The following is a 115343-nucleotide window of genomic DNA, read 5'->3' on the forward strand; positions in this document are numbered from 1 at the left end:
AGTCATCGTACAGCTTATTGACAAGATTGTACAAGAAGGAAACACGGTGGAAGAAGCTTTCCGTCAAACGTTAATGCTTCTTAAAGGCTCTTATGCCATTGCCCTTTTAGACAGTGAAAACGATGAAACCATCTATGTTGCGAAGAACAAAAGCCCGCTTCTAGTCGGTCTTGGAGAAGACTTCAACGTTGTAGCAAGTGATGCAATGGCGATGATCCAGGTAACGGACCAGTATGTTGAGCTGATGGATAAAGAAATGGTCATCGTAAAGAAAGATAAAGTTGAGATCCAAAATCTGATCGGTGAAGTGATGGAACGTGCTCCTTACACGGCTGAGATCGATGCCAGTGATATCGAAAAAGGAACATACCCTCACTATATGCTGAAAGAAATCGACGAGCAGCCATTAGTGATGCGTAAAATCATCCAGGCTTACCAAAACGAGAACAACGAGCTTCACATCGATGAGCCGATCGTCGGCGCGATGAAAGAAGCGGACCGTGTCTACATCATTGCATGTGGAACGAGCTACCACGCTGGTCTTGTCGGAAAGCAATTCATCGAGAAGAGTGCAGGGATCCCTGTTGAGGTCCATGTAGCAAGTGAATTCAGCTATAACATGCCTTTACTTTCTAAAAAGCCATTGTTCATCTTCATCTCACAAAGTGGTGAAACGGCTGATAGCCGTGCCGTACTTGTTCAAGTGAAAGAGCTTGGCCATAAGTCATTAACAATCACAAACGTTGCTGGATCTACTCTTTCACGTGAAGCGGATTACACATTGCTTCTTCATGCAGGTCCTGAAATCGCTGTTGCTTCAACGAAAGCATACACGGCTCAGCTTGCGGTTCTTGCCATCCTTGCCCATGTTTCAGGTCAAGCATGCGGAACGAACCAAAGCTTCGACCTTGTACAGGAACTTGGTATCGTTGCGACTGCGATGGAAGCACTGTGCGACACGAAAGAAGAGTTTGAAGATATCGCCCGCGAATATCTGTCTACAACGCGCAACTGCTTCTTCATCGGCCGCTCACTTGACTTCTATGTTGGTCTTGAAGGTGCACTGAAGCTGAAAGAAATCTCTTACATCCAGGCAGAAGGATTTGCCGGTGGAGAGCTTAAACACGGTACGATCGCCCTTATCGAAGAAGGTACACCGATCGTTGCCCTTGCAACACAAGAAGAAGTAAACCTGGGCATCAGAGGAAACGTGAAAGAGGTAGTCGCCCGTGGCGCCAACCCTTGCATCATTTCCATGAAAGGCCTAGAAGACGAAGAAGATCGCTTCGTCATCCCAGAGGTTAACCCATTGTTATCACCTCTTATCTCTGTCATCCCATTACAATTAATTTCTTACTACGCTGCCCTGCACCGCGATTGCGATGTAGATAAGCCACGTAACCTGGCTAAGTCGGTTACGGTTGAGTAAGGATTGAATAGATGGAAAACGAGACATATCCCTGAAAAAGGGATATGTCTTTTTATGTGTTAAATAATACTTTTATCATTCTACCCTTACTATATAGAATGAATCGTACAGGATTAATCCTCCCCCTACTTACCGACCGGAAAAGTGTTTGCACCCCTTCTCAACTCCTAAAAAACCAACCAGTTCACTATTAACCTGGTTGGCCAAACAATTTAACTCTCTCTTATTCCAGTTATTTCAACCGCATGCATGTATTCAATCACGAAGCGCTTCATCTAAAGTATCAACGTTCTTTTCCATCAATGAAAGATAGTCTTCTTTATTTTCAATGTCTGATTCTGTTAATACAGATAGGTTATGAATTTTCAAAGGCTTGGCATTGATTTCTTTTTGGATGATTTCAGCAATTCGTGTCGTGACGTTCTGTTCGAAAATGACATAATGAATGGAATGGGCTTTGGCGGTTTCGATGATGTCCTTCAGTTCTTTTTGGGAAGGCTCATCGGTAGGTGAGAGTCCGGCAACCGCTAATTGTTCGATCCCATAGGCGTCTTCCCAATATCCGTATGCAGCATGGGAAACAAGAATTTCCGGGTGGTCATTTCTTTGAACCAATGATGTAAACTCAGCATCAATACGCTCTAAATCTTTCTTTAATTCATCGAAATTTTCATTGAATGCCTCTTTATGCTCGGGATGAAGATCGATGAGTGCTTCTTGGATATTCTCTGCTAATCCAATGGCTCGGTTAGGGTCTAACCAAACGTGTGGATCATAATCTCCATGGAGGTGCTCCTCTTCATCGTGCGCTTCTTCATGATGAGCATCACCATCTTCGTGATGTTCTTCTTCAGACGGGTCATGAGAGCTTTGAATGACATCGACGCCCTTTGTCGCCTCTACCATGATCGTATCCTCGTTTTCTAAGGCTTCAGTGATTTTTTCAGTATACGATTCCATCCCAAGACCGTTATAAATAAACAGATCGGATTCAGCAATGCTGATCAAATCTTTAGAAGTGGGCTCAAAGGTATGAGCGTCAGATCCAGGGGGAAGCAGGGCATCTACCTTCACCAGATCGCCTCCAATACGTTCGGCAAAATATTGAAGTGGGTAAAGGGAAGTCATGATATTTATCGACTCTTCTTCATCAGGTTGGCTGCCGCTATTTGCAGACTGATTACAGGCAGAAAGAAACATAGATAAAATGAATGCGAGTGTAAAAAATAGGTATTTGTTCATGGGTAATCTCCTTTGTGAGTATTTCATATGTCATCTTATCCTAATCATTTTGATTTGTAAATCGTAATTATTACGTTTTATATAAAAATTTATTTTCCCTGGTTTTCAAATATGCATAATTTGCCGTCCGGTTTACTCATGAAAAATTTATATTTGCAAATTATCCAAGCGTGTGTTTAAATATCTTTTAGAAAGATTTAAACCGTAACGATTACGATTTAATTAAATGAATGGAGGAATTCCTTTGGCTAAAAAATCCAAGGTAGTAAAAGAAATTCAGCGTCAAGAGATGGTGTTAAAGTATGCTGCATTAAGAAGAGAGCTTAAAGAAAAAGGGGATTATGAAGGGCTTCGAAAGCTGCCGCGGGATTCTTCACCGACTCGATTGAAAAATCGTTGTGAAGTGACAGGACGACCGAGAGGATATCTAAGAAAGTTTAAGATGTCACGCATAGCATTCCGTGAGCTGGCCCATAAAGGACAAATTCCCGGGGTGAAAAAATCAAGCTGGTAATATGCGTCGCTGGCTCGACATCAAGGACAGGTGATATAAATGAACGGACATCTGATGGAAATCTTGACGAGAGAGATCGTCAATTCACTCCCAGAAGGTAAGAGAGAGATGTATCAGTATGTGATTCGAATCGAAGATGAACTGGCGCAACAGGCTGGTACGTCAGAAGAATTCATGGGTCTGCTTGTGAAGCATGCCCCGCATCAACAAGCGGCTGAGCATTTTCATTTATCGTTTGGTCAATTTATGGTCAGCATGAGGGAAATTGAAGAGGAAATTCAACAACGACTTGATACGCAGATTGATCGCATCAAATGGTTGGATTGTACCCCTTTGATGCGTCAAAAAAGGTCGGCAGCTGATCATATGAAATACTTTTATTTTAATATCGGCTGAGCAAGTACAGAGGAAGAAGAAAGTACGCTCATTAAATCGTAATAATTTTGATTTGAAGACTGGGACAGGTGGTGATCGTTTGTTTGAATGGATCATAATAGGCGGGGGAATTCATGGGTGTACGGTTGCTACATATCTGGTGAAAAAGAGAAAGGTTTCGATTGAAAAGATATGTGTCATCGATCCTTACCCGGAGCCATTGTATAAATGGAAAAAGTTAACCGGATTGATAGACATGCCATTTCTGCGTTCCCCTTTTGTCCATCATATAGACATTCATCCCTTTAGCCTCCAGTCCTTTAAGAAGGACGGCGGGGAACTTTTCTTTGGACCGTACAAGAGGCCGGCCCTTTCTCTGTTTAATCAGCATAGTCATGCTGTTTTAGAAGAAATTGATCTGTACAAAGCATGGCATCAGGGATTGGTGGAGCATGTCGAAAAAGAGGTAGACGGATGGGTAGTGAAGACAAGCAATTCGGAATGCTTCAACGGGAAAAATCTGGTGATTGCAACAGGAATGAATAATCGATTAGCCTATCCATCATGGGCAAGTGAGCTTATCTCAGCCCGTCCAAATCAAGTTGGGCATGTATTTGCCGAATCCCTTCCGCAAATGAAGCCGCCTTTTGTTGTGATAGGCGGTGGAATATCTGCAGCCCATCTGGTGATCAAGCTAAGTAAGGAATTCCCGGGTCAGGTCTATCAAGTCGCAAGACATCCTTATAGAGTGAATGATTTTGACAGTGATCCCGGCTGGCTTGGTCCAAAAAACATGAGCGGTTTTGAAAAACTTTCCCGTCATGATGAAAGAAGAGACGTCATCAACCAAGCCCGTCATAAAGGCTCCATGCCAAGAGAATTAGCGAATAAACTTCGGAATTTGGACCGTCACCATGCATGTACCTTTATACAGGATGAGATTCAGTCGTGGGAATTGATAGAAGATGAAATCAACCTGCGTCTCATGAAAGGAAATGCGGATATAAAGGCGGGAACCATTTTATTTGCCACCGGTTTTTCAAAAGATGTCATGAAGGTGGACTGGCTGCAGAATCTTATTTTAAAAGAAAAGTTATCGTGTGCGAAATGCGGATTCCCGGTAGTAAATGAAGATTTGTCTTGGTGCAATCATTTGTTTGTGACAGGACCGCTGGCAGAGTTGGAAATCGGGCCGGTGTCCCGAAATATTTCAGGGGCAAGAAAAGCAGCTGAAAGAATCGTGAACCACGCAATATAAATCGTAATCATTTCGAATAACAAGAGAGGGTTGTTTCATTGTGAAAGTGCCAGTTACAGTATTAAGCGGTTATTTAGGATCAGGAAAGACAACGTTGTTAAATCATATTTTACACAATCGGGAGAATAGAAGAATTGCGGTGATTGTGAATGATATGAGTGAGGTGAATATTGATGCAGCCCTTGTAAAGAGCGGGGGTTTTGCCCGGACCGAGGAAAAATTGGTGGAGCTTCAGAACGGTTGCATCTGCTGCACCCTCAGGGAAGACCTCATGATCGAAGTCCAGCGGCTGGTCGATCAGGGGGATATCGATTATATCGTCATTGAGTCCACGGGAATTTCTGAACCAATCCCTGTTGCCCAAACCTTCACCTATCTGGATGAAGAAATGGACATCGACCTTACAGATAAAACAAGGCTGGATACAATGGTCACGGTTGTAGATGCCAATCGTTTCTGGCACGACTTCGCCAGTGGAGAAACATTGCTTGACCGGAAGCAGGCAACGGATGATGGAGATACAAGGGAAGTAGTGGATTTACTTATAGATCAAATCGAGTTCGCCAATGTGATTGTTCTCAATAAGATCGATTTAGTGGAAGAGGAAGACGTTGTCGAGTTAACAGCCATGCTTCAAAAGTTGAATTCAGAAGCAAGGATCATCCAGGCTTTCCACTCCAACATCCCATTATCTGAAGTATTGGATACCAAACTGTTTGATTTTGAGAAAGCAAGCGGAGCGGCCGGCTGGATAAAAGAATTACAGGAAGAGCACACACCTGAAACGGAGGAGTATGGTATTTCATCCTTTGTATATCGCCGGAAGAGACCCTTTCACCCGGAGAGATTCATGAAATGGATGGAGGAGTGGCCGGTTGATATCGTGAGGGCCAAAGGCTTCTTTTGGCTGCCAACCCGTAACGATATGACAGGATTGATATCTCAGGCAGGTCCCTCAATCATCATTCAAGGTGCAGGGGAATGGGTGGCCTCTTATCCTGAGAATGAGAGACTTGAGATTTTGGCAGAAGAAGTGGAACTCGCAGAGAACTGGGATCCGGTTTATGGAGATCGAATGAACGAGATCGTTTTTATCGGTATGGACATGAGCAGGGAAGAAATAGAGAATTCATTAGACAGTTGTTTGTTAACGGATAGGGAAATGGAAGAGGATTGGGATGCATTTAAGGATCCAATACCTGCTTTTACAGTAGAGGGATAATGCATTTATCAACTAGACGGGTCCTCAATTGAAAGTCCGAATGATCATTCGAAATCGATAGAAAACGGATGATCATTCGGATTATTTTTCGTCGTTCCATTAATTAATGGGATATCAAACAGGAGGACTTCATGCCCATTCATTAACTTTTCATCATAAAGTATATCAAAAAAGAATAGAAGTAATGTATAATATAAAACGTAATTATTACGTTTTGAGAAGGAAGGAGGTTTATGATCGTTGTTTGAAATAAAAAAAGCAGGACAGGACCTGACAGGTCTTTTTCTTTTTGGGTTGATCATCGGATTGTTTTTAGCCGGTGAGTTCGTGAAGGGGTGGATACCTGATGACTTGTTCAACAGCTCCCTGGTCAATGTTATCACGATCTTTTTGAGTATTTTATTAGAAGCCATCCCATTCATTTTGATTGGGGTATTTGCCTCTGCCCTCATTCAAGTATTTGTTTCGGAGAGTTTATTGCAGAGGCTGGTACCGAAGAGGTTTCCTTACATGGCTATTTTACCTGCCATCTTTGTGGGTGCCCTGCTTCCGGTTTGTGAGTGTGCAATCGTCCCGGTTGCAAGAAGATTAATGAAGAAAGGGATGCCGACACATCTCGCAATTGTCATTATGGTGACCGCTCCGATCTTGAACCCGATTGTCCTTTTATCAACCTATTATGCGTTTCAAAACAATCTGTCGGTGGTCATGGGGAGAATGGGGATTGCATTCATCGCTGCCCTGATGATCGGGGTATTGTTGTACAAGTTGTTTGGCAACCGGAATCCTCTTAAGGAGAAAAGTCATAGTCATGGCCATCATCACGATCATGACCATTCGGCCAATAAATTGATGCAGACGCTGGTTCATGCCAGCGATGAGTTTTTTGATATGGGGAAATTCTTAATCATCGGTGCACTGTTAGCGGCTGTATTCCAGACCTATCTTGATCGTGAAACCATTGTGTCACTAGGTTCGAGCGAATGGGCCGGCCCTGGGATCATGATGGGGTTTGCCTATGTCATGTCATTGTGCTCTGAAGCCGACGCATTTGTTGCATCATCATTTGGCAACATGTTTTCATCTGCTTCTTTGCTTGCGTTTCTCGTCTATGGTCCGATGATCGATTTCAAAAATACATTATTGATGCTCGCATATTTTAAAAAGAGATTTGTCATTTTATTTATAGGAATCGTCACTGTAACCGTCTATCTCTCTGTCATGCTGACTCAATTTCTGTTGTAAGGAGGCGTATTGATTGAATTCATCTGTAAGATTTCATACTTATATCCGGGGAATCATTTTACTTGGTTATGCTTTACTGCTGCTGAAGTTATTTTTAACGTTTAAACTCCAGTATTTCATAGCACCGAAAATGAATGGCTATTTGTATTTTGCTTTAGGGGTGTTTCTATTACTAGGGGCGATTCAAGTGATTCGAGGAACGTCCTCGAACATTAAGAGTCATTCCTGTGATTGTGAAGGCCATGAACTGCCGAGAGGGGCGGTGAAATCAGTGGCGGTTTATACCCTTTTCGTGATCCCGATCGTTCTGGGATTCTTACTACCCGATAATGCGCTGGACAGTGCTGTCGCTGCGAATAGAGGGGTGAAGATCGGGAACACGATGTTTTCCACGCCCCCTTCCATTGAAGATCCAGCAGGAAAAAGTGAAGAAGCGAAGGAGGATACCAAGCCTGCCTCACTTCCAACGCTGGATCCATACGAAGACTTTCCTGTTGAAAAGGACTTCGAAAAGCTGAAGAAGATTGTGATGAACAAGGAGAAAATCATCGTCCGTGATGAACAATATATTCAGACGCTCAGTATAGTGGACGAACAATTGGCTCAATTTTCCGGGAAAGAAGTTCAGCTGACAGGATTTATTTATAAGGATGAAAGTTTTGCAGCAGATCAGGCAGTCATTTCAAGATATGTTGTATCATGCTGTGTGGCAGATGCATCCGTTTACGGTTTTTTGGTACAAGATATGGAGATAGCGAAGCTAGAACCTGACACATGGGTGAATGTGAGCGGCATCATTGATTCTGTTGATTTTAATGGAAGAAAAATGCCTGTTGTGACGAATCCTGTATTTGAACAGGTTGAGCAACCAGCGAATCCTTATGTGGAAGAATTTTATATCAAGATTGAGTAAACCGGGAATGGGACCGGTATGCCTAATCATAATGAACAAACTTGAAAGAAATCATGCAACAGGCTGTTATATCATGATCCGGGGATCTGGCTGAAGAAACGAGTGTGCAAGCAATTTCCTTTACCCCTACCCACAAAACCCGTATAATCATACAAATAGATTCCGTACCTACACAGCACACCAGCGACTGAGAGTAACCTGCTGCCCCGGCAGTCAAGGTTACTTTTTTAATGGAAAGGGTACGATAGTATTGAATGACATTCGGTATAAAGATAAGGGTATGATGAGTGATGAAACATTTACATAGACAGTATATTTGGCTCGGAAGGTTCCTTGCGTCGGATCCGGGCAGGAAAAGATTTCAGCAGGCCGGAAAGACAACGATCAGCTTGGTTTCGGCCGTGTTTACGATGGTTTTCCTATTAAACAGCGTTGACCATCCGTCGATCACGCCTGCGATTGTGTCCGGGATGGTGGGGATGCTTGGGATCTTCGTGGTCATGGATGATACGACGTTCAAAAAGAAGGTGACGACCCCGCTTGTCGGTCTGGCGGCAGCAGCCGGGATTACGTTGGGATCGGCGTTGGCACAGTACAGCCTTCTTGTGAACGTGTTGATGGTGGCGGCGATTTTCAGTGCGTTTTATTTCTCACGTTATGCGATACGTTACTTTTCCATGGGCATGACGGGTTTTCTCTCCATTTATATTTCTTCCATCCTTCAGCTTGATGCAGCCCATCTGGAATGGTTCTATCTTGGAATCGCGATTGGCGCAGCTTATGCTTACCTCTACAATTTCATCTTGTTCAAAGGGTCGGTCCATATGTTAAGAAGGGGCATGAGATCCTTTCATATCCAATCCAATCTGACGTTTACGATCTTGATGAAGATGATTGAGGATCCGGACACGAGCGGGAAGCGGAGGAAGGTGCTGGACCGGAACGTGAGAAGGCTCAATGAATATGCCAGGATCGTTGCCGGAGATATCAACGAACATGATGTGAAGAAGCGGTGGCCGGGAATTGAAGCGTCACAGCTCCGCCTTTATGTGTTTGACACTGAAATGCTGATCCAGACTTTGACCGACTCGTTGAAGCGGCTCAAGGATCTCGATGCATTGGAAGTGATGGAGCTGAGGAGGTTATTGGTGTGGGTCATCCGTTCCCTCCGCGATGCCGAAGTACTTGCCCAGGATTATGATCCCCGTTCCCTCGAGGATGCGGAAAAGGCGATCCAGGCCCTCCGTCTCCTCCTGTCAGAAGTGCTCAATCAGGAAGGAAAACCGGAAGGCTGGGTGTATCTCCTGAGACGGATCGAATCGATCGCCAATCATGTCCTGGAAGCAGCGATCACGATTCAGGATTCCTTGAAAGTGACATCTTATAAGGAACCGCTCAAAGTGGAAGACGGTGAGCCGGCAGCCGAGGAAGCAGCAGATGCCCCGGAGGAATCAAAGAGCTTGAGGCCGTCAACCCGGAAAGCGATCCAGGCATTCGTCGCAGGGACGCTCGCGATCATCGTCGGTGAGCTGATTGCCCCTGCACAGCCATACTGGGTACTCCTGACGACCTTCATCATCCAGATCGGGACCGAGACCGTGGGACGGACGTATATTAAAGCCATCCAGCGGTCGATCGGAACGGTGGTCGGGGCGATCCTTGGATTTGGGGTTGCGAATCTCGTCTCGGGTAATGGGCAGCTGGAAGTGGCGCTTCTCTTTGTCGTATTATTCATGGCATTTTACTTCTTTACAGTGTCCTATACGCTGATGAGTCTATTCATCACGATGCTCATTGCGTTCATGTATGATCTGCTGCTCGGGGGGATCAGCGTCCAGTTGATGAGTGCCCGTGTCGTGGATACGATCGCCGGAGCGGTGATCGCCCTGACCGTGTCGGCATTTGTATTCCCGAAGAAAACGAAGGACAAGGTGGCTGACAGCTTTGATGACTTCCTCACAGAGCTGAAATCTTACGTGTCTGCTTATATAGAAACCTTCACGTTGCGGGAGCAGAAATCGTTGACCGACCAGGCTTTCGATCTTGACCAGAAGCTCCAGATCATTAGGGATGAGGCCCAGTCCATCCTGCAGCGTCCCGGTTCGTTGACAAGACCGGGGATCGGTCGCTGGATCACGGTCGTGACCGCGATTAATTATTATGCGAAGCATCTGCTCGCTTCCTCTCACCGGAAGGTACCGGCGAAGGTGTCGGAGGAGCTTCGTCTTACGTTTAGTGAAACGGATGATAAGATTGATCATAACATCGAAACCCTTCGGCAGCTGTTGAAAGGGAATGAAGGGAAACAGGTGATGTGGAGCCTGAGCGGGGAGCGGGAAACAATCGAAACGCTCGCACCGAGCTGGCGTAAATCACAGGTGGATCTCATCCATCACTTTTACTACGTGTGGAAAATCAATCAATCGATCGTGGCGCTTGGTGAAGAATTGGGTGCCGAGGTGAAAAAGGGGTAAAGCGGATGACGCTTTATCCTTTTTTTTATTTCTAAAAAATGGTTTTAACCCGATTCACTTAGGGAAGAACATACCATCTACATATACGTGAGGTGGAAAAGTTGACAAAGGTGGCAACAGAAAGCTTATTACTGACAAAAGAAGACATGACAGATCCTGAGATTGTCCCACAATGGGTGATCGAGGAGTATGAGAATTTCCATAAGGTTGTGACAGACCGGACGTTTCCATGTTACTTCGGGATGACCGGCGAGAAGAAGGGTGAACTCAGATATTCCTATATCAGCCATGATCATTGGGAGCACCTCCCGAAAACGATCCAGGCATTCATCGATCTGTTTGATGTACCGGAAGGAGAACGACTCATCCGTCACGGATTTTTCCTATTTGTCGAACCGGAGGACGGGGAGAAGTCGATTCCCCATTACAGGGAGTATTTCTGGAAGATCCTTCAGTACCTTCACCAGGAAGATGATATGGCCTGGCCTGAAGACTACCCGCAAGACCCGGATCATCACTTGTGGGCGTTTTCCTTTGCCGGGGAGCCGTTTTTTGTATTCGGGAATGCACCTGCCTATAAACAGCGGAAGACGAGGGACCTTGGCAACAGCCTTGTCCTTGGATTCCAGCCCCGCCGGATTTTTGAAGGGCTTGAGGGTACTTCAAAGGGAGGCATCATGTCTCGTGAAAAAGTACGGGAGCGGGTGGAGAAATGGGACGGCCTGCCGAAGCATCCGAACATCAGCCACTACGGAGATCCTGAGCACAGGGAATGGAAGCAGTACTTCATCGGCGATGATATCTTGCCGATGGAGGGGAAATGTCCGTTTCATCATAAATGAGAACGAGTCAGGCGCTGCCTGACTCGTTTACTTTTTAATAAATATCTACATTTCCACTAGAAACCGATACGTTAATCCTATACTTGCCCGACCCTGACACACCGGAAATATCACCATTGTCGACTTTCTGATCTTCCAGTGGGAGGCTGCATGAAATATCTCCGCTGCTTGCTTTCCCTTTCAGCTTAAAGCTCGCTTCGTCCGGCAAATCAAGCTTCACGCCACCGGAGCTGATATCAAAGTTCAGGTCACCCTTTAAGGCTGGCATGGAGACGGTCAATTCTCCTGAAGACAATTCTCCATTCAAAGGGCCTTCATAATTCTTCAATTCTACATTACCGGAGCTGATTTCCACACTTCCTTTTTGGGTTGAGAGTGTGTTCACCACCATGTCGCCGGATGATCCCTCATGCTCGAACACATTCGTATCCAGATTTCTAAGCTCCAGAGATCCTGAGCCCATCTCAACCGCCAATTCATCCAGCTTCAATCGTTTTGCTTCTGATTCACCCTTCATCACCAGGCTGCCGGATCCCATGTCAATCTCCATACTGTGTGCATATGCCCTTGGGATATAGACCGTTACGTCTGATTTACGATGGAATCCGAACCACTCATACCATTTATGTCTGACCGAGATGTCGATCGTATCCCCTTGTTCCTTCAGTGTGAGTCTGCCTTTACCATCAATGTCCACTTTCACTTCATCGCGATCAGTGGGAATGACCTCCGTGTCGCTGCTATCCAGGCTGAGGTCGATGTGATGGATATTGTCTGACAGATGAACCCTGTCTCCTGATTGACTTTCTTTTGTGAATAAAGATGTGTTGTCTTTCAAAATAAAGAAGAGTGTTGCTAACGCCATGACAGCAACCAGCACCGAAAAAGTATTCTTCATTGTCATCCTCCTGCCTTATCCATGTGATAAGTAAAGTGTAAGCGAGGAGAGGGATTACCACAATGTGCCGGAGGATTATTTTTATATCAGACCAGAGATGTATCAGCAGACAATAGAAAAAGGACCGTCCCCATTTAGGGAGGGTCCAAATTCCTTTACTTGCCGATGAACATCTGTGTCCAATAAATTCCCTGGCTCGTATCCTTTGCGGTTCCGACCCCGATATGCGTCACTGATTTATTTAGGATGTTCTTACGGTGTCCGGGACTGTTCATCCACGCATTGACGACAGATTCGGGGGTCTTTTGCCCGACCGCGATGTTCTCTGCAGCAGAAGAATAGTCGATCCCGAAGTTCTGCATCATCTCGAACGGTGATCCGTATGTTGGAGACGTATGGGAGAAGTAATCCTTGTCTTTCATATCCTCAGACTTCATTTCAGCTACATTTGATAATTCTCCGTCATACTTTAAAGCGCTGAGTCCATTCTTTTTCCGTTCCTGATTCGTCAGGTCAATCACCTGTTTTGCAAGGCTGTTTGCTTCAGAAGATTGCGACTCCTGTTGCTTGGACTGTTTGTCCGATGGTTCAGGTTGTGCCGTATCGGGCTGATTCGGCTGACGTGCTTCTTCATTGCCGGGAGTGAATTCCTCACCGGGATCCAGATGCGTGAATTCCCGCAGGGTCCCGTTCGGATCGATCGGAGCGATGAATCGGTGAAGGGCGATACGCTGTCTTTCATTGATATCCAACGCGTCCCTGTCATTGTTTCCATATGATACCGGGTCGTACGTGACGTTCTGGGTATCTGTCAGGGCGTCGTTTGAATCGTTATTGTTACAGCCAGTCATCATCATGAAAGGGATGACGGCACAAATGCTCAAGGTAAATAATCGTTTGTTCATGTGAGTTCCTCCAATAGTGTTGATTGCCTCATAAAAAGGCTTTTAACAGTCTTTAATATGTGCGTTGGCCACGTCTGTTATCCTGTTAAAAATAGGGTTTGGACCGGTTGAATTCAAGTCGGAAAGGGTATAAACGTACTTGTAAGGCAGAAAATAATGACCAACCCATGAAAGGAAGTGAACATCCATGGAATATACACCGATGCCCCCATCTTTTTACGAACAGCCGACATTGGATCTTGCGAAGGCACTGCTCGGATGCGTGTTGGTGAAAGAGACAGAGGAGGGTGTTGCCTCCGGTTATATCGTGGAAACGGAAGCGTATCTTGGGCCAGAGGACAGAGCGGCCCACAGCTATGGGAATCGACGGACGAAGCGGACTGAAATGATGTTTCATGAAGCCGGACGGATTTATACATATGTCATGCATACCCACTGTTTGGTGAACGTGGTGAGCGGAGAGAAGGAGAAGCCGGAAGCGGTGCTGATCAGGGCGGTCGAGCCCCTTGATGGACTGGAGCTTATGGCTTTGAGAAGGCCGGGACATGCCATGAAGAACTGGACAAGCGGACCCGGGAAGCTGACGAAAGCGTTGGGCATTACCATGAACGATTACGGGGGAAGCTTCCTCGAACCGCCCCTGATGATCATTGAGGGCGATCAGCCTGTGGAAGTGATGGAAGGAAAACGGATTGGTATCGATAATTCGGGGGAAGCAAGAGATTATCCATGGCGATTTTGGATAAAAGACAACCCCTATGTTTCTAAATAAGGTGTTTATTTAAGAATTTTCTAACAAATAGGATAAAATACACCCCATAAGTACTAGTTATGTGGTATATTTTTCTTATAACAAACTTCAGAAAATGACAATTCGAATGGGGGCTTTGAACCTAAATGACAGATGGGCGCTTACATTTAGGGGAGCTAGTAGCGCAACCGACCACATACGAACGCAGGATCATTGCGTTTTTGTGTGGTTTTTTTCATGAGAAGAGTCAAAAAAAGGCTGTTTTCGCATAGATTGTTGCTATTATTAGACGTTCATGTGAGCATCTTCGTTAATTTGAGACTGTGGAATGAAAAAATCTCCATAGTAATGAATCAAGGCTAATGTAGTTGAAATACGTTGATCAAGACTATTCAAAAGGTGAATAAGAAGTTAAATCAGTGAATTTTTGGTTTTTATCTCCGATGGTTGATTGGAACGGAGGATGCTCGACTCCTGCGGGAACTGATGGACAGGTGAGACCCCGCAGGACAAAGTCCGAGGAGGCTCACCGTCATCCCCGCGGAAAGCGAGCATCTGGAGTGGAAATCAACCGCATCTGACTCGTCTAAAAGCCACAATGTTTACGAAAATAGCCAAAAAATAAAAAGAGAGTATAGGGGTCCTATGAACATCTTTACAATTTTTCAAAATGACTTGATCTATCATGATTTCCAGCCTTTATATGAGTTGGGTGACCATCGCACCCTCTATGCTTATGAAGGCCTGCTTCGTAACAAGTATAATGAAAATCCTGAACGCGTGTTTCAATCGGCCATGAAAGCGAATATCCTGTATAAGCTTGATACCCTTTCCATCACCAAGGCCCTTGGAAGCTTTTCGGCGGAAGGGCTGAAGGATTGTAAGCTGTTCCTGAATATTTACATCACCACGATTCTGCATCCAAGCTTTCACACTTATTTCCACGATCTCATGAAGAAGTATCCGGACATCATCGGCCGCCTTGTACTCGAGATCAACGAATCGAGCGCAGAGGAACTGTGGCAGAATCCACTGTTAAAGAGTTCTCTTGCAGAACTGAAGCAGTTCGGTGTATGGTATGCCATCGATGATTTCGGACAGGGCACTTCCTCCATCAAAAAGGCGATTGAGTATGAGCCTGAGATTATCAAGCTGGACCGATATTTTGCAATGAATCTGGCAGAGGACACGAAGAAACAGCGGTTCCTTTCTTTCTTCAGTCAGTTTTACAGCAAGGATACCGTCATCGTGCTCGAAGGAATCGAAACAGTGGAGGATATGCAGGTGGCGAAGGAACTCGGCATTTCGATCGGACAAGGCTACTACCTTGGTAGGCCGAGCCAATTATTGGCGTAAAAAAAGAAGGGTGCTCCTTAATATGTGGGAGTGGCCCTTCTTTTTATTAAGCTCTATTCGCATTTATTGTTGTTATTGATAGAGGTATAGAAGTTAATGTGAGCATCTACGGTAATTTGAGACTGAGGAATAAAAAATTGCCATAGCAATGGATCAACGTAAATGTACTTGAATTACATTAATCACTACTATTCAGAAGATGAACAAGTAGTTAATCCAGTGAACTTTTGGTTTTTATCTTGGATGGTTGATTCTCGCTGCAGATGCTCGACTCCTGCGGGAACTGATGAACAGTATGAAATGCGGAGGAGGCTCACCGCCATCCCCGCGGAAAGCAACCGCATCTTGCTTGTCTAAAAGCCACAATGTTTACGAAAACAGCTTTTTGTTATGTAATTGTCAGATTTGAAATAAAATTGAAAAATTTTAACATTTCCATTAAACTGTGGGAAAAGATAAAAAAAGGGGGAAGGGATACATGAGGATGGTCATGTTTCCAATCAAGTTCGTTTTTTACTACGTCCTTGGCCTGATCGGCATTTTAGCGGTCAGTATCGCGCCGGAAGTGTTCAAAGAGAAGGGGATGTATAATCTCATAGGGTATTTGGAGGGGTTCATCAAATTCATTTTCGTCTTTTTGGACGGTGAAAATTGGAGCTATTCCTATAAAGGCGTCACCGTCGATTTCTTGGACATGCTGTGGGGACCTTATGTATACTCTCTGCAGGTCATCCTCGGTGCCCTGGGGATCGGCCTGGTCCTTGCCTTCATTCTGGCGATCATCACCGTGTTCCTGCCACGACCGTTGACCTCGTTATTAAAGAAAGTGTTAAATCTCCTCGAGACAGTCCCGGATTTAATGTTTGCCTTCATGCTTCAGCTGATGATTGTGTATGTATTTAAGCATTTCGGCGTGGAGCTTATGAATTTCACAGAGTTCAGGGAGGAAAAGGTATTCCTTGCACCGATGATCACCCTGTCGATCATCCCGATGATCTCTTTCTTCAGGATCCTCCTTTTCATAATGGAGGAAGAACTGCTTAAGCCCCATATTGAATTCGCCCAAAGTAAGGGGATGTCCAAAAGCAGGATCCTCTTTGCCCATGTAATGAAGAATATTTCACCGAGCCTTTTCTATCACGGGAAGCTCATCATCTGGGGAACGTTATCAAGCCTATTTATCATTGAAACGATTTTCAATATGAAAGGCATCACCTATTACGTTGTCCATGACTTCCGTCCGATGGTGATCGCCATTTCCTTAATCATGATCTACACGCCCTTTTTCTTCATTTACCAAGGGGTTTACTTATGGATCGATCACGGAAGCGGCGAGGACCATTCCAAGTACAAGCGAGATAAAACGAAATGGAATGAGTGGAAAATCTGGGGCTTCCTGTCTGTCGTCAGAAGGCTTTGGTGGCAGCATATGCATAACGGCAAGTTTGCCGTCGGCTTCAGCGTGATCTTCGGCATGATCGTGACGAGCTTCCTTTATTCCATCCTGAAAGAAGAGCCGGTAAAACACATCAACTTCATGCAGAACGATGAAGGAAGGATCATCAGTGCCCCGCCCCATAAACCGTTCGGGGAAATGATCCTTGGATCGGACTTCTTCGGATACAGCATCTTGGATCAACTGATTGTTGGGGCGAAGTACACGCTCTTGTTCGCTTTGATTGTGGCGTCCATGAGGGTCGTCGGCGGATTTTACCTTGGAATTGTGTATCATTTCCACTTGAAAGAGGCGAGGAAGAACTGGTTAGACCGCATCGTGGACTCGATTCACTTCCTGCCGTTAAGCCTGATTGCCTACCTTCTGTTAAGGCCTGTCCTCTGGGGATTCCCGGTTCTTGGCTGGGATCACTCCATGTTCGAAAGGCTCGTCTATGAAGCTGTCGTCCTGACGATCCTTGTCCTGCCACTGACAACGGTCCTGATCGGAAACGAACTGAAAATATTGGGAAGGCAGGATTTCGTCCTGTCGGCAAAGCTTCTTGGAGGAAACAACAAGCATCTGCTCTGGACCCACCTGTTCCCGCATCTCGCGCCAAGATTGTTCATTATCTGGGGACAGCAGTTCATCCAGACGCTCCTTATCCTCGTTCACCTGGGATTATTCCATCTGTTCCTCGGCGGTACAATCATCAAGGGAGGCTTATTGCCCGACCCGCCGAAATCGGGAACGTTCGAATGGTCGGGACTGATCAGCTCCACAAAAGACTCGCTCATGACCGGTAAGTACTGGATCGTCATTGCACCATTGATCGCCTTTATGGTCGCCATCATAGCCATGCAGCTGATCGTCCAGGGAGTCAAGGAAATCCAACAAACAAAAGTCGGCGTCCTCGTGAGCAACAAGCCGATCAAGAAGAAACACTCAGTGGTAAAGAACAACACATATAAGCCGGCGCTGGACGACCTGAAATTGATTCACCAGCATACTTTTAAAGGGTAGGGAATGAGGGACGGACCTCCAAATTCAAAGGCCCGGAAGCGCCACACCGCTTCCGGGCCTTCTTTCTTGATGAAATATGGGGGACGGACCTCTATTGATATGCAGCACCTAAACGGGACATCCTAAAGGAAAAGGAGTGATGAGAAATGAAATCCCTGCTTATCTTTTTAGTAGTGATGTGCACCGTACAGCCGTCTGCCTCGGCAAGAAACATCCTTCCCCTTCCCGCCCATCACAATGAACTTGCAATCGTGATCGATGACCTGGGCAACGACATGCAAGGGACCGAGGAAATCCTCAATCTCCCGGTCACGTTGACGATTGCGGTCATGCCCTTCCTGCCGACGACGAGGGAAGATGCGGAGAAAGCCCACCGGAACGGTCATGAGGTCATCGTCCATCTTCCCATGGAACCTGTGAGCGGGAAAGCGAGCTGGCTCGGGCCGGGGGCGATCACGACCTCCCTTTCAGACGAAGAGATCAAACAGCGGGTGGAGCAGGCGATCGATGAGGTCCCCCATGCAGTCGGGATCAATCATCATATGGGATCGAAGGCCACCGCCGATGAGCGGGTCATGCGGATTGTCCTCGACACGTGTAAAGAGAGAGGGTTATTTTATCTCGATAGTAAAACAACCGGAAAAAGCGTGATCCCGAAACTTGCGGAAGAAATAGGCGTTCCGTATCTGGAGAACGAACTGTTCTTCGATGACATCTATACCCTTCAGCATATCGGGAAGCAGGCAAGACTTCTATCAAAGGAATTAGACAATGATGATGCGACGATCGCCATCGGGCATGTCGGGGTCACAGGGATCAAAGTCGCAACCATGCTGAAAGAATTCCTGCCTGTTTATGAGACGAAAGCTACGATCGTGCCCCTGTCCGACCTTATACCGGAATATCATCTTATCGATGAAAGTATGCCGTAAACGACTGTCCGATTGTAAAAATTCTGTTAAGATCAGGCGTAATTTTTTGTGAAAGGTACGCTCTCCATTATAATCAGTAGGTAAGAAGGAGATGAATCGATATGAATCATGCAATCGTGACAGGCGCAACAAGAGGATTAGGCGAATCGATCGCAAGACTGTTTATAGAAAAGGGCATAGGGGTCATGAACATATCCCGTTCTGAAAACGAAGGATTACGAAAACTCGCCGAGGACAAAGGCGTCCCCTATGAGTTCTTTCCGTGCGATCTTTCTCAGTCGTCCCAAACCGGGGAAGTGTTCCGTGAAGCGGGGGAAAAGGCATTTGCCAAACAGGCGGGTACCCTTTATGTCGTACAAAATGCCGGTGTCGTGACACCGATCAATCCATCAGGTCAGGTGGAAAACGATGCGCTGGAACGAAGCGTGAATGTGAACCTGCTGTCGCCGATGATCGCGACGAATGAATTGATTCGGGCTTCAAAAGGTTCGGCAACCACTATGATCATAATCAACATCAGCTCAGGTGCAGGGAGCCGACCTGTATACGGATGGAGCACTTATTGTGCGACAAAGGCCGGCGTGAATATGCTGACTGAGACGGTGAGCCTGGAATTTGCCAGAACCCACAGCCGCCACAAGGCGATTGCCTTCAGTCCAGGCGTGATGGATACCGACATGCAAGGGGAGATCCGTTCATCATCGAAGGAATCCTTCGCCGATGTCGAGTCTTTCCAACGCTACAAAGAAGAAGGGATGCTCCGTTCGACCGACACCGTCGGGGAAGTACTCCTCAAGCTTGTAACGGAAAAGGAAGTCGAGAGCGGAAAGCTTTATCATGTGAATGATTTGTTGTAGTGAAGAGGCAGATTCCTTGAGGGGGATCTGTTTTTTTTGTTTGGGGTGGTTGGATCTGCTGGGAGGGAGATTCTCATATTTATGGGATATTGAATCGGGAAATGACCCCAGGGAGAGGGGTGATTGCTCATTTGGGTGCAGAATCCGGGGATTAAGAAGGAGAGAGTCAAAAGATTTTTGGGGAAGAGAGGGGTTATGCGTCACTTTCAGGATTTATGCGTCGGAATTCGATTTTGTGCGTCACTTTTCAGATTTATGCGTCAGAATCCAAGTTTATGCGTCACTTCCAAGCATATATGCGTTTCTCCCCCACACGACGCCTGGCAGATTCCCTGATATAGCAACACCCCGATGACACCTCCAGACCCTCGACCAAAGACAATTGCGTCATTTTCCCCCGTAATTGCGTCTTTTTTAAAATAATTGCGTCGGTTTGCCCCCTGATTGCGTCAAAATTTCTAGAATTGCGTCTATCCCCATCATAATTGCGTCAAATACCATAAAATGGAACCAGAAAAACAGCCCCATCCCGTCCCAACATAACCCCCACAATCAGCATCCAACCCATACAAAAAAAGAGACCCTCCAAAAAGGGTCTCCCATCTCATCAAACTGCGTCCGCTTCACCGGCAGATTTGCGGGTGAATTTCGGCAGGGCGAATTGTATGGCGATCAAGCCGCAGACTGCGATCAGGATCGGATAGAAGGCGTATGGGATGATGCTGACCGGTGAGATGCCGGCAACTTCCGCCACCAACAGGGCCTGTGCCCCGTATGGGATCAAGCCTTGGACGGCGCAGGAGAATATGTCCAGGATGCTCGCAGATTTGCGGGCATCGACGCCGTACTGATCACTGAGTGTTTTGGCAAGCGGTCCTGCAATGATGATTGATATCGTGTTATTGGCTGTACAAAGGTTTGTCGAGCTGACCAAGCCTGCCGTTGCAAATTGTGCTCCCTGTGGAGACTTGATTTTGCGGGTGGCTTGGTAAAGGATCGCCTGGATGCCTCCGTTGTGGCGGATCAGTTCGACGACACCACCGATGAGGATTGAAAGGATGACGATTTCTGCCATGCCTGTCATTCCTTCTGCCACACTTCCGAAATAGCTGGATGGTGTGAAGCTTCCATCAAGGAATCCGATGACACCTGCAAGGATGATGCCCCCAAACAGGACGGCGAATACGTTCAATCCGGCCAGTGCGGCTATGATGACACCAAGGTAAGGAAGGATTTTGATCCAGTCGAATCCTTCAGCACCTACGGATGATGAATTCCCCATCGTAAGGATGAAAAGGATTACCATCGTCAGGATTGCAGCAGGTAAGACGATAAAGAAATTGACTTTGAATTTGTCTTTCATTTCCGTTTTTTGCGTACGGACTGCAGCGATGGTTGTGTCGGAAATAAACGACAGGTTATCACCGAACATCGCTCCCCCGATGACGGTCGCCATTGCAAGGGGCATGGAAATATCGGTGCCTGAGCTGATTCCGACGCCGATTGGTGCAAGGGCTGCGATCGTTCCCATCGATGTTCCCATGGACAGGGAGATGAATGCAGCAATCATGAATAATCCAACGATGACAAGATTACCCGGCAGCACCGAGAGGGCAAAGTTGACGGTGGCATCCACCGCGCCCATTTTTTCTGCGACGCCTGAAAATGCTCCTGCGAGCAGGAAGATGAAAACCATGATCATAATATCCGGATGACCGGCCCCTTTGGCGAACCGCTCGATTTTGGCGGTTAGCGTCTCCTTGCGGTTCATCAACAGGGCCGCGACAGCAGCGATGATGATGGATACGAGTACAGGAAATGCATAAAAGTCTCCTGAAATGATGCCTGCCCCGAGGAACAGGGAAACAAATATGATTAATGGCAATAAGGCCAATAAGTTTCCTTTTTCTTGATTCATACGTAACACTCCTTTGTGATCATCTGTAAATTTAACATGTGAATAAATCAACTAAAAAAACCTCTTCCAGGATAAGAAGAGGTTTCAATCGAAAGAAACACTCCCCTTATCTTTCAAGCATACATGCTTGCTGGATGTGGCACAGCACTCTGGTCGAGTCCGCTGCCGAGACATCATAGGGCCAGTCCCTCCGTCTCTCTGGATAAGAAGAATATCGTATTTAGTTGATTTAAAGATACTTACATACTTTAAAGGGTTTAATCGAAAAAGTCAAACGGGAATTTTTTCAGAGGGCCATGGGACTGTATTTATGGGACTTTATCCATATTCAGGCAAATACTCGTAGACAATTACCGTTTCTAGGTCTACTATTAGATAGACAAAAATCATCTTGGGGGATTCCGTAATGGAAAGAAATGTGCGAAATCAAATACTGACATTACAAGGCTTTTATTTACTGACGTTCTTCGGAGTCGGCAGTTTATTTCCTTTACTCAGCGTATATTTAAGTGAAAGCGTCGGTTTGAACGGTTATCAGATTGGGACGATCATGTCTGTCGGTCCCATCATGATGATCTTCTTCCAGCCGATATGGGGAATGGTTAGTGATGCGACGAACCGTCCGACCGTGGTCCTCGGACTGACCTCTTTCGTGGCGGGGATCTTTGCACTCGGCTACTTATTCATGGATGTGTACCTGGGGCTTCTGATCGTGGCCATCCTTGTGGCCATCTTCCAGAGTGCCATCATTCCTGTTTCAGACAGTATCAGCCTGAAGTATACAGGCAAGGTCGGGTACAACTACGGAAATATCCGTCTGTTCGGGTCGCTCGGATTCGGTATTGCCGTTTACATCATGGGCCGGCTTTCTGAAGGATTCATCGGGCCAACGGTCATTTTTTATTCGTTCTTCATCTGCCTGGTCATCTCCGGCTTCCTGTCCTTCCGTTTTCCGAAAGAGAGGGCGGCTGCGAAGCTTGATTTAAAAGCAGGGATGAAGGAATTGTTCACGTTGAAGAAGTTCCTTATCTTCCTGGCCGTCACGTTCTTGGTGTTCGGTCCGAATTTAGCAAACAATGTGTATTTCGGCTTGTTTGTTGAAGATTCAGGCGGGACGTATGCCGGGATCGGCCTGGCCTTCTTGATTGCCGTCTTGTCGGAAGTCCCGTTCATGAGGATTGCCGGGGGCTGGATCGATAAATTCGGATTATTGACTGTCGCAGCGCTTGCAGGTACTGCTTCGATGCTGCGCTGGCTTTTCTACTTCACCGAACCCAGTCTATGGCTCGTCTACTCGTCAGCCGTGATGCAGGGCCTTGCCATCGGATTATTCATCCCGGCGGGCTTGCGTTACATCAAAGAAATCACGCCTGCTCATATTACGGCGACCGCGGTCACCGTTTACTCTGCCATCGGGAACGGATTGGGCAACTGGTTCAGCACCTTTGTAGGCGGCTTTATTTATGAAAATTACTCGATTTATACCGTTTATCTTTTCTTTGCGGTCCTGTCACTCCTTGGCGTATTTCTCTGCTTCGTCCTGATGAAGGAAGAGAAGAAGAATGCACTCGCGTATTAAGGACGTGAAGCCGTCAATCCGGATGTCTCCGATTTTCTTCAATGAAATCGGCTGCGTCCGGATTTTTTTTTGCAGGCAATATAAAAAGAAGGGTTTATCTCAACCCCTGTGTAATAGTATAAAAGGAAATAAATAGAAGGCGGTGGCCCATGAGGAAAATTTGGCTGATGATCGTAGCGGTTTTGCTGATTACGTCTGGATGTACATCCAGACAGGGGAATGTAACGGTGAAACCATACAAACTAGATGAACATGAAGGTGAACTGATCAGGTTTACAGGGATACATGATATACAATTTTTTGAAATAAATGGGGAGACCGGAAAGGATACCGTCCTTGTCAAGACAATCGAGGTGTATGAACACGGGGAATTGGTGAGAGATGAGCCATTTTCATCTGATGAAGGGGGAAAGCACTACGATGATGCCCTCCTGTCATTCGGAAATGATGCAGACAATGGGAAAGTCAAGTTCATCCATGGAATGGAAGGCGGGGCGGTTACCATGTATGAAGATTTCGAAATGAACGGCATGGTCTATGGCGGTCTCCTGACCGAGAAAGTCGCGTTGGAAAAGGATAAACCCCTCTATCTTTACGCCATTGCAGGCTCGGATGGTGATGAAATGTCCGGGGTAACGGTTGATGAGAATGGCAAGCCGGACGGCGGGATCCTGAAGGCAGACAAAGCGTACGTATTCAAAATTATGTTAACCGATCGAAGCACGGACTAAAGGTCCGAAGATTTTTCGACAAAAACGAAGTTGGATAGGTTTCACCGGTATGAATTGGTGGTACAAAAAGAGTAAGGAACTCATTGAAATTTCTGTAAAAATAAGTTAGAATTATATTATTAGAAAATTCATTCAATTGTAAAAGAAAAAAAGAGATGATATAAAAAGGGGATTTTACAATGGATAATACGTTCGTTTACTCAAAAGAAAACGCCAATCTCGGGGATACTGTCCAATTCAAACGGAAAAAGCACGTCATCAATGGTGTCGTCACGACCCTCAGGGAAAATACCGTCATTGTGAAAATGGATCTCGAATACGCCAAAAAGCTTGATCTGCCTGATGATCAAACGGTCGTGGCCCACAAAAACTACGTCGTGATTGAAAGGGCTGACAATGATACGCAGCCTGTATTCGTGTATGATGGGTGGAATAGCGCATTAAAAGCATAATTGTTCTTCTTATATAAAAAGGACCCGGTTACACCTTCACCATTTTGTTGGGGGAAGCGTTTCAGGGTCCTTTTTGATGTGTTAAATTAATTTATTAACATATTCCTTCACCATATCATCGGTGACAAGCTTTCTTTGCGGAACAACGCCTTGACGGGCAAGGGCATTGATTTCATTTGTCACCAGGTTGATGCGGTCGGTCGTAAACGGCTTTCCGGCCTTGCAAAGCTGAACGGCTTCATCGATCGCCATCTCTCTTTCTCCATCCAACCGCATGAACTGCTGGACAAGCTGATTCTGTTTGTTAGAATGCTTGGAAATTTCTTTATGCACACTCATGATTTCATCCCTCTCTATCTCTGAAACAATATTCTTCTATTATGCCTTTCCCGCTATGCAATGGCAACAGTCCTATAAGATGGGAGACAGCAGCCTGGAAACCGATTCCTTCACCTTGATCATCAATGACCTGTTGTGATAATCATCAAGCGTCAGTTCACGGGCTTTTTCCATATCGGATCTGAACGCCGTCCCGAGCTCTCTCGAAAGTGCTTCATCATATAAAAAGGCGTTTACCTCAAAGTTCAGGCGGAAGCTTCTGACATCGATATTGGCGGTGCCGACGGAAGAAATCTCTTCATCAGCCACAATCGTCTTCGCATGGATGAATCCATTTTCATAAATATAAATTTTCACGCCCGCTTTCAGCAGTTCCCCGATATAAGAGTAGGTCGCCCAGTAGACAAAGAGATGGTCCGGCTTGTTTGGGATCATGATCCGCACATCGACACCGGTGAGGGCAGCGATCCGCAGTGAATCAAGCAGACTCACATCCGGGATGAAATATGGGGTCTGGATATAGATTGATTGTTTCGCTGAAGAAATCATTTTGATATAGCCATGTTTGATCTGCTCCCACTCCGAATCAGGTCCGCACGTGACAATTTGGACCCCTGCCTGTCCTTTAAAAGAAGAAAGGGGGAAGTAGCGCATGTCATATGCAATTTTCTTCGAGCGGCTTGCCTGATTCCAGTCAAGGATGAAGCGGGTCTGCATGGCAAGTGAAGAACTCCCCTCGACCCTCAGGTGGGTGTCCCGCCAATAACCGAATTTAGGATTGAGCCCAAGGTATTCATCCCCGATATTGAAACCACCGACATATCCGACCTTCCCGTCAATAATGACGAGCTTCCGGTGGTTGCGGTAATTGAGGCGGAGGTTGATAAAAGGAATTCTGGAAGGGAAAAACACTTCCACTTCGCCGCCGGCCGCAAGAAGTTCCTTGAAGAAGTTCATCCTGGTCCTGCGGGAGCCCATCTCGTCATATAAAACCCGGACCTTCACGCCTTGCCGGGCTTGCTCAATCAACTTATCGAGGATTCTCCTGCCCAGCTGATCCTTTTTGAAAATATAGTACTGAATATGGATATGGTCTGTGGCTGCATCAAAGTCTGCCAGCAGTGAAGAAAACTTATCTTCTCCATGAGTGAAAAGCTTCAGATCATTGTCCTGGGTCAAGAGGGCATCATTATTCATCAGGTGCATATAAATGAGATCCTGATAGCGCTCGGATATGTTGTTCCGAAAAGGAAATTGGTGTTCCTTCAGGGAGCGGATCTGTCCTTGAATCAGGTTCTCGATCCCGATCTTCTTCATATCATCCCAGTCAAACAATCGCTTTCTGCTTAAGTTCTGACCGAAAATCAAATAAAGGATAAAGCCCAGTAAGGGAATGAAGAACAGCACCATCAGCCAGGCCCATGTCGCGCCGGCGTCCCTTCGCTCTAAGAAAATGATCACGGATGCAAGGACAAGGTTAAGTATGAATAATACCCCTGGAAGGGTGGATAGGATATCCATCGTATGTATGACTCCTTTATCTCTTTCTACCCTAAGTATACCTGAGATAGGGATTGAAAAGAATGGCAAAAAAGCTGCCCATCAAATGGATGGACAGCTTATTCAAAGAATATACCTTTATTCATTTACCGCCTTTTTACGGATTTCCTTCTCACGCACCGGCCAGCTTTCGACGCCCTTCAGGCCGGGGATGTCGTCTGCATAGAATACGGGATCCAGACCCTGGCGTCTCTGCTGCATGTAATGGTCGAGTGCTTTGAAAGCAATCGGTGCCAAGATGCCGATCGCGATCAGGTTGGTTAATGCCATGAGCGCCATGGAGAAGTCAGCCAGGCTCCAGACGATATCAAGGCTGGCAACCGATCCGAAGACCACCATGCCAAGTGCGATAAAACGGTAGATCAATAGTCCGGTCTTGCTTTTGTTGATGAAAGGAAGATTGGCTTCACCATAGTAGTAGCTTCCGATGATGGAGCTGAAGGCGAAGGTAAAGATCGCAATCGCCAGGAAGATGCCTGCCCATGAGTTGAAGTGTTCAGACATGGCTGCCTGTGACAATTCGATTCCTGTCAGTCCAGAACCATACGCATCTGATGTCAGGATGATGAACGCAGTGGCGGAACAAACGAGTAACGTATCAAAGAATACGCCAAGCGCCTGAATGAAGCCCTGTTTGACAGGGTGGGAAACCGATGCAGTAGCGGCAGCATTCGGTGCACTACCCATACCTGCTTCATTGGAGAACAGTCCACGCTTGACCCCGTTCATGATCGCGGCTCCGATCCCGCCGCCTAAAACCTGTTCAAACCCGAATGCGCTTTTGAAAATAAGGGCGATGACGCCAGGCATTTCAGTGATGTTCGTGATGACGACAAACAGTGCCAGTAAGATATAAAATCCTGCCATGATCGGAACGATGAAAGATGAGAAGCTGGCGATCCGCTGAACCCCGCCGAAAATGATCAGGGCAGTCAAACCGGCCAATACGAGTCCGATGACAAATGTATTGATTCCGAATGAATTGCTAAAAGCGGTTGCGATCGTGTTACTTTGCACTGCATTGAAGGTTGTCCCGAAAGAAAGGATGATGGTGACGGCGAAAATTGAACTCATCCACGGTTTCCCCAGCTGTTTCTTCATATAGTAGCCCGGGCCACCTTTAAATCCTACTGTATCCTTTTCTTTATAAATCTGGGCAAGCGTACTTTCGACGAATGCACTTGCTCCGCCGAGGATGGCAACGAGCCACATCCAGAAGACCGCTCCAGGTCCCCCGATTGCCAAGGCAATGGCCACCCCGGCCAGATTACCTGTACCAATCCGGGTACCTGCCCCGATAAAAAACGCCTGCAGGGATGAAATCGACTTGTCCCCTTCAGCTTCTACTACGTCCTTATCGCCTAAAAGGCGAACCATTTCTTTAAAGTGGCGGATCTGAACAAATTTCGATCCGATTGTAAAATATAAACCTAAAATGAGGAGCAGGCCGATGAGCACATATCCCCATAATATTGAATTCGCTTCATTGACTAATCCATTTAAAATGTCCATGTTAACCTCCTGTGAATGTTGTGACGGTTATGTTAACATTATCTGAAAATTTAAAATAAAAGTCAAGTTATTATCTGAATATTAAAATTTTACCAGTTAGGTATTTAGAAGGACGAACTATTTTATCATAGTAATAAAGGGTTTGTTTGAGTAGGAGGGAGGGGAAGAGACGTTTGTTAAATTATCTTGGAATAATGTTGTTCGTGCTACTGGAATAACAATAATTGAGGGTGCAAAGAAACTGAAGGCATAAAAAAATGCCATAGACATCCATGGCAGCAAAGAAAGTATGAAGATATAAATTAATAATAATTCCAAAATCCTAAGAAAAATAAAAGAATACCAGTGATCATCGATATGCCAAATACCATGAACAGAAAATCAAAAATGCTGTCGGCGAAGACTTTTTTGCGGTTTTCACGTTTGAAATGACGAACTTCTTTTCGGTACGAGCGTGCAGCGCGGCTCATACAAACCCCCTCCTCCTAAAACATCATCTGGTACTAAACATATTCGCCATCCGACAAGAAAATCCTGCCTCATCATGAAAAAAATGACGGACAACACATAACCCGGTCAAAAAAAGTCGAATGCGGGGGACGGACCATCAGCAAACAAGAGGCCATCGCGGATGGCCTCTTGTTTGGAAGAAGGAGTCCTTAGCGCAGGTGATTTTGTGAAATCCCGCTAAGGGCGGTGCCGGCACTTTGATCTGATTGCTGCTGTACTGCCAGATCCCCGAGCGCGAGCATCCCGACAAGCTGTCCCTGTTCAACGACCGGCAAGCGGCGCACCTGATGCTGAGACATCAAGGCAGATGCTTCTTCGACGGACGCATCCGGAGATACGGTCACGACTTGCTGGGACATGATTTGAGAGAGATTCCCCTGTGCACCCTGGCTGAGTCCCCGGGTGGCAATATCACGGTCTGTAATCATCCCGACAACCTGTCCGTTTTCAACGACGGGTATGGAGCCGACATTTCTCGAACTCATCTTTGAAGCGACGCTTTCAAGTGAATCCTGGTTAGTGGCTGCTTCAACATTTGTCGACATAATGTCACGTACCTGCATGAATGAATTCCCCCTTGATCATAATGGCAGTACACGTTTATTATCCGACAGATGCTTCGGACTATTCTTATGTCCCATTGGAAATTTTGAGACAGGACACATAGAGGGACGGACCTTCCCCGGGAAGGTCCGTCCCTCATCTCTATCTTCGAATCAATAACACGGTCCAGTAGCTTTCGTATGCGCCGCCCCGGCAATATCCGACGCCTAAGTGGGTATAGGAGCCTGTGAGGATTTGCTTGCGGTTGACGGGGCTTTCCATCCACTCCCCGATGGCTTCTTCCGGGGTGGATTGTCCGGCGGCGATATTTTCTGTAGCATCACTGAACGGGATGCGTGATGCCTTCAACATATCCCCGGGGGTGCCGTAGGCCGGGCTCTTATGTGAGAAGTACCCTCTGTCTCTCATGTCACATGACTTTGTGAGGGCGACCCGGGAGAGGGCCGGATCGAGCCGGAGGGGAGGAAGACCGTTCTTTTCCCTTTCGGCATTTGCCAATTCGGTCACCCGGTTTTCGACCGACGCCCCCCTGACAGCGGACGGGATAATGATTCTTTGTCCCGGATAGATTAGATCTGGATCCGATAATTGTGGGTTAGCGTTGATCAATGCAGATAATGATAGCTGAAAGCGGTTGGAAATGTTCCAGAGCGTATCTCCTTTTTTGACAGAATAGGGACCTTGGGCGGATGCCACAGGCAGAGCGGATAAACCAAAGACCAGGGACGACAGGACGATAAGAATGCTTCGTTTCGTTTTCATATGTATAAAATGTGCAGTTAGGTTCAATTTATTCCAAGGAAATGTTTAAAAATAGGATTATTGTTTCATTTTTAGGGAAAAGGGAAACCATATAACATAATGTGAAACCTTTTCAATGATCAAACGTACAAATAGGTAACGATAAAGAAAAAAGAGGTGAACAACGTGGTAAAGGAGAACGATCGCTTTAAAAAAGTGATAACGAAATTATCAAACGTCGGTGTGAATATTTCCAAAACAAAGTCGAGACGTGAAATCCTTCATTCACTAAAGCAGTATCAACCATTACCGAAGACGTTAACCCAGGACTCTTGATATTCAGTCAGATAGAAATGGTGGACAGACATAATTCCCCATTATTCCCGATATACTTTAAATAAGTATAAGGAGGGGAAGGCATGGAGAGAACGATGTTTGATATACAGGCATTGAAGGAATTCAGGAAGAAGGCGGACGAAATATCATACTACTGTATGAGCCACGGGCAGCCGTCAGACCCTCATCGCGTCAATATGGCGCTGGATCAGGTGTGCCGAGCCCTTGCCATGTTTGCGGAAATGGAACTTCATCGCATGCAGAATCAGCATATGCCTTATGATCCCCAAAGCTATATTAAGGGGCGGCTTGCGAATGCCTACAGGTCTGTACTAAAAGCCCCAATGGAAGATTCCAACACTGCATAGAAAAAAGAGGTTGACCCAAGATTGATGGGAGGATCACGCCCGTTAAGAAGGGTATAGAGAATAGGTGCTGAACGCAATAGGACTGGTCCATCAAGGTGACATCAACTCATCATTTTGGGTCAGCCTCTTTTTATTTCGAACAATGGTTTCGCCATTGTTCTTCATACTCCAAAAGTTAGGTGACGATATTCATGACACAATATTCGGATGTTTTGCTCGTTTGCAATGGAAAGGCAGGTCAAGGGACGCTGGAGGTATTGCTGAAGGATGCCGTCCCGCCCCTCCTTGAGATCTGCAACAATCTGATCATTCACAGCACAAAGGAAAAGGGGGATGCGGAGAAAGTTTGCAGGGAAACCGGCAGTGACTATGAGCTTGTCGTAATCATGGGTGGCGACGGGACGATCCATGAAGCGATCAACGGGTTAGCGGCACTGGAACGCCGCCCCCTCGTTGGCCTCATCCCCGGAGGGACATGCAATGATTTCGCCAGGTCCCTTCATATCCCGATGAACGTCGGACAAGCCGTACGCCTCATTACGGAACGCCCTTTTGAAAAGGAAATCGACATCGTCAAGACTGATGACCGGTATTTCAGCAACTTCTGGGGGACAGGACTGATTTCCCAGACGAGTGACAACATCGATGTTGGCTCCAAAAGTGTACTCGGCAAGTTGAGCTACTATATCAGTGCGTTTCAAACGATCCAGGACTCGCCTATCCTGGACGTGAAAGTCACGACAGAGCGTGAGGTAGTGGAAGAAGAAGTGGTCATGCTCCTGGTGGCCAATGGCCGGTCGATCGGTACCAATCCGCTGCCGGTCAGCATTGATATGGATGACGGGCTGATGGATATTTACGTTGTGAAAAAAAGCGGCTTCCCGCTGTTAAAGGAATTCCTCGTCATTAAAAGCACCGGAAATATAAGCGAACAGTATGATGACATCATGCATATCCAAGCGGAAGAAGCCCATATCGAGCTCGGGCAGAATGAAAAGCTTGATATGGATGGAGAATTGTATGAAGGAAGCAGACAGTCATTGAAAGTGCTGCAAAAGCATCTGCGATTTGTGGTGGGCAGTCTGGAATAATTAAAAGAGGATGGGATCCGGGATCCCATCCTCTTTCTGTATTAAGGAGTCTGCTTTTTCTTCTTGATGAATAAATACACAAGGTAAATCACGATCAACACGCCGCCTGCAGCAAGGGTGAGGAACGTAAAGTTCTCTTCGATGAATGGCTTTGCTTTTGCACCAAGTGTCAGGATGATCGCTGCTTCCAGGAAGAAGCGGATCCCTCTTCCGATAATCGACCAAATCACCAGTACGCGGATTTTCACCCCGGATACACCGGCGAAGATGGTGAAGATTTTATAAGGAATCGGGGTCAGTCCGGCGATCAGCAGGGCCATTGGGCCGTACTTGGTGAAATATTCTTCTACCTTTTGAATTCTTTCTTCCGAGAATAACCGTACCAGGATCGGCCGTCCAAGCTTCTTACCGATCAACCATCCGAAAAGTGCTCCGATAACAGAGGCGACTGTCGTATAAAGGGCATAAAGTAATGCACCTTCAGGATTGGCGATCGCGAGCGGGATGAGCAGTACGTCAGGCGGGATGGGGAAGAATGACGAGTCGGCGAAAGAAACGAGAATCAAGCCCCATACCCCGTAATCAAGTAACCATGCTTCAAAAGCGTGAATCAATTCAGACATAAGTTCAGTAATCTCCTTTATGATCAAGAAATTCGTTTTCGATTTTAAATAGAACATATGAAGTATATCACTTTTCAAAAGGGGCGTCATGAAATATCCTGTCAAAGTGAAACCATTTCATGGAAAATCCGTCTCATTCATAAAGGAGCGATGATATGAAACGCTTGAAGGTGGTCATCCTGTCGGTTTGCTTTCTGTTCGGCCAGCCGACACTTGCGCTGGCATGTAAATGCATAGAGAAAACCAATGAAGTCTATGAAGAGGAAGCAGATGCCGTCTTCGAAGGGAAAGTGATGGATGTAGATGCTAAGAGAGGCGTCGCGTCGGTGGAAGTAAACCGGGTTTGGAAAGGCCTGAAAGAGAGTAACGCATATGTATATACAAACGAAACGTCCTGTGGCTTCATGTTTCGTGAAGATCAAACCTACCTTTTTTATGCCAGGGAACAAAACGGTACTTTGACAGTCGGAGCATGCGGTGGTTCTGTTGAAATAGAAAATGCCAATGAGGCAATCGCCGCACTTGGAGAAGGATCCCCCCCTTCTGAACACATCACGCTTCAGGAAATGAAGTCAGAAGCGGATAGGAAGAAGTGGGGGTTGGCTGGTATCATCATGCTCTCCATAGGGGGCGTTGCATTCCTCATTGTGAAGCTTGAAAAAAATCTGAAGAGAAAATAGTCTATTTCTCGGGAAATAGTGACAGGAATCTACATCTCCACAGGAGATTTCATTCCCAGTAGGCGCAGGCCTTCTGCGAGAACGATTCCAACCGCATGGACGAGTGCCAGACGGGAGGACTGCTGTCCGTCTTCTGCAATGATCTTTGTTTTACCGTAGTAACGATTGAAGCTCTGTGATGTATCGATCAGGTACTTGGCGATGACAGACGGTGCGTAGTGCTGCCAGGCTCTTTCAATGATTTCCGGGAATAATCTCAGCTGTTTGATGACTTCCCAGCTTTCAGCGTCCTCAAGTCCTTCGAATGCCATTGGGGAAAGATTTCCCGCTTTTTTCAGGAGGGACTGTGTTCTTGCGTACGTATATTGAATGTAAGGACCGGTTTCCCCTTCGAACGTCAGCATATGTTCCAAAGAAAATTCAATATCGTTCAGGCGATCGTTCTTCACATCATGGAAGATGATGGCGCCGACACCGACGTCTCTCGCTACTGTGTCAGCATTTTTTAGGTCAGGATTTTTCTGTTTGATATTGTCCTCTGCAATCTTAATGGCTTCATGCAGCACTTCTTGAAGAAGGATGACACGTCCTTTACGGGTGGACATTTTCTTGCCGTCTTTCAAATAAAGGCCGAACGGAATATGTTTCATCTCACCCGCCCAGTCGAAGCCCAGCTTCTTCAGCACGGAGATCACCTGCTTGAAATGGATGGTCTGCTCCTGCCCGACAATATACAGTGCTTCATCGAACGCATACTGGCGCTGTCGATAGAGGGCCGATGCCAGGTCTCTCGTGGCATAAAGGGTTGCGCCGTCGGTCTTTTTGATCAGGCAAGGCGGCATGTTCTCTTCATCCATGCGGACCACCTGTGCACCTTGGGAAGTTTCAAGGAGACCGGCCTCCTCCAGCATCGTCACGACTTCCTCCATCTTGTCGTTGAAAAATGCTTCCCCGTTATAAGAATCGAATTCAACCCCGAGTAGTGAGTAAATATCTTTAAAGGCTTCAAGGGATTCTTCCTTGAACCATTTCCACAGCTCCGTCACCTCTTCATCCCCATCTTCAAGGAGCTTGAACGCTTTTCTTCCTTCATCGTCGAGGGAAGGGTCGTTTGCTGCTTCTTCATGGAATTTCTTATACAGCACGAACAGCTCCCCGATAGGATTGCTTTTCACCTTCTCAGGATCTCCCCACTTTTTGTAGGCAACGATCAATTTCCCGAATTGGGTGCCCCAATCGCCGATATAATTGATCTTTTCTGTCGAGTACCCGCATTTCTCCCCAATGGTGGCAATGGAATTCCCGATGACGGTCGAGCGTAGATGACCCATGGAGAAAGGTTTCGCGATATTTGGTGACGACATATCAAGGACGATCGTTTTATCCTTACCGAACTGATGGGTACCATAGTCTTTACCGACTGCAAGGATATCAGAAACCACTTTCTTCCCGACTTTGGCCCCATCAAAGTAAATGTTTACATAAGGACCGACTGCTTCTACTTTGGTGATCAATGGCGACGAAAGCTTCCCTGCCAGATCAGTGGCAATCGCAGCCGGTGCTTTTCTGAGCGTTTTGGCCAACTGGAAACAAGGGAAGGCCAAGTCTCCAAGGTGCGTGTGCTTTGGCGTTTCCAATAAATCATAGAGATCATTTTCATTCCATTCACTAAGGGCCTGTGACTTTAACATGTCTGCGACAATCGACTTCATATCCATTTCCCTGACACCTCCAATAGTATAAAAAACAATAAAAAAACCCGCCTCTATGCATCATAGAGACGAGTTTGGCTCGCGGTACCACTCTTATTCCCGAAAAGGGCGCTCATTGTATAACGGGAAGACCCGGTTTCCCCTACTCCATTCAGGGTAACTTCTCAGAAGTGCGTTTCATCCCGGGCTTCACACCGGGCTCCCACCACCCCCGGCTCGCTATCGTTCCACGTCGGCATTACTCTCTTCATCATCGAATCGATTATCTGATTACTATTATTTTACACATTTTGGAGATGAATGCAACCAGTGATCAAGAATCTTCTGAAGAAAACATATACGTTTTATGGTGAAACCTCATACTGAACACAAGTCCAAGTGCGAGCATATTCCCCATGAGTGAACTTCCCCCGTAGCTGATGAACGGCAGGGGGATCCCGGTGATCGGTAACAGCTGGATCGTCATGCCGATATTCTGGAACACGTGGAAGGTAATCATGCTGATGATCCCCGCACACACATAGGCATTGAAAGGTTCCTTCGTATCCAGGGCTGTCTTGGTTAAATGATAGATCAAGAGGAAGTAAAGGCTGATCACGACGCTTGCCCCGATGAACCCGTATTCCTCCCCTATCACACTGAAAATGAAGTCTGTATGGTTTTCCGGGATATATACTTCCCGGTCGCTGTACCCTTTACCGAAAATCTGGCCTGAGCCGATGGCATTAAGGGAGTTGATCAAGTGAAAACCTTCAAGCTTCGCGTAGTTATACGGATCGAGCCAGGCATAAATACGGCCGAATTGATAAGGTTTCACATTTAAGTATTTTTCCAATATTTCCGGTGCCCAGATCACGAGTGAAAGGATGCCGGCCCCGATCACACCGATGGAAGCGTAAATCGGCACAATCAATTTCCACGTGATGCCTGACACAAGGATGATCCCCGTCATGATTGCCAATATGACAAGGGAGGTCCCCAAGTCCGGCTGCTGCATGATAAAGGCAAGTGGAACAAGGGTTGTAAGTCCGATTTTAATCAATAATTGAAAATCTGTCTGTATCGTTTTGTTCGGATTGAGCTCGTGATGATTCGTAATGATCCGGGCCAACGCCAGGATGAGGAAGGTCTTCATGAACTCAGACGGCTGGATGGAACCGAGCGGGCCGAGCATGAACCAGCTTTTCGCTCCGTTTCTGTGAGGTGCGATACTTTCCGGTGAAACCAACAGCAGCACGAGCAGGAAAATCCCTGCGCCGTATATGTACCAAGCGAGTCGCCTGTACTGGTCCGAATCCAGGAAAAGCGCGGCCCCGATGATGATTCCTCCCACCACATACCAGAACGCCTGCCGGATGACAAAGTTCGTCCCGTACTGACCGGATGTCTGGGCACTGCTTATTCCCATGGCACTGACGATGAAAAACAACATTAATAAAAAGAGAAGACCCCAATCGATCTTATCAGCAAATCGCTGGCGAGTTTCCATAATCTATTCACCTGAATTTCTAAAGATTTCACATACCTAGTCTAATAGAAACGAAGGGAAATTTCTACTGATGAGAGAGAAAATACCGAAGAACACGATGGGACATCGATTTGTACCGGCCAGTCTCCTCAGACGGGAAAGGGCGGTGGATAAGGATTTTGCAGGGGCTGGACTCATTGTCTTACCATTTATTACATACTTGTCTCATATCAGCCCCGGCGCTTTTTGCCGGTGAGATTGGGACCGGGATAGTCGGTAGTCCCATATAATGACTATTTCCGACAATTACCTGCGACTTTTGTCATCATTTTGAAATGAAATAGAAAAGAACAAGTTCCCCATATGTTTGATAAAATAGAATAGATAATGAGTGCATCGTGTAAATCAGATGGAGGGAATGGCCTTGAAGGCAAATAATCAAGTTAAAGATATCATCTATGTTCATAAGAATACCGATCGTCAGTTTGTGGTGTCCCATGGGATCAATTTCAGCGAATTCGCTTCGAATGCCCGGAAACCGCTCAAGAATCTGCTCCTCATCGAGCATCAGTACGAGCACGGCTCTTTCAATATACATACGCATATGGACTATGTGGAGAAGGATGAAATAGAGGAACTGATGAATGACGGGGTTCATGGATATGGAGACTTCTGCTGGATCGATTTCGAAGAAGAAGTCGGCGTCAATGAATTGAACGGTCAGGAAATCGCCGAGCTTCTTTATATGGGCCACATCAAGCAGCCGTTACTCCCTCCTTTTTATTCAAAGCTAAACAACCGTTACGCCTATCTTTCCCATGATGATGGCTGGTTTAATAAGGTCTATTACCGGGACTTCGAGGATTTCTATCATATGCTGGGGGCTGTTGTGTCTTCAAAGCTCAACACAACCAAAGGCGGTAAAGGCCTGTTCGGCATGAAAAAAGAAAAAGCCTATCCTGCCATTGGAAAGGAAGTCATCCACTCGTTTAGGGACAAGTTAAAAGAAGGAATGGTCATTTCGTTAGAAAAAGCGATCGTAAGCAGAGGAAAGATCGAAATTCCGATATGGGTGATCGGGGATTACTACGATATGGACGAGATGGCAGAGGATTATAAACAGGTCAGCAAGTCTCCGGCTAACGGATTATTATCCTATGACCGCAAAATGAAAAGCTGGAGTGCACTGCTCAAATGAGCCGGGATGGTCTGGTGCAACTGGAATTTCACGATACCCTCGTCAAGGCTGTATTCCTCGAACGGCTGAACCGGTTTGTATTGGAATGTGAACTCCCCACAGGTTCAAAGGAAAAGGTCCACCTGCCTGACCCGGGCCGACTAAAGGATATCCTTGTATCAGGGGGGCCAATCTGGATAAAGGAATCCACCGATCCAAAAAGAAAAACAAGATGGTCCGCCGTCATGGCATACGATGCCTCATCCGACATTTACGTCTCCTTGAATACACACTACCCAAACCTGCTCGTAACAGAGGCACTGCAGCAGGAATTGATCGAGGAGCTCAACGAATGGCGGTTCGAACGTGCCGAATACAAGGTGGGCCGCTCACGATTCGACTTCCTGCTCACCCATAAACAAAATGATCAAAAACTCCTACTGGAAGTGAAGAGCGTCACGATGGAAGAGAACGGAATGGGTAAATTTCCTGATGCCGTCACGGCAAGGGGCGCCCGTCATGTAGAAGAATTGACACATTTGCAAATCGAAGGTAAGTATCAAACGGCTGTATTGTTTATTGCCCAGCGCACCGATCTTCACGGCATCACCTCCGCCCCGGAAATCGATCCCCACTTCGCTTCTGTCATGGAAGAAGCGAATAAAAAGGGTGTCCGGTTCTTCGCCAGAAGCTGCACAGTCACACCGGAACGAATAACCTTGAACGGAGCGCTGCCGGTTTATACTGAAAGGGATTGACCTTATTTTGGGGCAATCTCTTTCTTTTTTTCTGGAAATTGGGATTGTAGGAATATTTATAAGGTTCATGCTGATCACTCGGTTGGGGAGAGATGCGTTTATCGGCGAAATATTCATTATAACGGTGAAATCCTGGATTTAACGGCGAAATTTCAAATATAACGGCGATATCAGAAATATAACGGCGAAATCACGATTTTATCGGCGAACGCCACTTTCCCCAACGCATCCCCACTCAGAACCAACAAAAAGCCTCCCCCACCAAAAAAGGATTGACCCCATCAAGGTCAATCCTTCTTAACTATTCCACCACAATCTCAGCCGTGGCTTTGTAGTTCTCTTCTCCTTTGGCTGTTAACCAGACTGTCAAGGTGTATGTCCCGCTTTCAAGTTCAGGAACCGCCACTTTCTGGGAGAATTCCTCTCCTTGAATGATGGTGATTTCCTGGATCGCCTGCGTATACATTTTGTTATCGGAGTCTTTATATACGACCTCGCCCTTTTCATTTTTCAGTTCGAAATCAATGGTTTGCCCGGATGAAAACACAAATGTTTTTTCTCGTTCTGTCTGGTTTTTAACCGTGTATACATATACGTTTGGGCTTTCTTTTGTTAATGAAGGTTCCATTGCTCCTGCAACAATCCCTTTCTGTCCTGAAGTTTCTTCTGCGTCCCCGGTTTGCTGCTGAGGACTGGACTGTTCTTCGGGTTGATCATCGGCTTTCCCGCAGCCTGCCATTCCGGCAATCAGAATGAAGCTTACGAATACCCATCGCAACATGTCCATCCCACCTCCTTTTCTTATTAGACTTATTATAGTGAAAAAGGTTACAAAATCAGTGAATGATGGGCAAAATGACTGATAACCACGGATCTCGATGTGCTGTGACTTTACATATGTAAGGCAGATTACTTTTTTATATTCTGAGGTCCAGTACAATTGAATTATACTAAAGGGAGCGGCGAATACCAATCTCGATCCGCTCAAGAAACAATCATAAACAAGATTAAGATCAATCATATAAAAAAGCAGAGGAGCGAGTTGGATGAAAAAGTGGTTCGCAATCATAAGCGTTATTTCCTTATTTCTGTTGTCCGCCTGCGGGTCAAAAGATGAAGCGGAGAGCGGTGGCATACCTGACGGAGAGTGGGAGGACATTGTTTCTGAAGCGAAGGGGACGAAGGTGAACCTCTTTATGTGGGGAGGCGATGATGGGATCAACCGTTATGTCGATGAGGTGGTTGCCCCGACCCTGAAGGAAAAGAACGATATTGAATTGAATCGTGTTCCTATCGATACGCAAGAAATCCTTCAAAAGCTTCAAACAGAGAAGCGTGCAGGGAAAGAGGAAGGGACGATCGATATCGTCTGGATCAACGGTGAAAATTTTAAGAACGCCAAGGAAAATGACCTGCTGGCAGGTTCGTTTGTCGACAGGCTTCCGAATTTCACGAATTATTACGATACAGAAAGTGAAGCTTTTCAATACGATTTCGGTACAGAAACGGAAGGGTATGAGGCCCCGTGGGGAAAGGTGCAGTTCACTTTCTTCTATAATAGTGACAAAGTGAAGAACCCTCCGACGACTCTCGAGGAGTTGAAGGCATTCGTCAAAGAGAATCCTGGTAAGTTCACGTATCCTCATCCGGGTGACTTCACGGGTAATGCCTTTCTGAGACATCTCCTTTATGCCCAAACCGATTCGAATCTCTCCCAGGCGGAATTCGATGATGAAAAAGCGGCGGAGATCGGAAAGGGAGTCTGGGACGATTTAAATGAACTGAAACCGTATTTGTGGCGTGAGGGAGAGACGTATCCGTCCACGTTGACAGACCTTGATAAGCTATACAGTCAGGAAGAGGTGTGGATGACGATGGGCTACAATGAGGCCCGTGCAGAACACATGATCAAGGACGGCGTGTTTCCGGCCGGGACAAAGTCATTCGTACTGACAGACATCGGATCGATCGGCAACACCCACTTCCTGTCGATCCCTTTTAACAGCCCGAATAAAGAAGGGGCCATGGTCGCAATCAATGAGTTTCTTTCACCGGAAGCACAGTATGAGAAATTGAAGCCGAATTACTGGGGAGAAAGCTCTCCTATTTCTTACGACAAGCTGGATGACGAATGGAAAGGGAAGTTCATGAACATCGACCGGGGTGAGAGCGTACTGGAGGCATCCATACTTGAAGACAATTTCATCGGAGAGCTGGATGCTGCCTATGTGGAATGGTTAAAGGAGAATTGGATCCGTGAAGTGGCTGAAAGTCAATAAAGCACTTCTCCTGTTCCCGGCCCTCCTTTTCTTCTTCCTGATCCCGGGGCTTGGGATCATCCTAGCCGTTCTTGAAAGCGTGGTGGAGGGGGAGTCATTCACCTTCCGTCATTATGTGGAGATTTTTGAACATAGCCGGTTTTCCACTTCTGTCCTGTTCAGCTTCACCGTGACGTCGGTCTCTACGATCCTGGCACTCGTCATCGGCCTTGGGATCGTGAAGGCATTCGCCCCGCTGCTGCAGGATACGAAGCATAAGCTCCTTGTCTGGATCCCGATGCTTGTGCCTCATTTTGTCTGGGCCTATCTCGTTTATCTCCTGTTCAATCAAAGCGGCTTCTTTTCCAATATCGTTGGAGGGGCCGGATGGATCGAAAGCAGGAGTGAGTTTCCGATCCTCGTACAGGACCGGGATGGTATCGGCATTATCCTGACATATGTATGGAAGGAAGTCCCTTTCGTCACCCTGATGCTGCTTCCGGTGTACGGGACGGTGTCGAAAAGGTATAAGGAGGTCGCTTCCTTGTTGGGGGCAGGCCGTTTCAAAGCATTCTGGGCAGCGGAATGGCCGTTTCTTTTTCCTGTCCTGATCGAAACAGGTGCCATTCTGTTTGCGTTCATTTTTACAGCATTCGAAGTGCCTCAATTATTAGGGGTGACGTCTCCGCAGATGCTCGCGATCCTGGCGTACGACTGGTTTTACAGCGGGAGTTGGAGTGACCGCCCGCTTGCATTTGCCGCACTTGTCCTCGTTGGTCTCGGGATCGGGCTTTTCATGTGGTTCATGCTTTATTTCACCAATCAGAAACGGCTTCATATCACAAAGGGGATCCGGAATTAGAGGTGCAGTCATGAGAAAATCACTATTTTACATCATATCCTTATTCTTTTTTGTATTCCCCCTTTTCTTTCTCATTTACAAAAGCTTTTTCGGCGTTTGGGTATGGGGGGCTCCTGCTCCTGCAGCACCGAGTCTCCGGGCGTGGAAGCTTCTGTTGAATGAAGGGGAATTCCTAGGTTCGATCGGTGTTTCGCTATGGATCGCACTGGTTGTACTGGCATTGAATATGCTGATCGGCATCACTGCAGGCAAAGCGTTCTCCTTTTCCTCTTTCAAGGGAAAAACATTGATTGAATCGCTGCTGCTGCTTCCGCTGTTTCTGCCGGTCCTGGTCATCGCGATCGGCCTTCATCTGACCTTCATCAGATACGGCCTGTCAGATCACTGGATCGGTGTCGCCCTCGTCCATCTCGTGCCGACCGTTCCGTACAGCATCAAAATGTTTAAATCGGGTTATGAGCGGATCGGTGCGAAATTGATGGATCAATCCATGGTGCTTGGGGGAAACCCGTGGCAGCGCTTTTACCATATTGAATTGCCCTTGCTGCTTCCCAGCGTTCGAAGCGTATTGTTCCTCACGATTGTGATCAGCCTCAGTCAATATGTGCTGACGGCAATCATCGGCGGGGGAAATGTGGTGACGCTCGCAATGGTTTACTATCCGTTCACCAATACGGCAGATGAAGCGGTGATGGCGGCATTCTCACTCGTATTCGCCCTCATCCCCTTTATGTTATACATCTTGTTGGAAGGGTGTTTGAAACTGATTCTCCCTTATCAACGACTTAGCGGGAGGAAGCAGTCATGAGTTCATATATCGATATTCAAACTGTATCAAAGACGTTTAAAGATGCACATATTTTAACCGACATCACGTTCTCCCTGACAAAAGGCGAGATCCTTTCAGTGGTCGGGGCATCAGGTTCAGGAAAGTCAACCCTGCTCCGTCTCCTGTCCGGATTGGAGTCGGTCACATCAGGCAAGTTGATGATCGAAGGTAAAGACATTTCATCCACCAGGCCGAAGGATCGCCAAATCGGGATGGTCTTTCAGCAACCTTTGCTTTTTCCCCATATGAATGTTTTGGAAAATGTCATGTACGGCTTGGCCATGAAGGAAAAGCGGAAGAAAGAGAATAGGAAGAGAGCGGAGGAATACATCGAAAGAGTCGGTCTTGGCGATGTGATGCATCATTATCCTTCAGAACTGTCAGGCGGCCAGCAGCAAAGGGTTTCCCTGATCAGGTCACTGATCCTGAAGCCGAAACTGCTCCTGTTGGATGAGCCGTTCAGCGCCCTTGATTTGATGAGAAGGAAAGAACTGAGACAATGGATGCGTAAGATGCTGAAGGAGGAAGGAACGACTGTGCTGTTCGTCACCCATGACCGGGATGAGGCCTATGAAATGGGCGACCGGGTCGGCGTGCTGAATGAAGGCCGATTCCTCCAGATCGGCACCCCGGAAGACATCTATTACAAGCCTGGTTCTCCGTTCGTTGCTTCATTTATGAGTGATGGACTCACCCTTCCGGAGGGGCGGTTCATCCATTCATCTCACATCGAGGTTTGTGGGCATGATCAAGCCTTCCGCAAATGGAAGGGAACCGTGCTTCAGAAATTATTTGTGGCAGGAACCGACATGTATGAAGTATGGGTGGAAGAACTGGGTCAGAAATTGAATCTGCCCTTAGATAGGCATACAGACAGCGAAACAATCTGGCTTGGCGCCGATGAACGGCACATCCAAACGTTTCAGCACAAGGAATAGGAGGGAAGAAGAATGAAAAAGAAGGAAATCGGGAAAATTTTACTGGTCATCGCAAGTTTGCTGCTGCTCATGTGGCTCAGCCGGAATTTCTTCCATGTGAAACCGAAGGACATCAGGGATTGGATCGTTTCATTTGGGATCTGGGCGCCGATCGTATTCATCGTCGTCTACACGATCCGACCATTGATCCTCTTTCCGGCTTCCATTCTCTCGTTGGCCGCAGGTCTCGCCTTCGGTACATGGGAAGGCTTCATTTATATCATTCTCGGAGCATTGGGAGGCGCAACGGTTGCCTATTACGCAGCGACCCTCCTCGGGGCGAAACTATTAAAAAAACCGTCTCCCCGAATGGAAAAGATACGTGGGAAGATGGAGGAGAACGGCTTCATCTATGTCCTCCTGCTGAGGCTTCTCCCGTTTCTGAATTTTGATCTCATCAGTTATCTGGCCGGGATGGGAAAAGTCCGTTACATCCCGTTCATCACCGCCACTGCCCTCGGAATTTTACCAGGTACGTTTGGGTATGTCTTTCTTGGGTCAAGCTTGGTAGGAGAAGACCGGACGAAATTATATATAGCGCTCGCACTATTCTTAATCATGATCATCATCCCGTTGATTTTTAAAAAGAGGATGAAAGAGTGGCTGGGATTAGCGGGCAAAGACGATAAGTAAAGGATGGAGAAGACATGTTAGACACACACGCCCGCAAGTGGGTGCAGCCAAGCATAGAAGGGACGGCACGGTATTTCCTGAAAAAAGGCCTGTCAGCCAACCAGGTGACGGTGGCCGCATTTGTGATCGGATCGGCGACCGGTCTGGTTTATTACCTGGGATCTCCGCTCATCGCCGTTCTCCTATTATGGATATCAGGCTTCCTTGACGCGGTGGACGGGACCATGGCCCGCCTGACGAAGCCATCCCCGTTCGGAACGGTCATGGATGTGACATTCGACCGGATCGTCGAAGTCAGCGTCATCCTCGGCGTCGCGTTCCTCCATCCTGACATCACATGGGCACTCCTGTTACTCAGTGTCTCGATCATCATATCCATGACGATCTTCCTGACAGTCGGCGCCGTATCGGAGAAACAGGGAATGAAGTCCTTTTATTATCAGGCGGGACTGGCCGAAAGAACGGAAGGCTTTATCCTATTCAGCATCATGATGCTCTTTCCATCCATCGTTCTCTGGACGACGCTATTGTTTTTTGCAGTGGAATTGTACACCGGTATACAGCGCTTCCTGGAAGCGAAACGATTACTTTCATAAGGAGAGATAAAGATGGACCAATACGATTTGATTGTAATAGGCGGCGGGGCAGGCGGACTGACCGTCGCATCCGGAGCCGCATCACTGGGTGCCAAAGTGGCCCTCATCGAAAAAAGCGGACTGCTCGGCGGTGACTGCCTTCACTTCGGCTGCGTCCCGTCCAAAGCTTTCATTGAAGCGGCAAAGGAAGTGGCGACGATCCGGAATAGCTCCGCTTTCGGATTCGAAACAAAAGGATCGGTGGATATGAAGAAAATCAGGCAGCGGGTCCAAGATGCCGTCCAGCATATCCAGGCCCATGATGACCCGGACCGCTTCCTCCAATTAGGCGTCGACATTTACTTCGGAGCCGCAGAATTCCTCGATCCCCACACCATTCTCGTGGAAAAAGAAGACCGCATTACAGGTAAGAGGATCGTCGTCGCAACGGGATCAAGCCCTCTCATCCCGGACATTGAAGGGCTTCAGGATGTCGGGTACCATACGAACGAAACGATATTCGAAGTTGATGAACTGCCACGGCGCGTCATCTTCATCGGAGGCGGCCCCATCGGTCTTGAGCTTGCCCAAGCGTTTTCCCATCTGGGGGCAGAAGCTGTGGTCATCGAAAAGCACAGTGGCATTCTAAGGAAAGAAGATCAAGAAATCCGCGAACGGGCCACAGACATACTGAAAAAGGACATCAAGTTTATCTTTGAAGCAGACATCAATCGTGTATCTGAACAAAATGGACAGAAAGTGATCCATTATACGCAGGACGGTGCCGAGCAAACCATTGAAGGAGACCTGTTATTCGTAGCCACCGGCCGCAAGCCGGGGACAGCATTATTAAACCTGGAAGCAGCATGCGTCGAAGTGGATGAACGGGGCTTCATCCAGGTCAATGACCAACTGAGGACGAACCACGCTCACATCTTCGCCATCGGAGACGTCAACGGCCGCTACCCCTTCACGCACGCTGCCGGCATGGAAGGCAAACTCGTCGTCCAAAATGCCGTCTTCGGCCTGAAGCGGAACGTATCCTACAACAAACTGCCTTGGACAACCTACACCACACCGGAAATCTTCCACATCGGCCTGACCGAAGAAGAAGCGAAGGAACAGGATCTGTCGTACAAGGTATACAGGAAGACACTCGACGAAGTCGACCGCTTCGTCGCAGACCACCGCACCGACGGCATGGTCAAAATCATCACAGATTCCAAAGGGAAGATCCTCGGCGCCCACGCCATCGGATCAGGAGCCGGCGACTGGATGCAGCCCGTCATCTTCGCCATGGAAAAAGGAAGCAAAATCGGCGCCCTCTCCAACATGGTCTACCCCTACCCCAACCACGCCGCCGCGGTCCAGCAAACAGCAGACCTCTACTGGCGTGAAAAACTGTTCGACGGCGTACTGCCGGTGATCAGTAAGAAGTATGTGGAGTTGTTTAGATAAGGGTTTTTTGGAACGCGACTGGTGGGGCAGTTGCGTTTTTTTTGTGGGGTGGAGTGTTTTAGAGGGGAGGTCGTAAGGAGCTTATAGAAAAAGGGTAATTACGCAATAAAGGTTAAAAGTTGCGCGATAAAGTTTGGTTTTCACGCAATAATCTTTTGAAGTTACGCAATTCCTTTTATGAAAAGTTAATGAGTGTGTGGGATTACAAATATAATGGTGATATTTGGTTGATTTAAGAGCTTAGAAGAGAGAAAGGCCTTGTTTTAATTGGGAAATTTCATATTATGAGGTTATACGCTCCTGATTGGGGCATTACGCTTGCTAATAGTATGCTGGAAGAGGACAGTTCACATTCAAAAGTGTAATTACGCAATAAAGGGTAAAAGTCACGCAATTAACGTCGAAAGTTACGCGATAAAGTCAGGTTTTCACGCAATAACCCTTTAAAGTTACGCAATACCTTTTTTAAAAAGTTAATGAGTGTGTAGGATTACAAATATAATGGTGATATTTGGTTGATTTAAGAGCTTAGAAGAGAGAAAGGCCTTATTTTAATGAAAAAATTTCAAACTATGATGGTGATAAGCGCCTCGCCCAGGAGTTTCGCTTGCTAATAGTATGCTGGAAAAGGACTGTTCACCTCATAAGTGTAATTACGCAATAAAGGTCAAAAGTTACGCAATGAACGTTGAAAGTTGCGCGATAAAGTCTGGTTTTCACGCAATACCCTTTTAAAGTTACGCAATTCTCATTTCGAACAGCCAAACAATGAGTGAAATTACAAATATAATAGTAATTTATAATCGTATCAAAACTTCTGAAGATAAAATTTCCTCCTTTTACGCTGCGTTACTCAATAAAAAGCACCCTCTCTCAAAAATAAAAATCCCCACCTGTAAAATAAAGGATTTTCTGCATCCGTGTCGAATAATGATAGAAAACAAGAAAGGGGTTGGTATATTGATTGATAAGTTAAGGGAATGTCCGCACAGGGTTCAGATGAATGAGGCGTTGATGGGGCGGTTGTCGCCGTTTGATGAGCTGGTGCCGGTTGTAAAGAAGGATTTGGCCAAGCGGCGTGCCGGGTATCGGGGGGAGTTGCAACTGGATTATTATCTTGAGTCTGTTTCTCATGAGAAGGATATTTTGATTTTGCATGATATCCGTTTAGAGATAGATGGGCGGTTTTTTCAGATTGATACGCTATTGTTGACTCCCTATCTCGCGATCATTTTGGAAGTGAAGCATATTTCCGGCATTTATACGTTGGATGGGAAGTTTGATCAGGCGATCCGGAAATGGGATGATGTTGAAGAGGCGTTTGGTCATCCGGTCAGTCAGGTTGAGCGTCAGAAGAAGCAGTTGATCCGTTGGTTTGCCAAGATGAATATCCCCTTCTTACCTGTTGCTACGTTTGTGGTGATGACCAACCGGTCCACGGTGCTGCATACTGCATCTCCTCATGAAAGATACGACAATGTTGTCAGGGTGGAAAATATAGAAGAACGCCTGATCAGTCTCCTCCAATCCCACAGAAAAGAATATCTCCCATTGAAACAATTAAAGAAAGTCTCTAAACTTTTAATGAAAAAACATACCCCGCTTATTGTGTTTCCCAGTGATGTATATGGAATTCAAGTAAAAGACATCATGACCGGTGTCCAATGTCCCGGTTGTCAGCACATGCCTATGATCCGGGCATTTGGTTCATGGACATGCGCCGATTGCCATCAAAAGTCAAAGGATGCCCATCTTTCGGCTTTAAGGGATTATTATCTGTTGGTTTCTCATCAGATTACAAACCGTCAGTTGAGGGATTTCCTGCAATTGACTTCCAGAAATACGGCCCGGTATTTGCTGAACGCCCTGAATCTTCAATCTGCAGGGAGGACAAAAGATACTTCCTACACGCTCACTCCTCATATTTTTTTATAAATCTCACATCAATCCAATTCTTTAATTTCCATGCCCAGCCGCTGACGAGTGAAAAGGATCCGTACGTCAGGAAGCCCTGCTTTTGACCGATCGACATGATTGCCAGGTACCGCTTTTGCGGTTCGAAGGGAATGATGCTTCCGGCAGCGGCTGCCCCGCGCAGGTTTTTCCAGAGGACGGGTCCCTGTCTGACAGCGGTGACCCCGTTTTTCGGAAGGTCGGGGAAATCCTTCAGGGTGGCGCAGTCCCCGGCTCCAAATACGTTCGGATAGTCGACGGATTGAAGGTAGCTGTTGACGAGGAGGAATCCGTGATCATCGGTCGGCAGGATGCTGCTCCCGAACAGGGGAGGTGCTTTCGGTCCGCCCAAGAAGATCACTTCGTCGCATGGAAGGGATTCGCCTTTGTCTGTATGCACATGGGTGCCGTCTACTTTTGTCACACGACCTTCTTGAAGGGTGAGCCCCTTTGAGTGGGCGACCCCATGCATTTTTTTAGAAGAGAAAGGTCCTGCTTTCTCTAATAGGGGGGAGGAGTGGACGACTGTGATGTCATGGTCATCAAATCCGTGGTCGACCTTCCACGCTTTCAGCGAGAGGGCCATTTCCACGCTGGCTGCACCTCCGCCGATAAAAATGGTGTTCCTGCTCCGATGCAGTTTCTCGATTTGGTCAGGGAACCGGTAGTTCGGCTTGATGGGAAGATTGTGATCGTGCAGTCCCTGAATGTCCAGCGAGTCATTTCGTGAACCGATGTCGAAGGAAACGAAATCGTAGGTGAAAATGTCCCCGTTGTCTGTGAGCAGGTGCTGCTGATCAGGATCGATCGAAAGGACGGTGCTTTCCACAAAGTCGCATCCGGATTTTTCGCAAAGTGTATGTAAATCGATCCGGGTTTCTTCCAATGAGTAGATGCCTTCTGTGTAACCGGAGAACATGCCGGAGTAATATTGATGGCGGGACGGGGAAATGAGGATCCATTTCACATTTTCGTCCCTGGATTGTTTCAGTTTTTTCAAGCAGTGCAGGTGGCTGTGTCCGCCACCTACTAAGATGATCGTTTTCATTGCGGATCTCCTTTTAGAGACGCTTTTCTTCCCATTCCTCCCGGATCATCCCCATCCGGATCGAGTCGTAGTAGACGCCGTTGTAGTAGCGGCACTTTCGCATCCGGCCTTCAAGCTGCATCCCGATTTTCTCGGCGGCCTTCATCATCCGTTCGTTTCCTGACCAGGTGGTGATGCCGACGCGGCCGATTTCCTTCGTGGTGAACAGGTGATCGACCCACAGCGTCAATGCTTCCGTCCCGTAGCCGCCGTTCCAGAAGGCGGGGTCATAGATGATGATCCCAGCTTCGAGCCATCTGCTCGGTTCGAAATCCCAATAGTAGCTGACCGTACCGATGATGTTTCCGTCTACTTCGATGATGCGCTGGTGTTCATCATTGCGGCTCTTATTCTGGATGGAGGATGCGATGTATTCCTCCTCCGGGACATGTTTGTGTTCGAAGTAGGGGGCGTCCCATTTCTTCCATTGAGGTGCCGGGTCTCCGTAAATCAGTTGCCAGAGGGTGGAAAGGTCTCTTTCTTCTATTTTTCTTAGTGTTACACGTTGATTGGTTAATTTCAATTCATGCGCACTCCTTTATTTTGTCATTATTTCCATTATACAGAAAATAACAAAGAGGAGGGGGTATTCCGTCGACTCGTTCGTTTGGTAAAAAGAAAGGTCCGTCCCTCGAAATCGAGGGACGGACCTTAGTGGGCTAGCTAGCTTTGATGTTGGATACGGCTGTTTTCTCTTTTTGTGTCAGTTTGTCGACGATGGATGTGATGGCGCCGTCTCCTGTGACGTTACATGCTGTTCCGAAGCTGTCCTGTGCAAGGTACAGGGCGATCATGAGGGAAGTCATGGTCGGTCCGAAGCCAAGCATGGTTTCAAGCAAACCGAGTGCTGCCATCACGGCTCCGCCAGGGACACCTGGTGCTGCGATCATGGTGATGCCGAGCATCAGGATGAACGGGAAGAGCTGTGTGAACTGCAGTGCTTCCCCTTGCAGGACCATGACTGCCATGGCGCAGCTGACAAGGGTGATGGTGCTGCCTGACAGATGGATCGTTGCAAGGAGTGGAACAGAGAAGTCTGCGATCCGTTCTCTTGCGCCGATTTTCTTCGAGCGCTCCAGTGTCACCGGGATTGTGGATGCAGAAGACTGTGTCCCGAGTGCAGTGAAGTAGGCAGGAAGCATGCCCTTCATCATCGCGAGCGGATTTTGTTTTCTCAACGTGCCGGCTGCTGTATATTGCAATACTAAAAAGACAAGATGTAAAAGGATGATCATGACGAATACTTTGGCAAATACAGACATGATGGCACTTACTTGTCCGCCCTGTGTCATATTGGCGAAGATCCCCAGGATATGGACCGGCAGGAGCGGGATGATGATTTTTTCAATGACGAGCTCAATGATATTGCGGAATTCATTCATGCCTTTTTGAAGAGTGTCTCCTTTGATGGCTGCCATACCAAGACCGATGGTGAAAGCGATCAATAGTGCTGACATGACGCCCATGATCGGAGGCATGTCCACCGTGAAGAACCCTTTAAGCAGTGCTTCTTCCGGATTTTCAAAAGACTGTGACGTTTGATTTGATAATAAAGTTGGGTAAATGGATTTGGCCACCGTAAAGGCGAGTAAGCCGGCAAGTACCGTGGAACCATAAGCGAGAGCTGTCGTCAATCCAAGCAGCCTGCCTGCTCCTTTCCCCATGGACCCGATTCCTGGTGCGATGAATCCGATAATGATCAACGGAATCGCAAATCCGAGGAAGTTACCGAATAATCCATTGAACGTTGCGAAGATTTTGACGAACCATTCAGGGGCAAATGCGCCGATAACGATACCTAACGCGATGCCTAAAATGATTTTAGGTAATAAACCAAGCTTTCTCATCTGGGTGTCCTCCTTGAAAGTACAAATGTTTTTAATAGGAGGATTATACACCGTAGACGGGCATATTTTAATAGCTTTTCAAATAGGCGGAATGTTAAGTGTATTCAGAATAATAATCATCCCTTTCTGTCGCAGGACTGGGTTTGGTTTGCATACATATATAATGGGCGTAAGGAAATGCCTTTTGAATCAAGACGAAGGTGGTAATTTTGATTTTCCATATGAATCATTCTTTCCCTTTTTGATGAAAGTGATAAAATAGAAACATCTATTGTTAATATTGGAGGTAACTCATACATGAAAACGAAGTTATGCTTGCTGTACGGCGGTAAATCCGCTGAACATAATGTGTCTTTGCAAACAGCCAAGGCCGTGATCGGTGCCCTGGACTTAAATAAATATGAAATCCACCCTATTTTCATCTCAACGGAAGGCGCCTGGATCAAAGGTCCACAGCTGAATGCCCCGGTTGAAGATGTGAAAGCATTGCAATTCAAAGACGGTGAAGAGATTTCTCCGAATGCGCTAAGCACGTCCATCTCACCTTCAGGATCTGAAGGATATGACATGATCTTCCCGCTGCTTCACGGACCAAACGGTGAAGACGGTACCGTTCAAGGGATGCTTGAACTGTTGAATCTGCCGTATGTCGGAAATGGCGTCCTTGCTTCATCTGCCGGCATGGATAAAGTGATCATGAAGAATCTGTTCGCACAGGCAGGCATTCCGCAGGTGGGGTACACCTGGTTCATCCGCAGCACGTGGAAAGGAAATCCTGAAGCGGCGTATAAGCAAGTGGAAGAGGAAATCGGCTATCCTTGCTTCGTGAAGCCTGCGAACCTTGGATCTTCAGTCGGCATCAGCAAATGTACGTCACGTGAAGAGCTGAAGGCTGCCTTCATTGAAGCGTTCCAGTTCGACCGTAAGATCATCATTGAAGAAGGCGTAAAAGCACGTGAAATCGAGATTGGCGTATTGGGCAACGACCAGCCTGAATGCTCGGTTGCAGGTGAGATCGTCCCTAAAAAGGACTTCTACGATTACAAAGCAAAGTATGAAGACGGCGATACGGCCCTCATCATTCCTGCAGAAGTAGAAGGCAGCGTTTATAATGAAATGAAGAAAATCGCGATTGATTCGTATAAAGCCCTTGATTGTTCAGGACTTGTACGTGCCGACTTCTTCTTGACGGAAGATGGCCGGATCTACATGAATGAAGTGAACACGATGCCTGGCTTCACACCATTCAGCATGTTCCCTCTGCTATGGAAGCATACGGGTGTCGACTACCCGAGCCTAATCGGTAAGCTGGTAGAGCTTGGCATGGAGCGTCATCAAGAGAAACAAACCATCAAACATACAATGTAGGCAACGAGGGACTGACCGGAAGATTCAACGTCTAATGGCAGTCCCTGCTCTATTTTGATAAAAAAAGAAAAAAGGAGTAAAACAATGTTCCAAAAAATGATTAAAGAGATTTGTACGATGCTCGATGTGAAAAATGATCTTTCCAGCTTTGCTGACGTTGTAGTAAAAGGTGTGTCCATCGATACAAGAAAGATTGAAAAAGGCAACCTGTTTGTTCCTTTTAAAGGAGAAAACGTCGACGGTCATCAGTTTGTCCGCAATGCGATTGAAAACGGGGCATCGGCTGCCCTTTGGGATCACAATGTCCCGAACCCTCCGGAGGATATCCCGGTCATCGTGGTGGAGGACCCGCTTCTTGCCCTGCAGTCACTGGCGAATCAGTATCGTCACGAACTTGATCTGAAAGTGGTCGGCATTACCGGAAGCAACGGGAAAACAACGACGAAGGATATTGTGGCGAACCTCCTGTCAGTAAAGTACCGCGTCTATAAAACACAGGGAAATTACAATAACCATATCGGCCTTCCGCTGACGATTCTATCACTGCCGCAAGATTCAGAGGTGGCCGTTTTGGAGATGGGGATGAGCGGTTTCGGCGAAATTGAGCTTCTTTCTGATATTTCGCAGCCAGATGCAGCCATCATCACGAACATCGGAGAATCACATCTTCAGGACCTCGGCTCACGTGAAGGCATCGCAAAGGCGAAGCTTGAAATTGTGAAAGGCTTGAAGCCTGATGGTCTATTCGCCTATTACGGAGACGAGCCTCTTTTGCAGGATGGGGTGAAAGAACTGAACTTGAATCACGTGGAAACGTTCGGACGAGGTGAATCCAATACGATTTATCCAACCCGTATCGAGATGGATAACCAAGGAAGTCATTTCGAAACATCGATGGCAGAAGGAGAGACGTTCTTCCTGCCGGTGCTCGGTCAGCATAATATCCATAACGCCCTTGCAGGGATCCTGATAGCCCGCAAGTTCGGTTTGAGTGTGGAAGAAATGAAAGAAGGCTTGCAAACATTAAAGCTGACGCAAATGCGGATGGAAATGGTGGAAGGGAAGAAGGGGGAAAGCATCATCAATGATGCGTACAACGCGAGCCCCACTTCCATGAAAGCGGCGATCGGACTCGTATCCGAGCTGTCCGGATTTCAGACGAAAGTCCTCGTACTTGGGGATATGCTCGAACTCGGTGAGCAGGAAGAGGCGTTCCACGAAGAAATCGGCCGTCTGATCGATCCGGGAAGCATCCAGCATGTATTCACATTCGGACGCCTCGGCGGATATATCGGTAAGGGTGCACTGCAGAACTTCCCGGAAGACCGGGTGCATTCGTTCACCGATAAAGGCGAATTGATCTCTTCATTATCTTCCTTCATTAAAGGGGATGAACTGGTTTTATTTAAGGCTTCAAGGGGAATGAAATTAGAAGAAGTCATTGAGGGACTGCAGGACGTTTAAACCTTGAATGAAATGCATACAATGAGCTTGAAGACAGATTGGGGAGAATGGCTCGCTCCCTACTTTTTATCACGTAAGTGGGGATAGTATGATCGGTTGTTTATTGATCCACGGATTTACAGGCAGCCCGTATGAGGTGGAGCCACTGGCTGATTTTCTCAGGGAAAGGACCGACTGGCAGATTGCAGTGCCGACACTTCCGGGTCACGGGGAAACCCTCGAGCTGAAAGGCGTCAAGCATATGGAATGGCTCATGCATGCAGAAGAAGAACTGAAGGTTCTCCTGGATACATGTGATGAGGTGTATGTGGTCGGCTTTTCCATGGGAGGATTGATCGCTTCCTATCTTTCCGTGAAGTACGATATCCATAAGCTCGTCCTTTTAAGTGCTGCGGCTTATTATGTAAATGTCAAACAGCTGCTGAAAGATATTGGTAATATGATCAAAGAAGGCGTGCAGGGCGGCCTGATCGAAAATGAACTGTACAACAGGTACAAATGGAAGGTGACAAAAACCCCGATCCTGTCCACATATGAATTCAGAAAAGTGGTCAGATTGACCCGTCCCCTCCTGACAAAGGTGAACATCCCCACATTTATCGCCCAGGGAAAAAATGATGGGATAGTCCCTCCCAAAGCAGCAAAATATATATATGAAACGATCTCTTCTGAGGAAAAGGACTTGTTTTACTCTTCAAAAGCCAAACACTTGATTTGTCACAGTGAAGATAATCACGAACTTTTTGATAAGATCTTCCAATTCCTGCAAAGTGAATAGATTGACTATTTGACATTAGATTGAAATTCATTTCTAGAAGTGGTAACATTACTACAACATAGTTCTTATTTTGTTGGACGTGCTAGCTCTTCTATTTTGAAGAGTGTATTTTTTTGTATCAAACATTACACTAAACATCTCATATAGACAGTTTTAGATTAGATACCGAAGTCTTTCGGTGGGTAAGATTTCGTTCCGACCTAAAAATATAATCAGATATTGATTAGTTATAAAAGATGTAAATTAAAGGAGAATGTAACATTGACTAAGTTTGCAGATTTAAACTTAAGCGCATCTACGTTGAAATCAATCAAACGTATGGGCTTTGAAGAAGCAACACCAATTCAGGCAAGTACGATTCCAGTAGGTTTAGAAGGTAAAGACATCATCGGCCAGGCACAAACTGGAACAGGTAAAACAACAGCATTTGGAATTCCAATGATCGAGAAAATCGATGTGAAAAACCCTAAAGTGCAAGCATTGATCATTGCACCAACCCGCGAACTTGCGATTCAGGTTTCTGAAGAGCTATACCGCATCGGTGCTGACAAGCGTGCCCGCGTCCTATCAGTATATGGAGGTCAGGACATCCAGCGCCAAATCCGCGCGATGAAAAAGAACCCTCATATCATCGTAGGTACACCAGGTCGTCTTCTTGACCACATCAAACGTAAAACACTTAACCTTGAAAACGTTGAGACACTTGTACTTGACGAAGCAGACGAAATGCTGAACATGGGCTTCATCGAAGACATCGAAAGCATCCTTGAGACTGTACCAAGCACAAGACAAACACTTCTATTCTCTGCAACAATGCCGGATCCGATCCGCCGCATTGCAAACCGCTTCATGACAGAGCCGGAAGTCATCAAGGTGAAATCGAAAGAAGTAACGGTTTCTAACATCGAGCAGTACTTCACGAAAGTAAGCGAAAAAGAAAAATTCGATACACTTTCTCGTCTGATCGACGTCCAATCTCCTGAGCTTGCGATCGTATTCGGTCGTACAAAGCGTAGAGTAGACGAATTAGCCCGTGCCCTAAGCATCCGCGGTTACCTTGCAGAAGGAATCCACGGAGATCTTTCTCAAGCTCGTCGTATGACGGTCCTTAAGAAATTCAAAGAAGGCCGCATCGACATCCTGATTGCAACAGACGTTGCTGCACGTGGACTTGATATCTCAGGCGTTACACATGTATACAACTTTGACATTCCTCAAGACCCTGAAAGCTACGTTCACCGTATCGGACGTACAGGTCGTGCAGGTAAGAAAGGTATGTCCATCACTTTTGTTACACCAAGAGAAATGGGTTACCTGAAGATCGTTGAACAAACAACGAAGAAGAAAATGACGGCCCTTAAGCCACCTAGCTTAAACGAAGCATTAGAAGGCCAGCAACGCCTTGCTGTAGAGAAGCTTGTTGAAGCAGCGAAGGAAAGCGATCTTAAAGAGTACTACCCATTAGCTGAAGAGTTACTTGGCGATCACGATCCTGTTCAAGCAGTAGCAGCAGCGATCCGTGTACTGACTAAAGAGCCTGATACAACACCGGTAGACATCACGGAAGAGCGTCCATTACCATCAAGAGGCGGTAATCGTGGCGGCGGCAACCGTGGCGGTGGTTACAAAGGTGGAAACCGCAGCGGCAAAGGCGGCGGTAGCCGAGGTGGATCATCCCGTGGCGCCAACCGCTCAGGCGGAAGTAGCCGTGGCGGAGACCGCAACCGTTCAGGCGGCGGCAGACCACAATCTTCAAGCAAACGCAAATCATATAACAATTCTTGATCTTGATTGAGAATGAAGGACACGATGACCTTTTGGTTGTCGTGTTTTTTTATATGGGGAATGCGTTTTTAAAAGAGGGAAGTTACTTGCGGCCGGCAGTTCGGCCTGTGTTAGTGACTGACGCATAAATGGGGTGGACCGACGCATAAAATAAAAAAGTGACGCATAAATCGAAAAAGTGACGCATAAAACCGAAAAGTGACGCATAAATTCAAATTCCGACGCATAAACAAATTTTTCGATGAATCTCCCCAGGGAAAAGAAGGGATTTTCTCACTCATGCCGAATTCATTTAGCAAAACAGGTTAGGAGAGTGATGATTTGTTCTGTAAAGATCTACAAATTCCCCTCAGTATTGAAAAGAATCAAGCTTTATTATGGAGGCTGCCCCTCCATCATCAAAAGTATCCCGTTGTAGAGAAGGATTTAAAGAAAAAGAAGGCTGGATACAACGGTGAATCGACGGTATATTATCACCTCAGCTTTTTAAAAGATAAGAGATACAAAATTTTTCATAACGTAAGGCTCCCGCTTTTCTCGAAATACTTTCAAATTGATTTCCTCATTCTTACCCCAGCTTATATTTTGTTGATCGAGGTTAAGAACATTTCAGGAATGGTATCGATCGATCCCTTTATCAAACAGTTAACCCGCACGCGTAACGGGGTTGCCGAAGGATTCAATGACCCTGTTTCCCAAGTGCAAAGGCAAAAGCTATTGCTCCAAAAGTGGTTCAGTGTCCAGAAACTGAAGCATCCTCCCATTGAACACCTCGTCGTATTCAGTCACCCTTCCACCATATTGAATTACGCCAAAACACCACCCAAGGATTCTCCTTACAGGAATATCATTCATGCGCAGAACATCATTGATAAGATCAAGGAGGTAAATAACGCCCTGTCAAAAGAGGTTTTATCGGATAGAGAAGTTAATAGGATAAAAAAACTGATATTAAAAAGTCATATGGAAAATGAACTGGATGTTGAATTGACATATGGGATAACGAAAACTGACATCATCACAGGTGTCCGTTGCGAACATTGTGAGCACATCCCGATGACAAGGGTTTATGCTTCCTGGCGTTGCGGTAAGTGTGAGAGGTTTGGTAAATATGCACATCATCAAGCGATACGTGATTATTTTCTCCTGATTAACAAGAATATTACCAACCGTGAGTTAAGGGATTTCCTCCATCTTTCCTCACGCACAACGGCTTATAAAATGTTGAAGGAATTCAAAATGGAGGGTGAAAGGAAAGCAGCCTTTTATTATAATCCTCAAAAATAAATAATCCCCCACCCCCTGCACATACTAACCCCTAAAAAGGAGCCAACCCCAAATGACACTCATTAAACTCGGCTATGTGGCCATGAGCATGAATCTTCAAAATGCGTCCCCTTCGCAGACGATGACGTTTAAGCAGTTTTCCGGGATCAAGGATCGGGAGGCGGCGGTGCTTAAGTTGGAGCGGATTGCGAGATCGAATCTGGAGAATTGTCTGCGTTTGTTGAAGCATAATGTGATGAATGATATCCGGTTTTTCCGTTTCAGTTCGAAGTTGATTCCTCTTGCGAATCATCCGGAGTTGAAGGGGTGGGATTATCTTTCGCCTTTACGGGATGAGCTTGAGGCAATAGGGGAGTACGTGGCGCGTCATCCGATGAGGGTGGGGTTTCATCCTGATCATTTTGTTCTGCTGAATTCGGGAGATGTGTATGTGTTGAAGAATTCCTTGAAGACGTTGAAGATGCATGAAGGGTTATTGAAGGGGATGGGAATCGATCCTGCCCACAGGTGTGTGCTTCATGTGGGCGGGGCGTATGATGATAAGGAGAAGGCGCTTGAGCAGTTCATCCATAATTGGGGTTTGACGCCGGTTGATCTTCAGCGGATGGTCATCCTGGAAAATGATGATACAGTGTTCAATGTGAGTGATGTTTTGTATTTGTGTGAGAAGCTGGCGATTCCGCTGGTGTTCGATTATCATCATCATCTTGCGAATCATGAGCGGGACTGGAAGCTGGATTGGGAAAGGGTGGCCGGGACGTGGAGCGGGTCGCCGTTGCCTGTGAAGATGCATATTTCGAGCCCCCGGTCGAAGGAGGACTATAGAGCCCATGCGGATTTTATCGATCCGGGTATGTTCCTTGATTTCCTTCATGGGATCAAGGGGTCTGTGGATGAGATTGATTGTATGATTGAAGCGAAGAAGAAGGATGATGCGCTGTTCCGACTGGTGGCGGATTTGGAGGGTGCGGATGGGATCGAGTGGGTCGATAAGGGTTCTTTTGTGCTGAAGTGAGAATGCGGTTGATTGAAACCATCTCTGTTCTAAATCGTATAGATATTGTAAGATTTAGTGAGAGAGATGAGGTGGATGATAATGATAGGTGAACCGGAGAAAAGAATTTCGCCGTTGGCTTTGAAGGTGTGGCGGATCTATGGGGTGTTTGAGTCACTCATAGTCGCTTTGCTTGCAGCAGGGGTCATCGTGCTTGCCTATTTGTTTGACTGGCCGGTATGGGCGACGATTGCATCGGCCGGCGTATTGATTGTATGTACATATTTGTTTGTGTTTTTCATTCCGACGATCAGGTGGAAGAGATGGCGGTATGAAGTGAGGGAGCAGGAGATCGAGCTCCAGAGGGGGATTTTCATCGTGAAGCGGACGCTTGTCCCGATGGTGCGGGTGCAGCATGTGGACACGGTGCAGGGGCCGATCCTGAAGCGGTACCGGTTATCGACGATCACGATTTCAACGGCTGCGACCGTTCATGAGATTCCTGCGCTGGATGTGGAGGAAGCGGAAGAATTGAGACATTCGATTTCCCGATTGGCGAGGGTGGCAGAAGATGATGTCTGAACCGAAACGCCTTCATCCGATTTCTGCAGTGGCAAGCTTCGTCAAGCAATTGAAAGAGATGGTCGTCCCGTTTGTATTCCTGTTTGTACTCAACAGGGGAGAGAAGAGCGGTTTCTTGGATTACCTGCCTTTATTGGTCATGGTGGCGGTTCCTGTGTTCGTTCTCGTTTCAGGGATCGTGAAATGGCTGCGCTTTTCCTACCGGCTGGAAGAAGGTGAGCTCAGGATCGAGTATGGATTATTCGTGAAAAAGAAAAGGTATATTCCCATTGAACGGATCCAGAGCCTGAATTTCTCCGAGGGTATTTTACACCGTCCCTTCGGATTGGTGAAAGTGAAGGTCGAAACGGCCGGATCTTCCAATCCCCGGGAGTCGGAAGCGGAACTGACTGCTGTTTCCAAAGAAGAAGCGGTGGAGTTGGAACGCTTGATTTACCGGGAGAAGAAAAATGCCTCAGCAGACAGGGCGGAGGAGCAGCCGGAAGTGGAGCGCTCCGCAAAAGCTTATTTCTCCCTGTCGGCAAAAGACCTCTGGGTATTGGCTGCCACTTCAGGTGGGATCGGGGTCATTTTGTCCGGTGTGATGCTCTTTGTTTCACAGTTTAACGAATTCATCCCCTATGAGGCGGTGTATGATGAGTTGGCGGTGTTTGTGAGGAGCGGTGTATTGATCGTGGCGGTGGCTGCGTTGGCAGGACTCCTTTTTACATGGCTTCTGTCGATACTATGGACGTTTGTCATTTATGGGGATTTTCAAATCAAGTTGGTGGACAGTCATATCGTCATGACGAGGGGCCTTCTTGAAAAGAAGCAGGTGACCGTTCCGTTGAACAGGGTCCAGGGGATACGGGTAGTGGAAAATCCCCTCAGGCAGCTGTTGGGTTATTGCACTGTCCACATTGAAAATGCAGGCGGATCCGTGTTGGAAAAAGACAGTACGAGCATCAAACTGCTGCCGATCGTGAGGAAGAAACGGGTGGCGGAATTGTTAAAGGGGATCTTCCCTGATTACGTTATCGAGGAGAATTACAAGAGGCTTCCCCGGCGTTCGTTAAGAAGATATGTATTCAGGCAGTCCGTCTCGGTGCTCGTCCTTTCAGGCGCTGCGTGCTACTTCTTCTGGCCTTATGGTTCCCTTGCCCTCCTTTTGACCGTCCCGTTCGGCATGTGGGGCTATATGCAGTACCGGACCGGCGGCTGGAGGATCGATGACGGGCAGTTATCCCTGCAGTATAGAGGGTTTTTGAAGCATACAATGTATATGAAGAAGAACCGTATTCAATCGATGGACGGAAATGAAAGCTGGTTTCAATCGAGGAAGGGGCTTGCGACGCTCACGACTACGGTCAAATCCGGAGAGACCGGTCATGCAAGCGGGCTCAAGGATTTAGAGAAAGAAGATCTGAGGCGCATTGCTTCCTGGTTCTCCCATCGCGCATGAAAAGAAAGGACCCGTTTTTTGCGACGGGTCCTTTCTTTTGGTTACTTTCGTCCTCCAATCATGCTGATCACAAATCCCCCGATCAATCCGAAGAGATGAGCGGTGATGTTGATGCCGGATTGCATAAATGTCATGATGACACCGATGACGACGATCGGAAGGATGACCTGCCGGCTTTCTTTCGTGATGAACGGGTGCTTCGTGACGATCATGGCGATATAGAAGCCGAACAATCCGAAGATGGCCCCGGACGCCCCGACGTGACTGTAGGTGAGGGGCTTGATCAGATAGGTGATGATATTGGCGAACACGCCGCTTGCAAGATAAAGTCCGAGGAATTTAGCCTTGCCGAGATGTTTTTCAAGTGGCGGCCCGAATAAGACGAGTGAGAACGAGTTGAACAGAAGATGGGCAAATCCCATATGGACAAAGATCGGCGTGATCAATCGCCACCATTCCCCGTCCCTGATGAAAAGGTTCACACCTGCGAGTTGCTCATACACCCACAGTTGGGGGAAGATAGGGAGTGCACTCACCCCGTACAAGATGATATGAATCAATACAATCAAGGAAATAATGGGATAGAATCGTATAAATTGTGAAAAGCTTTCAGTCCTGACAAACATAGTGTATCCTCCTGTGTAGGGTCGTTTCGGTTTTAGTCTCGTAAAAGGTTCTATTACTATAGTATAAGAAAACGTTGTGAACAGTCATTATAAAAATATGCAATAGAGGACAAGAGTAGAAGGAGATCAAGCATATGATAAAAGGAATCGGGCTGGATATCGTGGAAATTTCACGCATACAGCACATGCTAGAGCGTCAGCCGAAGTTCATGAAAAGGATTTTGACCGGGAAAGAAGAGGATGTCTTCTTTTCGTTGAGCAAACAGCGTCAGGTTGAGTATGTGGCTGGCCGCTTTGCGGCGAAGGAGGCATATGCGAAGGCGAACGGGACCGGCATTGGTACGGCTTTATCGTTCCAGGATATCGAGATCAGTAAAGATGAAAACGGAAAGCCGTTCTTCTCCAAGCCTGAGGGGGAAAGAGCCCACCTCTCCATCACCCACAGCCGGGAATATGCAGCGGCGCAGGTGATCATTGAAGCGTGAAATTATTTCATGCTTGCAATTTCCACTAGCATAAACCATGAGGTTGTCTCATATATTCAGTAGTGCAATAAGAGAGACAAGGTCTGTTGTTTATCCATCGCGATTCTTTGGCGAATGGCAGTTGGACAGAAAAGGGCGGGACATTCGATGAAGATCGTCCATTTTTAAGCAACGGGCCTTCCCCTCTCTACATTACGTTTATCCTGGGACAAAAGGGGTTGAATTCATGAAGAAAAAGCTAGTGGTGCTAGTGCTTACGATGCTGGCGGTGCTGATGCTCGCGGCTTGTGGCGAGAAGTCGAAAGAAGATGTGACCAAGGACCTGAAGGCAAAGGTAGAGGATATGAAGGGGTATAAGGCGGATGCGAAGATGACCCTGCAGGTAGGGGATGAACCACAGACGTACGATGTGGAAGTGTGGCATAATGACCCTAATTATTACCGGGTGGCATTGAAGAACGCTGCGAAAGATCAGAGTCAGATGATTCTGCGTAATGATGAGGGTGTGTTCGTCCTGACGCCGGCTTTGAACAAAAGCTTCCGTTTCCAGAGCGACTGGCCGGAAAACAGCAGTCAAGCCTATTTGTATGAGTCACTTGTGAAAGACGTAGTGGAAGATAAAGATGCGACCTTCAAAGAAACGAAGGACCATTATGTCTTTACGACGAAAACACGTTATCAGAACAGCCAGATGTTGCCTACCCAAGAGATTGCTTTCAATAAGAAAGATTTGATGCCGGTATCTGTCAATGTGATGGACTCGGATCAGAACCCGCTTGTGAAGGTGGAGTTCTCGAAGGTTGATATGAAAGCGGCATTCGACAAGAAAGATTTCGATATGAAGAAAAATATGACCGGTGCCCAGCTTGAGGTCCCTGTAACGGCAAGTGTGGAGGATGATGAATTCACGGTGCTGTATCCGATGTCTGAAATCACCGGCACTGAATTGATAGAAGAAAAAGAAGTGGCGACCGATACAGGCAAACGGGTCATCTTGACGTATGACGGGGAGAAGTCATTCACGATTGTTCAAGAGAAAACAACAGTCGTGCCGACGATGACTGTGTCCACTTCATTAAAAGGCGAATTGGTTGACCTTGGCTTCACGGTTGCTGCGATGACGAGCCAGTCCATCAGATGGACGAATAACGGAGTCGACTATATGCTTGCATCCAATGATCTGACGCCGGCAGAAATGGTGATGGTCGCCCAGTCAGTGCAAGGTTCCATGGTGAAATAAAGTCCAATCGGGGCGGGCCTGCCGGGTCTGCCTCTTTTTCTGCGAAAAAACCGAAGCCGGTGCGTTTCCCCTCACCAGCCCTCCAAAAAATTCTATCATCCCCAAAGAATGATTATATGAATAATCCGTGGTATTCTTGAATAGAATGACAATGTTTTGTGTAATGAAATGAGGAAGTGACTAAAGTGGATACCCAGACGCAATTTTTTCGTGATACATGGGCAGAAATCAACTTAGATGATTTATATGAAAATGTAAAAAATATTAAACAACATATTCCCGATGGAGTGAAAATGCTTGCTGTTGTGAAGGCGAATGCCTATGGACACGGTGATGTCCAGACAGCGCTCACGGCTCTTGCGGCAGGCGCACATGGATTGGCCGTTGCGTTCCTCGACGAGGCGATCTCTCTAAGGCGGGCATCAATCAAAGCCCCGATCCTTGTCCTGGGTGCGACCCGACCAAAGGATGTTGAAATCGCAGCTGAACTGGATATATCGCTCACGGTCTTCCGGGAGGATTGGCTCGTTGTTGCTGAAAAGCAGCTGTCAGAAGGGCAGACTTTGAATCTCCATATTAAGTGTGACACAGGTATGGGCCGGATCGGTGTCCGGGATGAAGATGAGCTGAAGCGGATTGAAAAAGTGATCCACGACCGTCCGTCGTTTCATCTTGAAGGGATCTTCACCCATTATGCGACCGCAGATGAACTGGATGATGAGTATCTGGAGGAGCAATTGAAGAGATTTGAAAGGATGCTTGCCAGTTTGGCTTCACCTCCTGAATATATCCATTCTTCCAACAGCGCGGCGACGCTCAGGAAGCCGGGTACCCTTTTCAATACTGTGCGGGTGGGGATCGCCATGTACGGGCTGACGCCATCACTTGAAATGAAGCCGGTACTGCCGTTTCCTTTGAAGCAGGTCTTTTCCCTCCATTCCCGTCTGATCCATACGAAGGAACTGTCGGCTGGAGAGAAGGTCAGTTACGGGGCCACATACAAAGCGGAGAAAGACGAGTGGATCGGGACGATACCAATCGGATATGCGGACGGCTGGCTCAGGAAGCTTCAAGGTCAGGACGTGTTGGTGAACGGCAAAAGATTTCCAATTGTTGGAAGGGTCTGTATGGATCAATCGATGATTCGCCTCCCTGGTTTCCTTGAGCCGGGGACACAGGTGACGCTGATCGGCAAGCAGGATGAAGACGTGATCACAATGGATGAAATCGCCGGAAAGCTTGATACAATCAACTATGAGATTCCCTGCATCATCTCGACGAGGGTGCCACGCATTTATATCCGCGACGGTGAGGCGATCGAAGTATCCAATAAGCTGTTATCGCCCGGGGGCAGTGGCTTTTAGGGAAATAACGGTGGAATGGATGAATAATTCGTATTTTAACTGGCGGATAATAGAAGGGATTGCTAAATTAACTTTTCATTCCCCGGATTTGATGGTATGATGGATATGTTAATGAACAGAAACGGTATGTAGTGATTGGTGGAGGTGTAGTTTGTGTCTGAATCCAGCGCAACAACAGAAATCTTAATTCGTCTACCGCAACAGCTCGTTACAGAATTAGACGGCTTTGCAGATCAAGAAAATGTGAATCGCAATGAGTTTATTTATCGTGCAACCAAAATGTATTTAAGAGAGCGTAAAAAGAGACAATTACGTGAGTCTATGAGACGCGGCTATATGGAAATGGCTAAGATTAATCTCGCGATCGCTTCTGAAGCGATTCAAGCAGAATATGAGGCAGAACATACAGTCGAACGCTTAGTAAGCGGAGGTTAATCCTTTGATTGTAAAGCGTGGTGACGTATATTTTGCAGACCTTTCTCCTGTTGTAGGTTCAGAACAAGGCGGAGTTCGGCCAGTGCTTGTTATTCAAAACGATATAGGGAATAGGTTCAGTCCCACTATTATTGTAGCTGCCATTACCGCACAAATTCAAAAAGCAAAACTGCCTACTCATGTTGAAATTGATGCAAAACGTTATGGCTTTGAACGTGATTCCGTTATCTTGCTAGAGCAGATTCGAACGATTGATAAACAACGTCTGACCGATAAAATCACACACTTGGATGATGAGATGATGGAGAAGGTGGATGATGCCCTGCAAATCAGTGTGGGTCTCATTCAATTCTAATCAATCATGCCCATTCGTGTGGAATGATGATCACGTCATGCAAAAGGGACATTTTAATACCTGCAAACCAGAAGGCTTGCTGATCAACCAATTGCTGATCATTGAGCCTTTTTGTTTTGCGTTTTTTCGTGATGGGCTGCCGGAAATGTAAATATAATCAATTTTATGACAAAAGACTGCAAACAATTTATAATGGGAAATGAGAGAGGGTGAATACCCGAAAAGGCATAGGCTTTTTCTTTTCCATATTTATTTGTTACTATTAGAGTAATTACGTCATTTTTTGTTGTAAACTACTTTAAGTTTGGATTACATCATTCGGCATAAATCCTGAATTTAAATTTCATATGATAGAATGGGGAGAACGAAATGTTTAGTGAAGTCACGGATTATATCCAGAATAATAAATCAGAGATCACTAGTATTTGGATGGAACGGATGAGAAACGAAGCAGATGAGAAATTCATCCAAGTCGTGTCTGATCAGGTTTTTACCAAGACAAGCCATGAGTTTGTCGAAATGATCACATCTAACTTAAGGGATTCCAATGAATTCAACAGCCGTCTCGAAGGTTTTGCAGAAAAGGTTGTCCGCTTGGGATGGCCCCTGACTTTTGTGACGTCTGCACTCAGTACGTTCGGGAAAGTCGTGTATGAAGGGATGATGAAAGACGGGATCATCACGGACAAGAACCATGCGGTACAGGTTCAAAAATTTGATAAATGGTTGACCCCGATGAATAAGAAAGTCATCAGTGCTTATACAGAATCGTGGGAGCGGACCGTTTCTTTGCAAAAGATCGCCCTGCAGGAATTATCTGCTCCGCTGATTCCGGTGTTCGAGAAGATATCGATCATGCCGCTTGTCGGGACGATTGATACCGAAAGAGCAAGGCTGATCATGGAAAATCTGTTGAACGGTGTCGTGAAGCACAGGGCGGAAGTCGTGTTGATCGATATTACCGGTGTGCCGGTTGTCGATACGATGGTTGCCCACCATATCATCCAGGCTGCTGAAGCCGTACGTCTGGTAGGTGCGAAGTGCATGCTGGTTGGAATCAGGCCTGAAATTGCCCAAACGATTGTCAACCTGGGAATAGATCTGAATCAGTTCAGCACAAACAGCACACTGAGAAAAGGAATCGAAAAGGCTCTTGAAATGACAAATCGAAAAATAGTTTCGGCGGAGGGATTAGAGTGAGAATACCAATTTTAAAATTGCATGATTGCCTGTTGATTTCCATCCAGTGGGAATTGGATGATCAAACAGCCCTTCAATTTCAAGAAGATCTTCTGCAAAAGATTCACGAAACAAGTGCAAGGGGAGTAGTCATCGATATTACTTCCATTGACTTTATAGACTCATTCATTGCCAAGGTCCTTGGGGACGTCATCAATATGTCGAGGTTGATGGGGGCGAAAGTTGTCATCACCGGCATTCAGCCAGCAGTGGCGATCACCTTGATCGAACTTGGCATCAGGTTGGAAGATGTTCTAACCGCTCTTGATCTTGAAAAGGGTCTTGAGAAATTACAATTGGAACTGGGGGACTAGGTATGGATAGCCAATCCTGCGTGAAGATCACGAATGAATGGGACATCGTTGCTGCCCGCCAGTTGGGAAGAAATGTAGCGAAAGAGCTCGGTTTCGGAACCGTGGATCAAGCTCGTATCACTACGGCTATCAGCGAATTAGCGAGGAACATCTATTTATATGCTGGCTATGGTCAGATCTGCATCGAAAAATTATTCGATTCCGGTAAAAAAGGCGTGAGGATCATCGCCTTAGACGAAGGTCCAGGAATCGCAGATATCAGAAAAGTGATGGAAGACGGTTATTCCACATCAGGCGGATTAGGAGCTGGTTTGCCTGGAGTTAAGCGTTTAATGGACGAGTTTAACGTCGAATCTGTACCGGGAGAAGGGACAGATATCAGGGCGACCAAGTGGCTCCGCTAGGGGGAGTTATATGAATTTCAGGGAATTAATGGATTCAAAATATAGAGAGATCATTGAACATTATTTAAACGAGCAGGATGAAAAAGCCCTTTACCTCGGGCAGAAGTTCAGTCGGAAATCGATTGAGCACCATGTGTCTCCAGAAGAAATCATCAGTCTCCATAAGAGTGTGATTCTCGAAATGGAACCTGACATACCACATCAAGTACTGCACTCATTCGATATCTTATTGGAAGTCATGATCGGCTATGGGTTCGCTTATCGTGAACATCAGAGCCTGCGGACGAAACAGCAAGAATTAAATAATGAAATCGATGTGGCATCGAATATGCAGCAGACGCTCCTCGGGACCGTCATCCCGAAGGTCGAGGAGTTGGATATCGGTGCCGTCAGCGTTCCTGCCAAGAAAATGAACGGGGATTATTATCACTTTGTACAGGATGAGGATGACACGTTGAGCGTAGCGATCGCCGATGTCATCGGCAAGGGTATACCTGCCGCCCTATGCATGTCCATGATCAAATACGCCATGGACAGCCTGCCGGATTATCGGAACGAACCGAATGCCGTACTAGAAAGCCTTAACAGGGTGGTGGAACAGAATGTGGACGCAAGCATGTTCATCACCATGTTCTACGGCGTATACAATTCGAAGGAACACCTGTTTTCATACTCATCAGCTGGGCATGAACCCGGCTTTTTCTATAGAGCATCCACGAATGAATATGAGGACCTTGACGCCAAGGGCCTGCTGTTGGGTGTCGATAAAAAGGCGAAGTACAGGCAATACGAAAGACGCGTGGAAGTCGGCGACATGATCATCCTCCTTTCGGATGGGGTAACCGAATGCCGTACGGAAGACGGTTTCATCGAGAGGGAGGATCTGGTGAAGCTGATCAGTCAATATACGCATCTGCCAACCCAGGAAATCGTCCAAAATGTTTACAAACAGCTCGAGAAGCTGCAACATTTTGAGCTCCGCGACGATTTTACCTTGATTATCATAAAGAGAAATTCGTAAAAAAAGTTTAGCTTTACCGCAAATAGGGTATATGAATAAGGACGTAATTATAAATGTAGCCAAAAAGGTGGTCTTTTTATGAACTTATCGATAGATATGAAAGAAAAAGAGAATGAGCTGCTTGTCAAAGTAGCCGGTGAAATTGATGCATATACAGCTCCAAAGTTAAAAGAAACGCTTCAACCATCTGCTGAAGCTGATAATAAAGATATTACGGTAGACCTATCCGAAGTTTCCTATATGGACAGTACTGGTTTAGGTGTATTCGTCGGTCTGTTTAAAACGGTTAAAGCCAGGGGTGGACAGCTCCATCTCGTCGGACTTTCCGATCGTTTACAAAGACTGTTTGATATTACAGGTTTAGGGGATATTATGAATATTAACTCCAAGGTAGAAGGTGGCGTGGAATGATGCAGGCATTTGATTACATCGAGATGAAGATCCCCGCTAAACCGGAATATGTCGGGGTCATTCGTTTGACACTTTCAGGTATTGCCAGTCGTATGGGCTTTGATTACGATGCAATTGAAGATTTGAAGATCGCTACAAGTGAAGCCATTACCAATGCGGTTCAGCACGCGTACAAAGACAATGATGGAGAAGTCGTTGTCGGGTTCGCGCTGTATGGAGACCGTCTTGAAGTGATGGTTGCAGATCACGGTGCAAGCTTTGATTTTAAAGAAATCCGCAGTGCGGTTGGTCCTTATCATGCAGATCATTCAGTTGAGTTCTTAAGAGAAGGTGGGTTAGGCCTTTACCTGATCGAAAGCCTCATGGATGATGTTAAAGTGCATCACAAGGAGGGAGTTACGGTCTTTATGACTAAATTCCTATCAGGGGAGCAGGTGGAGAGGGATGAAAAAACTATCTCAACCTAACCAGCAGGAACAAAAGGAAAAGGTTCTGCAGTGGATCAAGGACTATCAGGAAACACAGGATGACGATGCCCAAAGCCAGCTTATCCTTCATTATCAGAATCTCGTTGAATCCATCGCAAGGAAGTACTCTAAAGGAAGATCGTTTCATGAAGACATCATCCAGGTCGGGATGATCGGTCTGCTTGGTGCAATCAGAAGATACGATGAATCGTTCGGCAGATCTTTCGAGGCTTTTGCGATTCCAACGATCATCGGAGAAATCAAGCGTTTCTTAAGGGATAAAACGTGGAGTGTCCACGTGCCCCGCAGAATCAAAGAACTTGGTCCGAAGATCAAATCGACTGTTGAAGAGTTAACCAACCGGCTGGAACGTTCACCTCAGGTACATGAAATTGCAGAATACCTCGAAGTGAGTGAAGAAGAAGTGCTCGAAGCGATGGAGATGGGCCGGAGTTATCAGGCGTTATCTGTCGACCATTCAATCGAGGCCGATTCAGAGGGCAGTACGGTCACAATCCTCGATATCGTCGGAGATCAGGATGAAGGATATGAAAAGGTAAACCAGCGACTGGTTCTCGAGAAGGTCCTCCATGTTCTTTCCGACAGGGAAAAAGCAATCATCCAACACACTTACTTAGAAAATCTCAGCCAAAAAGAAGCCGGTGAAAAGCTCGGTATTTCACAAATGCACGTGTCCCGCCTGCAGCGGAGAGCGATCAAAAAGCTGAGGGAAGCCATACAGGAAGAGATGGATGATACGGAGAGTCATTATTGATGGCTTATCTTCAACAAAATGAAATCGAACTGTATGCAGAACAAGTATCGAAAAATGGCAATCCCTTTTGTGGAGATAGTTATTACTATACTTCTACCAGTGATTATTTCATCTGTGTTCTGGCTGATGGTTTAGGCAGCGGTGAATTCGCGTATGAGTCATCGCACGTGGTCGTCGAAATCGTGGAAAAGCATCACCATGAAGATGTGGACACACTCATGCAGCTCTGCAACGAAGCGCTTCAGAGAAAACGGGGCGCTGCGGTGGCGATCATTAAAGCGTATTATCATTCTAAAGAATTTGTATACAGCTGTGTCGGAAACATTCGTTTCTATATGTATGCGCCAGAAGGTAAAATGACTTACCCTCTACCGGTTACCGGATATCTCTCTGGAAGGCCCCAGCGCTACAAAACACAACGGTTCAGCTATGATGCCAACTCAAGGTTCCTCATTCACTCGGATGGACTCAATATTTCAGGAGTCAAGAATATCCTTCAAAAGTACCCAACGCTTCACGGGGCGCTGGGAGATATTCAATCCCTGGTGGATGGAACGGCTGACGATACAACATATATCATAGGAAACTTACTCTAATTGTCTTAGGGTAAGTTTTTTTATTTGAAACAACGTATCTGCCTATTCACGGAGGGCACCCTTAATTATGATAAAATATACAAGAAGCCTATTAATGGAGGTCATAAGAATGACGGCAACATTAACGAATCAGGAACCACTTTTGAACAAAGTGGCAAAAGAATTAAACCTGTCTATCAAAAATGTCAAAAATGTCATCTCGTTACTTGATGAAGGGAATACGGTTCCTTTCATCGCCCGTTACCGGAAAGAACAGACCGGTGCATTGGATGAAGTGCAAATTCGAAACATCATGGATCAATGGAATTACTTACAGAACCTTGAACAGCGGAAAGAAGAAGTCATCCGTTTAATTGAGGAACAAGGGAAACTAACGGAAGAACTCCGTGCCTCAATCATGAAAGCGGACAAGCTACAAAAGGTAGAAGATCTATATCGACCGTATAAGCAGAAAAGGCCCACCAAGGCGACTGTTGCCAAGGAAAAAGGACTCGAGCCGCTTGCCCAGTGGATCATGACTTTCCCGTCAAAGGGCAGCCTGATTGAAGAAGCTTCTTCATATATTTCTGAAGAAAACGAAGTCACAACGGCTGAAGAAGCGCTGACTGGTGCGAAAGACATCATCGCAGAGTATATTTCCGATGAAGCCCTGTACCGTGAATACATAAGAAGTTACACATTCAGAAAAGGCTTAATGGTTTCGAAAGTGAAAAAGGAAGAGGAAGATGAGAAGAACGTCTTCGAAATGTACTATGACTATCAGGAGCCGATCAATAAAGTCGTGCCTCATCGTATATTGGCCATGAACAGAGGGGAGAAGGAAGGCATCCTGAAGGTGAGCATCCAGCCGGATATGGAGGGGATTCTGCTTTACTTACAAAAGCAGGTGATCAAGCATGCCCATTCCATCACCGCCCCGGTCGTCAAAGAAGCCATCGAAGACAGTTATAAAAGACTGATCCAGCCGTCTGTTGAAAGGGAAATCCGAAATGAGTTAACGGAAAAAGCGGAAGATCAAGCCATCCATATCTTCTCTGAAAATTTAAGGAAGCTGTTGCTGCAGCCGCCGATGAAAGGGAAAATGGTGCTTGGTGTAGATCCGGCATTCAGGACTGGCTGTAAATTGGCTGTGATCGATGAAACCGGTAAAACGCTTGATATCAATGTCATCTATCCTCACCCGCCTAAATCCCAGCGGGCGAAGGCAGAGGACATCATCAAAGGGATCATGACGAAATACAATATAGAAGTCGTAGCGATCGGTAATGGGACAGCCTCAAGGGAAACCGAGCAGTTTGTTGTCGATGTCTTGAAGGATATGAATGATGACATCTTCTATATTATTGTCAACGAAGCGGGGGCAAGTGTCTATTCAGCGTCGGAGGTAGCGAGGGAAGAGTTTCCTGACCTTCAGGTAGAGGAAAGAAGTGCCGTCTCGATTGCGAGGCGTTTACAGGACCCACTGGCTGAACTGGTGAAAATAGACCCGAAATCGGTTGGTGTCGGACAATATCAGCATGACGTATCACAGAAGAAGCTGAATGATTCACTGACGTTCGTGGTGGAAACGGCAGTGAACCAGGTGGGGGTCAACGTGAATACGGCATCGTCTTCCTTGTTGCAGTATGTAGCGGGATTATCGAAGACAGTCGCGAACAATATTGTGAAGAAGAGAGAAGAAGAAGGAAAGTTCCAATCAAGGGCACAGCTGAAGAAAATACCGAGACTTGGGGCCAAAACGTACGAGCAGTGCATTGGCTTCTTAAGGATCATGGAAGGAAAAGAAGTGCTCGACCGTACAGCCATCCACCCGGATAACTATCAGGATGTAAAGCGTCTCCTTTCAAAAGTGGGGATGAGTGAGAAGGATATAGGGTCTGAAGAATTGAAGCATGCCCTGAGTCAATTGAATGTGGAAGATGTTTCAGGGGAATTGGAGATTGGTCAATTGACGTTGAAGGACATCATCGATGCATTGATCCGTCCTGGCCGGGATCCCCGGGATGAGTTCCCAAAACCGTTGCTCAAGAAAGATGTACTGAAACTTGAGGATCTAACCGAAGGAATGGAGCTGCAGGGAACCGTTCGCAACGTAGTGGACTTTGGTGCATTCATCGATATCGGGGTGAAGCAAGACGGACTTGTTCATATATCGAAACTGAAAAACGGTTACGTCAAGCACCCGTTGGATGTGGTATCGGTTGGTGACGTTGTTACCGTATGGGTGGACAGTGTAGATGCCCAAAAAGGAAGAGTCGGATTGACGATGGTTCAATAAATAATAAAGAGCTGACTTGGCGCAGGTTGCCTTGGTCGGCTCTTTTTAATGAGGGCTGCGGATTTGGCCGTGTAAAGCTGTGCGCAACCAATAAGGAAATCTATTGGGATCAAGCGCATTTTGTAGGAAGACCGGATGTGCCGGCCATTACGAACAATTCTTCTTTCTGTAAAAATACCAGCATTGGTTGAGCAGTTTGATCTGATAACGGTCTTTCTCAAGATAAGCCTTCCGCAATTGATTCACGAGCCATTTAGGCATGAGTAAACCTCCTTGTCACCCGGAAACCAGTCAAATTGAGTGAAGCGGCACTCCGCGGCGTAGTGTATCGTGTCTAAACAGTAAGGGTGATACTTAGTTTATGCTATAATAGGTTGTCATGTTCTAACGAAGAAAGAAGGATGATTATGACCAATGAAGAATTGCAGGTTTTAGTGGAAGAAATATCTGACCGATTCTTCCAACTGCCGTTCCAGCATAAAGCATATTTCAATCCCCGGTTAAGAACGACCGGAGGAAGGTATATGCTCGGAAGCCACAATATCGATATCAACCGGAAGTACCTGGTCGAGCATGGATTGGATGAGCTGATTGGGATCATCAAGCATGAGCTCGTTCATTATCATCTTCATCTTCAAGGGAAAGGGTACAAGCACGGGGACCAGGATTTCAAAGACCTGCTGAAAAAGGTGGGAGGTCCGAGATACTGCGCTTCACTGCCTGAAAGCACAAAGAGAAAGCGGATCCTTACCTATATATGTTCAAAGTGTCATCTGCAGTATGAAAGAAGAAGAAAGATCAATACTGGCAAATATGTGTGCGGACGCTGCAGGGGCAAGCTCTTGTTTAAGAAGGAAGAACTGATCGAATTTAGAGCATGAAGGATCCTGACCTGCAACAGCAGCCTTCAGTCTGAAAAAGTGACTGAAAGTGGTTGACAAGAAAGCGATGAGTCATTATAATCATAAGAGTCGATAAGACGAGTTAAGCGATGGAATACTTCACGTTCCGCAGTAGCTCAGTGGTAGAGCTATCGGCTGTTAACCGATCGGTCGCAAGTTCGAATCTTGCCTGCGGAGCCATTTTTATGGGGAAGTACTCAAGTGGCTGAAGAGGCGCCCCTGCTAAGGGTGTAGGTCGGGCAACCGGCGCGAGGGTTCAAATCCCTCCTTCTCCGCCATAAAATTTTTAGAACGTGGCCCGTTGGTCAAGCGGTTAAGACACCGCCCTTTCACGGCGGTAACACGGGTTCGAATCCCGTACGGGTCATACTTACTTCTTTATTGTCCTCCTGATCAACATTGTTGTTAAGACAGAGGCATGACCGGAGTACGTGTTTACATCAAAGATCATTTCTGGTCCGGTAGTTCAGTTGGTTAGAATGCCTGCCTGTCACGCAGGAGGTCGCGGGTTCGAGTCCCGTCCGGACCGCCAGATTTTTTTAAAAAAGTGATTGACTTATAAGAGTCGGACATGCTATTATATAAACCTCGTCACTTTTTGACAACTCATTGGGCTATAGCCAAGCGGTAAGGCATCGCACTTTGACTGCGACATGCGTTGGTTCGAATCCAGCTAGCCCAGCCATTTACGAGCCATTAGCTCAGTTGGTAGAGCATCTGACTTTTAATCAGAGGGTCGAAGGTTCGAGTCCTTCATGGCTCACCATTGATTTTGTTCAACAAAATCAATTCATATCATCTCCGCTTTGACGGAGGAAACACAGATCATGCGGGTGTGGCGGAATTGGCAGACGCACCAGACTTAGGATCTGGCGCCGCAAGGCGTGGGGGTTCAAGTCCCTTCACCCGCACTTTTAAAAAAGATTTAAAAAGTTATTGACATAAAACGTTATCCTCGATATAATATTGTTTGTCGCTTTAAAACGCGGTCGTGGCGGAATGGCAGACGCGCTAGGTTGAGGGCCTAGTGGGGGCGACCCCGTGGAGGTTCAAGTCCTCTCGGCCGCACCAAAAAGTTTCAAAGGAATATTGCGCCCGTAGCTCAATTGGATAGAGCGTTTGACTACGGATCAAAAGGTTAGGGGTTCGACTCCTCTCGGGCGCGCCATCTTGTTTCTACTAGCGAGTGTTACACGCAAGATCATACATATGCTTTTCTGACGGGAAGTAGCTCAGCTTGGTAGAGCACTTGGTTTGGGACCAAGGGGTCGCAGGTTCGAATCCTGTCTTCCCGACCATCACAATCTTATATGCGGGTGTAGTTTAGTGGTAAAACCTCAGCCTTCCAAGCTGATGATGAGGGTTCGATTCCCTTCACCCGCTCCAAACATTACCTTTAATTGAACCTTGAAAACTGAACAAAACAAGACAATACGTCAACGTTAATTCTAGATTTATTTTAAAGAGCTATTCAAACTTTTATCGGAGAGTTTGATCCTGGCTCAGGACGAACGCTGGCGGCGTGCCTAATACATGCAAGTCGAGCGGATTGATGGGAGCTTGCTCCCTGATATCAGCGGCGGACGGGTGAGTAACACGTGGGTAACCTGCCTGTAAGATCGGGATAACTCCGGGAAACCGGGGCTAATACCGGATAATTCATTCCCTCGCATGAGGGGGATGTTGAAAGGTGGCTTTTAGCTACCACTTACAGATGGACCCGCGGCGCATTAGCTAGTTGGTGAGGTAACGGCTCACCAAGGCGACGATGCGTAGCCGACCTGAGAGGGTGATCGGCCACACTGGGACTGAGACACGGCCCAGACTCCTACGGGAGGCAGCAGTAGGGAATCTTCCGCAATGGACGAAAGTCTGACGGAGCAACGCCGCGTGAGTGATGAAGGTTTTCGGATCGTAAAGCTCTGTTGTTAGGGAAGAACAAGTGCCGTTCAAATAGGGCGGCACCTTGACGGTACCTAACCAGAAAGCCACGGCTAACTACGTGCCAGCAGCCGCGGTAATACGTAGGTGGCAAGCGTTGTCCGGAATTATTGGGCGTAAAGCGCGCGCAGGTGGTTCCTTAAGTCTGATGTGAAAGCCCACGGCTCAACCGTGGAGGGTCATTGGAAACTGGGGAACTTGAGTGCAGAAGAGGAAAGTGGAATTCCAAGTGTAGCGGTGAAATGCGTAGATATTTGGAGGAACACCAGTGGCGAAGGCGACTTTCTGGTCTGTAACTGACACTGAGGCGCGAAAGCGTGGGGAGCAAACAGGATTAGATACCCTGGTAGTCCACGCCGTAAACGATGAGTGCTAAGTGTTAGGGGTTTCCGCCCCTTAGTGCTGCAGCTAACGCATTAAGCACTCCGCCTGGGGAGTACGGTCGCAAGACTGAAACTCAAAGGAATTGACGGGGGCCCGCACAAGCGGTGGAGCATGTGGTTTAATTCGAAGCAACGCGAAGAACCTTACCAGGTCTTGACATCCTCTGACAACCCTAGAGATAGGGCTTTCCCCTTCGGGGGACAGAGTGACAGGTGGTGCATGGTTGTCGTCAGCTCGTGTCGTGAGATGTTGGGTTAAGTCCCGCAACGAGCGCAACCCTTGATCTTAGTTGCCAGCATTCAGTTGGGCACTCTAGGATGACTGCCGGTGACAAACCGGAGGAAGGTGGGGATGACGTCAAATCATCATGCCCCCTTATGACCTGGGCTACACACGTGCTACAATGGACGGTACAAAGGGCTGCAAGACCGCGAGGTTTAGCCAATCCCATAAAACCGTTCTCAGTTCGGATTGCAGGCTGCAACTCGCCTGCATGAAGCTGGAATCGCTAGTAATCGCGGATCAGCATGCCGCGGTGAATACGTTCCGGGCCTTGTACACACCGCCCGTCACACCACGAGAGTTTGTAACACCCGAAGTCGGTGAGGTAACCTTTGGAGCCAGCCGCCTAAGGTGGGACAGATGATTGGGGTGAAGTCGTAACAAGGTAGCCGTATCGGAAGGTGCGGCTGGATCACCTCCTTTCTAAGGAAGATTTACTAAAACGTTTGACAGTCGAAGTTTTGTTCAGTTTTGATGGTTTAATTATCATCAAAACTTTTTGTCTCTTCTGAGACAGAAATTTGTTCTTTGAAAACTAGATAAAGATAAATTGATAGTCAAGAAAATTACCGAGTATCGCCATTTTAGGTTTTAAACCTTATGTAACAACCAATTCGGTTAAGTTATGAAGGGCGCACGGTGGATGCCTTGGCACTAGGAGCCGACGAAGGACGGGACTAACACCGATATGCTTTGGGGAGCTGTAAGTGAGCTTTGATCCAGAGATTTCCGAATGGGGGAACCCATTGTTCGTAATGGAACAATATCCATATTTGAATACATAGAGTATGGAAGGCAGACCCAGGGAACTGAAACATCTAAGTACCTGGAGGAAGAGAAAGCAATTGCGATTCCCTGAGTAGCGGCGAGCGAAACGGGATGTAGCCCAAACCAAGAGGCTTGCCTCTTGGGGTTGTAGGACACTCTATACGGAGTTACAAAGGAATGAAGTAGACGAAGAAGTCTGGAAAGGCTCGTCAAAGAAGGTAACAACCCTGTAGTTGAAACTTCATTCTCTCTTGAGTGGATCCTGAGTACGGCGGAACACGTGAAATTCCGTCGGAATCTGGGAGGACCATCTCCCAAGGCTAAATACTACCTAGTGACCGATAGTGAACCAGTACCGTGAGGGAAAGGTGAAAAGCACCCCGGAAGGGGGAGTGAAATAGAACCTGAAACCGTGTGCCTACAAGTAGTCAGAGCCCGTTAACGGGTGATGGCGTGCCTTTTGTAGAATGAACCGGCGAGTTACGATCCCATGCAAGGTTAAGTTGATAAGACGGAGCCGCAGCGAAAGCGAGTCTGAATAGGGCGAATTTTAGTATGTGGTCGTAGACCCGAAACCAGGTGATCTACCCATGTCCAGGATGAAGTTCAGGTAACACTGAATGGAGGTCCGAACCCACGCACGTTGAAAAGTGCGGGGATGAGGGTAGCGGAGAAATTCCAATCGAACTTGGAGATAGCTGGTTCTCTCCGAAATAGCTTTAGGGCTAGCCTCATGTGTAAGAGTCTTGGAGGTAGAGCACTGTTTGGACTAGGGGCCCTCATCGGGTTACCGAATTCAGACAAACTCCGAATGCCAAAGACTTATCCATGGGAGTCAGACTGCGAGTGATAAGATCCGTAGTCGAAAGGGAAACAGCCCAGACCACCAGCTAAGGTCCCAAAGTATACGTTAAGTGGAAAAGGATGTGGAGTTGCTTAGACAACCAGGATGTTGGCTTAGAAGCAGCCACCATTTAAAGAGTGCGTAATAGCTCACTGGTCGAGTGACTCTGCGCCGAAAATGTACCGGGGCTAAACGTATCACCGAAGCTGTGGATTGACACCTTTAGGTGTCAGTGGTAGGAGAGCGTTCTAAGGACTGCGAAGCTAGACCGTAAGGACTGGTGGAGTGCTTAGAAGTGAGAATGCCGGTATGAGTAGCGAAAGATGGGTGAGAATCCCATCCACCGAATGCCTAAGGTTTCCTGAGGAAGGCTCGTCCGCTCAGGGTTAGTCAGGACCTAAGTCGAGGCCGATAGGCGTAGACGATGGACAACAGGTTGATATTCCTGTACCACCTCTTTTCCGTTTGAGCAATGGGGGGACGCAGGAGGATAGGGTAAGCGCACTGCTGGATATGTGCGTCTAAGCAGTTAGGCTGATGATGAGGCAAATCCCGTCATCGTGAAGGCTGAGCTGTGATAGCGAGCGAATTATAGTAGCGAAGTTCCTGATTCCACACTGCCAAGAAAAGCCTCTAGCGAGGGAAAAAGGTGCCTGTACCGCAAACCGACACAGGTAGGCGAGGAGAGAATCCTAAGGTGAGCGAGAGAACTCTCGTTAAGGAACTCGGCAAAATGACCCCGTAACTTCGGGAGAAGGGGTGCTCTGGTAGGGTGCAAGCCCGAGAGAGCCGCAGTGAATAGGCCCAGGCGACTGTTTAGCAAAAACACAGGTCTCTGCGAAGCCGTAAGGCGAAGTATAGGGGCTGACGCCTGCCCGGTGCTGGAAGGTTAAGAGGAGTGCTTAGCGCAAGCGAAGGTGCGAATCGAAGCCCCAGTAAACGGCGGCCGTAACTATAACGGTCCTAAGGTAGCGAAATTCCTTGTCGGGTAAGTTCCGACCCGCACGAAAGGCGTAACGATCTGGGCACTGTCTCAACGAGAGACTCGGTGAAATTATAGTACCTGTGAAGATGCAGGTTACCCGCGACAGGACGGAAAGACCCCGTGGAGCTTTACTGTAGCCTGATATTGAATTTTGGTACAGCTTGTACAGGATAGGTAGGAGCCTTGGAAACCGGAGCGCCAGCTTCGGTGGAGGCATCGGTGGGATACTACCCTGGCTGTATTGAAATTCTAACCCGCGCCCCTTATCGGGGTGGGAGACAGTGTCAGGTGGAGCAGTTTGACTGGGGCGGTCGCCTCCTAAAGAGTAACGGAGGCGCCCAAAGGTTCCCCTCAGAATGGTTGGAAATCATTCGCAGAGTGTAAAGGCACAAGGGAGCTTGACTGCGAGACCTACAAGTCGAGCAGGGACGAAAGTCGGGCTTAGTGATCCGGTGGTTCCGCATGGAAGGGCCATCGCTCAACGGATAAAAGCTACCCCGGGGATAACAGGCTTATCTCCCCCAAGAGTCCACATCGACGGGGAGGTTTGGCACCTCGATGTCGGCTCATCGCATCCTGGGGCTGTAGTCGGTCCCAAGGGTTGGGCTGTTCGCCCATTAAAGCGGTACGCGAGCTGGGTTCAGAACGTCGTGAGACAGTTCGGTCCCTATCCGTCGTGGGCGCAGGAAATTTGAGAGGAGCTGTCCTTAGTACGAGAGGACCGGGATGGACGCACCGCTGGTGTACCAGTTGTCTTGCCAAAGGCATCGCTGGGTAGCTATGTGCGGAAGGGATAAGTGCTGAAAGCATCTAAGCATGAAGCCCCCTCGAGATGAGATTTCCCATCACGTAAGTGAGTAAGATCCCTAGAAGATGACTAGGTAGATAGGTCAGAGATGGAAGCATGGCGACATGTGGAGTTGACTGATACTAATCGATCGAGGACTTAACCACAAAGAGTCATATTTATATGAACAATCGGCTGATATTCGGCTTTCTTGACATCAATTCTTTATCTAGTTTTGAAGGAACAAACCTTCAATTTAATATTCGTCTGGTGATTATGGCGAAGAGGTCACACCCGTTCCCATGCCGAACACGGAAGTTAAGCTCTTCAGCGCCGATGGTAGTTGGGGGATCTCCCCCTGTGAGAGTAGGACGTCGCCAGGCGAAATATTTTTTTATGAAGTCACTATCTTTATACTTCAACATATAGTAGTATGGAGAGTGTGATACTTATATCGACGCGGGGTGGAGCAGTTCGGTAGCTCGTCGGGCTCATAACCCGAAGGTCGCAGGTTCAAATCCTGTCCCCGCAATACCATTTTTGACTCAGGATATCCTAATCCTAAATGAGTCACGCATGGATAGTTATTTTTGCTAGAGCAAAAAAACTCTGGTCCGGTAGTTCAGTTGGTTAGAATGCCTGCCTGTCACGCAGGAGGTCGCGGGTTCGAGTCCCGTCCGGACCGCCAGATTTGTTTATTCAAACGAAACGTTGTTTCGTTTTTTTTATTGTCTATTTATCATATCCTTTACTCACATACCCGAAAAGGGGTAAACTACATATATACATTCTCCCTTAGGGTAACAAACGATCCTAAGGGTTTTTTATACCTACAAGACGATTGAGGAGATAAACATGAATCAGTTTGAAATCATAACCGAGAGTCCAGATGAGACAGGTGTGTTTGCAGAGCGATTGGGATCACTCCTGAAGCCTGGGGCGGTGTTGACGTTAAAAGGTGACCTTGGGGCAGGAAAGACGACGTTTACCAAGGGTTTGGCGAAAGGTCTAGGCGTGACGAGGACTGTCAACAGCCCGACTTTCACGATTATTAAAGAATACCGGGGGCGTTTGCCTCTATACCATATGGATGTGTACCGGTTGGATGATTCCTTTGAAGATCTGGGATTTGATGAGTATTTTGAAGGTGAAGGTGTGACCGTTGTTGAGTGGGCTCACTTGATTCAAGATCAGTTACCGGAAGAGTTATTAAGCATATCGATTTACCGTGAAGGGGATTCAACGAGACGCATCGTGTTGAAGCCTGTGGGAGAGAGATATAGCGAATTGTGTAAGGAGATTGTGGCATGACGATTTTATCCATCGATACTTCCAATTATCCTTTAGGGGTGGCCCTTGTCGGAGAGGATAAGGTGATTGGCGAGTATATTACCTATATGAAGAAGAACCATTCTGTACGGGCGATGCCTGCGATTGAGCAGCTGCTGAAGGATTGTGAGATCAAGGCGACAGAACTGACGAAGATCGTCGTAGCCAACGGCCCAGGCTCCTACACCGGTGTGCGGATTGGTGTGACACTGGCAAAGACGCTTGCATGGTCACTGAACATCCCGCTCATCCCCGTGTCCAGTCTTGCGACGCTCGCTTCGTCGGGCCGATACTTTCCAGGCTATATCGTTCCATTGTTCGATGCGAGACGTGGACAGGTCTATACGGGACTGTATGAGTACCAGGGGGATCGACTGGCATGCGTTGAAGAGGATCGGAATATCCTGCTGGAAGACTGGGTGAGGAAGTTAAAGGATTACGATAAAGATATATTATTTGTGGGTAATGATGTAAGCATCCACGAGTCTGTGATTAAAGAAGTAATGGGAGACCAAGCTAAGCTTGCCCCGTTTGTCAGTCATAATCCCCGGCCTTCCGAGCTTGCCTATATCGGGAGCCAGATGGAAGAGATGTCTGCACACGACGTTCTTCCGAATTATATCCGGATGGCAGAAGCAGAAGTAAAATGGCTTGAATCCCAAAGAAAATCCTAAAGGAAATGAAGGATTGTTACGCGATGGACATACGATTTATGACAGTTGACGATTTAGATGCTGTGATGGCAATTGAAAATCAATCTTTTAGCATCCCTTGGAGCCGGGACGCATTCTTGAATGAAATCGAGCAGAATCACTTATCCACATATCTTGTTGCAGAGGAAGATGAACGGGTCGTCGGCTACTGTGGCGTCTGGCTTGTTGTGGATGAGGGTCATATCACAAATGTCGCTGTCCTGCCGGATTACCGGGGACGGGGAGTGGGTGAGGCGCTCATGAGAAAGCTTATGGATGTTGCAGGTGAGTGTGGGGCTCGTACGATGACGTTGGAAGTCAGGGTCACAAATGGTGCAGCCCAGCATTTGTATCGCAAACTGGGATTTCAGGATGGTGGAATCAGAAAGCGTTATTATTCGGATAACCAAGAAGATGCTTTAGTAATGTGGGTGAATTTATGAAAAAAGATACATTTGTGTTGGGAATAGAGACAAGCTGTGATGAAACGGCTGTCGCTATTATAAAGAACGGAACCGAGATAGTGACGAATATCGTTTCTTCTCAAATCGAAAGTCATAAACGCTTTGGTGGGGTCGTGCCGGAAATAGCGTCCCGTCACCATGTGGAACAGGTGACCTTTGTGCTCGAGGAAGCACTTGAGCAGGCCGGGATGACGATGGAGGAAATCGATTGTGTGGCCGTGACGGAAGGTCCCGGGCTGGTCGGGGCGCTGTTGATCGGCGTCAATGCTGCAAAGGCACTGGCATTTGCCCATAACAAGCCACTCGTCGGCGTCCATCACATTGCCGGACATATATACGCCAACCGGTTAGTGGAAGAAATGAAGTTCCCACTTCTCTCATTGGTCGTATCAGGTGGTCACACCGAGCTGGTCCTCATGAAGGAGCACGGCTCGTTTCAAGTCATCGGGGAAACCCGGGACGATGCTGCCGGAGAAGCCTATGATAAAGTGGCCAGAACATTGAACCTGCCTTATCCGGGTGGACCGCATATCGACCGTCTTGCACACGAAGGTGAGCCTGTCATTGATCTGCCCCGGGCATGGCTAGAAGAGGGGTCTTATGATTTCAGCTTCAGCGGCTTGAAGTCAGCAGTTATTAACACTCTCCACAATGCGAAGCAAAAGGGACAGACCATCCATCCACAGGATCTGGCTGCGAGCTTCCAGGCCAGTGTGATCGATGTGTTGGTGACGAAAACGGTCAAGGCAGTGAAGGAATATGGTGTGGAACAAGTATTATTAGCTGGGGGCGTTGCGGCGAATAAAGGACTGCGGGCTGCTTTGCAGGAAGCGTTTCATGATGTCGACGCAGCATTGATCATCCCGCCATTGTCCTTATGTACCGATAATGCTGCGATGATTGCCGCTGCCGGTACGGTCCTTTATGAACAAGGAAAACGTGGAAACATGGATATGAACGCAAATCCAGGACTTGATATCGAAAATTTCTAGTGAAAGAAGCTTAAACGTGAAGAGCGTTTAAGCTTTTTTTATTGACTGTTATGTTGTATACATCGCTGTTTAAAACAGGTCCCTATTTTCATCAATCTTTACATTAATTCCGGAATACCCTCCAAATGAAAAAGCTTACATGTTGATAGGCTGTGAATAACAAGGGGAGAGGTCAATTGATCGGTGCGAACATATGTTTTTATCAACAGTCTGTGGATAAAATGTGCACAACTTATTGAAAGATGTGTACATGATGTGAAAAATCTTTATATTTTTGATTGGGAATGAGGATGATTTCTGTGGATAAATACATGTTTCGTTGTGGATTATGTGGAAAAACTGTGTGAATAACGTTTTATCAGGATTTTGAATGTGGATAACAATGTGGAATAAGAAAGGACTGGAGTGATCGTTATCCCCAGTCCTGTGGATTATTGTTCTTCTTGTAAAAGTTCTTCAAGTTCCGTCCATTCTTCCAATAATTCATCAAGCTCTTCTTTCGCTTTGGTGAGGGAGTCGTTCAATTCCTGGACCTTTTCATGGTCTTGGAATATCTCCGGGTCACAGAGGAGCTCTTCTTTTTCCTGAATGTCTGTTTCAAGTGTTTCCATCTGGCCTTCGATTTCTTCCACCCGTCGTCTTCGTTGACGTTCGAGCTTCTTCGCTTCTTTATCGATCTTATGCGATTGCTTTTGTGTCGTCACTGACTGGCTGGTCTGTACCCCTTGCTCGCTGCGTTCGAGTGCCTCAAGCTCTTCCTGCTGCTGCAGTTTTTCAAGATAGTAGTCATAATCGCCAAGATAAGAGGTTGAGCCCATTTTGGACAGTTCGACCACTTTCGTTGCGATGCGATTGATGAAGTACCGGTCATGGGAAACGAAGAGGATCGTTCCCGGATAATCGATCAGGGCGTTTTCCAATACTTCTTTGCTGTCCAGGTCCAGGTGGTTCGTCGGCTCATCAAGGATGAGGACATTTCCCCGTTCCATCATGAGCTTGGACAGGGCAAGGCGGGCCTTTTCCCCTCCGCTCAATGTGGAGACAGGTTTCAGGACGTCTTCACCGGAGAAAAGGAAGTTACCGAGCACGGTGCGGATCTCTTTTTCCATTTTCATCGGGTATTCGTCCCATAGTTCATTCAATACGGTCTTGTTGGAAGACAGTTCAGCCTGTTCCTGGTCATAGTAACTGATGGATACGTTGGAACCGAATTTAAATTCCCCGCCAAGCGGTTTGAGTTTATTCACCAGCGTCTTCAACAAAGTCGATTTACCGATTCCGTTCGGGCCGACGAGGGCGATGCTGTCACCCTTTTTCACAGAGAAGTCGATGTGGGATGAAATCTGTTCATCGTGGTAACCGATGGTGAGGTCCTGCACGTGAAGGACGTCGTTCCCGCTTTGGCGGTCGATTTGGAAGGCGAAGTTTGCAGACTTCTCGTCGCCGAGCGGCCTGTCCATCATGTCCATCCGTTCGAGCTTCTTCCGGCGGCTTTGTGCCATCTTGGTCGTGGAGGCACGGGCGATATTCCGCTGGATGAAGTCTTCGAGTTTCGCGACTTCCTGCTGCTGCCGTTCGAACATCTTCAGGTCCTTTTCATAGTCTTCTGCTTTCTGTTCCAAGTATTTGCTGTAGTTCCCGTGGTATTTCTTACTCCGGTTCCGGGAGATTTCATATACCTGATTGACGACGCTGTCCAGGAAGTAGCGATCGTGGGAAACGATCAGGACGGCGCCTTCGTAGCTTTGAAGATAGGTTTCAAGCCACGATAGGGTTTCGATATCCAGATGGTTCGTCGGCTCATCGAGGATGAGGATATCCGGCTTCGTCAATAGAAGCTTACCGAGGGCGAGACGGGTCTTCTGTCCACCGCTCAATGTGGAGATCTTTGTATCATAATCGAAATCGGCGAAGTTCAATCCGTGGAGCACCGAGCGGATATCGGCTTCATACTGGTAGCCGCCCGAGTCCTTGAAGCGGACCTGAAGCTCGTCATATTCCTTCAACACCCGCTGATAGATGTCTTCCTGCTCGTAAACGGAAGGGTCGGCCATCTGTTTCTCAAGATGTCTCAGCTGTTTCTCCTGCTTCTGCAGCTCTTCGAAAACGGTCAGCATCTCTGCCCAAATTGAAAGATCTGATTCCAGGCCGGTATTTTGTGCAAGGTAACCGATCGTCACCCCTTTAGGTTTCGTGATTTCTCCCGAATCGTAAGAGAGGTGGCCTGCAATGATTTTCAGAAGGGTCGACTTTCCTGCACCGTTCCGTCCGACGAGGGCAACCCGATCTCTTGTCTGTATTTCAAGCTTAATATTTGATAGGATATTATCTGCACCAAAGTTTTTTGATAGTTGATTCACTTGTAGTAGAATCATGACGTTTCACCTCTATTTCATAGTGCTAGTGTACCGTATTTGAAAGGTGAACGGCAATAACTCGACTGTTAATCTTCATACACTTAGGATAAAATATAGTGTATGATGGGTAATGGAATGTATAAATTCTGTACGCTTATTATTTTGGAAGCGGTATCAGAGGTTTTGAATAGATGTGGGGGAATACATTATGAATCAGGATACAACGAAAATTCCACAGGCAACGGCCAAGCGGCTTCCGCTTTACTATCGTTTTATTAAAAATCTGTACTCGTCCGGAAAGCAACGGGTTTCCTCGAAGGAATTGAGTGAAGCGGTGAAGGTGGATTCTGCCACGATCCGGAGGGACTTCTCGTATTTCGGTGCCCTTGGAAAGAAAGGATACGGCTATAACGTCAATTACCTTCTGTCCTTCTTCCGAAAAACGCTTGATCAGGATGCCCTGACGAAAGTGGTATTGATCGGTGTGGGGAATCTCGGTACAGCGTTTCTTCATTATAACTTCATCAAGAATAATAATACGAAGATCGAGATGGCGTTTGAAGTGGATGAAGAAAAGGTCGGGACCCAGATCGGGGATGTACCGGTCTTTCACCTTGATGATTTAGAAGAGAAGCTTGTTGGGCATGATATTGAAGTGGCAATCCTGACGGTTCCGGCGTCTTCTGCTCAAAATATCACAGACCGGTTGGTGTCTTCGAATATCAAGGGGATCCTAAATTTCACTCCTGCGAGGTTGACGGTACCGGACCATATCAGGGTCCATCATATCGACCTGGCGGTGGAGCTTCAGTCTCTTGTTTACTTCTTGAAACACTATTCAGAAGATGACACTGAAATGTCACAAGATGGAATGATAACTGAATAGTAAATCTTTCAAATTTACGTTATGATAGAATGAATAAAGAGGAGGTGTCTCATTATGTTAGGTGCAGGTAGTATCGTACTTATAACAGTCGTTGCCCTATTAATTTTCGGACCGAAGAAATTGCCGGAACTTGGGAAGGCTGCCGGTAATACTTTACGGGAATTCAAAAATGCAACAAAGGGCTTAGCAGATGATGAGGACGATAACAGCAAAAAAGCTAAGTAGGGTAGGATGAACGCCATGAGTCAAAGCCAAAGAGACATGACAGTCTATGAACATATAGGAGAATTGCAGAAACGGCTCATGTTTGTAGTCGTTTTCTTCTTGTTAGCGGTCATCGTGAGTTTCTTTCTCGCAGAGCCGCTGATTCGATATTTGCAACACGCCGATGAAGCGAAAGAGTTGACGATGAACGCCTTTCGGATCACTGACCCTCTCAAAATCTATATGGAAATGATCATGTTCATTGCGATCATCTTGACATCACCCGTCATACTATTCCAGGTGTGGTCATTTGTAAGTCCAGGCTTATATGAGAGAGAGCGGAAGGTGACACTCAGTTACATACCGATTTCCCTTTTGCTGTTCCTCGGTGGTTTGTCATTTTCATATTTTATTTTGTTTCCATACGTTGTGAAGTTCATGATGGGGTTATCGACCAACCTGAATATCCAGCAAGTGATTGGAATTAATGAATACTTTCATTTCTTGTTTCAGATTACCATCCCGTTCGGTTTCCTGTTTCAGCTGCCGGTCATCATGTTATTCCTCACTCGTTTGGGGATCGTGACGCCGATGCTGCTGGGGCAGATGAGGAAGGTGGCTTACTTCGTTCTGCTGGTCGTTGCGGCCTTCATCACACCGCCAGATATCGTCTCCCACTTAATGGTGACGGTTCCTTTACTGCTTCTATATGAAATCAGTATATGGATATCCAAGATCGGGTACAAAAAGGTGTTGGAAGCTGAGCAAAAGCTGGAAATGGAACGATTCGAAGATATAAAAAAGGATTGATCTCAGTGATCAATCCTTTTTTTTGTTTATCTGCTTTTTAATCTTAACATGCAGCATGATCATCCGCAGGCCGGAACCAAAGTCCAGGGTTGCCAGGAAGATGAGCATGTATGTGAAAAATCCCCAACCTTCATCATTCTGTACGTTTTGTACAGCGAAGTATGTGAAGAGCACACCGAGAAGGAGATAGATCACTCCAGAGAATAATGGTGATCTCCTCATAGAAATAATCCTCCAATGAATCCTTGTATTTTTTCAGCTTCGTTCATCAGTTTCTCAATATCATCCTTATAAATGGACTGCATGAGAACGACCGTTGTATTCATCGTGACGTGGGCAAAGATCGGTACGAGGATCCGCTTCGTCTTCACATATAGGAATGCGAAGGTGAAGCCCATCGCAGAATACAGGATCACATGCTCAGGCTCAAAATGGGCAAGAGCGAAAATGACCGAGCTGATGAGTGCCGCAAAGAAGAAGTGCATCTTCTCATATAGGACGCCAAAAATGATCTTCCTGAAAACGATCTCTTCTAATATGGGACCGATGATCGCAGCGACAAGCATGGATAATGGCACCTTTTCAATGATGGCGATGATCATCTGGGTGTTTTCAGATCCCATCTGAATCCCGAGTGCATACTCGACCTGGATCGCGATCGATTGAGCAAGGAATGCCATGAAGATACCAAGAACCGCCCACACGGTGGAACGGGCAGCACCCAGCGGGGCGCTCCGCTCAAGGCGGGTACTTGTTTCACTTTTCCTAAGGATCCCCCACACGACGAGAAGCGTCAGTGTGAAACTGATGACAAGCCAGTATCCAGGCGCGGCACTCTTGACGGCTTCTTCCGGCTGGCCGAGCACATCGATGCCGATCTTAAGCAGCAAGGGGATGCCGATGATGCTTGAAAGCTGCATAACAATATAGGTAATTAAAATATATCCAAAATGTTTTTTCAACGCTTGATCTCCTTTAGCACCTGTATGATGAGCGACAACTATGCTTCGTCTTGAACTTACTCTTGTACAATTCTACTAAGAAAAGGGGAACTGTTCAAATCTGAGGGGTTTATTCTTCCCGATGCCTGAAGAATAAACGCAGGGAAGCAGGCATAGGATAGGAGGGTGTGAAAAAAAGAGAAAAATGACGAAAAAAATTTTAAGCAGGACTCTTGCAAAATGAAAACGAATTAATTAATATAATAATTGTGTTAGCACTCACAGAGTGCGAGTGCTAATAAAAATATTTACATATTTCAAGGAGGTTGTTTCACTTGTTAAAACCACTAGGTGATCGCGTCGTTATCGAGCTAGTTGAGTCAGAAGAAAAAACAGCAAGCGGTATTGTGCTACCGGATTCCGCAAAGGAAAAGCCACAAGAAGGTAAAGTGTTGGCTGTAGGTACTGGTCGCATTCTTGACAACGGTGAGCGCGTTGCTCTTGAGGTAGCTGTCGGCGATCGGATCATTTTCTCTAAATACGCTGGTACAGAAGTGAAATACCAAGGCACAGAATACCTGATCCTTCGCGATAGCGATATTCTGGCTGTAGTTGGCGAATAATTAAATTTCCGTATAAAAAATCATACATTATTTAAATAAGAGGAGGACTTTATCAATGGCTAAAGATATTAAATTCAGCGAAGAAGCACGTCGTTCCATGCTTCGCGGTGTCGATCAATTAGCAAATGCAGTAAAAGTAACTCTTGGACCAAAAGGACGTAACGTGGTACTTGAGAAGAAATTCGGTTCACCGCTTATCACAAATGACGGTGTGACAATCGCAAAAGAAATCGAACTAGAAGATGCATTCGAAAACATGGGTGCAAAGCTGGTTGCTGAAGTAGCAAGCAAAACAAACGAAATTGCCGGTGACGGTACAACGACTGCAACGGTCCTAGCGCAAGCGATGATCCGTGAAGGTCTTAAAAACGTAACAGCTGGTGCGAACCCTGTCGGCGTCCGTAAAGGTATCGAAAAAGCGGTTCAAGCTGCTATCGAAGAATTAAAAGTGATCTCTAAGCCGATCGAAGGCAAAGATTCCATCGCTCAAGTTGCGGCAATCTCAGCAGCTGACGAAGAAGTCGGTCAACTGATTGCAGAAGCAATGGAGCGCGTTGGAAACGACGGCGTTATCACAATCGAAGAATCTAAAGGTTTCACTACTGAGCTTGACGTAGTGGAAGGAATGCAGTTCGACCGTGGATATGCATCTCCATACATGGTTACTGATTCTGATAAAATGGAAGCTGTCTTAGAGAATCCATACATCTTAATCACTGACAAGAAAATCGGAAACATCCAGGAAGTACTTCCTGTTCTTGAGCAAGTAGTACAACAAGGTAAGCCATTACTAATGGTAGCTGAAGATGTTGAAGGCGAAGCGCTAGCAACACTTGTTGTGAACAAACTTCGCGGAACATTCAACGCTGTAGCGGTTAAAGCTCCTGGCTTCGGTGACCGTCGTAAAGCAATGCTTGAAGACTTAGCGGTTCTTACTGGTGGAGAAGTGATCACAGAAGATCTAGGCTTAGACCTTAAATCTGCGAACATCACTCAACTTGGCCGCGCTGCGAAAGTAGTCGTAACGAAAGAAAACACGACTGTCGTAGAAGGCTCTGGAGATCCAGAAAAAATCGCAGCCCGCGTAAACCAAATCCGTGCTCAATTAGAAGAATCAACTTCTGAGTTCGATAAAGAAAAATTACAAGAGCGCCTTGCTAAGCTTGCAGGCGGAGTGGCAGTCGTGAAAGTCGGAGCTGCAACTGAAACTGAGCTTAAAGAGCGTAAACTACGCATCGAAGACGCCCTGAACTCTACTCGTGCAGCAGTAGAAGAAGGTATCGTATCCGGTGGTGGTACGGCACTTGTGAACGTATACAACAAAGTAGCATCAATCGAAGCGGATTCTGACGTAGCAACTGGTATCAACATCGTGCTGCGTGCTCTTGAAGAGCCGATCCGTCAAATCGCTCACAACGCAGGCCTTGAAGGATCAATCATCGTTGAGCGCCTGAAGAAAGAAGAAGTAGGTGTCGGATTCAACGCAGCTACTGGTGAGTGGGTCAACATGATCGAAAAAGGTATCGTAGATCCAACGAAAGTAACTCGTTCTGCACTTCAAAACGCAGCGTCTGTCGCAGCAATGTTCCTGACTACTGAAGCAGTAGTAGCGGACATCCCTGAAGAAGGCGGCGGCATGCCGGATATGTCTGGTATGGGCGGAATGGGTGGAATGGGCGGCATGATGTAATCTGCCCCCTCAACCCTTGATATAAAAGGATTTGTTGGTAAGGTGAGAGTGGTTTGCTAACATTTTGCTAACATTGAGGATATTAACGGAGGCTTCTCATGAGTTCACTGAACTTTTGGGAAGCTTCTTTTTTCATTTCTTGGGTTACGTGGAGATACACATTTTTCGTAATTTGATCATCTGTATGACCGAGACGATCCATGATTTGTTCGAGTGAGACACGAGCTTCCGCAAGAAGGGATGTATGAGTGTGTCTTAAACTGTGCGGAGTTAAATCTTTGTTAAGGTCGGCAATTTTTAGCAGCCTTTTCATACGATCTCGAACATTCTTAATTACGATAGGATAGCCGTGTTGTCGTTGCATTTTGGCAAAGATAAAATCTTGGTTATAGTAAGCATCACCTAGTTGCTCAATTACTTCATCTTGAGCCTCTTTATGTTCTTTCAAAGCGTCAATCACTTCTTCATCGACAACAATTTTCCGTCTAGACTTTCGGGTTTTTGGTGGGACTAATTGATACTCAACCGTATTATTATTTGGATTATAATATGTCTTAGTAATACTGATTGTATGGTTTTTGAAGTCAATATCTTTCCACTTAAGAGCAATAAGTTCTCCAACCCGAATTCCTGTATAGGCGAGTATTAAAAACACCAAGTAATCATGTTCAAGACCATTTTGTTTTGCTGTCTTTAAAAACAAGGCAAGCTCTTCTTTTTCTAAGTAATTTGGAACTTCCTCTTCTTCTAATTGTTGAATCGTTTTTTTGTCTTTTTTTACGTAAGAGAATTCTGTAGGATCCTTCTTTAATAGTTCTAATTCTAATGCCTTTCGAAAAATCATCCTCCCAGTTCGATTTATCCCCTCCCTTGTGCTATCAGCTAACCCTTGAGCTTTTAAATCGTTGAGAGCATCTTGGTACATCTTTCTTGTGATGTCCTTCAATTTTAATTGAGCAAAGTAGGGTAATAACCTTCCAATTTCATGAAGTCGAACACGAATAGTACCTGGCTTAACCTCCTTTGACTCACTGTAGATAGGCAGCCACTCTTTTGCAAAGTCGCTGAAAGTTTTGTCTGTTTCCTCTAAATATGTCCCTTGATTTAACTCGTAAATGAGAGTATTAGCTGCCGCTTCAGCTTCTTGTTGGGTCAGAAAGCCACTTTTAGACTTCTGTTTCCTTTTTCCGGTGAATGGGTCTATTCCGATATCAACGACATAAGCCCATTTTGCACCGCAAGTACATTTTTTCTTTTTGCATGTGCAGTTTCTTCTATAAAAATGTCCTTTCATAGGCATCCTCACTTTCTGAAATTATTTTATTGCTAAAAATACATTATTACCAACTGTAATTACAATAATTCATTCCGTTTATTCGACACATTTATAAGGAGAGATTTAATAATGAGTGATGTAAATGATAAGGGGAATTTATGCGTAGTACTGCGTGCGCAATAGTTAGACAAAATTTTATTTCTTAGGGAGTCATGCATAGAGAACAAACGAAAAAAACTATACATTCTACATGGGAATGGATCTTTTGTTTCATCTATCTTCACTTTTGTGTGAAAATATGCAATTTCGCATATTTTAGTTGACGTTGATAGAAAAATGAATTATTATTCCAATAGATAGAAATTATTCTAATATTTGGTAGGGGGAGAACGATGTTTGATTTAAAGGATTTTCGACAAAATGTACTAAAGATGACGCAGGACGACTTTGCGAAGATGATAGGGGTTCGGCAGGATTATGTCTCTAGAATGGAAAAGACTCCTGAGGCAATTGAATTCAGTATGCTTTTAAAAATAGCTCAAGCAACAGGTACAACTTTAGATGAGTTGGTAGGATATAAAAAGTCTATACCTAATGCTTTAGAGGTAAGTAACACATGGGAGACCTCTTCATTTATTAAAAAGACATTGCTTGACTACATAAAGATGAAAACTGAAGATATAAGGCTATCATCTGAAGAAAAATATAAAAAAATGATTAAAGACTTATATCAAATGATTGAATCAACCATTGTTAAGCCTTCCGTTGCAATAGTAGGTATGTCTGACGCTGGAAAGAGCAGATTAATTAATTCTCTTTTAGGTATGGATAAAATGCCAACTTCATGGACACCAACCACATCAATAAGCGTACATATTAAACATATTGATGATCGGCCAGACTTTATAGAAGATGAAGTGTGGATTTTTAAAGGTGATAAGAATGGATTCGATGTTAAAAAGCTTACTAATGAAAACTATTGTAGTAAATGGAAAATCGCAGGTGGAACTACATCCTTGTTAGCTGATTATGGCACGCGTCAAGGAGACAAATACGATATTGAGGATGCTTCGGCTGCTGTAATTTTTGTAGAAAGTTCTATATTACAAATATGCGATATTGTTGACTTACCTGGATTTGGCACAGGTGATAGAAAAAACGATGATATTCTAGCACAGAAATCAAGAGAAATTGCAGACGTTGTTATTTATATGTCGATTGCTAATGGTTTCTTACGAGGTACGGATATTGAGTTTTTAAAAACGACTTTAAACTCTTTACCTGTTATTGAGAATAAAGGGAACAAACTAAGTCCTCTTAACAATTTATTTATTGTTGCATCTCAGTCACACACCGTTGATAACGGAAATAAAACGGAGTTAGAAAGAATTTTAGACGCAGGTGCAACTAGATTATATAGTGAAGTTCCGGAAGAGATTTGGCAAAATCGAGAGGAACAATCGGTTTATAAGCATACAATAAATGATTTAAGAAATAGATTCTTTACCTATACAACCGATAAGCCTTATTTGAGAGAAGACTTTGAGCGGGAAGTTAAACAACTTTTAGAAAACCTCCCTACAATAATTAATAAAAATGCAAAGGAGTCGTTACAAAAGTACGTTGAAGACTCAAAGATATTACTTGAAAATGATATCGAGCAATATGAAAAAATCATTTATGAAAGAGAAAAGTATAAACAATTACTAGCTGATATTCGTAAAAATGAACCGATACGAATTCAAGAAAACCAAAAAGCTAGAATGGAAGTACTAGAAAAAGTAGAGAAGCTTCATAAGGAGTCAATCAAACAGTTTGAGGATGAATTTGCTTCTATTATTTCGGTTGATAATATTGTTGAAATTATTAAAGATAAAAAGTATAAAAAGAAAAAACAAGACATGGAAAGCCTTGCAGGATACCTAAGTAGTAAAATTCAAGCAAAGATGCAAGTTGTTTTAAAGGACAATGCGGAAGATTTAAATAAATCCATTGATAAATACCTAAAGAACTTCAATGTTCAAATTAATAAGTTTGAAAGTGAGCTAAAAGGGTTCCAGGTAAATTTTGACGCGGTAAAGGCTTTTGCCAGCGGATTAGCGGGTCTAGCTACCTTTGGCGGTCTTGCAATCTGGGCTTCAACACTAGGAAATTTAGGAGCATATATCTTAGTGGCTAAGGGAGTAAGTGTTCTGTCAGCACTTGGGATTACAGTAGCTGGAGGAACAGCTGGTGCGGCCTCGGTGGTTGCTGCGCTTGGTGGTCCGATAACATTAGGAATAGCTTTGGCTGTTATTGTTAGCTTGTCAGTATTTGCCTTTGCAACAGGAGGTTGGCAAAAAGGTATTGCTAAAAAGATTGTTAAGGAATATTCAGCCCAAGATACATTTGGTCAATTTGTAGAAGAAATTGATAAGTTTTGGGATGATACTGAGAATGCATTTAACGCAGCAGCTGACTACTTAGATGATGAGTGGAAAAAATATGTTGATGATTTAAACGATATGGTATCTTCTTATAGCATTAAAGATATTGAACAGAGAATTATTAATGCCATTAACCTAAAAGATTTTTTCGTAGAAATGCCATTGTCAGAACCAGCAATGGCATAATGGAGGGGATACAATGATAACTACTACAGATCAGCTAGCCTTATTTCAGGAATACTTCGATAAAAATGATGTTTGGCAAGCAAACTTGATTATTAAGAATCTATTCAATAAAAATATAAGTGATCGTGATGTATTTCAAGCATTTTTTGAATTTAGCATGAAAATTGCAAAGTGGAATATTGACATCCCAACTCGAAAAGTATTTTTAGATCAGGCATCTTCTTCTATTCTATTTTTTAGTGAAAATGCAGAGTTGAGCCCGGACGTTCTTGGGATGATACAGGCTTGCCAAAGTGAAGTGGACGAACTTCGTAATGGAATCCTTCAAGTAGAAGAAGTGCAATCAAGTCGTAATTTTGAAGAAGTCAAAAAAGAACAAACGGAATTTTTGCGCCAGCTTACTGAATACAAGTATGAACTTGTTAAATGTCAAGACCAAACACAATTCAATACAATTCTTGAAAAAGTTAAAGTGGCTGAGGAACAAATTAATGAAGCTATTCTTGATAAGGATGAAGGAGGTCTGTATCAAGAACTAACAAGGGAGTACCCGAATGTAATTAGCTCCAAGCTGACTGAATTCGAACAGTTAAAAATTAAATCCTACAATAAAAAGGCCGTAAGTGATTTCCAATATGTTTATAACGAGTTCAAGAATAATGAAGATAAGTATAAAGATAGTATGCTTAATTTAAAACGACTTGTTGGCAATAGGTTGTTCTCCTATGATTCAAGTCAATTAGTTAATGAGACATTAATCTATTACAACCATATCTATTCTTACATTTTCGGTCAGCTTAACGAAGAAGGGAAATTTAAGTTAACCGAGTTAGCAATTGAAATTGAAAAAGTAAAATAACAGGAGGTCCTCATGTTTAGTAAAAGAAGGTCTATAATACGTCCAGCGGGTCTCTCCATTTCATTTTCAAATGCGAATATTATTGCTATGCCAATACATAGTACAAATACATTCGGGACAATCAATACAACAAATGCCTACAATGAACAATTTGATCAGATTTTTACGAATTTAAATGAGAGGCGACAGGAGTTACATGCTAAAGTAAGTTCATTGTCGCATGGAGATACATCCCTTCGTAATGAAGGGGTCTCCATCGCTTGGAAATATGAGCAGGCAGAGATAAAAATGGGCGGACAAGGCACTGCTGGCTGGAGTAAAGGGCAGAGGCAGGAGATTCTTGATACGGGAAAAGTTCGAGGTGCCGAGGGGCATCATATTAATTCGGTTAAGGATCATCCAGGTGAACAAGCCAATCCAGATAACATAAAGATTGTAAAAAGCAAGCAGGAGCATTTAGCAGAGCACGGGGGAGACTTTCGTAATCCAACGGAAGGTGAACTTGTTGATCGAAATGCCCGACTAGAGGATGTTAATAATCAACGCGTGTTTAAAAACGAATTAACTGGAATCGGCTTAGCAGCTGCTATTGGCTTAGGAGTAGGATTTACCATTGGAGCTATTGCCACACTTGCAAAACATGGTGTTTCTTCTAAATCGTTAATGGAAGCAGGTGTCGTTGGGCTTAAAACAGGGACTGAATCTTCAGCGCTTGCAGTAGTCAATCATGGAATTGTCCGAGGAATAGGAGAAGCAGCGACTACTGCACTAGCTCAAACCGCTTCTGAACGACTAGGCTTTGCTTTAACAGAGAACCTATTAAAAATGTGTAATATGGCTGTAGTCGGTGCAGTTTCGTCTATTGTGTTTAGTGCATATGTTTTTATAAAGCTAAAGTGGAAGGGGAATACCACTTCATTCGCTCTCAAACAGGCTGGTAAAACACTTGGATATTCGCTAGGGGTTCTCTTTATCTCGATAGTCGCCCAAGGCATTTGGGGAGGCTATGCTGGTCTAATAGCATCGCTTAGCATCGGTATCCTAATGACTTTTTACCACTTTATAAAGAATAAATTGTTCGAAAAGCTTCTTGAGGAGATTAGGCATTTTACCATTAATAAAGTAAGACCAATTTATTGATAGGGAGGTGAGGATATTGCTTTACGAAAAGTTTGTCAAAAAAGCAAAACAGCAAGATGAACGAAATGATTTTGCGGAATTAGAGGATTCAACTAGTAAGAGCCTTCCAGAACCAGTACGTAAATTTTACAGTTATGCTAATCCAGTTGACGTAGAACTAAGGATGTCAGACCTAACATCAATAAAGTTATATTCTGCTGATTCCTTACCAGCACTACAACAAGAATATAGAATGCCTGAAGAATTCTTCGTAGTTGCTACAAGAGAAGGAGATCCTATTTTCATTAAAAATGGGAAGGTATACACTGCCGTTCATGGTGCGGGAGAATGGGAGAAGGAACTGTTATTTAATTCTTTTAACGAGTTCTTAGAGAATATCATTGATCAGATAAAGCTTTAGGAACACCAATCCCACGTCACCTGTATGTTTTACCTATCATTAAGGTTCTCATAAGATAAAAGTCATTATTACGCAGTACAAATCAACTGTTCTATAGAAAAGCTAAGTGAAAGCAAAATGATTAATTTTGCTTTCACCATAATTAATCATCACTATTCACTTTCCATGAAGTTATCAAATTTATCAGATGCTTCTCTCTTCTCAGGGTCTGTAATATGAAGATATATCTTCCTGGTTATTTCATCATCAAAATGACCTAATCGATCTCTAATGTCTTCCAGTTCAACTCCAGCTGCCGCAAGTAGTGAAGTGTGTGTATGACGTAAGCTATGAGGAGAGAGCTTCATATTTAAATTAGCTAATTTAAGTAATCTTTTCATCCTATTTTCCACTAACTTGGTTAAGATAGGGAGGCCATGATGGTTATTAACATTTGTAAAAATAAATCCTTTATTAGTGTATAGGTCCCCTAATCTAACAATGGTTCTTTCTTGTTCTTCTTTATGCTTTTTAAGCATTTCAATCACAAGACTTGATACAATAATTTTACGTTTAGATTTCTCTGTCTTAGGTTGTACCAATACGTACTTAGCGATATTGTTATTTTCGTTATAGTACGTTTTGTTAATGCGGACAGTTCGCTTAGTAAAATCAATATCTTTCCATTTAAGTACTACTAATTCACCTACCCGCATACCAGTGTACGCTAGCATAGTGAAAATGAGATCATCCATAAGCAGTCCATTTTTCTTTGCTGAATTCAAAAAGATTTTCAGCTCTTTTTTCTCAAAGTAATTTGGAAGATCCTCATCTGAATTCTTCTGATCATCCTCATCTGTTTCTTTAATTACTTTAGGATCTTTTTTAATATAAGCCTTTTTTGCTGGATCTTCTCTTATCAGTTTCTTATGAACGGCCATATCAAATATCATTTTACCTGTTGCTAAGATGCCCTCCAGTGTACTTTTGGCCAAATTATTAGCTTTTAGATCATCTAGAGCATCTTGGAACATTTCCTCTGAAACGTTTTTAAGTTTAATGTGAGCAAGGTAGGGGAGTAATTTATTTATGCTATATTTTCGAAGTCGAAGTGTACCAGGTTTAGGACAAGTTCGTTCAATATACATAGACAACCATTGTTCAGCAAAGTCCTTAAACAAAATATCAGATTCCTTAATAAATGTACCTTGTTTCACATCAGTGATTATCGCTCTTACAGCATCTTCTGCATCTCCCCTTGTTTTAAATCCACCTCTGCTTTCCTGTCTTCTTTCCCCCGTTTTGGGGTCTGGTCCAATGTCTACCCAAAACGTCCAGGTTTTACCACCACAGGCGCATTTCTTTTTAGGGTTGCACTTACAATTCCTTCTTTTATAATGACCTTTCATACTCCTTTGTTACCTCACTTCCAAATATAAATAATATAATGTAGAAAGGTAGGAGAAGGCTCCACATAAATTATTACTAGAGCCTTTCCCTATATACTTGTTTCCATCAGTGGCTATGCTTATTTCTTATTCTTCAGTCGTTTAATCCACTGCATTAAATCATCTTTTTCCACTCTTTTTGAAATCCCAATTTCATAGTTGGGAATTCCACCATGCTCAACATGCACTTTTAATAACTCGTAAACTGTTTTTCTAGATATTCCAAGGAATTCTGAAATCTGTTGTGCTGTCAAAGTATCCGGTAGCGATTCCCAAGTTGTGTGTTTTTTTGTTTTGTTCATAATAAATTCCTCCTGAAGGTCAAAAGAAAAACCCCACAGATGAGAAAAGAAGGCACACTCCTACCAAGACAACAAGGTGGTTTAACGTGACCAACTTATTTCTTGGATTGGATGGGTGCTTCCTCATTCCAATCTGTGGGGTTTAACTTAACCCAGTTCATTTTATTCTTTCTGGTTTTCATGTTAACTTATTTCTTTTAGAATGGCGAACATAGGTACGAAACTTTTTTATGTTTTTTCTTGAGGTTATATATATTCTCTTTTTAATGAATAATACGGAATACAAGACTAGTAAGCGGGTGTTTTACTACAGCTCAAAGTTTTTTTGCTCCTGACAGAGATTATCCCCGTCGTAGCACTATGTCAGGCGTGGAACAAAGAATATAAAATTAAGAGATAGATAAATACTCCAAGGATTCTTTACTATACCTTAAATGGATTTGTTTCTTTTATTAATAGGTAAATACGTTCTTTATTTTGAGTTGCTCTCTTTTCTCCCTTCATGCCATTGTTTAAACTCCGTTTTGTCTACCTTTATTGATGCTCCAATTCGAAATGTAGGGATTCCACCATGCTCGATATGAACTTCAAACAACTCATATACTCTTCTTTTGGATATCCCGAGAATCTTGCATATGTGTTGCGCTGTCAAAGTATCCGGTAGCAATTCCCACGGGATGTGTGTTTCTGCTTTTTTCAATTTCTTACCCTCCTGTTCAATCAAAAAAGAAAACCCCACAGATTTGGAAAGAAAGGCAGACTGCATCCAAGATAAAAGATTACATACTTTTTTAGAAGTAATCTTATACGTCGAATACAGGTCCTTCCTGTGATCCAATCTGTGGGGTTTACCCAATTGATTTTGTTAAATATTATTATGTTACACATCATAGAGTGGAATATAATGAACTGTCAAGTACTGAATTGCGATGATATTTTCCGGTAGATATAAATCTAAGTGAAAGAAAATTTATCATTAATTAGTATGTAGGGATACTCTTCACTTATAGTTTACATAGCTACTGTTGTTGTGATAGATTTTAAATATAAGCAATTCATAAAAAATTAATTGAACTCGTTGCCATATAATTTAATAGTCTATTTTAAATAGATCTAGAGCAGAAGCACTGTCTCTATATCTGCAGAAATACACCATACGTGTATCCTCTTCAGATATAAGGACAGTGCTTTTTTTGTTGCTATATGCTTCCGAGAAAATGATTTGCGGTTTTAGTTTTTAAAAAAGTCTTTAAGGAGGATTTTATTATGCAATACCGAGAGTCACTTCAATTATCTTTATTTGATTTTACTTTGGATGAAGCGGATCAACAGAAAAGCATAGACGGGCATTTTTTAGAAGTTGACTTGGCTGTTTCCAAAAATGAACTTTGTGGTGCTTCTCCAAATGACTTTGAACAGGAAGGTATCGATAAGGAAGAGAAACAACCAGTCGAGAGAGAAGGAGAGACCATTTCGGAATTTGACGGAATAAGCACTGTAGAAGGCTTTTTGAATAAGTATTTTTCTGGAACTGAGGAAAAGGCTATAACTGCATGGTCCGGAAGTTATCTGACTAAAACATCGCAGGAACTAGGTTTAAAATCAAAATGGCTTGAGCATAATGGAGATAAATTTTCAAAGGAAGAGTTGATCTCCATTATGGAAAGCTTATTTAAAACCTCCCATCAAAAGAACGTGATTCCTTTAGGAGAGGAAGGGTTAAAGCAGTGGTTCATAGACAATATGATCAGTGAACTAGAGTCCAAACCGATTCGACAGTTTTTAGTAAAGCGGTCGAAACGGCTCAATTATAAATCGGTGTATATACTCATTTTACGATTTACCGAATTCGAGTCATTGGTCAGTAAGGCAACACGGAAAAAACCATTTGAACTTGTACGAGAAGACTTTTTAAATCAAGAACTCTATGAAGAGATAATCACAAGTAAGTTTTATTTTCAAAACTTTGCTTTGTTTTACAAACAAATGAATCCCTTTACAGAATCGTCTTTAACGTATACACCCAAAGAACGTAAGGAGGTGGTGCTACCGCCGGCCGTGCAATCATTTCTGACTTATAAAAAGAGGCAGGGAACGAAACCAGACCGGTTAGATAAGTTTCGATATGAACTGCATCGTTATTTACGATGGTCCTGCAATATTCTAAATGACTTTAGTACTTATCCAATCGATAAAGTTCCCTTTACCTTGTTTACACAAGAACACTTAAAGACGTATAAAAACTATCTCATCAAAGGGGTCCAAAGCGGCAGGTTTGCAGAAAATGGTTCCATGAAACATTTTAAAAATATCAAAACCTTTTTTAGAACCCTCTATCATATGAGGTTTATTAAAAACGATATTACAAGGGGCATTCGGAATATCGAGGGGGATGACTATCAATCTCGTTACATGCCAACGGATACAGAAATAAAAAAGTTCTTTACTGCCATCGAACAATATTCCGATACACCACAACTAGATAAACTGGCATTTGGGTTTATGATCTATCTGGGATTTCGATCATGTGAACTGGCGAGATTACAATGGGAAAACATTAGTTGGACCCTTGAGGACGTAAAGTTTACAGCAAAGGGAGGGAAGGTACACTCCTTACCCTTACCTTCACCGCTTATGGATCTCTTGCAGGAGGTAGAAAAACAAGAGAACGGGTTAGTGTTTGGAATGAAAGAACAACCACTAAGAGCGATCTTGTCTTTAAAGTACCGAATATTTACCTTGATTGCAGACTGGAAAGAGGCGAGTGGTCCCCATCAGTTGCGCCACGTGTATATCACGCGTTTAACCGAGAAAAACGTAACACCTAAAGTGCTTAAACGTTTGGCTCGCCACGACGACCTCGCCACGACTTCCCTATATATCCACCGAACGGAAGGCGAAGTTGGAGAGAAAGCACAACATATTTCTTTTCCGTGGGAGGCGAATTAACATGGCACTAGAAAAAGAGGACCATCCTCAATTCACTATCAAGGATGAAGTACAAACACTTTTGAAAAAATACGGGCAGGTTCAGGTGGAAAAAGAACTTGGCTCCATAGGTGTTCTTTTAACGGAAGAAAAGAACCCTGAAACTAAAGAGATAACGTTGTTGGAAGCAGCGCAGCACTTTTTAGAGGATGAATTTTCAACCTACCAAAGTGTTTCCCCTTCCTCCCAGTCATCCTATAAAAGTGAAATGAGAAGTTTTTGTAAGTACTTTGGGGTCAATATCGATGAAGATCTATCAACGGATGTCTTGTTAAAAGAGGTATTAACTCCTGAAAAGTTAGAGGAATATATACAACGGCCAGATATAGCGGAATCGACTCGAAGAAAAAAGGCGGCTTTTCTAAGAACCTTTATCGATTCAGTAGCAAGAGATCTGCTAAGCGAGAAAAAAATCAATCAATTAAATAAAAGGGCACTACAACTGAATGACCCAGATCCACAACCCCCACGAGCCTTTACCGCCGAACAAATTGATTATTTACTGAATTTGTCCCGCTTAACACGATGTGCCCTTCGAAACTATACGATACTTTGGACGCTTGTGGGAACAGGGATTCGAGTGGACGAGTTACATTTTCAAATTGGTGATATGAATTTTGAAAAAGGTTGGATAAAAGTTAAAGCGAAAGGACGTAAAGAACGAGCAAAAGTGAAACGGTTCATGACAAAAGGAGCCATCAAGGCATTAAAATACTATGTCAATTTCACTTACTCTCACTTAAAGAATGTTTTAAGTGAGACAGACTACCAACGCCTTTACGTTTTTTCAGATGACAATGGACGGGTCTCCCTGTCTAATCGGGCCATTCAAAGAATGGTCAGGGGATTGATTGATACGGCTATTGAGAATAACGTGGTTCAGGATAAAGTGTGGGACAGTGATCGTGGAGAAGAGGTGAAAGTGAACTATTCGACCCATTCGTTCAGGCATTCCTTTGCAATCTATGCCCTCGAGAGCGGGATGGATATTTATATTGTCAAGGAACTCTTAGGACACAAATCTATTGGTTCTACAGAAGTTTATTTAAATTTATTTGATGAGCAGTACCAAAAAGCTATGGATAAACATCCTTTTGCACAGCTGGAAACTGATCAATTAAAACACATGGGAGTTGATAACTAGTGGAAGGGATTCTCTTTTCGTCTATTTACTTTCAGAAGTGGAAGGAGCTAAATACATTAAAGCCCAGGTCGGTTCAAATGTATATTAGCCATTTAAAAGTCTTTGAGGAATATTTAGGTATATCGGGATGGAAGGGGGAGCTTAACTTTGAAAAGTTTTATTATAGCAAGGTTCATGATCAGTATGCCCCGATTGATCTGGATTTTATGGATGGGTTTGTTGAGTATCTTCAAGAGAACAAAACACGATCCCAAGCAAAACTAGGTTTTACCGTTGTAAAAAGCTTTATGGATCTATTGGTTGATTATGACTTGATGGAATATAACCCACTGAGACATTTCAAAAATCCATTCTACTATGAATCGTTTCGAAACAGATCGTTAAGTGAAGAAGAGTGCTTAAAACTGTTAAAGGCAGCTTATGATTTCGATCCTTTTCTTCAACAATACTATTTGATCCTTTTGCTGCAAACCACATGTGGATTAAGAGCAAAGGAATTATGCAAACTTACTGTTTCGCAAATAGATTTCGAACACAATATCATTGTCATTGATAAAGGGCGTAAAACGATAATTGGTACGGTTCGAATGACACCTGCCCTCCGAAAGAAGCTTTGGGAGTATGTGAATCACCCCTATTTTATCGCCTGGTCAAAGGAGAGAGATAAGGAGTTGTTTTTTATGAAAAACAAGCCTTTTACTCCGGCAGATCTTAATAAGTTTTTGGATAAACTTAGAAAGAAGGCAAAAATAACACGGAAAGTAACCAACCATGATTTAAGAGCAACAATGGCCTATCTATTGTATAAAGAGGGAAACGATTATAAGTCCATTCAAAGACAACTTCGACATAAGAAATTAAAAACAACGCTCGGTTACTTACCCATTCATGTTGAATTAAACGGATACCTTGATTAGTTTAATGGTCGATTGAAACCGTTGAGTCTTGCTTTAGTAATGCATGCTGTAGGAGTAAGGTAAGGTGATCTTTATCACTAATATGGCACGACAACAATTCAGATAGCAAGAATAGTTAATCCTGAATAGCTTGTAGAGTTTACGGGAGTATCACTTCACTGGACAAGTAAGTTATATCACAGTTTTAGGCTTCGTGATGCGATACTCATAATTAATAAATGATCAAAAAAATTCTTTATCGCTTACAATTGCTAGGTTGTAATACACTCAAATATAATTAAGGTAACTTAATATAGTTGCCTTATGTAAATGCATTGTGGCTGGAAGGACCAGGGCGATGGATTAGTGATCTCACTATCCGTCTGCCCTTTTTTATTTGTAAATTTTAACTTGAGCAGAATTGAAAGGGGGGATTCATGTTAAATATTAGAAAAATCGACGAGTCAGAGTCAATTATAAGATTACATTGGTAATCGGAGCTGGACCTAATAGTTAAAGTGAACAAAAAAATAAAACAAGTAAGCATGGATAATGATTTATACATAATACCTGCTTACTTGTATTTGGGGGAATAGTTATGGCTAAAAAAGTAATAATTGAAAAAGGATTAAGAATGAGGTATGCGGTGATTTACGATGAGAAATTAGATTCTAAAACTGGCAAACGCTATATGAAGCAAAAATCGTTTCCTACTAGTGAAGAAGCTGATAAGTTTCTTGATGAACTTGGAAGCGATACAAGTGAATTAAGTATTTTTATGGAAACAGAACCAAAAGAGCAACAGGCAACAAAGGTCCTTTTCAATGAATACGTGGAAGATTGGTTTTATGGGGAATATGCTCATGTGATTAAACACCAGACTTTCAAAGTGAGACAAGCTTTATTAAAAAAACATATTGTTCCTTATTTTGGTGATAAGTACCTTCATGAAATTACTGAACAAGAAATAGCAGAATTGTTTGCTCAAAAAGACCATGAAGGATACTCGAAAAGTACAGTTGGTAGCGTTCATAACTTATTGTCAACTTTGTTTCGTTCGGCTGTAAAAAAAGGATATCTTGATAAAAATCCTGTACGCTATATGAACATGGTAAAAGTTCCGAATCGTATTCCCGTAATTTTGAGCGAATCAGAAGTAGAAAGATTACTTGAAGTCGCTTACTCAGAAGGTGAAGGTATGATGTATGAATTTGGAATATCTACAGGATTAAGACTAGCAGAGATTTTGGCTTTATCATGGAGTGATATTGATTTTGATCACCAGGCGATAATTGTTAAGAAAAGTGTGGGTGTTGGAGTAGGTGGCAAACGTAACATTATGGAAATGAGAAGTGATTTTCGAAACGTCATGATTCCTTCACAATTGTTACCTAAGTTACAAAAACACAAAGAAGAACAGCAATTAATGAAGGAAGAGCTAGGAGACCAATATGAAGATGAACATGATCTGGTTTTCCCTAAAAAAGGTGGTGGGGTTCAAAGATCATCTACCGTTCGTGCTAGATTTAATCGTATAGTTGATAAAGCGAATATCAGTAAAATTAACTTCCACGATATAAGAAAAACGCACGCTAGTTTGCTTATCAAGGCTGGAGTCCCTCTCTACCTTGTAAGTAAGCAATTGGGTTACAAGAGTGTTGATACACTTTATCACTTTTTGCCACCACAATTTTCTGATTCAATGAAATCAATTAAACTTTTTGGAGTAAATGGCAAAGAGAATGATATTGAGTAAATAACAATTCTATAGACTTTGGCCTGAAATTATAAAAGAAGCTCAAACTTTGTGTTAGGGCTTCTTTTTATTTGGATTCTTATTAACTAAAATTGTTTTGGGCCTTTTAAGGTGCTTTGTAGTGACAATTAATAGAATAACCCCATTTAAGTTAGTTCTATTGGTTACTTAATGAAATTCAGTTTACATGAAACAATATAAGTAAATAACAACAAAAACCGAAGTTAGTAATTAAATTATCAAAAATCAGTTGACTCGTTATCCATTTTGAATTATATTTAATTTAACAAAGTTAGTAATTAAATAACTAACTTAAAAGTAAGGGGTTGTTAACTTAATGGAAGAGAACATGTTATTCAATCAATTGAATTTATTACGCGGGAATTTGCCACTAAAAAAAATGAAAAATGTTGCATTTCCGATTTATAGTCTGCAGTTTCTAAAGAATAATAACAAAATTCCTGAAGAAGCTCAGATTTGTAGCATATTAAGACATGAAGATAACCTGGTGGAGAGTCTCATTCATGCTTTTAAACTCGTTGAAAACGAACATCCAGAATTAAAAGGTGTGTATGATATTTTTACTTCAGAAGGGTTAAGTCAGAAAATGTTATTTAACTTTTTGCTTCAAGTAAATAATATGGAACTGACAAATGACAAATGGGCTATCTTAATTGATAAACTGTTTAATTACCTTTACGAAAATGAAGGGAAGAAAGATGGTGGATATTATTCACCAGAAAGTGTCAATCAATTAGGGGTAGCATTATTACAGCCACAATCAGGTGCTTTTTATGATGGTACTGCTGGTGTTGGAGCTACGATTGTGGAAGTGGAAAAATACACAATTGAAAATGCTGGGAAAATACAATTATTTGGTCAAGAAGTGAACCATAACAATTGGGCGCTTGCGCAGCTCAATTTACTCTTTCATGGTGTAGAAAATGCCGAGCTACGGTTAGGAGATACGCTCCTTAAGCCAGCATTTATCGAAGGAAAGAATATAGCAAAGTTTGATAGAGTGATGATGGATTTTCCATTTTCATTGAACATTACTGAATATGAAACGTTGCTAAACGACTCATATAATCGTTTTATATATGGAAAACCGCCAAGAAGAAGTGCTGATATGGCATTCATTATGCATGGGTTGTCATCATTAAATCAAAACGGAAAAGCAGTATTTGTTGTAACTAATGGTACGTTGTTTAGACAGGGAGTTGAAGACACAATTCGTCAAAACATGATTACTGCTGATGTTATTGAAGCGGTAATTGCATTACCAGTGAATATTTATGCTGAAACGGGTATTCAAACGAATTTACTTGTACTAAATAAAAATAAGCCTAGTGATCGTAAAGGCAAGATACTATTTATCAATGCTGAAGAAGAATTTACACAATTAAATAGACGAAGAAAACAACTCGAGCATGAAAATATTGAAAAGATTGTTAATGCGTATGATAAAGGAACAGAAATAAAAGGTTTTAGTAAATTCATTAAGACCAACCAGATTGAAGATGCAGATCTGTTGTGTAAACGCTACTTAGAAGAGGATGAAATTGTTGTAGATACATTTGGTAAGGTGAGAGTTATACAAGACAAAATAAATAATCAATCTAATAACGTATCTTTAACCAATTTAGCACAGTCCATATACAGAGGATTTAATGTTTCTTCGAAATCAGTAGAAGAGGGATCTGGAGATTATAAAATCATAAAACTTTCGGATGTAAAAGATGGCGAAATTAACTTGGAGGAATTAACAAGCGTTACTTTGAAACGTAAATCAAAGGTGGAAATGTATCTTGTGCAACGTGGAGATGTAATCATTTCTAACCGAGGAACAAGTATAAAGATTGCTGTCGTACCTCATGTCGAAGAGAATATTATTTTGACTCATAATTTCTTAGGTATTAGGTGTACAAACCAACTAGACCCTTATTTTCTTAAAGAGTATTTAGAAAGCCCAGTAGGTCAGTACATGCTTACAAGTAAGCAAATAGGCACGAATATCCTAACGATAAACCCTAAAGACCTTGAGGATATAAAAGTACCAGTAATAGATATTGAAGCACAAATGGAAATTGTAGAAGGATTTCACCAAATGAATAGTAGTATTCATGAGAGACTACAGCAGCTAGAAGAAGAGAAAAAACAAATACAACTGAAACTATATGAAAATATGGGGATTCGAGATTCGTTTCTGATTATCGACTAATGTAGGGGGATTTATGAAATGGAAATATTGGAAGGTTGTGTTACGTTACGGTCATGTAGGGCGAAAGAATGAAGTAAGCGTAGCGAGGTTTCTGGTAACGGAAGCATCCTATAATCCAATTATGGTAAATGGATTTAGCTTCTGAGATGCCTGGTGTTAAAAGTAATGTAATATCCCAGGTTAATGAGATAAGTCTGGAAGAATATCTAATTGGTAAAAGAAGTGAGGTTGAAAATTTTTATCTACAGGAATTAAAAGAATTTAATAGTTTTACTGCATAAAGTTATCAAATGATTTCTTATCTTATATGAAGTTACTATAACCAAATAGAGGAGGAAGCAAATATTGAAGACAACTCAATTATCACTCGAAACCAAGGGGAACTTTTACAATTTCTTAAAGAACAAAAACAATTATGGGAATGAGTACTTAGATTGTATTGAAAGTACTGTTCACAACTTGATGGAAGAACAGACATCAGCTAATAAACCTGGTATGTTACTGGGGAAGATTCAGTCTGGTAAAACAAGAACTTTTCTAGGAATAATGGGTCTAGCCTATGACAATGGTTATGATGTCGTAATTATCTTAACTAAAGGTACTAAAGCATTGGTTAAACAAACTATAGCTCGATTAAACCAAGAGTTTGATGGAATGATAGTACGTGACAAAATGCGTGTTTACGATATTATGTCCTTACCTTCTAATTTAAGTAAATGGGAACTAAATAAAAAGCTTGCCATTGTTGTTAAAAAAGAAACAAGGAATATGGACAGAATAAGTGATGCTCTGTTTGAAACTTATCCTGATCTTAAGAATAAAAACATTTTATTTATTGATGATGAGGCGGATTTTGCGAGTGTTTCCTATGATAACAATTCAGAGAAAAATATCATTGAAATGAAAGTAATAGCCTCAAAGATTGATAATATTAGGGCGAATGTAAGCAAAGGATCATTTTTACAGGTTACTGCTACTCCTTACTCGCTTTATCTACAGCCGGATGAGAGGGAGATTAATGATTTCCTTAAGTTTGAACCTGTTAGGCCTGCGTTTACGGAGTTAGTACCTATACATGATAAATATGTGGGCGGTGATTTGTACTTTGACGAATCAAAAAATGAAGATTCACCAGCTTATTACTTATACAGCGAAATTACTGATAATGATTTAGATGTTATGAAAAAAATGGATTTGCGCCGTGTTAGAAAAGCAAGTCTACTCACTCAAAAGAATTTATATAATCTAAATCAGGCGGTTATAAATTTTATTGTAGGTAGTTGTATCAGACGATGGCAGCAAAGATACCTAAATGAGGATGAAGAAAAATATTCGATGGTTGTTCATACTGAGAGAGGAAAAGGAGCACATGATTGGCAACAACAACTTATTAAACTCATTCTAGAGGATCTGGGTAAATTAGCAGAAGAAAAAAACGATTTGTTTATTGGGTGGATTGAACAGTCATATAGTCACTTAATGAAATCAGTTAGGCTCGTTCAAACACCAGAACCCTCATTTAATGAAGTTCTACAAGAGGTTAATGAGGCATTAATTCAAGAAATGATTGTTGTTTCGACAGTGAATTCAGATAAGGATGTAGAAGAACTACTAGACTCTAATGGACAACTGCAACTGCGGACACCAATGAACATCTTTATCGGAGGTCAAATTCTAGATAGAGGAATAACAATTGGTAATTTAACGGGATTTTTCTATGGCAGAAACCCAAAATCCTTTCAACAAGATACCGTATTGCAGCATTCACGTATGTATGGAGCAAGATCCATGGAAGATATAGCTGTGACTAGGTTTTATACTACTAGGAAAATTTATAATATCATGGAGAGAATCCATGAATTTGATACTGAATTGAGAGTAGCCTTTGAAAAAGGACATAATCAAGGTGTAGTATTTGTTCAGAAAGATACATCAAATAAAATTGTTCCATGTAGCCCGAACAAAATATTACTTTCCAACCTTGTAACGCTAAAGCCTCATAAGAGGGTATTACCAGTCGGTTTTCAGACTGGATATAAGTCATACATCAGTCAAAAAGTAGAAGCGGTCTCTAAAGTAATTCAAGAATTAAAACAATATTCACCACAAGTCATGGACAATGATGCATTTTTAGCACCTTTAAGTGAAGTGAAGAGAATTCTCTCGAAAATACATGAAACCCTTGTAATGGAAGATGGCTACGAGTGGGATTTAGATGAATATTTCTCTATTCTGGACTATTTGACATTGGATAGTAAAGAAAAGTTTGTCTGGATTATAGTCCGAGAAGGGAGAAATATTACAAGAATTGATTCGGAAGGAAGATTTGAGAACTCCCCTGATACACCTAAAGGTGACAAAGGAGAGCTAAAAGTAGCAAGAAAAGTTGCAGTTGACCACCCTGCTGTTATGCTACTAAAGCAAAATGGTGATGCAGATAAAGGATGGAGAGACACACCTTTTTGGTGGCCGGTAATGCTCGCTCAATCAAATATTGAAACAACGGTTTATGCTAAGGAAACTATTAAGTGATTTTTGAGTAAAATATCATTTGGTATGTATGTGTAAAACTAGTGATTGCGGAAAGAGTTGTAAATCACCTATTGCTGCCAACTACTATAAGGATAATTTAGATAGTGATATAATAATAGAATGGAAATATCAAGGAGGTAACAAGATGATAACAGGTGAAATTAAAAGTAAAGTAGATAAAATATGGGAAACGTTCTGGACAGGGGGGATAACAAACCCACTAACTGTAATCGAACAATTTACTTATCTATTATTCATAAAAGGGTTAGATGAACAAGAAACAATCAAAGAGCAGGAAGCTGAGTTTCTTGGTATGGAACATCAGGGGTTGTTTCCTAAAGACAAACAGCATTTACGTTGGAGTCGTTTTAAGCAACTAGGGTCGGCGAAGGAAATGTATGATGTCGTATCAGATGAAGTATTTCCTTTTATTAAGAAATTACATGGCAAACAGAATTCAGCATACTCTAAATACATGAACGATGCGATGTTCATGATCCCAACAGCAAATATGCTTTCTAAAATTGTTGATGGCATTGATAACATCCCAATGAAAGACCGTGATACAAAAGGTGACTTATATGAGTACTTGCTATCAAAAGTAGCAACTTCAGGAACAAACGGTCAATTCCGTACCCCACGCCATATTATTGATATGATGGTTGAACTCATGAAACCAACACCTGAAGATGTGATAATTGACCCAGCAATGGGATCAGCAGGTTTCCTTGTGTCTGCTGCTGAGTACCTACGTAAATATAATAGTGATTTGTTCTTAGTACAAGGTTTAAAAGAGCATTTTAACAACACCATGTTTTACGGAAATGATATGGACAGAACGATGTTGCGTATTGGGGCAATGAATATGATGCTTCACGGTATTGATAATCCAAATATTGATTACCGTGACTCTCTTGCAGAAGTCAATAAAGATAAAGACCAATACACGCTAGTACTTGCGAATCCACCATTTAAAGGTTCACTTGATGAAGAAGGGGTTTCGAACGAATTATTAAAACTGACGAAAACAAAGAAAACTGAATTACTTTTCTTATCCCTTTTCATTCGCATTTTAAAAGCGGGTGGCCGCGCTGCTGTTATTGTTCCAGATGGAGTTTTGTTTGGAAGTTCAAAAGCACATAAGCAAATTCGAAAAGAGATTATTGATACTCATAAATTAGAGGCGATTATTAAAATGCCTAGTGGTGTATTTAAACCATATGCCGGAGTATCTACCGCAATTATGATTTTTACAAAAACAGGTGCGGGTGGAACCGATAATGTATGGTTCTATGATATGAAAGCAGACGGTTATTCGCTTGATGATAAACGGAGTCCGATAGAACAAAATGATATTCCTGATATCATTGCTCGTATGGGTAATTTAGATGCTGAAAAGGAAAGAAAACGAACAGAGCAATCTTTCTCCGTTCCTGTTGAGGAGATTAAAGAAAATGATTATGACTTAAGTTTTGACTTGTATAAAGAAGTAGAATACGAAGAAGTGCAGTCCAAAGATCCCAAAGTCATCCTTGCTGATATTAAGAATCTAGAAGAAGAAATTATGGAAGGCATTAAGGAATTGGAGGGGATGATTGGTGATAATTGAAATGAAAAAATTACTGTCTGTCTCCGAGATTATTAATAGTTCAGTAAAAGAATTTGAAGGAGAACGACCATATTTAAAAACTGGTAATCTTAATGATGATGGTACCTTTGTCCTTGAAAAATATTCGTATGAGGATAAACCTTCGAGAGCAAATCAGAATGTAAGAGTAAATGATATTATATTTGCTCGTATGGAAAATACTAAAAAGGTTTTAGGCATAGAAGAAGCAACAAAAGATATTATTGTCTCAACAGGGTTTGTTGTACTCCGTTTAAATAGGTCTATTATCGACCCAGAATATTTATACCATGTCATAAACTCTGAAATGTTTCAAAAACAAAAAAACAAGTATTGTAAAGGCGCAACCCAAAAGGCAATAAATAACCAGGGATTATCAAAAATTATGATTCCTGTGCCAGATTTAGAAGAACAAAGAAGAATAGCTGCTAGTCTAAACAAAACATATTCGTTAATTAAAAAACGAAAAGAAGCCATAGCAAAGTTAGATGAATTAGTACAATCATACTTCTTGCATGTAGTCGGTCCTTTGGCAAAGGGTTATAAAAATTGGAAGAAAATAAAAGTTCAAGATGTTGCCAAAAGTGAAAGAGGCAGTATGCGTACTGGTCCTTTTGGAAGTGACTTAAAACATTCTGAGTTTGTTGATGAAGGTATTGCAGTGTTAGGAATAGATAATGCAGTAAAGAACCATTTTACTTGGGGAGAAAGAAGGTTTATTACACAGGAAAAGTACGAAAAGCTAAAAAGGTATACAGTTAAACCTAAGGATGTCATTATTACCATTATGGGTACAACTGGACGAAGTGCTGTTATTCCTGAAGAAATCCCTTTAGCAATAACAACTAAACATTTAGCAACAATTACACTGAATAGGGATATCGCTTTACCTGAATTTTTATCATATGCTATCCATTCGCATCCTGAAATTTTATATCAAATTTTGAAATCTAATAAAGGAGCTATAATGAATGGGTTAAACCTAACTGTTATAAAAGGGTTAGAATTAAACTTACCACCATTAGAAGAACAGAAGAAGTTTCAATATTTTTATACACAAATTCAGTCACAGAGAGAATCAATGATGAGATCTCTTACTCTCATAGAAGAATCCTTCCAGTCCTTACTTCAACATGCGTTTAAAGGGGAATTATCTTTTAACAAAAAAACTATTTATTAATATTATCATTAGAGAGAGGGTAAGATGGTGTATTCAAATTTTGAATTTTTAAAAGAGAAAAACCAATATGTTGAATTTACAAATGCTTGTCTAGAATCGGAAAAAGCTCTTCTTTTAAGTCCAGCGACGTGCGCAATTTTGGCACGTCGTGCACTAGAGCTTGCTGTAAAGTGGCTTTATAGTTCTGACAGTGAATTAAAAGTTCCTTATCAAGAGAATTTATCAAGTTTGATTCACGACTCTAATTTTCTTGCTATCATTGATGATAATTTACTTCCTTTGTTAAAGTACGTTGTTAAGCTAGGAAATGTATCAGTCCATTCCAACGCAAACATTAATCGTGATGAAGCAATATTATCTCTACATAATTTACATCAATTTGTGGCTTGGGTTGATTACTGTTACTCGGATGAATATACTGCAAAGGAATTTGACGAGTCCTTACTGCAAAAAGGTGAAGAAAGACGAGTTAGACCAAAAGAATTACAAGATTTATATGAGCAGTTAAGCTCTAAAGATCGACGTTTAGAAGAGATGATGAAGGAAAATGATGAACTTCGTAAGATAAACACAATCAAGCGTGAACTAAATACAGATCAATATGATTTCCAGGTCGATGAGATAAGTGAATTTGAGACGAGAAAGAAGTATATTGATCTTGATCTAAAGCTAGCAGGTTGGGAATTCGGTACGAATGTTTTAAGGGAATATGAAGTGACAGGAATGCCTAATAATCAAGGTCTTGGCTATGTTGATTATGTATTGCTCGGTGACAACGGTAAGCCTATTGCAGTAGTAGAGGCAAAACGAACCTCGAAGGATCCCAATGTCGGTAAGCAACAAGCAAAATTATACGCTGACTGCATTGAACAAAGGTATGGGCAGCGTCCCGTTATTTTTTACACCAATGGATTTGAAACATATATCTGGCATCAACCATATCCACCAAGACGAGTATTCGGATTCTATAATCATGCTGATTTAAAACTTGTTATAGATCGTATTACAATGAAACGTGAACTAAAAAGTATCGAAATTAACGATGAAATTACTAACCGTTATTATCAAAAGGAATCAATACTAGCAGTTTGCGACGCGTTGGAACGTAATCAGCGAAAAATGCTGCTAGTTATGGCCACGGGTAGCGGGAAAACAAGAACAGCTATCTCCATAGTGGATGTACTATCTCGCCACAACTGGATTAAGAACGTTTTGTTTTTAGCAGATCGCAAAACACTTTTATATCAAGCAAAGAGAAATTTTAATAACCTTTTACCAAGCTTATCGTTATGTAATCTATTAGATAACAAAGATAATCCAGAAGAAAGTCGGATGGTTTTTTCTACCTATCCTACTATGATGAATGCTATCGATGAGGCGAAGCGAAAAGACGGTAAGAAGTTATTCACCATTGGGCATTTTGATTTAATTATTATAGATGAATCCCATAGAAGTATTTATAAAAAATACAAATCTATCTTTAACTATTTTGATGGTATATTGCTTGGGCTAACTGCTACTCCAAAAGATGAGATTGATAAAAATACGTATGAGGTATTTAACATGGAAAGTGGCACTCCAACGTATGCTTACGAGTTAGAAAAAGCGGTTGAAGATAAATTTCTGGTTGATTACAGAACCATTGAAACAAAGATGAAATTCCTTGAAGAAGGTATTCGTTATGATGACTTAACAGATGAAGAGAAAGAATTTTATGAAGAAACATTTGAGGATGAAGTTGGAGAGGATATTGATAGTGGAGCATTAAATGAATGGCTTTTTAATGCGGATACAATTGATACCGTTCTCCAGAATTTAATGGAAAAGGGTATTCATGTTGAAGGTGGAGACAAACTTGGTAAAACCATAATTTTTGCTAAAAACCATCAACATGCTTTGAAGATAGTCGAAAGATTTGATGTTTTATTTCCTGAGTATGGCGGCGAATTTGCTAAAGTTATAGATTACAGTGTGAACTATTATCAAACCCTAATAGAAGAATTTTCAACAAAAGAAAAAATGCCACAGATAGCTGTTTCAGTAGACATGCTTGATACTGGAGTTGATATTCCTGAAGTCGTTAACCTTGTATTCTTTAAGAAGGTACGATCAAAGTCAAAGTTCTGGCAAATGATTGGACGCGGCACACGATTATGTCCAGACTTGCTAGGAATAGGACAGGATAAAACACATTTCTTAATATTTGATTATTGTGGTAACTTTGAATTCTTCAGGGAAAATCCTAAAGGAATAGAAGGTAAAGCTACAGAAAGTCTGACTGAAAAACTTTTTAATTCAAAGGTTGAAATAATTAAAGAGCTTCAGAGTATGGAATATCAGACAGAGGATTATATTTCACACCGGAATGAAATCATTAATGATGTTTTTGCAGATATTCATGCATTAGATGATGAAAACTTCCGTGTACGCCAGAATCTACAACATGTTCATAAATTCAAAAACAAAGCTAACTGGAACTCATTAACAGTAATGAAGGTGAATGAGATTAAAGAGTATATTTCACCAATAATCGTGCCATTTAATGACGATGAATTCGCTAAACGTTTTGATCTAGTATTGTACACTATTGAGTTAGCTAAACTACAAACAAAGAATGCTACTAAGCCTATTCGCAGCGTTGTAACAACTGCTGAAGCATTATCTAAATTAGGCACAATACCACAAGTAGTTGAGCAAAAGCCTGTCATTGATAAAGTTCTAACTGAAGAGTTCTGGGAAAGTGCTGACATTTTCGAACTAGAAAGTGTCCGTGAAGCACTTCGAGACCTGATTAAGTTTATTGAAAAAGAAAAGCAGAAAATGTACTTCACAAACTTCAAAGATCAAGTGCTGGAAGTCAAGGAGAACGGGCCAATCTTCCACTCAAATGACTTACAAAATTATAAGAAGAAAGTACATCACTATTTACAAGAACACCGAGAAGAACTAGCAATCCATAAACTTAGGAATAACAAACAACTTACTGAGCAAGATATAAAGTCATTAGAAAGTATTCTTTGGAATGAACTAGGAACTAAAGAAGATTACGAGAAGGATTTTGGCGATACTCCTGTTACTAGGCTGGTGAGACAGATTGTGGGATTAGATCCACAAGCAGCAAATG

102 protein-coding genes, 13 tRNA genes, 3 rRNA genes, 2 riboswitches and 1 other annotated feature (2 of these 121 cut by a window edge) are annotated in these 115343 nt (G+C 44.3%); of the genes, 92 read left to right on the forward strand and 26 right to left on the reverse strand.

The annotated features are described in order from the left end of the window. On the forward strand, positions 1-1429 hold the 3' portion of the coding sequence (gene glmS, locus KH172YL63_RS01050) for a glutamine--fructose-6-phosphate transaminase (isomerizing) (protein ID WP_173104390.1). Its footprint begins 374 nt before the window's first position; 1429 of the gene's 1803 nt are visible here — the last part of the coding sequence; its start codon lies off the left edge, out of view; its stop codon occupies positions 1427-1429. Positions 1430-1684: 255 nt separating this feature from the next. On the opposite strand, the gene KH172YL63_RS01055 is transcribed toward glmS, so the two are convergent. Continuing rightward, the gene (locus KH172YL63_RS01055) at positions 1685-2671 is read right to left on the reverse strand and encodes a metal ABC transporter solute-binding protein, Zn/Mn family (RefSeq protein WP_173104391.1); all 987 of its coding nucleotides are present in this window, start codon (positions 2669-2671) and stop codon (positions 1685-1687) included. Between the two features lie 244 nt (positions 2672-2915). On the opposite strand from KH172YL63_RS01055, the gene rpsN reads away from it, so the two are divergent. The 8 genes from rpsN to KH172YL63_RS01095 all read left to right on the forward strand — a co-directional run bounded on the left by rpsN (position 2916) and on the right by KH172YL63_RS01095 (position 11514). Continuing rightward, positions 2916-3185, forward strand: a complete 270-nt coding sequence (gene rpsN, locus KH172YL63_RS01060) for a 30S ribosomal protein S14 (protein ID WP_173104392.1) — start codon at positions 2916-2918, stop codon at positions 3183-3185. Positions 3186-3224: 39 nt separating this feature from the next. Next, positions 3225-3581 (forward strand): hypothetical protein, encoded by a 357-nt coding sequence (locus KH172YL63_RS01065; RefSeq protein ID WP_173104393.1) that lies wholly within the window; start codon positions 3225-3227, stop codon positions 3579-3581. A 79-nt stretch (positions 3582-3660) separates the two neighbouring features. Beyond that, a complete protein-coding gene (locus KH172YL63_RS01070; protein ID WP_173104394.1) occupies positions 3661-4818 on the forward strand; it encodes an NAD(P)-binding domain-containing protein in 1158 nt (385 codons plus the stop codon). 40 nt (positions 4819-4858) lie between these two features. After that, on the forward strand, positions 4859-6040 hold the full coding sequence (locus KH172YL63_RS01075) for a GTP-binding protein (protein WP_269475182.1): 1182 nt from the start codon (positions 4859-4861) through the stop codon (positions 6038-6040). A gap of 240 nt (positions 6041-6280) precedes the next feature. Further along, positions 6281-7285: a permease gene (locus KH172YL63_RS01080; protein WP_232066085.1), complete on the forward strand. Its 1005-nt coding sequence runs from the start codon at positions 6281-6283 to the stop codon at positions 7283-7285. A 13-nt stretch (positions 7286-7298) separates the two neighbouring features. After that, on the forward strand, positions 7299-8198 hold the full coding sequence (locus tag KH172YL63_RS01085) for a TIGR03943 family putative permease subunit (protein ID WP_173104395.1): 900 nt from the start codon (positions 7299-7301) through the stop codon (positions 8196-8198). Positions 8199-8488: 290 nt separating this feature from the next. After that, positions 8489-10672, forward strand: coding sequence for an FUSC family protein (locus KH172YL63_RS01090; RefSeq protein WP_173104396.1), 2184 nt, complete (start codon positions 8489-8491; stop codon positions 10670-10672). Between the two features lie 146 nt (positions 10673-10818). Then, the gene (locus tag KH172YL63_RS01095; protein ID WP_173108008.1) at positions 10819-11514 is read left to right on the forward strand and encodes a YqcI/YcgG family protein; all 696 of its coding nucleotides are present in this window, start codon (positions 10819-10821) and stop codon (positions 11512-11514) included. A 34-nt stretch (positions 11515-11548) separates the two neighbouring features. On the opposite strand, the gene liaG is transcribed toward KH172YL63_RS01095, so the two are convergent. Beyond that, complete coding sequence (liaG, locus tag KH172YL63_RS01100; RefSeq protein WP_173104397.1) at positions 11549-12412, reverse strand: LiaG family protein; 864 nt, start codon at positions 12410-12412, stop codon at positions 11549-11551. 155 nt (positions 12413-12567) lie between these two features. Further along, the gene (locus KH172YL63_RS01105; protein ID WP_232066086.1) at positions 12568-13317 is read right to left on the reverse strand and encodes a CAP domain-containing protein; all 750 of its coding nucleotides are present in this window, start codon (positions 13315-13317) and stop codon (positions 12568-12570) included. Between the two features lie 187 nt (positions 13318-13504). Between KH172YL63_RS01105 and KH172YL63_RS01110 the strand changes: the two genes are divergently transcribed. The 5 genes from KH172YL63_RS01110 (at position 13505) to KH172YL63_RS01130 (ending at position 19671) form a co-directional block, all read left to right on the forward strand. Next, the gene (locus KH172YL63_RS01110; protein WP_173104398.1) at positions 13505-14089 is read left to right on the forward strand and encodes a DNA-3-methyladenine glycosylase; all 585 of its coding nucleotides are present in this window, start codon (positions 13505-13507) and stop codon (positions 14087-14089) included. Between the two features lie 101 nt (positions 14090-14190). Beyond that, positions 14191-14271: riboswitch (cyclic di-GMP riboswitch) on the forward strand. Between the two features lie 442 nt (positions 14272-14713). Then, on the forward strand, positions 14714-15424 hold the full coding sequence (locus KH172YL63_RS01115) for an EAL domain-containing protein (protein ID WP_173104399.1): 711 nt from the start codon (positions 14714-14716) through the stop codon (positions 15422-15424). Between the two features lie 478 nt (positions 15425-15902). Beyond that, positions 15903-17882, forward strand: a complete 1980-nt coding sequence (locus KH172YL63_RS01120; protein WP_173104400.1) for an ABC transporter permease subunit — start codon at positions 15903-15905, stop codon at positions 17880-17882. Positions 17883-18028: 146 nt separating this feature from the next. Continuing rightward, the gene (locus KH172YL63_RS01125) at positions 18029-18814 is read left to right on the forward strand and encodes a divergent polysaccharide deacetylase family protein (protein WP_173104401.1); all 786 of its coding nucleotides are present in this window, start codon (positions 18029-18031) and stop codon (positions 18812-18814) included. A 101-nt stretch (positions 18815-18915) separates the two neighbouring features. Continuing rightward, on the forward strand, positions 18916-19671 hold the full coding sequence (locus KH172YL63_RS01130; RefSeq protein ID WP_173104402.1) for a (S)-benzoin forming benzil reductase: 756 nt from the start codon (positions 18916-18918) through the stop codon (positions 19669-19671). Between the two features lie 607 nt (positions 19672-20278). On the opposite strand, the gene KH172YL63_RS01135 is transcribed toward KH172YL63_RS01130, so the two are convergent. Further along, positions 20279-21589 (reverse strand): Na+/H+ antiporter NhaC family protein, encoded by a 1311-nt coding sequence (locus KH172YL63_RS01135; protein WP_173104403.1) that lies wholly within the window; start codon positions 21587-21589, stop codon positions 20279-20281. Between the two features lie 103 nt (positions 21590-21692). After that, positions 21693-21798: riboswitch (SAM riboswitch) on the reverse strand. A 197-nt stretch (positions 21799-21995) separates the two neighbouring features. Between KH172YL63_RS01135 and KH172YL63_RS01140 the strand changes: the two genes are divergently transcribed. From KH172YL63_RS01140 to KH172YL63_RS01150, 3 genes are all read left to right on the forward strand, one after another. Then, on the forward strand, positions 21996-23168 hold the full coding sequence (locus KH172YL63_RS01140; RefSeq protein WP_173104404.1) for an MFS transporter: 1173 nt from the start codon (positions 21996-21998) through the stop codon (positions 23166-23168). A 149-nt stretch (positions 23169-23317) separates the two neighbouring features. After that, the gene (locus KH172YL63_RS01145) at positions 23318-23899 is read left to right on the forward strand and encodes a hypothetical protein (RefSeq protein ID WP_173104405.1); all 582 of its coding nucleotides are present in this window, start codon (positions 23318-23320) and stop codon (positions 23897-23899) included. Positions 23900-24078: 179 nt separating this feature from the next. Continuing rightward, positions 24079-24351 carry a DUF2187 family protein gene (locus tag KH172YL63_RS01150; RefSeq protein WP_173104406.1) on the forward strand — a complete coding sequence of 91 codons (273 nt, stop codon included), beginning with the start codon at positions 24079-24081 and terminating at the stop codon, positions 24349-24351. An 81-nt stretch (positions 24352-24432) separates the two neighbouring features. Here the strand turns inward: KH172YL63_RS01150 and KH172YL63_RS01155 are convergent, their stop codons facing one another. From KH172YL63_RS01155 to safA, 6 genes are all read right to left on the reverse strand, one after another. Then, positions 24433-24690, reverse strand: coding sequence for a YpbS family protein (locus tag KH172YL63_RS01155; RefSeq protein WP_173104407.1), 258 nt, complete (start codon positions 24688-24690; stop codon positions 24433-24435). Positions 24691-24762: 72 nt separating this feature from the next. After that, positions 24763-26211, reverse strand: a complete 1449-nt coding sequence (gene cls, locus KH172YL63_RS01160; protein ID WP_173104408.1) for a cardiolipin synthase — start codon at positions 26209-26211, stop codon at positions 24763-24765. Between the two features lie 117 nt (positions 26212-26328). Then, positions 26329-27762, reverse strand: a complete 1434-nt coding sequence (locus tag KH172YL63_RS01165) for an alanine/glycine:cation symporter family protein (RefSeq protein WP_173104409.1) — start codon at positions 27760-27762, stop codon at positions 26329-26331. A 302-nt stretch (positions 27763-28064) separates the two neighbouring features. Next, positions 28065-28232: a hypothetical protein gene (locus KH172YL63_RS01170; protein ID WP_173104410.1), complete on the reverse strand. Its 168-nt coding sequence runs from the start codon at positions 28230-28232 to the stop codon at positions 28065-28067. 189 nt (positions 28233-28421) lie between these two features. Continuing rightward, positions 28422-28835: a CBS domain-containing protein gene (locus tag KH172YL63_RS01175; protein WP_232066087.1), complete on the reverse strand. Its 414-nt coding sequence runs from the start codon at positions 28833-28835 to the stop codon at positions 28422-28424. Positions 28836-28977: 142 nt separating this feature from the next. Then, positions 28978-29598, reverse strand: a complete 621-nt coding sequence (gene safA / locus KH172YL63_RS01180; protein WP_173104411.1) for a SafA/ExsA family spore coat assembly protein — start codon at positions 29596-29598, stop codon at positions 28978-28980. 165 nt (positions 29599-29763) lie between these two features. On the opposite strand from safA, the gene KH172YL63_RS21685 reads away from it, so the two are divergent. The 3 genes from KH172YL63_RS21685 to KH172YL63_RS01190 all read left to right on the forward strand — a co-directional run bounded on the left by KH172YL63_RS21685 (position 29764) and on the right by KH172YL63_RS01190 (position 31372). Then, positions 29764-29913 carry an Lmo0850 family protein gene (locus tag KH172YL63_RS21685; protein ID WP_098351100.1) on the forward strand — a complete coding sequence of 50 codons (150 nt, stop codon included), beginning with the start codon at positions 29764-29766 and terminating at the stop codon, positions 29911-29913. Between the two features lie 83 nt (positions 29914-29996). Beyond that, positions 29997-30281 (forward strand): hypothetical protein, encoded by a 285-nt coding sequence (locus tag KH172YL63_RS01185; protein ID WP_232066088.1) that lies wholly within the window; start codon positions 29997-29999, stop codon positions 30279-30281. A 191-nt stretch (positions 30282-30472) separates the two neighbouring features. Beyond that, a complete protein-coding gene (locus KH172YL63_RS01190) occupies positions 30473-31372 on the forward strand; it encodes a diacylglycerol/lipid kinase family protein (protein WP_173104412.1) in 900 nt (299 codons plus the stop codon). A gap of 41 nt (positions 31373-31413) precedes the next feature. On the opposite strand, the gene KH172YL63_RS01195 is transcribed toward KH172YL63_RS01190, so the two are convergent. Further along, positions 31414-31995 (reverse strand): YqaA family protein, encoded by a 582-nt coding sequence (locus tag KH172YL63_RS01195; RefSeq protein ID WP_173104413.1) that lies wholly within the window; start codon positions 31993-31995, stop codon positions 31414-31416. A gap of 155 nt (positions 31996-32150) precedes the next feature. Here KH172YL63_RS01195 and KH172YL63_RS01200 point away from each other — a divergent pair, with 155 nt between their 5' ends. Next, positions 32151-32675, forward strand: a complete 525-nt coding sequence (locus tag KH172YL63_RS01200) for a hypothetical protein (protein WP_173104414.1) — start codon at positions 32151-32153, stop codon at positions 32673-32675. A 29-nt stretch (positions 32676-32704) separates the two neighbouring features. On the opposite strand, the gene argS is transcribed toward KH172YL63_RS01200, so the two are convergent. Further along, complete coding sequence (gene argS, locus KH172YL63_RS01205) at positions 32705-34393, reverse strand: arginine--tRNA ligase (protein ID WP_173104415.1); 1689 nt, start codon at positions 34391-34393, stop codon at positions 32705-32707. 55 nt (positions 34394-34448) lie between these two features. Then, positions 34449-34650: a binding site (T-box leader), on the reverse strand. A gap of 50 nt (positions 34651-34700) precedes the next feature. Next, entirely contained in the window at positions 34701-35876 is a 1176-nt protein-coding gene (locus KH172YL63_RS01210) for an FtsW/RodA/SpoVE family cell cycle protein (protein ID WP_173104416.1), read from the reverse strand. Between the two features lie 397 nt (positions 35877-36273). On the opposite strand from KH172YL63_RS01210, the gene KH172YL63_RS01215 reads away from it, so the two are divergent. Then, positions 36274-37053 carry a hypothetical protein gene (locus KH172YL63_RS01215; protein ID WP_173104417.1) on the forward strand — a complete coding sequence of 260 codons (780 nt, stop codon included), beginning with the start codon at positions 36274-36276 and terminating at the stop codon, positions 37051-37053. A 14-nt stretch (positions 37054-37067) separates the two neighbouring features. Further along, positions 37068-37790, forward strand: coding sequence for a DNA/RNA nuclease SfsA (gene sfsA, locus KH172YL63_RS01220; RefSeq protein WP_173104418.1), 723 nt, complete (start codon positions 37068-37070; stop codon positions 37788-37790). 301 nt (positions 37791-38091) lie between these two features. Here the strand turns inward: sfsA and KH172YL63_RS01225 are convergent, their stop codons facing one another. Then, positions 38092-38571: a BsuPI-related putative proteinase inhibitor gene (locus KH172YL63_RS01225; protein WP_173104419.1), complete on the reverse strand. Its 480-nt coding sequence runs from the start codon at positions 38569-38571 to the stop codon at positions 38092-38094. A gap of 265 nt (positions 38572-38836) precedes the next feature. Here KH172YL63_RS01225 and KH172YL63_RS01230 point away from each other — a divergent pair, with 265 nt between their 5' ends. The 8 genes from KH172YL63_RS01230 (at position 38837) to KH172YL63_RS01265 (ending at position 47317) form a co-directional block, all read left to right on the forward strand. Further along, positions 38837-40069, forward strand: a complete 1233-nt coding sequence (locus KH172YL63_RS01230) for an ABC transporter substrate-binding protein (protein ID WP_173104420.1) — start codon at positions 38837-38839, stop codon at positions 40067-40069. After that, positions 40047-40910 carry an ABC transporter permease gene (locus tag KH172YL63_RS01235; protein ID WP_173104421.1) on the forward strand — a complete coding sequence of 288 codons (864 nt, stop codon included), beginning with the start codon at positions 40047-40049 and terminating at the stop codon, positions 40908-40910. Before KH172YL63_RS01230 ends, KH172YL63_RS01235 begins: the two co-directional genes overlap by 23 nt. A 10-nt stretch (positions 40911-40920) precedes the next feature. Then, complete coding sequence (locus tag KH172YL63_RS01240) at positions 40921-41718, forward strand: ABC transporter permease (RefSeq protein WP_173104422.1); 798 nt, start codon at positions 40921-40923, stop codon at positions 41716-41718. Continuing rightward, the gene (locus KH172YL63_RS01245; protein WP_173104423.1) at positions 41715-42677 is read left to right on the forward strand and encodes an ABC transporter ATP-binding protein; all 963 of its coding nucleotides are present in this window, start codon (positions 41715-41717) and stop codon (positions 42675-42677) included. The genes KH172YL63_RS01240 and KH172YL63_RS01245 overlap by 4 nt, the downstream gene beginning before the upstream one ends. A gap of 12 nt (positions 42678-42689) precedes the next feature. Continuing rightward, the gene (locus KH172YL63_RS01250) at positions 42690-43349 is read left to right on the forward strand and encodes a TVP38/TMEM64 family protein (RefSeq protein WP_173104424.1); all 660 of its coding nucleotides are present in this window, start codon (positions 42690-42692) and stop codon (positions 43347-43349) included. 14 nt (positions 43350-43363) lie between these two features. After that, positions 43364-43945 carry a CDP-alcohol phosphatidyltransferase family protein gene (locus tag KH172YL63_RS01255; RefSeq protein ID WP_173104425.1) on the forward strand — a complete coding sequence of 194 codons (582 nt, stop codon included), beginning with the start codon at positions 43364-43366 and terminating at the stop codon, positions 43943-43945. A gap of 12 nt (positions 43946-43957) precedes the next feature. Continuing rightward, positions 43958-45382 (forward strand): dihydrolipoyl dehydrogenase family protein, encoded by a 1425-nt coding sequence (locus KH172YL63_RS01260; protein WP_173104426.1) that lies wholly within the window; start codon positions 43958-43960, stop codon positions 45380-45382. A 960-nt stretch (positions 45383-46342) separates the two neighbouring features. Beyond that, positions 46343-47317 (forward strand): nuclease-related domain-containing protein, encoded by a 975-nt coding sequence (locus KH172YL63_RS01265; RefSeq protein ID WP_173104427.1) that lies wholly within the window; start codon positions 46343-46345, stop codon positions 47315-47317. Here the strand turns inward: KH172YL63_RS01265 and KH172YL63_RS01270 are convergent. The 3 genes from KH172YL63_RS01270 to KH172YL63_RS01280 form a co-directional block, all read right to left on the reverse strand. Continuing rightward, positions 47295-48383, reverse strand: coding sequence for an NAD(P)/FAD-dependent oxidoreductase (locus KH172YL63_RS01270; RefSeq protein WP_173104428.1), 1089 nt, complete (start codon positions 48381-48383; stop codon positions 47295-47297). The two genes, KH172YL63_RS01265 and KH172YL63_RS01270, sit on opposite strands and share 23 nt — an antisense overlap. A 13-nt stretch (positions 48384-48396) precedes the next feature. Next, positions 48397-48945, reverse strand: a complete 549-nt coding sequence (locus tag KH172YL63_RS01275; protein ID WP_173104429.1) for a GNAT family N-acetyltransferase — start codon at positions 48943-48945, stop codon at positions 48397-48399. A gap of 136 nt (positions 48946-49081) precedes the next feature. Continuing rightward, positions 49082-50269: a dicarboxylate/amino acid:cation symporter gene (locus KH172YL63_RS01280; RefSeq protein ID WP_173104430.1), complete on the reverse strand. Its 1188-nt coding sequence runs from the start codon at positions 50267-50269 to the stop codon at positions 49082-49084. Between the two features lie 297 nt (positions 50270-50566). Here KH172YL63_RS01280 and KH172YL63_RS01285 point away from each other — a divergent pair, with 297 nt between their 5' ends. From KH172YL63_RS01285 to KH172YL63_RS01320, 8 genes are all read left to right on the forward strand, one after another. Next, positions 50567-51637 carry a D-alanine--D-alanine ligase gene (locus KH172YL63_RS01285; RefSeq protein ID WP_173104431.1) on the forward strand — a complete coding sequence of 357 codons (1071 nt, stop codon included), beginning with the start codon at positions 50567-50569 and terminating at the stop codon, positions 51635-51637. A gap of 84 nt (positions 51638-51721) precedes the next feature. Continuing rightward, positions 51722-53101: a UDP-N-acetylmuramoyl-tripeptide--D-alanyl-D-alanine ligase gene (locus KH172YL63_RS01290; RefSeq protein ID WP_173104432.1), complete on the forward strand. Its 1380-nt coding sequence runs from the start codon at positions 51722-51724 to the stop codon at positions 53099-53101. Between the two features lie 88 nt (positions 53102-53189). After that, entirely contained in the window at positions 53190-53879 is a 690-nt protein-coding gene (locus KH172YL63_RS01295) for an alpha/beta hydrolase (RefSeq protein WP_173104433.1), read from the forward strand. A gap of 261 nt (positions 53880-54140) precedes the next feature. Continuing rightward, on the forward strand, positions 54141-55664 hold the full coding sequence (locus KH172YL63_RS01300; RefSeq protein ID WP_173104434.1) for a degradosome RNA helicase CshA: 1524 nt from the start codon (positions 54141-54143) through the stop codon (positions 55662-55664). 321 nt (positions 55665-55985) lie between these two features. After that, positions 55986-56951: a nuclease-related domain-containing protein gene (locus KH172YL63_RS01305; RefSeq protein WP_173104435.1), complete on the forward strand. Its 966-nt coding sequence runs from the start codon at positions 55986-55988 to the stop codon at positions 56949-56951. Positions 56952-57003: 52 nt separating this feature from the next. After that, the gene (gene uvsE, locus KH172YL63_RS01310; protein WP_173104436.1) at positions 57004-57966 is read left to right on the forward strand and encodes a UV DNA damage repair endonuclease UvsE; all 963 of its coding nucleotides are present in this window, start codon (positions 57004-57006) and stop codon (positions 57964-57966) included. A gap of 81 nt (positions 57967-58047) precedes the next feature. Next, complete coding sequence (locus KH172YL63_RS01315; protein ID WP_173104437.1) at positions 58048-58527, forward strand: PH domain-containing protein; 480 nt, start codon at positions 58048-58050, stop codon at positions 58525-58527. Next, on the forward strand, positions 58520-59968 hold the full coding sequence (locus KH172YL63_RS01320; protein ID WP_173104438.1) for a PH domain-containing protein: 1449 nt from the start codon (positions 58520-58522) through the stop codon (positions 59966-59968). Before KH172YL63_RS01315 ends, KH172YL63_RS01320 begins: the two co-directional genes overlap by 8 nt. A gap of 41 nt (positions 59969-60009) precedes the next feature. Here the strand turns inward: KH172YL63_RS01320 and KH172YL63_RS01325 are convergent, their stop codons facing one another. Next, complete coding sequence (locus tag KH172YL63_RS01325; RefSeq protein ID WP_173104439.1) at positions 60010-60594, reverse strand: rhomboid family intramembrane serine protease; 585 nt, start codon at positions 60592-60594, stop codon at positions 60010-60012. Between the two features lie 134 nt (positions 60595-60728). On the opposite strand from KH172YL63_RS01325, the gene acpS reads away from it, so the two are divergent. From acpS to KH172YL63_RS01395, 14 genes are all read left to right on the forward strand, one after another. Then, positions 60729-61079 carry a holo-ACP synthase gene (gene acpS, locus KH172YL63_RS01330; protein ID WP_173104440.1) on the forward strand — a complete coding sequence of 117 codons (351 nt, stop codon included), beginning with the start codon at positions 60729-60731 and terminating at the stop codon, positions 61077-61079. Positions 61080-61305: 226 nt separating this feature from the next. Beyond that, a complete protein-coding gene (locus KH172YL63_RS01335) occupies positions 61306-62319 on the forward strand; it encodes a LolA family protein (protein ID WP_173104441.1) in 1014 nt (337 codons plus the stop codon). A 185-nt stretch (positions 62320-62504) separates the two neighbouring features. Beyond that, positions 62505-63683: an alanine racemase gene (gene alr, locus KH172YL63_RS01340; protein ID WP_173104442.1), complete on the forward strand. Its 1179-nt coding sequence runs from the start codon at positions 62505-62507 to the stop codon at positions 63681-63683. 153 nt (positions 63684-63836) lie between these two features. Beyond that, positions 63837-64118, forward strand: a complete 282-nt coding sequence (locus tag KH172YL63_RS01345) for a CopG family ribbon-helix-helix protein (protein WP_032085355.1) — start codon at positions 63837-63839, stop codon at positions 64116-64118. 4 nt (positions 64119-64122) lie between these two features. After that, on the forward strand, positions 64123-64473 hold the full coding sequence (ndoA, locus tag KH172YL63_RS01350) for a type II toxin-antitoxin system endoribonuclease NdoA (RefSeq protein ID WP_034763063.1): 351 nt from the start codon (positions 64123-64125) through the stop codon (positions 64471-64473). Between the two features lie 369 nt (positions 64474-64842). Then, positions 64843-65673: an RsbT co-antagonist protein RsbRA gene (locus tag KH172YL63_RS01355; protein ID WP_173104443.1), complete on the forward strand. Its 831-nt coding sequence runs from the start codon at positions 64843-64845 to the stop codon at positions 65671-65673. After that, positions 65670-66026, forward strand: coding sequence for an STAS domain-containing protein (locus KH172YL63_RS01360; RefSeq protein WP_034763058.1), 357 nt, complete (start codon positions 65670-65672; stop codon positions 66024-66026). The genes KH172YL63_RS01355 and KH172YL63_RS01360 overlap by 4 nt, the downstream gene beginning before the upstream one ends. A 2-nt stretch (positions 66027-66028) precedes the next feature. Continuing rightward, a complete protein-coding gene (locus KH172YL63_RS01365; RefSeq protein WP_044340428.1) occupies positions 66029-66430 on the forward strand; it encodes an anti-sigma regulatory factor in 402 nt (133 codons plus the stop codon). Between the two features lie 10 nt (positions 66431-66440). Then, positions 66441-67451, forward strand: coding sequence for a PP2C family protein-serine/threonine phosphatase (locus KH172YL63_RS01370; RefSeq protein WP_173104444.1), 1011 nt, complete (start codon positions 66441-66443; stop codon positions 67449-67451). Between the two features lie 78 nt (positions 67452-67529). Further along, entirely contained in the window at positions 67530-67862 is a 333-nt protein-coding gene (locus KH172YL63_RS01375) for an anti-sigma factor antagonist (RefSeq protein ID WP_173104445.1), read from the forward strand. Next, positions 67862-68329 carry an anti-sigma B factor RsbW gene (gene rsbW / locus KH172YL63_RS01380; protein WP_269475214.1) on the forward strand — a complete coding sequence of 156 codons (468 nt, stop codon included), beginning with the start codon at positions 67862-67864 and terminating at the stop codon, positions 68327-68329. The genes KH172YL63_RS01375 and rsbW overlap by 1 nt, the downstream gene beginning before the upstream one ends. After that, positions 68307-69104 carry an RNA polymerase sigma factor SigB gene (gene sigB, locus KH172YL63_RS01385; RefSeq protein WP_173104447.1) on the forward strand — a complete coding sequence of 266 codons (798 nt, stop codon included), beginning with the start codon at positions 68307-68309 and terminating at the stop codon, positions 69102-69104. The genes rsbW and sigB overlap by 23 nt, the downstream gene beginning before the upstream one ends. Further along, positions 69104-69700, forward strand: a complete 597-nt coding sequence (locus tag KH172YL63_RS01390; RefSeq protein WP_173104448.1) for a PP2C family serine/threonine-protein phosphatase — start codon at positions 69104-69106, stop codon at positions 69698-69700. The genes sigB and KH172YL63_RS01390 overlap by 1 nt, the downstream gene beginning before the upstream one ends. Before the next feature lie 109 nt (positions 69701-69809). Next, positions 69810-71978, forward strand: a complete 2169-nt coding sequence (locus KH172YL63_RS01395) for a Tex family protein (protein WP_173104449.1) — start codon at positions 69810-69812, stop codon at positions 71976-71978. Between the two features lie 147 nt (positions 71979-72125). On the opposite strand, the gene cmpA is transcribed toward KH172YL63_RS01395, so the two are convergent. Continuing rightward, on the reverse strand, positions 72126-72239 hold the full coding sequence (gene cmpA, locus KH172YL63_RS01400; RefSeq protein WP_173104450.1) for a cortex morphogenetic protein CmpA: 114 nt from the start codon (positions 72237-72239) through the stop codon (positions 72126-72128). Between the two features lie 146 nt (positions 72240-72385). On the opposite strand from cmpA, the gene KH172YL63_RS01405 reads away from it, so the two are divergent. The 21 genes from KH172YL63_RS01405 to tsaD all read left to right on the forward strand — a co-directional run bounded on the left by KH172YL63_RS01405 (position 72386) and on the right by tsaD (position 82348). Then, positions 72386-72859, forward strand: a complete 474-nt coding sequence (locus KH172YL63_RS01405; RefSeq protein WP_173104451.1) for a SprT family protein — start codon at positions 72386-72388, stop codon at positions 72857-72859. A gap of 126 nt (positions 72860-72985) precedes the next feature. Further along, a tRNA-Asn gene (locus KH172YL63_RS01410) sits at positions 72986-73060 on the forward strand. 7 nt (positions 73061-73067) lie between these two features. Further along, positions 73068-73158: transfer RNA gene (locus KH172YL63_RS01415), tRNA-Ser, on the forward strand. Positions 73159-73175: 17 nt separating this feature from the next. Continuing rightward, positions 73176-73247: transfer RNA gene (locus KH172YL63_RS01420), tRNA-Glu, on the forward strand. Positions 73248-73335: 88 nt separating this feature from the next. After that, a tRNA-Asp gene (locus KH172YL63_RS01425) sits at positions 73336-73412 on the forward strand. Positions 73413-73490: 78 nt separating this feature from the next. Further along, positions 73491-73565, forward strand: a tRNA-Gln gene (locus tag KH172YL63_RS01430). Positions 73566-73570: 5 nt separating this feature from the next. After that, positions 73571-73646, forward strand: a tRNA-Lys gene (locus KH172YL63_RS01435). A 63-nt stretch (positions 73647-73709) separates the two neighbouring features. Next, positions 73710-73791 (forward strand) — tRNA-Leu (locus KH172YL63_RS01440). Between the two features lie 74 nt (positions 73792-73865). Beyond that, a tRNA-Leu gene (locus KH172YL63_RS01445) sits at positions 73866-73951 on the forward strand. Positions 73952-73971: 20 nt separating this feature from the next. Further along, positions 73972-74048: transfer RNA gene (locus tag KH172YL63_RS01450), tRNA-Arg, on the forward strand. Positions 74049-74101: 53 nt separating this feature from the next. After that, positions 74102-74178 (forward strand) — tRNA-Pro (locus KH172YL63_RS01455). Positions 74179-74192: 14 nt separating this feature from the next. Then, positions 74193-74266, forward strand: a tRNA-Gly gene (locus KH172YL63_RS01460). Between the two features lie 93 nt (positions 74267-74359). Then, positions 74360-75910 (forward strand): 16S ribosomal RNA (locus KH172YL63_RS01465). A gap of 193 nt (positions 75911-76103) precedes the next feature. Next, positions 76104-79038 (forward strand): 23S ribosomal RNA (locus KH172YL63_RS01470). Positions 79039-79137: 99 nt separating this feature from the next. Further along, positions 79138-79254, forward strand: a 5S ribosomal RNA gene (rrf, locus tag KH172YL63_RS01475). Together the 16S, 23S and 5S rRNA genes with 13 tRNA genes alongside form the textbook arrangement of a ribosomal RNA operon. 75 nt (positions 79255-79329) lie before the next feature. Then, positions 79330-79403, forward strand: a tRNA-Met gene (locus KH172YL63_RS01480). 79 nt (positions 79404-79482) lie between these two features. Then, positions 79483-79559: transfer RNA gene (locus KH172YL63_RS01485), tRNA-Asp, on the forward strand. 167 nt (positions 79560-79726) lie between these two features. Continuing rightward, the gene (gene tsaE, locus KH172YL63_RS01490; protein WP_173104452.1) at positions 79727-80182 is read left to right on the forward strand and encodes a tRNA (adenosine(37)-N6)-threonylcarbamoyltransferase complex ATPase subunit type 1 TsaE; all 456 of its coding nucleotides are present in this window, start codon (positions 79727-79729) and stop codon (positions 80180-80182) included. Next, positions 80179-80874 (forward strand): tRNA (adenosine(37)-N6)-threonylcarbamoyltransferase complex dimerization subunit type 1 TsaB, encoded by a 696-nt coding sequence (gene tsaB, locus KH172YL63_RS01495; protein ID WP_173104453.1) that lies wholly within the window; start codon positions 80179-80181, stop codon positions 80872-80874. Before tsaE ends, tsaB begins: the two co-directional genes overlap by 4 nt. A gap of 23 nt (positions 80875-80897) precedes the next feature. Continuing rightward, positions 80898-81335 carry a ribosomal protein S18-alanine N-acetyltransferase gene (gene rimI / locus KH172YL63_RS01500; RefSeq protein WP_442858748.1) on the forward strand — a complete coding sequence of 146 codons (438 nt, stop codon included), beginning with the start codon at positions 80898-80900 and terminating at the stop codon, positions 81333-81335. Beyond that, the gene (tsaD, locus tag KH172YL63_RS01505) at positions 81332-82348 is read left to right on the forward strand and encodes a tRNA (adenosine(37)-N6)-threonylcarbamoyltransferase complex transferase subunit TsaD (protein ID WP_173104455.1); all 1017 of its coding nucleotides are present in this window, start codon (positions 81332-81334) and stop codon (positions 82346-82348) included. Before rimI ends, tsaD begins: the two co-directional genes overlap by 4 nt. A 431-nt stretch (positions 82349-82779) precedes the next feature. On the opposite strand, the gene KH172YL63_RS01510 is transcribed toward tsaD, so the two are convergent. Beyond that, positions 82780-84723, reverse strand: a complete 1944-nt coding sequence (locus KH172YL63_RS01510) for an ABC-F family ATP-binding cassette domain-containing protein (protein WP_173104456.1) — start codon at positions 84721-84723, stop codon at positions 82780-82782. Positions 84724-84913: 190 nt separating this feature from the next. On the opposite strand from KH172YL63_RS01510, the gene KH172YL63_RS01515 reads away from it, so the two are divergent. The 3 genes from KH172YL63_RS01515 to tatC are packed head-to-tail and all read left to right on the forward strand — an operon-like array spanning position 84914 to position 86605. Next, positions 84914-85591, forward strand: coding sequence for a redox-sensing transcriptional repressor Rex (locus KH172YL63_RS01515; protein ID WP_173104457.1), 678 nt, complete (start codon positions 84914-84916; stop codon positions 85589-85591). 54 nt (positions 85592-85645) lie between these two features. After that, the gene (locus KH172YL63_RS01520) at positions 85646-85816 is read left to right on the forward strand and encodes a twin-arginine translocase TatA/TatE family subunit (protein ID WP_044340658.1); all 171 of its coding nucleotides are present in this window, start codon (positions 85646-85648) and stop codon (positions 85814-85816) included. Between the two features lie 15 nt (positions 85817-85831). Beyond that, the gene (gene tatC / locus KH172YL63_RS01525) at positions 85832-86605 is read left to right on the forward strand and encodes a twin-arginine translocase subunit TatC (RefSeq protein ID WP_173104458.1); all 774 of its coding nucleotides are present in this window, start codon (positions 85832-85834) and stop codon (positions 86603-86605) included. Positions 86606-86614: 9 nt separating this feature from the next. Here the strand turns inward: tatC and KH172YL63_RS01530 are convergent, their stop codons facing one another. Both KH172YL63_RS01530 and KH172YL63_RS01535 read right to left on the reverse strand, forming a co-directional pair. After that, positions 86615-86827, reverse strand: coding sequence for a YdiK family protein (locus KH172YL63_RS01530; RefSeq protein ID WP_173104459.1), 213 nt, complete (start codon positions 86825-86827; stop codon positions 86615-86617). Beyond that, complete coding sequence (locus tag KH172YL63_RS01535) at positions 86824-87567, reverse strand: CPBP family intramembrane glutamic endopeptidase (RefSeq protein ID WP_173104460.1); 744 nt, start codon at positions 87565-87567, stop codon at positions 86824-86826. The genes KH172YL63_RS01530 and KH172YL63_RS01535 overlap by 4 nt, the downstream gene beginning before the upstream one ends. Positions 87568-87881: 314 nt before the next feature. On the opposite strand from KH172YL63_RS01535, the gene groES reads away from it, so the two are divergent. Together groES and groL are read left to right on the forward strand one after the other, a co-directional pair. Beyond that, on the forward strand, positions 87882-88169 hold the full coding sequence (gene groES / locus KH172YL63_RS01540) for a co-chaperone GroES (protein ID WP_169212320.1): 288 nt from the start codon (positions 87882-87884) through the stop codon (positions 88167-88169). 55 nt (positions 88170-88224) lie between these two features. Then, a complete protein-coding gene (gene groL, locus KH172YL63_RS01545; RefSeq protein WP_173104461.1) occupies positions 88225-89859 on the forward strand; it encodes a chaperonin GroEL in 1635 nt (544 codons plus the stop codon). Positions 89860-89941: 82 nt separating this feature from the next. Here groL and KH172YL63_RS01550 read toward each other — a convergent pair whose 3' ends face one another. Further along, positions 89942-91153: a site-specific integrase gene (locus KH172YL63_RS01550; RefSeq protein WP_173104462.1), complete on the reverse strand. Its 1212-nt coding sequence runs from the start codon at positions 91151-91153 to the stop codon at positions 89942-89944. A gap of 374 nt (positions 91154-91527) precedes the next feature. On the opposite strand from KH172YL63_RS01550, the gene KH172YL63_RS01555 reads away from it, so the two are divergent. Genes KH172YL63_RS01555 through KH172YL63_RS01570 form a run of 4 tightly spaced genes read left to right on the forward strand, consistent with a single transcriptional unit; the run spans position 91528 to position 96146 of the window. Next, positions 91528-93747, forward strand: coding sequence for a dynamin family protein (locus tag KH172YL63_RS01555; protein WP_173104463.1), 2220 nt, complete (start codon positions 91528-91530; stop codon positions 93745-93747). Between the two features lie 13 nt (positions 93748-93760). Then, positions 93761-94606 (forward strand): hypothetical protein, encoded by an 846-nt coding sequence (locus tag KH172YL63_RS01560; protein WP_173104464.1) that lies wholly within the window; start codon positions 93761-93763, stop codon positions 94604-94606. Between the two features lie 12 nt (positions 94607-94618). Further along, positions 94619-95746, forward strand: a complete 1128-nt coding sequence (locus tag KH172YL63_RS01565) for a hypothetical protein (RefSeq protein WP_173104465.1) — start codon at positions 94619-94621, stop codon at positions 95744-95746. A gap of 16 nt (positions 95747-95762) precedes the next feature. Beyond that, on the forward strand, positions 95763-96146 hold the full coding sequence (locus tag KH172YL63_RS01570; RefSeq protein WP_173104466.1) for an SMI1/KNR4 family protein: 384 nt from the start codon (positions 95763-95765) through the stop codon (positions 96144-96146). Positions 96147-96298: 152 nt separating this feature from the next. Here KH172YL63_RS01570 and KH172YL63_RS01575 read toward each other — a convergent pair whose 3' ends face one another. From KH172YL63_RS01575 to KH172YL63_RS01585, 3 genes are all read right to left on the reverse strand, one after another. After that, the gene (locus tag KH172YL63_RS01575; RefSeq protein WP_173104467.1) at positions 96299-97534 is read right to left on the reverse strand and encodes a site-specific integrase; all 1236 of its coding nucleotides are present in this window, start codon (positions 97532-97534) and stop codon (positions 96299-96301) included. 119 nt (positions 97535-97653) lie between these two features. After that, positions 97654-97875, reverse strand: a complete 222-nt coding sequence (locus KH172YL63_RS01580; RefSeq protein WP_173104468.1) for a helix-turn-helix domain-containing protein — start codon at positions 97873-97875, stop codon at positions 97654-97656. Positions 97876-98347: 472 nt separating this feature from the next. Then, complete coding sequence (locus tag KH172YL63_RS01585) at positions 98348-98575, reverse strand: helix-turn-helix domain-containing protein (protein WP_232066089.1); 228 nt, start codon at positions 98573-98575, stop codon at positions 98348-98350. Positions 98576-99141: 566 nt separating this feature from the next. Between KH172YL63_RS01585 and KH172YL63_RS01590 the strand changes: the two genes are divergently transcribed. The 9 genes from KH172YL63_RS01590 to KH172YL63_RS01630 form a co-directional block, all read left to right on the forward strand. Beyond that, positions 99142-100824, forward strand: coding sequence for a tyrosine-type recombinase/integrase (locus tag KH172YL63_RS01590; RefSeq protein ID WP_173104469.1), 1683 nt, complete (start codon positions 99142-99144; stop codon positions 100822-100824). 1 nt (position 100825) lies between these two features. Next, entirely contained in the window at positions 100826-102007 is a 1182-nt protein-coding gene (locus KH172YL63_RS01595) for a tyrosine-type recombinase/integrase (RefSeq protein WP_173104470.1), read from the forward strand. Beyond that, positions 102007-102924 (forward strand): tyrosine-type recombinase/integrase, encoded by a 918-nt coding sequence (locus KH172YL63_RS01600; protein ID WP_173104471.1) that lies wholly within the window; start codon positions 102007-102009, stop codon positions 102922-102924. The genes KH172YL63_RS01595 and KH172YL63_RS01600 overlap by 1 nt, the downstream gene beginning before the upstream one ends. A gap of 577 nt (positions 102925-103501) precedes the next feature. After that, the gene (locus KH172YL63_RS01605; protein ID WP_173104472.1) at positions 103502-104659 is read left to right on the forward strand and encodes a tyrosine-type recombinase/integrase; all 1158 of its coding nucleotides are present in this window, start codon (positions 103502-103504) and stop codon (positions 104657-104659) included. A 337-nt stretch (positions 104660-104996) separates the two neighbouring features. Then, positions 104997-106880 (forward strand): N-6 DNA methylase, encoded by a 1884-nt coding sequence (locus tag KH172YL63_RS01610; RefSeq protein ID WP_173104473.1) that lies wholly within the window; start codon positions 104997-104999, stop codon positions 106878-106880. Between the two features lie 345 nt (positions 106881-107225). Further along, on the forward strand, positions 107226-109412 hold the full coding sequence (locus KH172YL63_RS01615) for a Z1 domain-containing protein (protein ID WP_232066090.1): 2187 nt from the start codon (positions 107226-107228) through the stop codon (positions 109410-109412). Positions 109413-109557: 145 nt separating this feature from the next. Then, entirely contained in the window at positions 109558-111021 is a 1464-nt protein-coding gene (locus tag KH172YL63_RS01620; RefSeq protein WP_173104474.1) for a type I restriction-modification system subunit M, read from the forward strand. Between the two features lies 1 nt (position 111022). Then, on the forward strand, positions 111023-112219 hold the full coding sequence (locus tag KH172YL63_RS01625; protein WP_173104475.1) for a restriction endonuclease subunit S: 1197 nt from the start codon (positions 111023-111025) through the stop codon (positions 112217-112219). Between the two features lie 24 nt (positions 112220-112243). Further along, positions 112244-115343 carry the 5' portion of a DEAD/DEAH box helicase family protein gene (locus KH172YL63_RS01630; RefSeq protein WP_173104476.1) on the forward strand. The gene runs 242 nt beyond the window's last position, so only the first 3100 of its 3342 coding nucleotides appear in the window; its start codon is at positions 112244-112246; its stop codon lies off the right edge, out of view.

The sequence above is a fragment of the Bacillus sp. KH172YL63 genome, from assembly GCF_011398925.1.
Lineage (GTDB): Bacteria > Bacillota > Bacilli > Bacillales > Bacillaceae_B > Rossellomorea.

What these genes read in the sequence shown, in the direction of transcription:
- KH172YL63_RS01055 (WP_173104391.1), bottom strand. Translation starts at nt 2,671, where the DNA reads ATGAACAAATACCTATTTTTTACACTCGCATTCATTTTATCTATGTTT.
- KH172YL63_RS01065 (WP_173104393.1), top strand. Translation starts at nt 3,225, where the DNA reads ATGAACGGACATCTGATGGAAATCTTGACGAGAGAGATCGTCAATTCA.
- KH172YL63_RS01090 (WP_173104396.1), top strand. Translation starts at nt 8,489, where the DNA reads ATGAAACATTTACATAGACAGTATATTTGGCTCGGAAGGTTCCTTGCG.
- KH172YL63_RS01095 (WP_173108008.1), top strand. Translation starts at nt 10,819, where the DNA reads ATGACAGATCCTGAGATTGTCCCACAATGGGTGATCGAGGAGTATGAG.
- liaG (WP_173104397.1), bottom strand. Translation starts at nt 12,412, where the DNA reads ATGAAGAATACTTTTTCGGTGCTGGTTGCTGTCATGGCGTTAGCAACA.
- KH172YL63_RS01105 (WP_232066086.1), bottom strand. Translation starts at nt 13,317, where the DNA reads ATGAACAAACGATTATTTACCTTGAGCATTTGTGCCGTCATCCCTTTC.
- KH172YL63_RS01110 (WP_173104398.1), top strand. Translation starts at nt 13,505, where the DNA reads ATGGAATATACACCGATGCCCCCATCTTTTTACGAACAGCCGACATTG.
- KH172YL63_RS01115 (WP_173104399.1), top strand. Translation starts at nt 14,714, where the DNA reads ATGAACATCTTTACAATTTTTCAAAATGACTTGATCTATCATGATTTC.
- KH172YL63_RS01120 (WP_173104400.1), top strand. Translation starts at nt 15,903, where the DNA reads ATGAGGATGGTCATGTTTCCAATCAAGTTCGTTTTTTACTACGTCCTT.
- KH172YL63_RS01125 (WP_173104401.1), top strand. Translation starts at nt 18,029, where the DNA reads ATGAAATCCCTGCTTATCTTTTTAGTAGTGATGTGCACCGTACAGCCG.
- KH172YL63_RS01130 (WP_173104402.1), top strand. Translation starts at nt 18,916, where the DNA reads ATGAATCATGCAATCGTGACAGGCGCAACAAGAGGATTAGGCGAATCG.
- KH172YL63_RS01135 (WP_173104403.1), bottom strand. Translation starts at nt 21,589, where the DNA reads ATGAATCAAGAAAAAGGAAACTTATTGGCCTTATTGCCATTAATCATA.
- KH172YL63_RS01140 (WP_173104404.1), top strand. Translation starts at nt 21,996, where the DNA reads ATGGAAAGAAATGTGCGAAATCAAATACTGACATTACAAGGCTTTTAT.
- KH172YL63_RS01145 (WP_173104405.1), top strand. Translation starts at nt 23,318, where the DNA reads ATGAGGAAAATTTGGCTGATGATCGTAGCGGTTTTGCTGATTACGTCT.
- KH172YL63_RS01150 (WP_173104406.1), top strand. Translation starts at nt 24,079, where the DNA reads ATGGATAATACGTTCGTTTACTCAAAAGAAAACGCCAATCTCGGGGAT.
- KH172YL63_RS01155 (WP_173104407.1), bottom strand. Translation starts at nt 24,690, where the DNA reads ATGAGTGTGCATAAAGAAATTTCCAAGCATTCTAACAAACAGAATCAG.
- cls (WP_173104408.1), bottom strand. Translation starts at nt 26,211, where the DNA reads ATGGATATCCTATCCACCCTTCCAGGGGTATTATTCATACTTAACCTT.
- KH172YL63_RS01165 (WP_173104409.1), bottom strand. Translation starts at nt 27,762, where the DNA reads ATGGACATTTTAAATGGATTAGTCAATGAAGCGAATTCAATATTATGG.
- KH172YL63_RS01170 (WP_173104410.1), bottom strand. Translation starts at nt 28,232, where the DNA reads ATGAGCCGCGCTGCACGCTCGTACCGAAAAGAAGTTCGTCATTTCAAA.
- KH172YL63_RS01175 (WP_232066087.1), bottom strand. Translation starts at nt 28,835, where the DNA reads ATGCAGGTACGTGACATTATGTCGACAAATGTTGAAGCAGCCACTAAC.
- safA (WP_173104411.1), bottom strand. Translation starts at nt 29,598, where the DNA reads ATGAAAACGAAACGAAGCATTCTTATCGTCCTGTCGTCCCTGGTCTTT.
- KH172YL63_RS01185 (WP_232066088.1), top strand. Translation starts at nt 29,997, where the DNA reads ATGGAGAGAACGATGTTTGATATACAGGCATTGAAGGAATTCAGGAAG.
- KH172YL63_RS01190 (WP_173104412.1), top strand. Translation starts at nt 30,473, where the DNA reads ATGACACAATATTCGGATGTTTTGCTCGTTTGCAATGGAAAGGCAGGT.
- KH172YL63_RS01195 (WP_173104413.1), bottom strand. Translation starts at nt 31,995, where the DNA reads ATGTCTGAATTGATTCACGCTTTTGAAGCATGGTTACTTGATTACGGG.
- KH172YL63_RS01200 (WP_173104414.1), top strand. Translation starts at nt 32,151, where the DNA reads ATGAAACGCTTGAAGGTGGTCATCCTGTCGGTTTGCTTTCTGTTCGGC.
- argS (WP_173104415.1), bottom strand. Translation starts at nt 34,393, where the DNA reads ATGGATATGAAGTCGATTGTCGCAGACATGTTAAAGTCACAGGCCCTT.
- KH172YL63_RS01210 (WP_173104416.1), bottom strand. Translation starts at nt 35,876, where the DNA reads ATGGAAACTCGCCAGCGATTTGCTGATAAGATCGATTGGGGTCTTCTC.
- KH172YL63_RS01215 (WP_173104417.1), top strand. Translation starts at nt 36,274, where the DNA reads ATGGCCTTGAAGGCAAATAATCAAGTTAAAGATATCATCTATGTTCAT.
- KH172YL63_RS01225 (WP_173104419.1), bottom strand. Translation starts at nt 38,571, where the DNA reads ATGTTGCGATGGGTATTCGTAAGCTTCATTCTGATTGCCGGAATGGCA.
- KH172YL63_RS01230 (WP_173104420.1), top strand. Translation starts at nt 38,837, where the DNA reads ATGAAAAAGTGGTTCGCAATCATAAGCGTTATTTCCTTATTTCTGTTG.
- KH172YL63_RS01240 (WP_173104422.1), top strand. Translation starts at nt 40,921, where the DNA reads ATGAGAAAATCACTATTTTACATCATATCCTTATTCTTTTTTGTATTC.
- KH172YL63_RS01245 (WP_173104423.1), top strand. Translation starts at nt 41,715, where the DNA reads ATGAGTTCATATATCGATATTCAAACTGTATCAAAGACGTTTAAAGAT.
- KH172YL63_RS01250 (WP_173104424.1), top strand. Translation starts at nt 42,690, where the DNA reads ATGAAAAAGAAGGAAATCGGGAAAATTTTACTGGTCATCGCAAGTTTG.
- KH172YL63_RS01255 (WP_173104425.1), top strand. Translation starts at nt 43,364, where the DNA reads ATGTTAGACACACACGCCCGCAAGTGGGTGCAGCCAAGCATAGAAGGG.
- KH172YL63_RS01260 (WP_173104426.1), top strand. Translation starts at nt 43,958, where the DNA reads ATGGACCAATACGATTTGATTGTAATAGGCGGCGGGGCAGGCGGACTG.
- KH172YL63_RS01270 (WP_173104428.1), bottom strand. Translation starts at nt 48,383, where the DNA reads ATGAAAACGATCATCTTAGTAGGTGGCGGACACAGCCACCTGCACTGC.
- KH172YL63_RS01280 (WP_173104430.1), bottom strand. Translation starts at nt 50,269, where the DNA reads ATGAGAAAGCTTGGTTTATTACCTAAAATCATTTTAGGCATCGCGTTA.
- KH172YL63_RS01285 (WP_173104431.1), top strand. Translation starts at nt 50,567, where the DNA reads ATGAAAACGAAGTTATGCTTGCTGTACGGCGGTAAATCCGCTGAACAT.
- KH172YL63_RS01290 (WP_173104432.1), top strand. Translation starts at nt 51,722, where the DNA reads ATGTTCCAAAAAATGATTAAAGAGATTTGTACGATGCTCGATGTGAAA.
- KH172YL63_RS01295 (WP_173104433.1), top strand. Translation starts at nt 53,190, where the DNA reads ATGATCGGTTGTTTATTGATCCACGGATTTACAGGCAGCCCGTATGAG.
- uvsE (WP_173104436.1), top strand. Translation starts at nt 57,004, where the DNA reads ATGACACTCATTAAACTCGGCTATGTGGCCATGAGCATGAATCTTCAA.
- KH172YL63_RS01315 (WP_173104437.1), top strand. Translation starts at nt 58,048, where the DNA reads ATGATAGGTGAACCGGAGAAAAGAATTTCGCCGTTGGCTTTGAAGGTG.
- KH172YL63_RS01320 (WP_173104438.1), top strand. Translation starts at nt 58,520, where the DNA reads ATGTCTGAACCGAAACGCCTTCATCCGATTTCTGCAGTGGCAAGCTTC.
- KH172YL63_RS01325 (WP_173104439.1), bottom strand. Translation starts at nt 60,594, where the DNA reads ATGTTTGTCAGGACTGAAAGCTTTTCACAATTTATACGATTCTATCCC.
- acpS (WP_173104440.1), top strand. Translation starts at nt 60,729, where the DNA reads ATGATAAAAGGAATCGGGCTGGATATCGTGGAAATTTCACGCATACAG.
- KH172YL63_RS01335 (WP_173104441.1), top strand. Translation starts at nt 61,306, where the DNA reads ATGAAGAAAAAGCTAGTGGTGCTAGTGCTTACGATGCTGGCGGTGCTG.
- KH172YL63_RS01355 (WP_173104443.1), top strand. Translation starts at nt 64,843, where the DNA reads ATGTTTAGTGAAGTCACGGATTATATCCAGAATAATAAATCAGAGATC.
- KH172YL63_RS01365 (WP_044340428.1), top strand. Translation starts at nt 66,029, where the DNA reads ATGGATAGCCAATCCTGCGTGAAGATCACGAATGAATGGGACATCGTT.
- KH172YL63_RS01370 (WP_173104444.1), top strand. Translation starts at nt 66,441, where the DNA reads ATGAATTTCAGGGAATTAATGGATTCAAAATATAGAGAGATCATTGAA.
- KH172YL63_RS01375 (WP_173104445.1), top strand. Translation starts at nt 67,530, where the DNA reads ATGAACTTATCGATAGATATGAAAGAAAAAGAGAATGAGCTGCTTGTC.
- rsbW (WP_269475214.1), top strand. Translation starts at nt 67,862, where the DNA reads ATGCAGGCATTTGATTACATCGAGATGAAGATCCCCGCTAAACCGGAA.
- sigB (WP_173104447.1), top strand. Translation starts at nt 68,307, where the DNA reads ATGAAAAAACTATCTCAACCTAACCAGCAGGAACAAAAGGAAAAGGTT.
- KH172YL63_RS01390 (WP_173104448.1), top strand. Translation starts at nt 69,104, where the DNA reads ATGGCTTATCTTCAACAAAATGAAATCGAACTGTATGCAGAACAAGTA.
- KH172YL63_RS01395 (WP_173104449.1), top strand. Translation starts at nt 69,810, where the DNA reads ATGACGGCAACATTAACGAATCAGGAACCACTTTTGAACAAAGTGGCA.
- cmpA (WP_173104450.1), bottom strand. Translation starts at nt 72,239, where the DNA reads ATGCCTAAATGGCTCGTGAATCAATTGCGGAAGGCTTATCTTGAGAAA.
- KH172YL63_RS01405 (WP_173104451.1), top strand. Translation starts at nt 72,386, where the DNA reads ATGACCAATGAAGAATTGCAGGTTTTAGTGGAAGAAATATCTGACCGA.
- tsaE (WP_173104452.1), top strand. Translation starts at nt 79,727, where the DNA reads ATGAATCAGTTTGAAATCATAACCGAGAGTCCAGATGAGACAGGTGTG.
- tsaB (WP_173104453.1), top strand. Translation starts at nt 80,179, where the DNA reads ATGACGATTTTATCCATCGATACTTCCAATTATCCTTTAGGGGTGGCC.
- rimI (WP_442858748.1), top strand. Translation starts at nt 80,898, where the DNA reads ATGGACATACGATTTATGACAGTTGACGATTTAGATGCTGTGATGGCA.
- tsaD (WP_173104455.1), top strand. Translation starts at nt 81,332, where the DNA reads ATGAAAAAAGATACATTTGTGTTGGGAATAGAGACAAGCTGTGATGAA.
- KH172YL63_RS01510 (WP_173104456.1), bottom strand. Translation starts at nt 84,723, where the DNA reads ATGATTCTACTACAAGTGAATCAACTATCAAAAAACTTTGGTGCAGAT.
- KH172YL63_RS01515 (WP_173104457.1), top strand. Translation starts at nt 84,914, where the DNA reads ATGAATCAGGATACAACGAAAATTCCACAGGCAACGGCCAAGCGGCTT.
- KH172YL63_RS01520 (WP_044340658.1), top strand. Translation starts at nt 85,646, where the DNA reads ATGTTAGGTGCAGGTAGTATCGTACTTATAACAGTCGTTGCCCTATTA.
- tatC (WP_173104458.1), top strand. Translation starts at nt 85,832, where the DNA reads ATGAGTCAAAGCCAAAGAGACATGACAGTCTATGAACATATAGGAGAA.
- KH172YL63_RS01530 (WP_173104459.1), bottom strand. Translation starts at nt 86,827, where the DNA reads ATGAGGAGATCACCATTATTCTCTGGAGTGATCTATCTCCTTCTCGGT.
- groL (WP_173104461.1), top strand. Translation starts at nt 88,225, where the DNA reads ATGGCTAAAGATATTAAATTCAGCGAAGAAGCACGTCGTTCCATGCTT.
- KH172YL63_RS01550 (WP_173104462.1), bottom strand. Translation starts at nt 91,153, where the DNA reads ATGAAAGGACATTTTTATAGAAGAAACTGCACATGCAAAAAGAAAAAA.
- KH172YL63_RS01555 (WP_173104463.1), top strand. Translation starts at nt 91,528, where the DNA reads ATGTTTGATTTAAAGGATTTTCGACAAAATGTACTAAAGATGACGCAG.
- KH172YL63_RS01560 (WP_173104464.1), top strand. Translation starts at nt 93,761, where the DNA reads ATGATAACTACTACAGATCAGCTAGCCTTATTTCAGGAATACTTCGAT.
- KH172YL63_RS01565 (WP_173104465.1), top strand. Translation starts at nt 94,619, where the DNA reads ATGTTTAGTAAAAGAAGGTCTATAATACGTCCAGCGGGTCTCTCCATT.
- KH172YL63_RS01575 (WP_173104467.1), bottom strand. Translation starts at nt 97,534, where the DNA reads ATGAAAGGTCATTATAAAAGAAGGAATTGTAAGTGCAACCCTAAAAAG.
- KH172YL63_RS01580 (WP_173104468.1), bottom strand. Translation starts at nt 97,875, where the DNA reads ATGAACAAAACAAAAAAACACACAACTTGGGAATCGCTACCGGATACT.
- KH172YL63_RS01590 (WP_173104469.1), top strand. Translation starts at nt 99,142, where the DNA reads ATGCAATACCGAGAGTCACTTCAATTATCTTTATTTGATTTTACTTTG.
- KH172YL63_RS01595 (WP_173104470.1), top strand. Translation starts at nt 100,826, where the DNA reads ATGGCACTAGAAAAAGAGGACCATCCTCAATTCACTATCAAGGATGAA.
- KH172YL63_RS01605 (WP_173104472.1), top strand. Translation starts at nt 103,502, where the DNA reads ATGGCTAAAAAAGTAATAATTGAAAAAGGATTAAGAATGAGGTATGCG.
- KH172YL63_RS01610 (WP_173104473.1), top strand. Translation starts at nt 104,997, where the DNA reads ATGGAAGAGAACATGTTATTCAATCAATTGAATTTATTACGCGGGAAT.
- KH172YL63_RS01620 (WP_173104474.1), top strand. Translation starts at nt 109,558, where the DNA reads ATGATAACAGGTGAAATTAAAAGTAAAGTAGATAAAATATGGGAAACG.
- KH172YL63_RS01625 (WP_173104475.1), top strand. Translation starts at nt 111,023, where the DNA reads ATGAAAAAATTACTGTCTGTCTCCGAGATTATTAATAGTTCAGTAAAA.